Raw genomic sequence first — 110,925 nt, 5'->3', positions numbered from 1 at the left:
CGTCGTCGGAGCCCAATCGGTCGTGACCAAGGACGTCGCACCCTTCACCATTGTGGTGGGTAATCCAGCCCGGGTTGTCGGGCACTCCCATGCTTAGGAAGCAGAAAGTGACGAAGAGCGATCTGCCGCAATCCGGTATGCCGGGTATGGTGCCGGTATTCCGTCTTGCTGCGAACCGCGCGGGCTTTCGATGATACGCGTCGGCTTCGTGCTCTCCAGCAACAGCGGCTGGACTGGTGGCCTCAACTATATCCGCAATCTGCTGGCGACGGTGCTCGCCTTGCCGGATCGTATGATCGAGCCTGTGCTCATCATCAGCGATAAGGACGGCCAGGATAGTCTTGCCGGTTTCGAAGGGATGGAGGTGCTGCATACCCCGCTGGTGGGGAGTGCTAAGCCAGTTCGGGCCGCGCGGCGGCTAATCGAGCGGGTGACCGGGCGCGACCTGCTGATGGAGAATTTCCTCCGTCGCCACCGGATCCGGGTATTGTCGCACTCAGGCCATCTGGGGCCGCGGTCCGGCCTGCCGGCCGTCGCTTGGCTGCCCGATTTCCAGCATGTCCGCATGCCGGAATTCTTCGGCGCAAAGGAGATCGCGACCCGGGATGGAGGTTTCCGGCGGACTGCCGCGGCAGCACGAACGATCATCGTCAGCAGCGCGGATGCCCGGGCCGATCTCGGACGATTCGCGCCCTATGCCCTGTCGCGGACTCGTATCCTGCACTTCGTCGCCGGCATGATGGAGGGCGGAGACGCACGGGGGCGCGACTATCTTCGGGACAGCTACGGTATCGATGGCCCCTATTTCTACCTTCCCAACCAGTTCTGGCAGCACAAGAATCATCGGCTGGTGGTCGATGCCCTTGCTAGGCTCGCCGCGGATTCGCGCGCGCCGCTGGTGGTGAGTACCGGCAATACGAGGGACGGCCGGGCCCCCCGGCACTTCGAGGACCTGATGCACCATGCGGCGGCAACCGGCGCGAGGCCGTCATTCAAAGTATTAGGCCTCGTGCCCTATGCGGATCTGGCAGTGCTGATGCGGCACGCGGTGGCAGTTATCAATCCTTCGCGTTTCGAAGGCTGGAGCACCACCGTCGAGGAGGCGAAGTCCCTCGGCAAGGCGATCATCCTGTCCGACATCCCAGTCCATCGCGAGCAGGCGCCAGCGCGCGCGCGCTTCGTGTCGCCGGATGATGCGGATGAGATGGCGGCGGCCATGACCGCCATGCTCGCCGACTGGTCCGAAGAGGATGATGCAGCCGCGATGGCGGCCGCCGCCGCTGCTCTGCCGGAGCGCAAAGCTGCGTTCGGGCGGGTCTATCAGGCGATCATCCTAGAGGCGGCCGGCGGCGACGAGCCCGGGCGATAACCCCGTCACGGCTCGTTTTGCGGAAGGAAAAGGGTGTGACCTCATCTCCTTGGGCCCAGGCTCACGACGGCACCATTGTCGGCCTTCAATATGCGCGCGGCATCGCGGCGTTGCTGGTGGTGATGGACCATTGCGCCTCGCTGATGGCGGCGTCGCCGAAGATCGGGCGGTCGCCCGCCGCCTTCCTTGAATATGGCTATATCGGAGTCCCGATCTTCTTCATCATCAGCGGCTTCGTGATCACCATGGTCGCGCTCGACCGGAATCTGACTGCCCGCGTCTCGCTCGCGCATTTCGCCGAGAAGCGCTTCGTCCGGATCGTCCCCTTCATGTGGGTCTGCATCATCGGATATAACGCGCTCAGCCTCGCCGGGACGGGCGTTGTCGAATGGGGGCCTTTCCTTCGCGCGCTGAGCCTGTGGCCGAGCGGCGAGGTCAAGCCGAACGTCATCTGGACGCTGCGGCATGAAGCACTGTTCTATATCGTCTTCGGGTTGACGATGCTGCTTCCGAAACGTGTTTCGGCGGTGCTCGCCCTGTGGGTGGCGGCTCCGCTCATCATCGGTATCTTCTTCCCGCATTTCCGAGACGTGCTAACCAGCCGGTCGCCGACAGATCCGACGCCGTGGTCGCTGCTTTTCTCCGACGCAAATCTGCTGTTTGGACTGGGCATGGCGATCGGCCTCTGGCGGTTGCGGCATCCCGGCTTCCTCATGGCCGAGTTGCCTGGCGGCGCGATGGCGGCGTTCGCTGCCGCGGCGGCGATGCTGCTCGCCGTCGCCGCGCTGGGATGGCGCAGCGGAACGATCGCGCAGATCGGCGTAAGCCTCCTATCGCTAGTCCTTGTGACGTTCTGCATCGCGATCAGGCCAAGCCCCAATGCGCGGATGACGGGCCTCGCCCTCCTGCTCGGCGACGCCTCCTATTCAATCTATCTCGTCCACAATGCGGTGCTGCTGGTCCTACTTGCCGCTGTGAGCGGCATGACCTCGCGAATCGGCCTGTGGGCCGTCTATTCCATCTGCGTAGTCAGCGCGGTGATCGGGGGCGTCGCCGTCCACCTCCTTGTCGAGCGGCGGTTGATTCGGCTCGTCGGCAAATGGATGCCGCGACGCGGACGCCCGTCGATGGCGCACCCCGACCAGACGGGCTGAGCGCAACGCGCGCCAGATCGGTCACCGCTTGCGCGGTGACCCGTCAACTCCTCTGGCGCGCTGCACTGCGGCATGATATCGCCGTAATCACCACGACAGTGCCGGAGTTCCCATGCTGATCGACCGTAATATCGCGCGCTTCCTCGTTTTTGCGGAAGACTCGGTTCTTACTGCACTGAACAAAATCAGCACCAACAAATCCGGCTTTGTCATCGCCGTAAACAGCCACGGCCAGGTCGGCGGCATGTTGACCGATGGCGATATTCGCCGCTGGCTGACCAATAGCGTCACTGTCGACCTGTCCGTTTCCGTAAGCGACGTGGCCAACAGCCATTGTGCGACGGTTTCGATCGACGCGCCGGCCGCCGACGTCGCCGCGATGTTCTCGGATCGCGTGCGCGCGGTGCCGATGGTCGACAGCTATAACCGGCTTGTGGCGATCGCGCTTCCGCGCAGCAGCGAACTGGTCATCAACGGGAAGACGATTGGCAAGGGTCATCCCGCCTATATCATCGCGGAAATCGGCAACAATCATAACGGCGATGTGGAGCTGGCCAAGCAGCTCGTCGATCACGCGCTGGCGGCGGGCGCCGATTGCGCCAAGTTCCAGCTTCGCGATCTGGCGTCGCTATATGGCGGTGGCAGCAGCTCGGACGCCGGTCAGGATCTCGGATCCCAATATACGCTCGACCTTCTCGCGCGCTTCAATCTCGCGCCCGACGATCTTTTCCGCGTGTTAGACTATGCGCACAAGCGGGGGATCGAGCCGCTCTGCACGCCATGGGATCATGCCAGCCTGGAGGCGCTCGAGCGCTACGGCCTCGCAGCATATAAGGTCGCATCGGCCGATCTTACCAATCACGACTTCCTGGCCGAGCTGGCTGCGACCGGAAAGCCGTTGATATGCTCGACCGGCATGTCGAGCGAAAACGAGATCAGGGAAACGGCCGCGCTGCTCGCGTCGCGCGGCGCGCCCTTCTGCATGCTGCATTGCAACTCGACCTATCCGACGCCGTTCAAGGACGTGAACCTGAAATATATGGACCGGCTAGCGGAAGTCGCGGGCTGCCCGGTCGGATATTCGGGCCATGAGCGCGGTTGGTCGGTTCCGGTCGCAGCGGTGTCGCGCGGCGCCGTCGTGATCGAGAAGCATCTGACGGTCGACCAGGGCATGGAGGGCAATGACCACAAAGTTTCCCTGTTGCCAGACGAGTTCATGGCCATGGTCGCGGGCATCCGCGCGGTCGAGCAGTCGATGGGCAGCGGGGGCCAGCGCGTGGTGACCCAGGGCGAGATGATGAACCGAGAGGTCCTCGCGAAGAGTCTCGTCGCAAGCCGCGATATCGCGTCCGGAACGGTCATCACGCCCGACATGGTCGCCGTGCAGAGCCCCGGGCAAGGCCTTCAGCCAAATCAGCGCGCCGCCTTGCTCGGCAGGACGGCGACGCGCGACATCGCCGCCCGCACCCCGTTCTTCCCCTCCGATCTCACGACGGCCACCATACAGGCCCGATCGTTCCGTTTCCCCCGGCCATGGGGCTTGCCGGTTCGCTGGCACGACTATCGCGCGATGCTGGCCAAGACCAATTTGACGCTGCTTGAATATCACCTGTCCTACAAGGATCTGGAGGTCTCGCTCGAAGACTGGTTCGACGAGGTGCTCGACGTTGATTATGTGGTGCACGCGCCGGAACTGTTCAGTGGCGACCATGTGCTTGACCTCGCATCCCCCGACGAAGCCTATCGACGGCGTTCGATCGTCGAACTGCAGCGGGTCATCGATATCACCCGTGCCCTGCGGCCCTGGCATGGCCGGGCCACCAAGCCTCTCATCATCGTGAACATGGGCGGCTTCACGCAGGCCCGCGCGCTTCCGGTATTCGAACGATCGGCCCTTTATGCGCGGACGGAGGACAGCATCGGGGCGCTCGACCGCGAGGGCGTCGAGATCATACCGCAGACCATGCCGCCCTTTCCCTGGCATTTCGGCGGCCAGAGCTATCACAACCTGTTCATCGATCCGGACGAGATCGTGGCGTTCTGCACCCGCAATCAGATGCGGATCTGCTTCGACGTTTCCCATTCGCAGCTCGCCTGCAATGAGTTCGGCTGGTCGATGAAGGAGTTCTGCGAGAAGGTCGGTCCGTTCAGCGCCCATCTCCATATCGTCGATGCAAAGGATGTCGATGGCGAGGGGCTCCAGATCGGCGAGGGCACCATCGATTTCGCGATGCTGGCCGAGGAACTCGACCGGACCTGCCCGGACGCAAGCTTCATCCCGGAGATTTGGCAGGGCCACAAGGATGGAGGCGCCGGCTTCTGGTTCGCGCTCGACAAGCTCGAGAAGTGGATGGGCAGCCGCAGCACGGGCCGGCCGGCGGTGGTGAGCCCGATCCGTCTTGCCGCGAAGAGCTAGGCTTGGGCAATCGCATGACCAGCTATGCGATCGTGCTCGCACGAGGGGGATCGAAGGGCCTTGCCAGCAAAAATGTCCGGCTGCTTGCGGGGCATCCGCTGATCGCGTGGTCGATCGCGGCGGCACGTGCCAGTCGCGCAGTCGATCGGGTCATTTGCTCGACTGATTCGGAAGAGATCGCCAACATCGCCAGGATCTATGGCGCGCAGACTCCATTCATGAGGCCGGCCGAGCTGGCCGCCGACTTCTCGACCGACCTGGACGTCTTCTGCCATGCCGTTTCATGGCTCGCCGAACATGGCGAACAGCCGGATTTGCTCGTGCAGATGCGGCCGACGACGCCGTTCCGGGATCCGGCCTGGATCGATCAGGCCATCGGGCTGATGAAGGACGATCCGGCCATCACCTGCGTGCGGTCGGTCGCGGTTGCCGAGCACACGCCCTACAAGATGTGGCGCCTTGCGCCCGGCGGCGCAACGCTCGAACCGGTTATCGACCTGCCCGAAATTCCCGAGGCGTATAATATGCCCCGGCAGAAGCTGCCGGTGACGTATCGCCACACGGGCCAGCTCGATGTCATCCGCCGCGAGACGATCTTGGCCGGATCAATGACCGGGCCGGTGATCGCGCCGCTGATCGTCGATACGGCAAGCGCGGTGGATATCGATGGTCTGCGCGACTTCCAGATGGCGGAACTGATCTTCGGGGAGGCGATGCCTGAATCGGTGGTCCGGGAAATCGCCCAAGCCCTTTGAACAGCGAGAGAACCCCGAGGCCCTTGTCATGAAGGTCCGCGCAGAAGCCATGCCAGGTTGATGCGGACTAGGCTGATCACCTGATTGTCGCGCACGCCGACGCCGTTGGAGGCCACGCGTTGCTCGAGCAGGAAACCGAATTTGCCGTCATCGAGCTCGACCAGGTCGCTATAGGCCGTGTAGTGATCCAGGATCGTCGGCGCGATCGTCTTGCCTTCCCAGCTTTTCGTCACGGTCTCCGTGAACTGGGGATATAGCCGCCTGCTGATCTCGAACTGGCTATGCTCGCTGAGCGACAATTTCACTTCCAGGTCGCGACGCTCGGACGGGTTGGCCGGGTTGGTGAACGCGATCATGCTTGGCCCACCCGTGCGACCAAGGCGCAGGATCGATCCGAAGCAGCCCGGATCGACGAGCCCGGTGTCGAACGATGCGGTGTCCCAGGTGGCGCCGTAATCGCTCGATGTCGCGACCACGCGCCCACCGGCGTGGCGCGCGTTGACGATTAATTTTCCGGTGTCGGACCAGGTGAGGCTTGCTTCGCTGCAGGAAAGCGGGAGCATTCCGCTGACTCCCCAAGTGGCTGTCGCCCGATCGTAGCGCAAGATGATCGCTCGGTAGGAAGAATCGGTGCGCCTGACCCAGCCGGGGGCCAGAAGCGTGCCGTCAGGCATGCAGATGCCATGGCCGCCGCCACTCACGAACAGGCGCCAATCAGCGCGCCTGCCTTCTACCTGCGCGCCGCGGCTGTAATCGACCGGAAGGGTGAGCGGGGTCCCCCCGATTCGGTCCAGCCACTGCGTGCCGTCCCCGTCGGGGCTGACAATGGCACTCATGACATCGGCACTCGCACTGTCCACACTGGGCAGCGTTGCGGTGTTCTCGCTGATGTCTCCACGCCGGTGGCCGAACAGCAGGTGGAGATGTCCTTCGACCGGATCGTAGACCGGGCAGGGGTTATGGTTCGTGTTCCGCCGTGAAATGCCATCAGCCCAAGGCCCCTTATCCTGGACGAGGATGGTTTCCGCGGAAACCGTCCCCCCGGCGAAGGGCAGGGTGCGCCACGCGATCGAAACCTCGTCATGATCGTCCTGGGTGACGTAGCGGGCTTCGGCAAAAGCATGCAATTTCGTGCGGCCCCGGGTGATTCCGGGAATCCGGTAGAAAGGCGAGGTCCCGGATTTCGTGCTTGGTTCGTTAAAGCTGACAAAGACCGGAATCTGATCCTGGAACGCCGGAACCGAGCTTTGCTGGAGAAACAATTCGCCCGCCGATATTCTCGTATAGGGCGGCGGGACCGGTGAGGAACTGGGCGATGGGGCCGGAGATGGTGCAGGAGTCGGGGTCGGACCGTTCGAGGACCCGGACGAACCACCGCCACAGCCGCCCAGAATCGCGAGCAAGCTGGCGGATGACAGCTGTTGGAGAAACACGCGTCGACACGGCTCGGCATCGCGCCGAGCTTCCAATTTCGTCTGCACCAAGGGCCCCCACCATTGAACGCTGAAGCGTACGCCACGCGTGGTGCTGCTCTACCCTCAAACCCGACCAAGCGGTAGAGCCGAAACGGCTATAAGTAGTCTTCATAGGCATTTTCAACATCTTTTCGCTCCCTGTCGGAGGCGAGCCAGCACCGGGCATTCGTTGCCAACACCCGGCGATATGTCTAGGTCGTGTCGCGGGTGAGGACGGCTCGGTCAGGCCCGGCATCGATTGCCGGATCGGCACAGGGCGAGGGGAGCAGTGGCGCCGGCAGCGAATCTGCGCCCGATCTCGGATTTGCTTGCACTGGGATCGGAGGTTCGATGGTCGATGGTTTGGTGGACGCCTTCTCGTATGACGGAGCGCTCCTGCCACTGGTGGCATCCGTCTTCACCCCCTATCAGCTTCTTTTCCTCGAGCGGCTCTGGACGCAGATCGAGCCGCGCCCTTTATTAATCCTGGACAGCAGGGGCGATCGCTTTCGCGAGGGCAGGCCGCCGGCGATCGCAGGCGCCCAGGTGATATCGCTATCGCTTACCGGTGCCGCCACCGATCCCAGTCAGGTCGCGCTCATCCAGCAAGGCATCGCTGCCGCGGAGGCGTTCGTGGCGGATCGCCGGTTCGTGTTCACCGCCTCTTCCTATCAATGGCCGCTGAATATCGGCTTATACTCGAAGCAGCGCAGGAACCCCCGATGCCGCTTCCTGCTGGTGGATGACGGCCTCTCCACCTATCTCGAAATCAAGCGCTCCATGCATGAGCTGGGCCGCAATTTTGCCCGCGAGATGCTGCTGAAATGGCGCGGGCTTCCAGCTCGGGCGTCTTATCCCGGTCACCCGCTCGGTCACGACATCCCCGAACTTCACTCGATCATTGTCGGCCTGAGCGATTTGCCGCCCCAGCGTGGGCGAAGGCGGTATTTCTCCCTTACGCCGTCCGACGGGGCCCTGACATATACTTCCGACGCCTGCCTGTTCATCGGCCAGCCCTATTTGCGGGATTATGACGCGCGGAAGCTGCGCCCTTTCATCGAGCGGATCGGTGCCGACTTGTCCGGTCGCGGCTTCAAGCGCATCGGCTTCAAGCCCCATCATTTCCAGTCAGGCCAGGAAATCGACTATTATCTCTCGATGGGGTTCGAGCTGGTCGATCCGCCTATCCCGGTCGAGGAAATGATCGCAGATTCGGGGTTCAGGACGATCGCTTCGATCAACAGCTCGGCGTTGCTCACGACGCGCTCCCTGTTCGGGGAAGGGGTGCGCGCCATCGCGTACGGCCCGTCCGTCTTCAAGCCGGCCCAGGAAAAACGCGATCTGCGCGAGGTCGAGTCGATCTTTCGCCGTGCCGGCGTCGAGATCGTCGACATGAACTGACGCCCGGCGGGCCTATGGGCATCCCTGCCCGGGAGCCGTGCGTTTAAGAGCGCGGCTCGATGGTCACCCCATCGACATAGACCATTCCGCCATCTGCTCCCTGGGGGGGCTCGGCGAGGATGGACACGGATTGGGCCGGGCATCCCTCGACGGGGACATCGAAATCGACCGCATGGCGCGCGGCACCTTCGCCGACGATGGAAGGAGAGCTGATGGCCTTGCCGGACCCGGCGCAGGTCACCCCGAAAAGGGCAGGGGAGGTACGGGCCGTCCCTGCAGGCAATGACCGCCACGAAACGCGATAGCTACCGGGTTTCAGCAATATCAGCTGGCGCGCGACCGCCTCACGCGACGAACCCGTAGTGCGGAATCCCAGGGCTTTCCCCGACATTGGCGTCGGCGGGGCTTCTACCAGCACTTCGATGGCGCCGCTCGCCTCCAGCTTCCATTCGAACGGCGAGGGGGAAGCGCTATACCGGGCCCGCTCGAATTCCCCGTCGATCAAACTGCCCTCGACGTCGCCTTTCGGGCTGCAGACCGAAAACCACAGGTCAGCAGCTTCCCTGTATCGTTTCCCGCTCGCCAGCGATCGCGCCGCACCGGCGATGCCGGGACAATCAGGTACCAGTCCCGTCGATCGCGCCAGCGAGAGAGTGGCGATCCGGGCCCGGATCGCTTCGGGATCAGGCAGGGATGAGATGGCTGCCACATACGATCCGGTCCACGTCGGTATTAGCGCCAAGCGCTTCGCGACCGCCAGCCGGCCAGTGGGGGAGGCTTCCAATTGTTGGAGGATGGGCGTTGCCGCGCCTTGGGCCTTGCCCGTCCGAAGCACCGCGTCGATTCGCTGGGCACCGAGATCCTCATCGCCGCTAGCGATGGCGGCATTGGCCCAGTACAGCTGCGTGATCGGATCACGCCAGCCGAGCGCCGCTGCGACCCTGAAGGTTGCGTTCGCCTCCTCTTCCGCGCCCCGGTGCAATTGGGCGAGTCCCAAGAGCGCGACGCCAGTCTGGCGCATCGGATCGCGCGCGATTGCCTGCTTTGCGAACATCTCGGCACGTCCGGGATTCCCAGCTTGCAGAGCAAGGGTCGCATTCTGGCGCTCGCTCGCTCCCCCAAGGTCAAACGTGCGAAGCGATTCCGGCACGACATACCCACGGTCGCTCAACCGGGTCAGCGCACCGGACCCGCAGAGCAGAGCGCCGAAAACCGCCATGCCCGGGAAGAATATTCGAAGCAATGGTCTCTGCATGAGCGGTCAGCCGCCTATCTTGGTAACTTTTTCGCTATTGTCAGACACTCCATAATAATAATAATCATAGCCGTAATATTGGCCGCTGCCCGATTTGCGTGCATCGAACTTGGTCAGCACGGCACCGATCACGCGACTATGGGCGCTCTGCAGGCGACGAACAGCGCTCTTCGTGGCGCCGCGATGCCCGCGGCTCGATTCCACGACGAATATAGTTGCGTCGACGATCCCCGAGAGGATCGGCGCATCGGCCAGGCCGAGCACCGGAGGACCATCAAGGACGACGACGTCGAACTCCCGCTGAAGCTCGTCCAGCAATTCGCGCATCCGTACGCTGCCGAGCATCTCGGTGGGGCTGGGAGGGATGGGGCCTGAGGAGATGAAGCTCAGATTCTCGATTGGCGTCGAACGGATCGTTTGCTGGACTTCGCTCTGGCGAGACAACAGGCTCGACAAGCCCACCTCGTTCTTGGTGCCGATCACCTGATGAAGCGACGGCCGCCTCAGGTCGGTGTCGATCAGAATCACCCGTTTGTCGAGCTTGGCAAGGTCGGCGGCGATTGCGAAACTCGTGGTGGACTTGCCCTCGCCCGACTGGCTGCTCGTGATGAGCAGCGTGCCGGGAAGCTGTTCCGTGGTCGAATAGAGCAACGAGGTTCGCAGCGCGTGATACGCTTCGGAAATCGCGCTGCGTGGCGATTGCAGCAACTCGAGGACGGATTCCCCGGACTTCACGAGCGGAATCGCACCGAGCGGAACCAAGCCCAGCTTCCGGTCGATATCCTCCGGGACTCTGATCGCGTCGTCCATATGTTCGCGGACAAAGACGAGGGCCGCAGCGAGCGCCGATCCTACGAGAAATGCCAGGATCAGGTTCACGAAGAGCTTGGGCGAAGAAGGCCGTGACGGAGGGTCTGCGCGATCGACGATGGAAATGTTGTTCGTCGCAATACCTGCGGCCGCGCTGACCTCCTTGTAGCGCTGAAGCAGGCCATCATAGAGAGTCCGGTTCGTATCGGCTTCTCGCGCGAGAATATTATACCGGACGCTGCGATCCTGTTCGGCGAGCGTATCGCCCTTCAGTGACTGAACCTGCGCGACGAGCGACTGCTCCTGACGCAGCGCCACGACGTATTGATCGCGGATGGACGCGCGAATGTTCGCCGCCAGCGTGTTGATCTGCTGCGTCAGTTCCCGAATCTGCGCCTGAAGCTGCTGGACGGTCGGGTAGGAATCGCGGTGCCTGGCGAGCTCCTGGCTGAGCCCTGCCTGGGCTTCGGCCTGTCGCTGCAGAAGTGTCTGTATCGCCGGATTGGCAAGCACGTCGGTGATGTTCATGAGAGGCGTGCTTGACGCATTGCGCCATTTTTGTTCCGCGGCCACACGCGCCGACCGGGCGATGTTGGTGGCTTCATTCAGCTGAATGAGGCTGGCGGTAGTGATCGAGCGGGGGCCTACGGACACACCGTTCGTGCCCGTGTCGCTGGTTTTGATCAGTCCCGCCGAACGGGCATAGCTGTTCAGGTCCCGCTCCGAGGTCTCAAGGCGCGTTTTTGCCTCGGCCAACTGCTTGGAGAGGAAGTCCCGCGCATAGGCAGAGCTGTCATATTTCCGCTGCAGGTTGTTCGAGATATATTCGGACGCGAATGTATTCGCCAATAGCGCCGCGAATTTGGGATCCGGGCTTTTGAACGATATCGAAACCACCCTGGAACCCCGGGGCAGTACGACGTAGAGATTCTGTGACAATAACCCGAGCGTGACATCCTTGATTTGCTGGGGATCGACGGGACCGTTGTCGCGCGCCGGCGGTTTCACATGCATTGCGTCGAACAGGCGCTGGGACCCCATGAGATTCAGGGCACTCGCGACCCGAACAGCCATTGCCCGGCTCTGCAACACGTCGGCCTGGGTCTGCAGGAATCGGTCGGCGTCCTGATATGCCACTCCAGGCTGCACGTCCTCCGAGTTCATGACCCGGGCAGTTTCCTGGTCGATCTGCACGCTCGCAGTTGCGACGTAATTTGGCGTCATCAGCAGCGTGATCGTCAGTCCGGCGAGCAGAGCAGTCGTGACAACGGCGGCGATAAGCAGCGCGTTTCGCCGAAGGAGGGAGTAGATTGCCCGGAAATCCAGGTTGAATCCCTCATTCTCGACCTGTTCGTAGCCGAGCATCTGCACACGATCGGTGAAATCCCCAACCTGTTGCCGTTGCGGCACACGCAGCAGCAGGTTCCGATCGGATTCTATAGGATTGATACCCAATGTCAGGCCCTCGTCACGGTCGGAATTAGAATGGACGGAATAGATTGAGGAACGGTGCCGTGGTCAAGAAGTCGCGGAACGCCCCCTTTACCGCAGAGAAGCCGACGACGACGACGTCGCCACCCATCAATTGCGGGTCCGGCGCGGCGCCTACCCTTATCTTGCGCACGTCGAAGACAGCACCGGTCCTCTGTCCGTTCGCTGTCCGGAAAACGACCACCTGATCGAGGCGCGCGACGCGTGTCGGGCTTTTCGCCTGGGCCAGCGCCTGAAGCAGGCTGGTCGAGCCGCCAATGTCATACACGCCCGGTTGCGTGACATTCCCTTCAACCGTGATCTGTTGCGAGACCGACGACGCGATGACGACAGTCACCTGAGGGTTGACCAGCGACGTTTCCAGGCGGGTTGCGAGTTCCCGGGAGAGCTCGTTCGCGGTCTTCCCGGCGGCATGAACCTCACCGACCAGTGGGAACAACAGTCTGCCCGAGGCATCGACCTGGATCTCCTTGAAGCTGAGATCGGGCTCCTGGAAGACAGTGACGCCAAGGACGTCGAGAGGCCCGATCTTGTAGTCGGCCCGTTCGGCGGAATCCGCTGCCTTGGGGGGAATGACGGTATAGGCAGCGTTCCCGCTGGGCAGGGTCGATTGAATCGACGTGCAGCCGGAGGCGCAAAGGAGCGCAACCGCTGCAGCACCTGACTGAAAATGTTTCATCATTCAACGACTTTCCGGGTTCTTTTGTTTGATACAAGGCGCATCTTATCGACGCTACTCTGCTGCGAATTAGAAAGGAGTGCCAAAGAGAACGCTGCCATCACCGACAGCGACATCGACCGCATCGGGTAGTCGACAAGGGAGTGCAACGCCAATATCGTGACGKCGCCTGCCCCGAAGAGGGCATGAATTGCAACGAGATGCTCGCGTCGATGGCGGGCGATCGCGAAGATGCGGTACCCGAGGGTAAGGAAAGCGCCGGCAAGCAGGATCATGCCGACGATGCCGGTTTCCAGCGCAAATTCGAGATAGTCCTGGTGCGCGCGATTGGTGATGGACGAGTGAACCCCTTCGAGACGCTCCGACGTCGGGAATACGGTCGTGAAGGTGCCGATGCCGGCGCCCAGCGGCCAATATTGCCCGACGGCGAATCGCGTATCTTCCCAGATGCGCGGCCGGGTATCGGTGACGTTCTCGAAACGCGACCATGTGCGATTGAGCGCGCTATTGTCTCGTAGCGAATAGCTAGCGACGCCCAGGATCGCGATGCATCCGGCGCCTGCGATCAGCATGTTCCGCGTCAGCTTGAGCCGGGGGCGAACGATCAGCACGGCAAAGACAAGGCAGATCAGCACGAGCGCAGTGCCGGTTCGGGAGCCGGTCAAGACGACCGAGAAGCAGAGGAATGCGGCGGTCGCCACCGCCATTGCCTTTGCCACCGCCGACTCCAGAAGCGTCTTATGCGCGGCGGCAACGGTGAAAATCGCGAGCAAGCCAATCAGGAAAATATCTGCTGTGCCGTTCCGATTGTCCTGGAAACCCGTTGCGCGGCCGACGTTCGAATATTGGTAGAAGCGCGGCCAGTCGGCGCTGCCGCTGGCGACCTGGATCACGCCGATCACCGCCGAGAGCAAGGCGAGGCCCGCCGCAACCGTGACCAGGCGCGTGCGATCGGCCGGCGAAAGTCGATAGGCGAAATAGAGCATCACGCCGGGCGGGATCAACGACAGTGCCGACGCGAGCGTCTGATAGGGTGCAAGCGAAACAGGCCTCCAGCTGGATCCAGCGCCGATCGCATCCAGGGCCGCCAGCTCCGCTTCCCGGCCGGGCAGCGCGTGCCAGAGGCCGGGCGGCAGCGGGATGAGCTGAACGAGAGGGATCGCAGCGAAGATACCGGCGCCGATCCAAAGCGGATAGTCTGATTGTTTCCCGGCCGGCTGAGATTCAGGCAAATAGAACCACCCACCTAACGCCAGGAGCGCGGCGAGCTGGACGACAAGTTCCGAAATCGGCGCGGGCGACCCTCCGCCGCCAAAAAGAATCGCGATGGTCAGAAGAGCGGCTGCGAGGGAAAAGCGAGAGACCAAACGCACTCCATTCCTCTTCAGGGTGCCTGATCGATCAGGATGCCGCCTGGATCGTGCATTCGTGCACCATCGCCCGTGGCCCTCACGGCACAAAGAAATGGGGAGCAACGCTCCCCATTCCCTTTCAGGCCGAACCTCGAATGGTCAGGCGAAGAACCGGCAGATCGGTGAGATCAGCTGCCGCTGTCATTGCTCTCGGTCGCGGCGACGATGCCACCAACCGCCGCGAGGCCACCGATGCCGCCGATGATCAGCGCGGTCGACGATACGCCGCCGCCAGCTGCTGCACCAGCCACTGTTTCGCCCTGAAGCTGGCTCTTCTTCTTCTTGAGCGCGATGGCAGTGCGTGCCTTCGAACCCTGCAGGGTCGGCAGAGCCGAGGCCGAACGGGTTACTTCACCTGCCGAAGCGGCGGACGCTACAGCAAGGCCGGCCACAACCACGGTGCCCAGAATCAAACGCTTCATGGTCATCTTGACCTCCCTGTTAGTCCGATGTTGCATAGCGGTATAACTTGCGGGGGCGAAAAAAGAAACCGGAAAAGCGCGCATTTCCGTCGTTTCAGCGCAGTTCGGGTTCATTTCGCCGCTGCCGTTATCCCCCCTTTTCTTGTGGCCGGGACAGGCGTGTGAAGGGTCAATAGGACCGAATCGGGCTTGGCTGCCATTGCAAGATAACGAAATAACAATAACTTAGTTGAAAATCGCGCCCATTCTGGCGGCGCTGTAGGGCCGAGTCGGGATCAATGTCGCGGTGCGGCATTTTCGCTGATGGCGATGGATGAGGCTTCCAGAAACCATCTTTGGTCGCCCTGGATGCCGATCGCCGACAGCCTGCCGGACGCATAGGCGCCCGTATCGATGCCGATTCGGTTCGGACGCTCTTCGATCGATTCAGCGACCGAATGGCCGTGAACGACCAGGACGCCGTGGTCGGCATCGCTGCCGAGGAAGGGCTCGCGGATCCAGTACAGGTCGCTCGTCCTCTGATCGGCCAGCGATACCCCCGGGCGGATGCCGGCATGGACGAACAGATAATCGCCAAGCAGGATCATGTCCTCGCCCCGCTCGAGAAAGTCGATGTCGGAGGGCGGCATTCGCCGTTCGATCAGATCTGCCAGGTCCTGATGCGTACCCCGGCCGGCTTCTTCCTCGCTTATGCCGTAGCTCAGCAGGGTCGGCAGTCCGCCCATGGCCAGCAGCATCTTGGCAGCCCGGCCGTCGCCGCGCGCTGCCCTGACCAGTACATCGTCATGATTGCCCTTGATGAGACGCGCCACGCCGGCTTCGGCACAAAGGCTGCGCACGCGCGCCACCACCGCCGCCGAGTCGGGCCCGCGGTCGGCAAGGTCTCCCAGGAAGATGATGCTGCTGTCCATCGCTTCCCTGCCGGCATCGTCCCGGACGATCGTCTCTAGCAGTTCTTCGAGCAGGTCGATGCGCCCGTGAACGTCGCCGATCGCATAGACGCGGGTACCTTCCGGTGCGAGAAAGATCTGTTTTTTCGGTATTGTACGCTTGCGGAACATGGCGCCTGTGAGATTACTCGGGGGCCATGTGTCAAGTATCGATCAGTGCGCGCTCGTTTCAGAATGAGCCTGTCGCTTGGCGGCGGCGAATCGTGCCCGTCCTTCTGGCGTGCTTCGCATTTCTGGCGATGCCAGCTGCGGCTGGCGCGCAGGACAGCCATTGGATGCGCGATCTGCAGGGCTATGATCAGAAGCTGGCGACGATCGGCTATCGCCTGCAGGCGGCAGGCAGGGGCCTGTGCCCGCGCCATCAGCCCCTTATCGGGATCGCGGTCCAGGATCTGGGGCAATACAGCAGGCAATATCAGGCGGCGGCTGCGCGGGAATTCGGGTTCGACGGGTATCCCGAAGTGCTCGCTGTCGCCGAGGGGAGCCCCTTCGAGACGGCCGGCATCCTAATCGACGACTCTATCCTCGCCATCGACGGCGTGAAGGTGCCGGCAATGCCGCGCGATTTTCATTCGAGTTCGGCCCGGGTCCTCGCGGTAAATCGGCAATTGGACGAGGCGGCGCGCGACGGCGTCATCATCCTGACGCTGAAGCGGCACGGGGAGGAGCGCGAAATTCGGGTGGTGCCCGAACAGGGATGCGGTACGCGCTTCCAGACGGTGGCCAACGATACGGTCGGTGCGGCGGCCGATGGCGATATGGTGGAAGTCGATACGGGCGCCATGCGCTTCGCCGACAATGATTCGGAAATCGCCGCGATCGTTGCCCATGAACTGGCGCATAATATCCTGCGCCATCAGCAGCGCCTGTCGAAAGCGGGAGTTCGCAACGCGCGCGGCGCACGAAATGCCCGGCTGACCCGGCAAACCGAAGAAGAGGCCGACAGGCTCTCGGTCTATCTGATGGACAGGGCGGGGTATCCGCCCGACGCGATCATATCCTTCTGGCGTCGGATGATTGCCGGAGGGCGCGATCCATCGACACGATTCCCCACACATGGGTCACCGGAGGAGCGCATCGAGATCGTGACGGCGGAAATTGCGCATATGGCGGAAGTGAAGGGCAACGGACAGGCGTCTCGGCCTGAATTCATGGCCGGGAAATATCTGCCCCACCTTCGATGAGGCGGTTCGGCAATCCGCAATCCGTTGTCGAGGAGGTGCTGTCGAATCGTCGTTGAAATGAGCGGGCGCTGGAAAGTCTGCCCGACCGATTCGTCGCCGCTATCCTGCGAGCGTTCGCAACAGGGATGCGCGGGCTCGCTTGGACACCAGGGCAGCCGCACCGGCCGCCAGCACGCAACCGGTCGGTACGCCCCACACCAGCGCAATACCTATCAGAATCGCTTGCACGCTGTGTCTCCCGTCCAACTACCGTGACGGTCGGCTTGTACCAGTCGACGGAATGTTCGCAAGTGCAGCAAAATAGGATTTGCGGCGTGTTGCGTTGCAAGGACGATGAACCGCGCAGATCATCCGAGTATGTCTTGGGGCCACAGGGCTAGGGGGCTTGGCCTGTTGTAAGGTCGGTAAACCATGGGATCCGCAATGCGTCCGCAAGATACGAGCAGTAGCTCGAAACGCTCGGTCTCGGCAGCCGTATCAACCCGGGAGACTCCCTACTCCTGCTTGGAGACCCGGCAGAAGAGGGCGACGCGGGCGTCGCTACTGCGTCGGAAGGTCCTGACGCGCTTCGCAAAGGGCGGTATCGTCGCTCCGCCGCCGCAGCGGGACACTGGGCCTGAAAATCTGACGCTGGTTTATTCGGCGTGTCGAAAGCCTGATGGAGTGCGGGGTTTTATCGCGTTCAGTCGATGAACCACTCGCCGTTGACCTGAACGATATGAAGGCCGCAATCGCAGCAACGGGCGTGAAGGTACCGAAGCCTCAGCCGTGCGCCTGGTGTCTCCGGCCGATGCTCCCCGCGGGCGCATCGTTTCGGCTGCACTAGCGACAAGGTGCGTATTGCCTTCACCCCCAAGTCCTCCCGGGGGGATGCTAGAATGAATTTACATTGGCTGTCCATATCTTGCGGCGGGCGCGGCGGCGGAATTGAAGGGCGACCATATCGACTCTGGTTCGATTCGAGACGTGCGTCCAATTCTCGCTGTCGTTCTCCGCGTCTGGTCATCCAAAGGGAAGCTGTCGCGCGGCGATGTAGCCATATCCGACAGCGAGGATGGTGAGGTAAATATAAGAGAATCCGAGAAATGTTTCATTTGTTAAAGGATAACTAAGAACAGGCCTGCCGCCGTTATCGATGAAAATTCTGTCATAAAAGACGAAAATTGAAGAATTTGTGACAATGGGCTGCCTGATTTTCGAGTTGTCGCTGGAATTTCGTGCGGGCTTCTGTCGAAAATGCTATCGCATCGCCCAGGCGCGGGAAAGCTGTCGAGCGCCGGGGGGCGAACATGAATCTATTGCAGCGAGTGCAATGCATGGTGGGGTCGCATGCTCGCGACCGAAAGCGCGCGCACTTCGACGGTGAACAATTCCGGAGCGTGTGTTCGGGATGCGGCAGGCCGATGGTCAAGACACCTTCGGGCTGGGCCATCGAACTTGCGGCTGTCGTGCGTCCGGCGAACGGCAATCGGGAAAAGGTCGATCCCGACTGAGCGCGCATGGCGCAGCCCAGGCCCTTACGCCATGATCGTTCAGCAGAGTTTTAGGGTGGACCGGCTTTGGGGCGGGGCCCGCGGCCCCGCCCATTGCGGTCAGCGCAGGCTGTCCAACAACCGTTCCAGCTGGTCGCCGCGTGCGGCGATCGGCCTTGCAGACGGCCTCTGCTCGACATGCGGCTCGACCGCTCTTGCGCCACTAGCTTCGCAAAGTTCCCGCTGGGAAACCCGGACGCAGGCCGCTGCATCGCAGATAAGCCTCGGCTGCGTGGTGACGGCGCGGCACGGATTGACCGATTCGGTCGAACTGGCGGCTGCAGGCGTGAGTATTCCAAGGGCACATATCATGTGCCCGATCACCGATGTCTTCAAAGTCATGTGTATTCCCCCAACGCGACGCTGGGTACGCCCTTATGGTTTACAGGTCGTAAACTGTGATCGGGCGGGAGGCCCTTGCGTTTGCCGCTCGTCGCGGGGAGATAGGGTGCGATGTTGATCTTGCTCCTCGCGTCGATGCTCTCCGCCACCGGCCAGGCTGACGCCGCCATGCCCGACGATATCGTGGTCACGGCCCAGCGGCAGGATTGCCGGGTCCGCTTTGCCGACCGGGAACTGACCGACCGGGAATTCGATGCGCGTGCCAAGGAATGGGCGGCGGGGAAACCGGTGCGCGTCATCGCGCGGAACAGCACCGATCTCAAATGCCTGTCCAAGATCGCCTTCAAGCTTGCGGACCGGGGCGTGCGGTTGATCCAGTTCGTCGACCCTTCGGGCAAGACGGCAGACAAGATCCCCACCGGCCTTGGCATGGGGGCGGGGACGGCAACGGACAGCATGACGCCGACATTGTCGGTCAAGGATGCGGAACGCCGCTTCTTCGCCCGGAGAGCGGCGCAGCTCATCCTGGAGGGTAAATGCGGCGAAGCGCGCAAGCTCGTCCTCGAGGCGGGCGATCTCGAATCGGCGGCGCAGGTCGCCGAAGTCTGTCGCACGCCCTGATCTGGTCGAAGCGCCCGTTCGGCGGCAGGGTGGCGATGCGGCCGGACGTCAAATTCCGATGACGGCACTCGGCCGGGGGCTGATGGTCGCCGCCCCGCGCTCTGGCGCGGGCAAGACCGTGCTGACCATTGCCCTGCAACGTGCGCTGGCGCGCACCGGCCTTCGGGTCGGTGGCGCGAAAGCGGGTCCCGACTATATCGACCCCGGCTTCCACCTGATCGCAACCGGGCGGCCCTCGGCCAATCTCGACGGTTTCGCGTTCGATCCGTCGGCTTTGTCTGGCGCCGGCGCACAGGCGGCGCGGGGCGTCGACCTGGTCGTCGCGGAAGGGGCGATGGGGCTTTATGACGGACTGGCCATCGGGGATCGCAGCGGAAGCAGTGCGGCGGTCGCGTCGCTGCTCGGCTGGCCGGTAGTACTGGTGCTCGAGGCAAGCGGCAGCGCTCAGTCGGTCGCGGCAGTAGCGCACGGGCTCGCCACCTTTCCGGGCGCGCCGCGCATTGCCGGCGCGATCATCAACCGGGTCGCGAGCCCCAGGCATCGCCGGATGATCGAAGCCGGCTTTGCCCGCACCGCCATCCCGCTGCTCGGCATGGTGCCGGTCGACGATCGGCTCGCGATGCCGTCACGGCATCTCGGCCTCGTCATGGCCGGCGAGCATCCCGCGATCGGCAGCCGTATAGACGCCATGGCCGATGTGGTCGCCGCGCATTGCGACCTCGCCGCCATTGCCGCGGTGGCCGGCGCCACGCAGGATGCACCCCTGCCGGCCATTACCTTGCGCCCGCCGGGACAGCGGATCGCTGTTGCCCGCGACGATGCCTTCGCCTTTTTCTATCCGCATGTCGCCGATGGCTGGCGCCGGGCCGGTGCCGAGCTGGTCTGGTTCTCGCCACTGGCCGACGAGCCTCCGCCGCCCGACTGCGACGCCTGCTGGCTGCCCGGCGGCTATCCCGAGCTTCATGCCGCCAGGATCGCGGCCAACCGGCTGTTCCTTGATGGTCTCGCCGCCTTTGCCGCGACGCGTCGCGTCCATGGCGAGTGCGGCGGCTATATGGTGCTCGGCCGATCGCTCGAAGATGCCGATGGGGTCACCCATCCCATGGCCGGGTTGCTGCCTGTCGAGACCAGCTTCGCGCGGCGCAAACTCCAGCTGGGCTACCGCCGCGCGAGATGGCGCCGCGACATGGGTTTTGCCGATCGGGGCGAGACGAGCTGGGGGCACGAATATCATCATTCGACCCTCGCGGGCGGCGAAGAAGCGTCATTGGCTGACGTGGTGGATGGCGAGGGTAACCCGCTCCCGCCGGCCGGCCATGCGGTCGGTCATGTCACCGGCACCTATTTCCATGCGATCGCCTGACCGTGATTGACGCCGTCCCCGCCGCCGCCTAGGCGCCGGCTTGCGACAGGTTCCCCGGAAACGGGGATGAAAATGGGAACGGGGTTCAAGACCCCGGCTGCCCCTGCAACTGTGAGCGGCGAGCCAACGGACCACATGCCATTGGGATTTCGATCCTGAGAAGGCGGCCCGACCCGGCATTGACCCGCAAGCCAGGAGACCTGCCCGTCGCGGTCGTTCTTCGTCCGGCCAGGGTGCGCCGAGCGAACGGGTCAACCCGCGTAGCGACATAGCCGAACCGCGTCTTGCGGGTGGGGATCTCCCTGCCTGCCGGGCGCCTCGAATGTCGTTAGGGGTTAAATGCTCAAGCAGTCACTGTTTCTCGCCGTCCTTTTTTCCACGCCGGCCTTCGCGCAGGAAGCGCCAAGGCCCGATGCCGCCGCCGATTCCGATGCCGATTCCAATGAGAGCGGCACCGTCATCGTTACCGCCACACGCACGCCGACCGATATCGACAAGGTCGCCTCGTCGATCACCGTGCTCGACAAGGCGGCGATCGACCGCAGCCAGGACCTGACCGTCGGCGATCTGATCCTGCGCACGCCAGGCGTCAGCCTGTCGCGCAACGGCGGTTACGGCACCGCGACCCAGTTGCGGATCCGCGGTGCCGAGACCGACCAGACCGTCGTCGTCATCGACGGGGTCAAGCTCAACGACCCTTCCTCGGCCGGGGGCGGCTATAATTTCGCAAACCTTCTGGTCGGCGACGCCGCGCGCATCGAGGTGTTGCGCGGCCCGCAGTCGATCCTGTGGGGCAGCCAGGCGATCGGTGGCGTCGTCAACGTGGTGACCCCGCTGCCCGAGCGGAAACTCGAAGGCAGTTTCGATGTCGAGGCGGGCTCGCGCGACACGGTCAGCGCACGCGCCGGCCTGGGCGGAAAGACCGGCCCCCTGTCGTGGCGTATCGGCGGCCAGACCTTCACCACTGACGGCATCTCCGCCATCGCGCCCGCTTTCGGCGGGGTCGAAAAGGACGGCTATACCAATAGCAGCGTCACCGGCCGCGCCGTGCTTCAACTGGCCGATGGCGTCAGCGCCGATGTCCGCGGCTATTATTCGAACGGCCGTACCGATCTGGATTCGACCAGCGGGGATTCGGCCGACTATTCGCTCAACAAGGAATTTGTCGGTTATGCCGGCCTGAACGTCGATCTGTTCGGCGGCCGCCTGCGCAACCGCGTGGCCTATGGCTATACCAACACCAAGCGCGATAACTACAATCCGACCCGCCAGCGCCCTCAGTCGTTCGATTCAGCCGGCCGCAACGAGCGGATCGAATATCAGGGCAGCCTTGCCCTGTTCAAAGGCTGGAACGCGGTCTTCGGCGTCGAGAACGAGAAGTCGCGTTTCCGCAGCGTCTCCCCACCCGCCGCGCTGGCCACGCCGGTGCCCGCCGCGGCGCGCGGCAATGCCGAGATCACCGGCGTCTATGGGCAGGTGAGCGGCGAGATCCTGTCGGGCCTCACGCTGACCGGCGGCATCCGTAACGACGATCATAGCCGCTATGGCAGCAAGACCCTGTTCAGCGCCGGCGGCGTCTGGGTGCTACCCACCGGCACGGTGCTCCGCGCCAGCTATGGCGAGGGCTTCAAGGCGCCGACCCTGTATCAGCTCTTCTCCGAATATGGGAATCGGGCGCTGAGCCCGGAAACGGCTCATGGCTGGGAAGCGGGCGCCGAACAGCGGCTGCTCGATGGCGCATTGTCCTTTGGCGGCACCTATTTCCGGCGCGACACGACCAACCAGATCATCTTTTCGAGTTGCACGGCCACCTCGGCCAACCCGCTCTGTTTCCAGCCTGGCACGACGATCCGGCGCTCGGGCTATTACCAGAATGTCGCCGTCGCTTTTGCCCAGGGCATCGAGGCGACGGCCCAGGCGCGGATCGGCTCGCGCCTGTCGATCGACGGCAATTACAGCTGGATCGAATCCGAGGACCGCTCGCCCGGTGCGAATTTCGGCCGCTGGCTGCCCCGGCGTCCGCGTCATTCGGCCAATGGATCGATCGACTATCGCCTGCCTTCCGGCAGCTCGGTGGGTGCGGCGGTGCGCTGGTCGGGGGAATCCTTCGACAATGCCACCAACACGACCCGGCTTGCGCCCTACACGCTGGTCGATCTGCGCGGCGAAGTCGCGCTGACCGACACGGTGAAGCTGTTCGGCCGCATCGAGAATCTGTTCGACGAACAATATCAGACGATCGCCCGCTACGGCACGCTCGGGCGCAGCGTCTATCTCGGCCTGCGGGGCCGCTTCTGACGACCGATACGGATCAACTGGAGGAATGACGATGGTGAAGACGGACGACCTTGCGACGCGCGGCGCMTCGACGCTCTGGATCCTGCTGCTGACGGTGGCGAGCACGGTCACCACGCTGGTGCTCGCCTGCGCGACGCCCTTCCCGGCGCTCGCCGCGCTGGCCGCAATGCATATGCGCCGCACGGACGGCGTGGCGCTGGTCGTGGTGTCATGGCTGGTGAGTCAGGTCGTCGGTTTCGGCTTCCTCCATTATCCGCACACCGCCGGCACCTTCGGCTGGGCTGCGGCGATCGGCGTCGGTGCGGTCCTGTCGGTGCTCGCTGCGAGCCAGGTGGCACGGTCGCTGTCCACCAGCGGTTTTGCGGCAAGGCTGGCCGCCGCCTATGTCGCCGGCTTCGTTGCGTTCAAGGCGGCGATCTTCGTCGCGTCGTTCGGCCTTGGTGGCGGCATGAGCGCTCTGTCGCCAGGCGTGATCGGGGAGCAGTTCGTCCGCAATGCCGCTATCCTGGCCGGGCTGCTGATGCTGTACCGGGTGCTGACCGGCCTCGGCCTGCCATTGGCGATAGCGCCCCGGCAGGCAGTGGTCGTCCGATGAGCGAAACGGCCCTGCAATGCTGAAGCCGGTCGAGGACGGCCCGGCTGTGGTCGCCTGCAACACCTGCCGCTTCTCTCGCGAGGCGCGTGACGATGGGGAGGGTGTCCGTGGCGGCGCCCGCCTGGTCGAGGCGCTCCACGCCGTCCGTGCGTCGGACAGCCGTTATGACGGGGTCGCGGTGCAGGAAATGCCGTGCCTGTTCGCCTGTTCGGAATTCTGCACCGTTCATCTGCGGGCGCCAGGCAAGGTAGGTTATGTCCTCGGCCGCTTCACGCCCGACGAAGACGCCGCCCGGGCGATTCTCGATTATGCCGTGCACTATGCCGCCAGCGACCATGGCCGCGTGCCCTTTGCCGACTGGCCGCAGGGCGTGCGCGGCCACTTCATCACCCGCACGCCGCCGCCGGGATTCGTCGCGGAATGACCTTCGCAACTCTTGAGGATTTCGAAGCGGCACTCGCCGCGCAGACGATGCCCGACCAGGCTGCCGTCGATGCCGCCGCCGCGCGGCAGGCGCAATTGACCAAGCCGGCCGGCTCGCTCGGCCGGCTGGAGGAGATCGCGCTTTTCCTCGCTGGCTGGCAGGGGCGCACCCGCCCTGCGATCGATCGCGGCCGCGTCGTGGTCTTTGCCGGCAATCACGGCGTTGCAGCGCGCGGTGTCAGCGCGTTTCCGCCCGAAGTGACCGTGCAGATGGTCGCCAATTTCGAGGCCGGTGGCGCCGCGATCAACGCGCTGGCCGGGGCTGCCGGTCTCGACCTCAAGGTGGTCGCGATCGAGCTCGACCGGCCGACCGCCGATTTCACCGCCGCACCGGCGATGAGCGTCGAGGAATGCCTGGCGGCATTGTCCGCCGGCGCGGCCGCGGTGAACCCGGAACTCGACCTGCTCGTGGTCGGCGAAATGGGCATCGGTAATTCGACGGCCGCCGCGGCGCTCTGCGCACGCAGCCTCGGTGGCGATGCCGCGATGTGGGTCGGCCCGGGTACAGGTGTCGACCGCGCGGGCATCGATCGCAAGATCGCGGTGGTGGACGCGGCGATCGCTTTCCATGCCGACGGTCCGCTCACCGCCTTCGAGACGCTGCGCCGGGTCGGCGGGCGAGAGATCGCAGCGATTGCCGGGGCCATCGTCCGGGCGCGCCAGCTGCGCGTGCCGGTCGTGCTTGACGGTTTCATCAGTTGCTCTGCCATCGCTGCCTTGTGGGCGCAGGCGCCCGGGATCACGGCGCATTGCCTGGCGGGCCATTGCTCGGCCGAGCCGGGGCATAGCCGGCTGCTCGACCATCTCGGCCTCGATCCGCTGCTGCGGCTCGGCATGCGGCTCGGCGAGGCGAGCGGAGCCGCGGTGGCGGTCGCCGTGATTCGGTCGGCGCTGGCCGCGCATGGGGAGATGGCGACCTTTGCCGAAGCGGGCGTGACGGACGCCTGAATGGCGCCCTTCGTCCTCCATTTGCTGCGGCATGGCGCGCCCGAGATCGCCGGCCGCATGCTCGGGCGGACGGATGCCGAACCGACCGAACAGGGGATACAGACCTGTCTCGGTCAGGTGGCGGAGCTCGGTATCGAGGCGATCGTCAGCTCCGATCTGCGCCGTGCTGCCGACGCGGCTACCGCGATCGGGGAACGGCTCGGTTTGGCCGTCACGATCGACCAACGCTGGCGTGAACTCGACTTCGGCGATTGGGATGGCCTTCCCGCATCCGAAATCGATGCGGCAGCGCTCGGCCGGTTCTGGAACGATCCGGATGCCGCGCCACCGCCCGGGGGCGAGCGCTGGTCGGCGCTGCTCGGTCGGGTCGGCTTGGCGCTTGGCGATATCGCGCCGCGCACAACGCTGGTCGTCGCCCATGGCGGGTCGATGCGTGCTGCCGTTGCGTCGCTATGCAGTTTCGAGCAGCGCCAGCTCTGGGCGCTCGACCTGCCCTATGCAGCGCTCCTGTCGCTCAGGATATGGCCGGGCGATCGGCCCTCGGCGCAGATCATCGGGTTATGGGCGTGAAAGGGTTCATCCTCGCCCTGCAATTCCTTACCCGGCTGCCCACGCCACGCATCGTCGCGACCGAGGCCGAGTTCGCCGCATCGATGCGCTGGTTTCCGGCGGCGGGGCTGGTCGTCGGCGCGATCGTCGCCGGATCGGGCTGGGCGGGCGCATTTATCGACCCATGGGTCGGTTCGCTCGCAGCGCTCGCCGCATGGGTCGGCGTGACGGGCGCACTTCATCTCGATGGCCTGTCCGATCTCGCCGATGCGAGCGGCGCGGCGCATAAGGACCGGGAACGGCTGCTCGCCGTTTTGGCCGATCCGCATATCGGCAGCTTCGGCGCGGTGGCGATCGTGCTGCAACTGATCGCCAAGCTTGTCCTGCTCCACGCCGTCATCGAGGCGGGTGCCTGGATCGCACTCGCGCTGGTGCCGGTCGCAGCGCGCCTCGGCACCCTGGTCTGGACGATCTGGCTGCCGCCGCTGCACGCCGGACTGGCCGCACGCTTCCGGTCGGCGGTGCGATGGGGGCATGTCGCGCTCTGGATGGTCCCGCTGGCGGCCGCCGTCTGGCTGTCGCCATCGTTGATCGCCGCGCCGCTGCTGATCCTCGCCTGGGGATGGCGGGTACGGCGCCTGCTCGGCGGCATTTCCGGTGACGGGCACGGCGCCGGTATCGAACTGGTCGAGACCGGGCTGCTGGTCGCGATCCTGGTGGCGGGGCACTTCCGATGAGGCAGAGCTGGACTCACCATGGCGGCAGGCTGTCGGATGCTCAGGCGGTCTATGGCGGCGCGGCGGAGACATGGCTGGATCTCTCGACCGGCATCAATCCGATTGCCTGGCCGCATGCCGACGGGATGGCGATCGACTGGCGGCGCCTGCCTGACGAAAGCGCGCTGACCGAGCTGGAAGAAAGCGCGGCAGCCTATTTCGGCGTCGATCCGGCTCATGTCTGCGCGCTACCCGGCACGGAGATCGGCCTTCGCCTGCTGGGGGCGATAATGGCCGGGCCCGCGCGGCACGTCGCCCCGACCTACCGCACGCATGGCGAGATGTTCTCCGATACCGCACCGATGGCGCTCGCTGACCTTGCCGGTTGCGCAAGCGGCCGGGTGGTGCTCGCCAATCCGAACAATCCCGATGGCAGGCTGCTCGCCCCGGACGTGCTGCGATCGCATCTCGATCGCCTGCGCGCGGCGGCCGGCTGGCTGGTGGTTGACGAGGCGTTCGTCGATGCCAGTCCCGGTTTCAGCCTCGCCGCCGATATCGGGGACGATGTGCCACTCATCCTGTTCCGCTCGTTCGGCAAGTTCTTCGGCCTGGCCGGTGTCAGGCTCGGGTTCGTGCTCGGCCCGGCCAGCCTCGTCGACGCCTTCCGCATCCGGTTGGGCGCCTGGCCGGTCTCGTCGGCCGCCCTGGCGATCGGGACTGCCGCGTATCGGGATCTGGCGTGGATCGCCGCGACGCGGGAGAGGCTGATGGCGGACAAGGCCGCGCTCGATGCGGTGCTGCAACGCCACGGGTTCAGTCCCCGTGGAGAAAGCCCGCTGTTCCGCCTGATCGAGACCGGGGATGCGCAGGCCCTGTTCGACCGGCTTGCCCGTCATGCCGTCCTGACCCGGCCATTCGACTATGATCCGTGCTGGCTGCGCCTCGGCCTGCCCGGCAGCCCGGAAGGCCTTGACCGTCTCGATCGGGCACTCGCCAATGGCTGAACCGGTCGCGCTGGCCGCCTTGATACTCGATGCTGTGTTCGGGTGGCCGGCGGTGGTGTACCGCCATGTCGGCCACCCGGTGGGCGCCTTCGCGCGCATCATCGATGCGTGCGAAGCGCGGTGGAATCGCCCTTCATGGCCCGACGCGACGCGCCGACTGACCGGTATCGGCACGGTTGCCATCCTGATCGCGGGTGCGGGGGGCGGGGGCGTGCTGATCGACTATGCGTTGCGTCATCTGCTCGGCGTCTGGGCATGGCCCGTCATCGCGATCCTCGCCGCGCCCGGCCTCGCACAGCGCAGCCTGTTCGATCATGTCCGCCCGGTGGCCTCGGCACTGGAGGTGGATGACCTGCCTGCGGCACGCGCTGCCGTCGGCATGATCGTCGGGCGCGATACCGGCATGCTGGACGAGGCCGGCGTGGCGCGTGCTGCGATCGAGAGCCTCTCGGAGAGCTTTTGTGACGGCATCGCCGCGCCACTCTTCTGGCTGCTGTTGCTGGGCCTGCCGGGCATCTGGGTCTATAAGGCGATCAACACGGCCGACAGCATGATCGGGCATCGAGAGGAACGCTGGCGTGCCTTTGGCTGGGCCGCCGCACGAACCGACGACGCGCTGAACCTCATCCCCGCGCGTCTCGCCGGTGTGCTGATCTGTCTTTGCGGCGGTGGCGGATGGCGAATCCTGTGGCGCGATGCGCGCCGTCACGCCTCGCCCAATGCCGGCTGGCCGGAAGCGGCGATGGCGGGCACGCTCGGTATCCGGCTGGCGGGGCCGGTCGCCTATGACGGGGTGATGCACGACAAGCCCTGGATCGGGCAGGGGAGCGCGCCTGCGGATGCCCGCCAGGTACGACGGGCGCTGGCTATCTATGTCCGTGCTTGCCTCTGCCTCTGGCTACTCGCAGGAGGTGTTTTATGGGCGCGCTGATGCTGCAGGGAACCGGCTCGGATGTCGGCAAGTCGGTGCTGGTCGCCGGGCTGTGCCGCGCCTTCGCCAATCGCGGCTATCGGGTGCGTCCGTTCAAGCCGCAGAACATGTCGAACAACGCCGCCGTGACCATTGATGGCGGCGAGATCGGACGAGCCCAGGCGCTCCAGGCGATCGCCGCGCGGGTCGATCCGCATAGCGATATGAACCCGGTGCTGCTCAAGCCGCAGGCGGATCGTACGTCGCAGTTGATCGTCCATGGTCAGGTCCGCGGCACGCTCGGCGCCGGAAATTTCCGCGAGGGGCGGGGGAAGCTGCTCGGTGAGGTGATGGAAAGCTATCGGCGGCTCGAGGCGCAATGCGACATCGTGGTCGTCGAAGGCGCCGGCTCCCCGGCCGAGATAAACCTGCGGGCCGGCGACATCGCCAATATGGGGTTCGCGCGGGAAGCGCGGGTGCCGGTGGTGCTGGTCGGCGACATCGATCGGGGCGGCGTGATCGCCGCGGTCGTCGGGACGAGGGCAGTGCTCGGCCTGGCCGACGCCGCGATGATCGAGGGTTTCATCATCAACAAGTTCCGCGGCGATCCGACGCTGTTCACCGACGGCTATCGCCAGATCGAGACGCTGTCCGGCTGGCGCGGCTTCGGTGTCGTGCCCTGGCTGGCGGCGACGGCGCGGCTGCCGAGCGAGGATGCGGTCGTGTTGGAACGCCCCCGCACGGGCGGCGGCGACCGCGCGCTGATCGCCTGCCCGATCCTGCCGCGCATCTCCAATTTCGACGACCTCGATCCGCTGAAGCTGGAGGAGGGCGTCGATGTCGTCATGGTCCCGCCTGGCCAGCCGATCCCGGCCGGCGCGGCCCTCGTCATCCTGCCGGGGTCGAAGGCGACCATCGCCGATATCGCGGCGATGCGCCGCGAAGGCTGGGACATCGACATCGCCGCGCATCGCCGGCGCGGAGGGCATGTGCTCGGCCTGTGCGGCGGGTTTCAGATGCTCGGCAACCGCGTCGCCGACCCGCACGGGATCGAGGGACCGGCCGGCGAGGTAGCCGGTCTCGGCCTGCTCGATGTCGACACCGTCCTTGCCGATGCCAAGACGTTGCGTCGGGTCGAGGGTTTGGCATTGGACGCCGAATTCTCCGGCTACGAGATGCATATGGGCGATACCGGCGGACCGGATGGCGCGCGGCCTTTCGCCGCGCTCGAAGGCGGCCGGCGCGATGGCGCGATCAGCGCCGATGGCCGGGTGATGGGCACCTATGTCCACGGCCTGTTGTCGAGCACGCCGCTGCGCCGCGCCCTGCTCGGCCGGATCGGCATCGCCTCGTCCGGCCATGACCATGATCGGACGGTCGATTCGGCACTCGACGAGATCGCGGCGGTGCTCGAAGAGCATCTCGACATGGATGCGCTGGTGGCGCTGGCGATCCGCAGGTCATGAGCATCGTGTTTGTGCTCGGCGGCGCCCGCTCGGGGAAGAGCCGCTACGCCCAGGCCAGGGCGGAGGCGCTTGGACAGGCGCGTATCTTCGTCGCGACGGCCGAGGCCTATGACGACGAGATGCGCGACCGGATCGCCCGGCACCGCGCCGACCGGGCGCAGGGCTGGGTCACCGTCGACGCCCCGACCGATTTGGCGGACGCCGTCTCCGGGCATTCGCGGCCCGGCGCCGTCCTGCTGGTGGATTGCCTCACGCTCTGGACGTCGAACCTGCTGCTCGCCGACCATGATATCGCCGCCGCGACCGAGGCGTTGATCGCCGCGCTGCGCCAGGCACCCGGGCCGGTGATCCTGGTGGCGAACGAGGTCGGGCTGGGGATCGTGCCGGACAATGTCCTGGCGCGGCGTTTTCGGGATGCCGCCGGCACGGTCAACCAGCAGGTCGCGGCTGCTGCCGACGAGGTCGTCTTTATCGCCGCCGGGTTGCCGCTGAAGCTGAAGTGACGCGTGTCAGGCGTCGCCACGCTGACGTGGCGGCGCCGTGGAACTGCGCGGCATGATGCCCTGGCTCATCATCACCTGGACCCGGCTATTCTCGGCGAACAATTCCACATTCTTGCGGAACACGCGGCCTGCCTCGCGGAACAGCTCGATCTTCTGCGCGAGCGTATCGGGGATCGGTATTGCCGCGCGGTGCCACCAGAACGGGCTGTCGCGGCGCTCGGTCGCCTTGTAGTGAAGGATCAGGAAGGCGCGGATCTGCCGTGCATCCTCGTCCTGCCGGTCGTTGAACTCGGCCACGTCGCGCGCTGATCTCGCCCAGCGGCATCATCCGGATGAGCCGCAGCACGGCGCGCGGGATCAGATGGATGCTGGCGGATTCGGGCCGCTCCATGAAGCCGCCCGACAGGCCGATCGCGATGCAGTTGCGATACCGTTGATGCGCTCGCGATTGACGTCGTTGAACTCGTACGATGCATTTTGCGCGACCTGATGGACGTCGGTCGGATCGGGCCGGTTGGTGATGTTCGCGGCGCTGGTCGTAAAAGCCACCGAATCGGCCTGACTAATTGTGAACGTTAGCAATTCGTGGTCTTGTACGGCGAATGCGGGGCTCGCCACCGCGCAACATCATCACCGCACCGGTTCGATCGGCAAGCGGATCCGTGAAGGGGAATGGGATGTCTAAAAGGTTGCAGGCCATGTTGGCCGCGGTGTCGGCTCTCGCATTGATCGGCCCTGCGACGGGTGCAGCGGGCCAGTCGCTGCAGGAGTCGCTGCGAACGGCGGTCAAGACGGATGCCCGGGCACGCGCCACCGGTATCCTCGTGAAGATGACGATCGATGAGAAGATCGCGCTCGTCCACGGGCTTTTCCCACCCTTCGCCAAGGGAAAGACGCCCAATGAGCTGATCCCTTCGGCCGGCCATATCGACGGCGTGCCCCGGCTGGGCGTGCCGCTGATCCGTGAAAGCGACGCCTCGCTCGGCGTCGCCAATCAGGTCGAGCAGCGCAAGGGCGACGTGGCGACTGCCTTGCCGTCGAGCCTCGCGACTGCGGCGAGCTTCGATCCCGACATCGCCAATGCTGGCGGTGTGATGATCGGCGCCGAGGCGCGGGCCAAGCGCTTCAGCGTCCTGCTTGCGGGCGGCGTCAATCTGACGCGCGATCCGTGGAACGGCCGCAATTTCGAATATCTCGGTGAAGACCCGCTGCTCGCCGGTACATTGGCCGGCGCGCATATCGCCGGGGTCCAGTCGAACCGGATCGTCTCCACGGTCAAGCATTTCGCGCTCAACGCGCAGGAGACCGGGCGCATGGTGGTCGATGCGCGCATCGACGAGGCGAGCCTGCGCGAGAGCGACCTGCTCGCCTTCCAGATCGCGATAGAGCAGGGCAGGCCCGGCTCGGTCATGTGCGCGTACAACAAGGTCAATGGCGACTGGTCGTGCGAGAACGACTTCCTGTTGAACAAGGTACTGAAGCGCGACTGGGGTTATCTCGGCTGGGTGATGAGCGACTGGGGCGGCGTCCATTCGACCGCCAAGGCGGCCAATGCCGGTCTCGACCAGGAATCCGGCCAGGAACTGGACAGCGAGATCTTCTTCGAAAAGCTCAAGGCCGATATCGAGGCGGGCAAGGTGCCGATGGCGCGGCTCGACGACATGGTGACCCGGTATCTCACCGGCCTGATCGAAACCGGCCTGTACGATTTGCCGGTGGCGGACACGGTTCAGCCGATTCCCTATGCACAGCATGCCAATGTGGCGCAGCGCGCGGCCGAGGCGGGCATCGTGCTGCTGAAGAATGACGGCGGCCTGTTGCCCTTCGCCGCGACGGCGAAGCGCATCGTCCTGATCGGCGGCCATGCCGATGTCGGCGTGCTGTCGGGCGGCGGATCGAGCCAGGTCCGCTCGGTCGGCGGCGCGCCGATCGAGATCCCGCTGACCTCGGGCGCGGCGATGTCCTTCGCCCGGTTGACCTATCACGCTTCCTCGCCGCTCAAGGCGCTCCAGGCGGCGCTGCCGCAGGCGCAGGTCAGCTATGTCGACGGCAAGGATGTCGCCGCCGCTGCCGCCGCGGCGCGCGGTGCCGATATCGCCATCATCTTCGGTACGCAGTGGACGACCGAGGCGCAGGACGTGCCGAACCTTTCCCTGCCCGACGGCCAGGACGCCCTGATCGCCGCGGTCGCCGCCGCCCAGCCGAAGACGGTCGCGGTGCTCGAAACCGGCGGGCCTGTGCTGATGCCGTGGCTCAGCACGGTGCCGGCGGTGGTGCAGGCCTGGTATCCCGGCCAGCGCGGGGGAGAGGCGATCGCCAATATCCTGACCGGCAAGGTCAATCCTTCGGGCCGCCTGCCGATCACCTTCATGGCCGCCGCGTCGCAGGCGCCGCGTCCGGCGCCGGTCGGGCTCGATACGCTGAATTCGCTCGAGGCGCAGGCCGCGGCCGATCCGGCCAGCGCGGGCAAGTTCAAGCTCGCCAGCTTCCCGGTCGACTATGTCGAAGGCGCCGATGTCGGCTATCGCTGGTACGAGAAGAAGGGCCAGCAGCCGCTCTTCGCCTTCGGCCATGGGCTCAGCTATACCAGCTTCACCTATCGGCGCCCGGTCGTAACCGGCGGCAAGACACTCAGCATCTCGTTCGATGTCGTCAATACCGGCCAGCGGACGGGCGCGGATGTGCCGCAAATGTATGTCGCGCGCGACGGAGCGGCGGTGCCGATGCGCCTCGCCGCGTTCAGGCGCATCACGCTGAAACCGGGCGAGGTACGCCGCGTCACGCTCACGGCCGAGCCGCGCATCCTTGCCGATTATGACGTGAAGCTGCCGGGCTGGCGGATCGCCGGCGGCACCTACCGCGTCGCGCTCGGCCGGGACGCCACCGACCGCTCCATGGTCTCGACCGCGACCGTGGCGGCGGCGACCATGAAGCCGTAATCCGCTCCGGCAACTAGGCGCCCAATCACCTCCGTCATGCCGGACAAGTCCGGGGGTGACGATTTGGGCGCGATGAAACCGGCCTTATGGTTCGGCCGCTAAAACCCGCCAGGTGCCGATCGCCGCCGGTGGGAGCGAGGTCGCACTACCGCCGATGCCTTTCCCTTCCGTTCCTGCATTTGCGGCCGGACCGCGCGATCGCCGCCGCCCGGTCGACCCGGATCATCCTGGGCGCGATCTCGGGCTGACCTTGTGCGGCGGGTTCAGCGTGCTCGGGGTATGCAGCCGGCGCTAGGCAGACCGGCGGCCTTCCGTCATCCGGTGCGTGCATGCGCCGAACCGCCTTGATCCGCGCGCGGCCAGAGGTCTAAGGCCCAGCGGATGTCCGATAACTATGCGTACCGCATGCTCGCTCTTTCCATGGCCCAGATCCGTCAGCGGATGCGCGACGATATCGGTATCGCTGCGATGGTCGACGGCGGCGATCTTACCATCAGGATGAAGAAGGGCTCGCTGTTCGGCCGTGACGCGAGCAGCGATTTCGGGACCGACCTGCGCCGCCGCATCATCGAGGCGCAGGAATTTCTCGACCGCGCCGCCTTCGCCATCACCGACGAGGCGCTGGTCGAGGCTTATGAGGCGACGGGCGGCACCGGCGCGGACGCCGACCTGCTGTGGCGCGAGATACGGCAGCGCGGCCTGGCCGCCTGATCGTCAGGCGCCGGCCAGCTTCTGCAGCCGGTCGAGCAGGGGGCGCTGGCTCGCCAGCATTTTCTCCTGTGCCGCGTCGATGGTGAACCATTCGGCGCGGTCGACCTCGGGCACCGAGATCGTCCTGCCGCTGCGTGGCGGCCATTCCATCTCGAATTCGTTGCTGACGATGCCAGCCGGATCAAGGTCGCCCGCCAATGCGAACGCCTCCACCCACTTGCCGCCCGATTGCCTGATCCGGCCGAGCGGTTCGAGCGGTCCCTCGGCTTCGCTGCCAATCTCCTCGCGGAATTCGCGGCGCGCCGTCTCGGGCGGCTTCTCGCCGGGTTCGACGGCGCCCTTGGGAATCTGCCACGCCCCCAGGTCCCGCGCCGCCCAGAAGGGGCCGCCGGGATGCACCAGGAAAACCTGCAAGGCGCCGAGCCGCCTGCGATAGAGCAGGATCCCGGCACTCAGACGAAAGGGCGGCATGACGGCGTCTCCGCATTTTCGGTCAAAACGGCGGTCGTATCCGCCAATATGAAGATATTGGCCATGCAGGATGCGGACACAAGGCACGCGGCGCCATCCATCCGTCAGACATGGCCGATACGCGGAAAAAAGCATGGCCTTTTGGCAGTGCGAGTCATCTGGCTCTTGAGCTTGGCGCCAATTTGTCTGAGTATTAGGCAATATCCCGCGGCCTATGGCGGACGAATCAGGAGAGATTGTGGATCACGCATCATGCTGCGGCCGTAAGGGCCTATCCCTGTCGCGCCGCGAGCTCCTCGCGCCGATCGGTGGCGCCGGGCTCCTGACGGCCGGCATCGCGCTGCTCCCGGCCCCATTGGCCGCGGCCGACGCCGCGCCGATCGCGCCGGCCGGCGCCGTGCCGCCCAAGGTCCGGCCATTCGACCTTGCCGATGTCAGGCTGCTCGACAGCCCGTTCCTCACCGCGCGCAACCGCTCGGCCGACTATCTCCTGTCGCTCGATTCGGATCGGCTGCTCCACAGTTTTCGCGTCAATGCCGGGCTGAAACCCAAGGCACCGATCTATGGCGGCTGGGAATCCGAGGCGACCTGGGCCGATATCCATTGCCAGGGCCATTCGCTCGGCCACTATCTCTCCGGCGTCGCGCTGATGTACCGCGCGACCGGCGACCGCCGCTTCAAGCAGCGCGCGGACTATATCGTCGCCGAACTCGCCGCCTGTCAGACGGCAGGTGGCACCGGCCTTGTCTCGGCCTTCCCCGAAGGATCGGGGCTGCTCGTCACGGCGATCAGCGGCGGCAAATATACCGGCGTGCCCTGGTACACGCTGCACAAGGTCTATGCCGGCCTGCGCGACGCCGCGCTGCTGACCGACAATCCCAAGGCGCGCGAGGTGCTGCTGCGCTTCGCCGACTGGGCGGTCGTCGCCACCCGTCCGCTGAGCGATGCACAGTTCGAGGCGATGCTCGACGTCGAACATGGCGGCATGAACGAGATCTTCGCCGATCTGCACGCGATGACCGGCAATGCGGACTACGCCACGCTGGCGCAGCGTTTTTCGCACAAGGCGATCCTCGTGCCGCTGTCGCGCTCGCGCGACCATCTCGATGGTCTTCATGCCAACACGCAGATCCCGAAGATCGTCGGTTTCCAGCGCGTCTATCAGACGGCGGGCGACCCGAAATATCGCGATGCCGCGCTGTTCTTCTGGCGCACCGTCACCACGACGCGCTCCTATGTGACCGGCGGCCACGGCGATCAGGAGCATTTCTTCCCGGTCGCCGATTTCGCGCAGCACGTCTTCTCGGCCAAGGGATCGGAGACCTGCTGCCAGCACAACATGCTGAAGCTCACCCGGATGCTGTTCGAGCAGGATCCGCGCGCCGAGTTCGCCGATTTCTATGAACGCTCGCTCTACAACGGCATCCTCGCCTCGCAGGATCCGCAGAGCGGGATGGTGACGTACTTCCAGGGCGCGCGGCCCGGCTACATGAAGCTCTATTGCACGCCGGTCGATTCCTTCTGGTGCTGCACCGGCACGGGCATGGAGAACCATGCGAAATATGGCGACTCCATCTATTTCCATGATGATCGCGCACTGTTCGTGAACCTGTTCATCCCCTCGGCGGTGACATGGAAGGACAAGGGGGCGGTGCTGACCCAGACCGGTACCTTCCCGGAAGAGGCCGCGACCCATCTACGCTGGCGGCTGGAGCGGCCGGCCCAGATCGCGCTGAAGCTGCGCCATCCCGGCTGGTGCAAGGCGGCGACGGTGCGCGTCAACGGCGCGGTCGTCGCACGCTCGGACAAGCCGGGCTCCTATATCGAGATCGATCGCCTGTGGCGTGACGGCGATGTGGTCGATCTCGACCTGCCTATGCAGGTCACCGCCGTGCCGCTGCCCTCGGCGCCGGAGATCGTCGCCTTCACCTATGGCCCGGTGGTGCTGGCCGGCGCGCTTGGCGGGGAAGGGATCGCGCCCGGCGCCGACATCGTCGTCAACGAGCGCAAATATGGCAGCTATCTCGACACGCCCTTCACGGCGCCGACGATTGCGGGAGACCCGGAAACCATCGCGCATGCGGTGAAGCCGGCCGGCTCACCGCTCAGCTTCACCATCGCCGACAAGGCGGGGAAGGCAGTGCCGCTCATCCCCTATCACCGGATCGCCCATCAGCGATATTCGGTCTACTGGCCGCTGGAGCGCCCGGCCGAGACTGGGACAAGTTGATCTTATACGTGTGATGACGCTGCGGGGCCTAGTGCCCACCGGTATTGGTCGACCAGACCATATCGCCCTGCACATTCCTGATCACAACATTGCCGTCATTCTGCACCGACAAGGTGGCGCAGTGATTTTGCCAGGTGTTGGAGGACCAGACGGGACCCGAAGGTGCGTAGACGACCAGATTGCCGTCGCTCTGGAAAGTGGCAAAGTTAGCGCCCGTCCCGACCGTGTTGGTCGCCCAATTCATCGGTACCCAGCCGGATCCCGAATGGAAATAGAGAACCAGATTTCCGTCGCCCTGCATGATGAACATATATTGCCCGTTAGGTGAGTAGATGGGGCCGTCCACCGGCAGGGCCTGGTCCGTCCTGCTGTGCGCATAGAGTGACCTATTACCCGCCGCATCATAGTGATAGGTCGACAGATTGCCCAAAGCGGGCGTCGCATCGCATGCTGCCGTCAACCGGCCCAATGCATCGTACGAATAGGTGATATTGGAAGCATCGGCCGATGCAGGGGCGGCGGGACAAAGCGCCGCCGCTGCGGTGATCGCACCCGTCAGTCCCCGGGAAATCCAACGACTCATCCAGCCATTTCTCCATGTTCGTGCCGAGATTATATGGTGCAATATCGCGGCGCGGATCGTTGCCACCATATATGGCTCTATTAAACTTGCCTTTGGCGGCCAGCGCCGAGCTTGTTGTGGAAACCCGCGCCGGCTACTCCGCAAGATCTTGTCAAAGATCTTGCGGCATTATCGACCCGACCTGGGTGCGGTGATCTTGCCGAATCGATCTTTGATTGGGCAATCGTCGGAACGTCCGGTGGGGGGATGATGATGGGCGTCGCGCGAACAGGAATCGTCTGTGCTTCCCTCGCCCTTGCCGCCTGCGCGCGGCCGGATGCCGGCAATCCCGCCCCGCCGCGGGACGAGTCAAAGGCCGAACTGCCCACCCAGTTGTCGACCATCGTGGTGCCGATCGGCGTTTCGCTGGCCGAACTCGAAGCGGGGCTGAACGCCCGCGTACCGCGCGCCCTGTGGCAGATCGACCGCCCCGGAGTGACCTGCGTACCACCCAAGCGGGTCAAGCTGCTCGGCATCCGCGCCAAGGTGACGCCGCGGATCGGCTGCCACATCGTCGGCCAGGCGGTGCGCGGCCGGATCCGCCTGTCGGGCAGCGGCGACAGGCTGATCGTGCGCCTGCCCGTCACTGCGACGATCAGCGCGCAGGACATCGGCGGTATCATCAAGCGCGAGACGGCGACCGGCGCGGCCGAGGTGCGCGCGACCGTCGCCCTGTCGATCGACCGCGCCTGGCAACCGACCGCGAAGGTCAGGATCGCCTATGACTGGACCGAGCCGCCCGGCATCGATTTCCTCGGCCAGCGCATCAAAATCGTCGAAAAGGCCGACCGCAAGCTTCAGGGCGTCATCGCCGACCTCGAACGCGATCTGCCGAGGGAGCTCGCCGGGCTCCGCGCCCGCGACCGGCTCGAGGTGATCTGGCGCAAGGCCTTCACCGCGATCGAGCTCAACCATGACAAGCCGCCCGCCTGGATGCGCATCACGCCGCAACGTCTCGGCTTTGGCGGCTTCCATGTGCGCGGCGGCCGGCTCGAGATGTCGCTGGCGGCCGAGGCGCTGACCGAGACCTTCATCGGCGCCCGCCCGAGCGATCCGGTCCCCACCGCGCTGCCGCCGCCGGCGGGCAAGCTCGGGCGCGACGGCCTGCGCTTCTTCGTGCCGGTGCTGGCCGATTACGCCCAGCTCGAACCCGTCGTCCTGCGCGCGCTCCGCAAACGGGCCGCCAAGGGCATCACGCTGAAGGCGATCGGCCCGGTCGATGCGACCTTCGACAAGGTCACCGTCTATGCCACCGCCGGCGGGCACATCGCGGTCGGCATCCAGGCGGAGGTGTCGGCACGGCGCAGCGCCCTGTCGAAGACGCATGGCGTGGTCTGGCTGACCGGCGTTCCATACAATGCGCCGGGCTCGCAGCTCGTCCGTGTGCGCGATCTCGCCATTGCCGGCCGGACCGACCAGCAGGCGGTCAACCTGCTGCTCAACCTCTTCCTCGATCCGCAGGTCGTCGCCGATATCCGCGATGCGCTCAGCCATGATTTCGTGAAGGACTATACCCGCGTCGTCACCGCAGCCCGCAAGGCGGTCGCGAACCGGAAGGAGGGCGATTTCACGCTTTCGGCCAACCTGGGCGAGGTGACGCATGGCGAGATCAAGGTGACGGGGCAGGGCCTGTTCCTGCCGGTGCAGGCCAACGGCACCGCGACGATCACCTATGAGCCCGGGTTGCGGAAGCGACGGTGAGGTTGACGAACGGCTGACGGACCGGTCAGGCGGTCTCTGCTTTTGCGACCGGCGTGCGACGTCCGGAGACGGCCCAGCCGACGGCGGCTATGAGCCCAGCGACGAAAACGAGCCAGCTCGCTACCAGCCCAAGCCTCACGACGCTGAGGGATTGACGGGTGAAGAGCAATCGCGGGTCATAGCCTGCCCGGCTGAGCTCGATCTCTCCGAGGTTCGGACACATGTCCTTGTAGACGGCGCGCGTCTGCGGATTGCATTCATATCCGATGATGACTCTCTCCGCTCCGTCGATCGGAACGACATAGGTCGAGTAGAGGTACAGATAGACGAACAGCCCCGTCATCGTCAGGCCGGCCGCCAGCAGGAGCAACGAGCGCCTGCGGGCCCTCCGCATGCCGCGCCCCAGCTCCCATACCAGGATCGTCGCAAGGAAAATGATCGCGGACGAGACATAAGCGATCCCGCCCGGCCAGGGCGGCTGCAAATTCTGCAATGAAGCGAACAGGGGGATGGCGGCAAAGACCGAGGCATATCCGATCACCTTCGCGATCTCGCGAAAGAACCGATCCTCCGTGGTCCGAACGGGTGCCGGCTCGAGGCTCATCTGCACGCGCCCGAAGGTGCAACGGTGCTGGGCACGATGTCGAGCTGCAATTGTGTCGAGCCTGACACGGCGACGAAACCGCCTCTATAGCTTCGTCCGTCCTCCCACTTCACCTGAAGGCAATATTCTCCGCGCAATTCGCGGACATCGCCGTGCCGAACGGCGATCCATCGCAACCCACAAAAACTGGGATTTGTGGTGGAAGCTTTACATTTCAGAGACATATGCGCCACGGCGTAATAAGCGGTCCCTGTTTCAGGATTCAGCTGAAATTTTACGGGCTGGGCCCCTGCAAGCGACGGAAAAATCAAGAGGCCGGCAGCAGCCGCCTTGGCCGGTAAGTATGCGCGCATGGTCATTCCCCCCGAATACGACCCGCGATAGTCTATGTCGGCCGCGCGATCATGTCATCAAGGGAGGCAGGGGCGGCCATTTTTGTTCGAAGGCCGTCGTATTCCGCGCGAGCTGGTCGGCCGGCGATCATTGCAGGAACAATGCCGTCACCGAGGGTTGTAAAGCGTCGCGGCACATGGCAGCCGCCCGCAGATGAACCCCGGTTTCAAGCTTCGCCCCTCCGCTTTGCGGTTCGTCCTGCTGGCCGCAGCATCGATCTCCAGCCTGCCGGCCCAGGCTGCCGACAAGGTGGGGGCGCCTGCCTTTTATGAGGCCGCATTGTGCAAGCCGCCCTACACCACCGACACGGCGACGGCATTGTACGAAGCGGCGGAGAAGCGCGCCAAGCCGGACACCTCCGTGCTCGGCGCTGCCATCTACAAGCTACCCGACGCGATCGGGCAAGACGGGTTCAGCAGCAACGAGGTCGTGTTCGCATCGACCAGCATCGGTGTGCTCATCCAGGGCCAGGTGGCCGATCAGCTCGCGGAGCGCTACCAGCTGAAACCGGAGCGCTCCACGATCCTCGGCACCTCGACCAGGGGATATTCGCGCACCCTATCCGGCGCGTCCGAGGTCGGGCTGGAGGCAGGTACGATATCGGTCGTCGCGCGCGAAAGCGCCGCCCTGCCGGGCAAGACGCTGCTCGCTTGCGAGTTCGTCTCGAATACCGACCGCCAGGCGCTCGACGCTTACGAGAAGACCGCCGGGCAGTAACCCGGCGCGCAGATCCTCGATGATCGCGCGCATCGCCTGCACCACGCCGATCGGGTAATGTGGGCTGGTTTCCCTCGCGCAGCAGGGGGGATGGTCCGACTGGCAGCAACGCGCCCGCTGCGGCGGCGTCGACTATAGGCCCAGGATCACTGCGCTCCGCCACCCGCGGCACCGGTGATCAGCAGCCGGGGGAAAACCTCCTCGATCGGCTTGGTGTCGGGCAGGACATAGACATATCCGCCCTTCTTCAGGAACAGCGGCCGCACGGTCTTGTTATAAATGGCAATCGGAACGTTGATGCACCCGAAGGTGATGCGATTGTCGTCCGGGGTCGGCGACAGCATGCGATCGCGGCGATGCTCTTTCTTGTTTGCGCCCGGCGGGATCGGGTGGAGCGCCACCGACGTGGCGTAATCGACCCAAAGCACCTTCTGCTTACCGGCCGCCAGGCCGAACTTCGCGAGGAAACGACCGGCCGGGGTGGTCTTCTCGGCCGGGCCGATCTCGGCAAGATTCTTGCTGCCGATGCCGGGCGTCGCCTCGTCTCCGACCGCAACGCCGATCAGGACCGGCCCCTTGGCGAGCGGTTTCCCTTTCGCATCATAGACGAAGAGCGCGGCGCCATTCTTGTCAACGATGACATAGGGCAGGGACGCATTGTCACCAGATGAGGCGATCCAGTCGGCGACGCGCATCGCGGCCGCCGACTGGACCAGTTCATCGTCGCTGTCCGTTTTCCCCGCCGGCGCCAGCGCGGGTTCAGCCGACTGGGCTGCAGCCGGCCGAACTCCAGCAGACTGGCCTGCCCCCGCAGCCTGTGCAGGTGCGGGAACGGTCAGTGTCAGCCCGGCAAGCGCCAGAAGCATGTTGATCATCGCTAGAGGCGCTCGACAGAAAACGGGTCGGCCCCGGGACAGGGCCGGCAAGGAGAATCACGGTCCGATCAGCATATGCTGCCGGACCGCCGCGTCAATTGCGCGGCCGCTTCCGCTGATTTTCCTGCATGCGCTGCTCGATACCGTCCACGCGGGCGTTGAGCTGATCCAGGCGCTGGCCGTTGGCCTGTGCCTGGCCGGATGCTGCCTGTGCCTGCGACAGGGCCGACTTCGCGGTGCCGTCGGTTTCCGTCAGGCGTGACTCAAGTGCATCGACGCGCTGGCTCACCGGGGCGATCTGGTCGCGCACATATCCCTTGGTGGCGCAGCCACCCAGGCCAAGCGCACCAACCATGATCACGGCGGCGGGGGCAAGTTTCGTAACAAATGGCGACATCGCATTCTTCCAATTGGTTGATGGCCCGACGCAAACACGGGCCGAATGATCGGGTTCCACCGATGTGGTTATAATTCTGGCCGGCCGTGCATCTGGTCGGGCGAGTGGAGCATTGGAGTTTCTCAACGCGCTACGCGCGTCACTCGCGCCAAGGTCGAACGCGGCACAAAATAATCGTTACGGACCCGTCGTTTGTGCGTCGCGTTCCCAGGCCTCCGTTCCCGGCGACAGGTGACACATGATCCAGTTCCTGGTGTCGCGTTCGCGCCGTTCCCGGCCGGCGGCCTTTGAAGATCCTGCGGACGCGCCGACAGGGCCAGCCCGACGGCTTACGTCAGTCCTCGTTTCCGCGCTTCGAGAGCAGCTTCAGCGCGCGACGTTATTTCCAACTTGCGGTAAATCGCTTTGACGTGGGTCGTCACCGTTTGCTGGCTGATCCCGAGCACACCCGCGACTTCTCCCGACTTCAAGCCGCGGCCGATCAGCCGCAAGACTTCGGTTTCGCGTGTCGAGATGCTTGCCTGGCTTGGCTCGTCGGTCCGAAAGCGATGCAGCAGACGCCGGGCAATGGCTGGTGAGATAGGCACTTCGCCATGCTCGATCGAAGCGAGACGCCGCGCGATCGCGGAACCATCCTGATCCTTTAGCAGATAGCCCTGCGCGCCCGCGCCCAGCGCCCGCATCAGCCATTCGTCATCTTCGTAGATGGTCGTGACGACGACGATCGCGTCAGGATCGTCGGCCATGATCTCTTCGATAAGCTCGATACCATTGCCGTCGGGCAACCCCAGATCGACCAATGCGAGGAACGGTACGCCCAACCGGCGCTGCTGCAACCAGGCACGGGCTTCCTTGAGCGTCCCGGCGCCGTACGCCACGGCGCCAAAGGTTTCGGCGATGGTCGACACCAGCCAGGCGCGGGTCTGCGCGATGTCTTCAACCACGAGGTAGTTGCGGGGGGCGGCGCTGCTCACCGCGACACGGCTAGCGCGTCGCCGACCTGAGCCCCATCCCCATTTCTGGGGAGAAGCATTCCGGGCCGCTCGAACGGCGCCTCTGCCGGCCAGCGCAGACCGCCAAGACCTCCTGCGCGCTGCATGTTGCCGATCATCCGGTTGCCCCTCCCACGCCCTACATAACGCACCCACCACGCGTGTCGATCAAGGCCCGATACCCTGAACGGGGGATTTCCGCTTCGCCCCGCAGTTGCGAGGGAAGCGCCAGGTTTGCGGGGGAGTGATATCTTGCGGTTTTTCTCAACGTCCATGGTGTCTTGCGTCGTGCTCGTGCTTGTTACCGCGAGCGCCAGTCCAGCCGCTGCGCAGGCCGATCCGCGCATCCAGCAGGCCATGGCCCTGCAAGCGGAGGGGAAGTCCGAAGCAGCGTATCGCCTGCTCGCGCCGGAGGCCGATGCCCATGCCGGCCGGCCCGATTTCGACTATCTGCTCGGCCTCACCGCCGCCGACACCGGGCGCTACGCCGACGCGATCACCGCGCTGCAGCGCGTGCTGGCGGTGCAACCCGATAACGCCCAGGCCCGGGCCGAGATCGCCCGCGTCTATGCGCTCGCCGGCGACATCGATACCGCGCGGGCCGAGTTCGATACCGTCAACAGCGACCCGACCGTGCCCGACCCGGTCCGCCAACGGCTCGGCCGGCTGGTACGCGACTATGACAAGCGCATCCATGGCGGCGACGACGACGTCACCGGGTTCGTCGATGGCGAAGCGGGCTATGACGGCAACGTCAACACCGCCACCGGGCTCTCGTCGATCACGCTGCCGATCTTCGCCTTTCTGGGGCCGGCGGCGCTGACCGGGCCCGCGACGCGGATGCACGATGGGTATTACCAGCTTCAGGCCGGGCTCAGCGGCTCGACCGGGGTGTCACGGCAGGACCGGATCTATGCTTCGGTGCTCGGCTCGTGGCGCGACAATTTCCAAAGCGATCTGTTCGACCAGGCCGGTGTGACCGGTACTGCGGGGATCAGCCACGCCCTGGCCAATACCGACGTGTTCTCGCTGTCGGGTCAGGCGCAGCGCTTCTGGCTCGGCCGCTCCGGCTACCGGACCAGCATCGGCGGCATAGCGCAATACACGACGCGCCTTGCCGGGGGCCGCGCCGTATCCGCCCAGGTGCAATATTACCGCTTCAACTATGACAACAACCCGTTGCGCGATGCCAATCGCTACGCCGCGACGCTGACCTATGCCGACCGAACGAGCTTCGCGGCGCTCGGTGGCGGCACGGAGCGGACCGTGCGCAGCGGTGCGCGCAACCTTGGCTACTGGTTTGCCGCGCTGCAGGCGGGGACCGAGCACCCCATTGCCGCCAACGTTGCGCTGCTGGCGGGCGGCAGCGTCGAGCATCGCGATTATCTCGGCACCGAGCCGCTGTTTCTGAAGGGGCGCGTCGACACCCAGCTCGACGCGACGCTGGGCTTGCGGGTTGCCCTTGGCAGCGGCGTCAGCCTGCGACCGCGTGTCACATTAACGCGCAATTTCAGTAACATAGAGCTGTATGACTATACCCGCGTAACCGGCTCGGCCGGCATCCGCTTCGAATTCTGAAGGGAAGACCGATGACCTCCACTGCCTTGCGGATTCTCGCGACCGTATCGTCGCTGGCGCTCGCCACGCCGCTTCTGGCGGCACCGCGGATCATCTTTTCGACCGCTTCGGTCGATGGCGTGCGGCTCAAGGCCAGCGATGTCACCGGGCCGATGACAGTCTCGGGAGGCCTGACCGAGTTGCGCATGGACAATGGCGCGATCGTCTCCTTTGTCGGCGATGCGACGTTCAGCATCGACGGCCAGGGGCGGCTGATCGTCGCGGCGGGCACGATGACCGCCGGCTTCGGCAACGCGCCGCTGACGATCCTGACGCCTCGCGGCAGCAGCGTGACGCTGCCGAGCCAGGGGTCGGTGGCCGGGCTTCGCATCGCCCCGTCGGGCGACATCAGAGGCTTCGCACTGGCGGGCCGGGTGCTGGCCACCTCCGGCGGCCAGACGCAGAGCTTTCCCAATGGTCGCGCTTTCGCAGCGCTGGCCGGCGCCGCACCGCGGTCGGTGGTGACCGCCGGGGCACAGCCGGTGAGCTTGGATTCGGGTACGCTGATCGACCAGCCGACCACGGTCGCACAAGTCCTGAGCAATGCAGCGCTGATCGCCAACCTGTTCGGCAGCAACGGACTGGCGCTGACGCAGAACCCGGCGATCCCGGTCAAGGTTTCGGGTGCGTTCGTACCGAAGGACATGCCCACCCCAACGCCCACCCCAACGCCCACCCCAACTCCCACACCGACACCAACTCCCACACCGACACCGACACCGACACCGACTCCCACACCGACTCCCACACCGACACCGACACCGACACCAACTCCCACGCCCACGCCCACGCCCACTCCAACGCCAACACCCACGCCGACAAGCTCGTTCGGCGTCGCTCCATCGGGGCTCTATTCGGGTGGTCCGTCCGACACCAATGTCCTGGCGATTGGCATCGATGCGCAGGGGCGCCCGGTCAATCTCGGCTTCTATGGCGGGCCCGGCACCGCGACGCTGACCGACTATAGCAGCGGGACCGGCTGGGCACTCGGCCGCTTTGCCGGCGGTACCTTCGTCTCTGGCACGACGACGCAGACCTTCGGCGCGAATGGCGGTGTCCATTTCGCGCTGCAGGCGCCGCTGACCAATCTGCCGACCAGTGGTGGTGTGCTCTACACCGTTCTCGCCGCGACCACCCCCACGCTGACCGGCGCCAACCCATCGGCCGTTACCAGCAGTACGCTCGCGCTCAACCTGGGCGTGTCGTTCGGAGCGACACCGAAATTCGGTTATGACGGCAAGCTCGACATCGTCGCGGGCGGCGTGGCGTCCTCGGTCAGTTTCACCACCAGCGGCGGCAGTGCTGCGCCCGGGCTGGCGAACGTCGACAATTCCAATCCGCGCTTCGGCTTGTACGGCGTCGCCCCGGTGACTGCGAGCAGCGGCACGCTGTGCACCGCGACCTGTTCGTTCAACGCCAATTTCATCGCTGGAGGCAATGCCGCCGAGACCTTCGGCATGGGCTATAGCGTGGTGGCGGCGGGCAGTGCCTTGCTCAACGGCGCAGCGGTGCTCGGACGCAGCGGCACGATCGCCGTCACGCCACCGCCGCCAGTGCTGACCTTCGACCAGGTGACCGGCACACGCCGCACCGGCCAGTTCGTCATCCGGGTCGATCCGAAGAACGTCATCACCAGCGCTGGCCTTTCGACGACTGTCACCGACGCGACGGGCCTCGCCGCCTATCGCACCAACTCGACCACGTCAGAGAGCCCTCAGCGCGGCACCGCGACCGGCGGTGAAAGCGGCAGCGCGGACGATGTGATCTTCTGGTCGCGCTGGGCGGGTGGTACCCCGGCGGGCGATTTCAACGGGTCGTCGCCGTCCACGCTCGCGGCGAACCAGGGCTGGCACTTCGTCTATGGCACGCCCGCCACCGCGATCCCGACCAGTGGCACCGCCACCTATGTGCTTGCCGGCGCCACCAAACCGACGATCGTCGACGGCTCGCTCGCCCCCGGCACGCTCACCGGCAGCGCAGCGGTTGCATTCGGTACGCAGGCAAGGCTCGGACTCGACTTCACCGTCACGATCGGCGGGGTCGCCTATCGTAGCACGACCAGCGGCGGCGTCGCCACGCCGTCGAGCAGCGACGTCACGATCGGGAACGGCGCCTTCTCCTATTTCGGCGCCGGCATTCCGACCACCGGCACCGGCGCGGCGTGCCCGACCGGTACATGCCACGCCGGCGTGATTGGCGTGCTCGCAGGCGCGGGCGCATCACACCTCGGCTTCGACTATCTGATTTCCGAATCCGGCTCGGCCGGCCTGAGGACATCGCTCAGCGGCGCCGCTGCATTCAAGCGCGACGCAGCTCCGGTCGTCGTCACACCGATCGGCACCGGCACCGCGCCATCGGGGACGGCACTGGTCTATTCGGCGCAGGGGCCGGCCAACAACCGCTCGGCGATCACCGCGGCGGTCGCCACCGCGCCCGACGGCCAACTCGCCAGCGCCTCGACCACCAGCGCGCAGATCTACAGCAAGAACGACACCATCATCGCCGAGTTCGGCGGTGCGGCCGGTGTGGTCGGTTGGAGCCGATGGAGCGGCGGCACCGCGATCGCCAACAATGTGCCGCTGAAGCTGACCGCCAATCAGGGCCTGCACAGTGCATGGGGTGTACCCGTCACCAACCTGCCGACCAGCGGATCGGCGACCTATGCCCTGGTCGGTGCGACGAAACCGACGATCGGCGACGGATCGGTCGCGCCGGGGAGCTTCACCGGGTCGGTCGCCGTCTCGTTCGCGGCGATGAAGGTCGGCTGGGAATCGACCATCGCGCTCGGTGGGACCAACTACGTCTTCAACTCGGCCGGTGGCCTCGCCGCGCCATCGGTCACGCTCGGTACCGATGGCCGCTGGATCGGCTCCTCGGCGGTCGCCAACGGCCTTCAGGGCCGTGCCTATGGCTTCCTGGCAGGCGACGGCGCGAGCCATGCCGGCATGACCTATCTGCTGCCGACCGGCGCCACCAGCGCGGGGGACATCACCGGTGCCGCAGTGTTCGCCCGCTGACCTCATCCACCCAACCTGGAGAACGACAATGTGCAGAAGCCTAACGGCCCTGTCGGCCATCCCCTTCACTGTCATGTTGCTGGCCGTTCCGGCGCATGCGCGCGACGAGGACCAGCCGGTCAAGATCGCCTCTGCGCAAGCGGTGCGCGGCACGCAGAGCGTGGTGATCGGCGCCTTCAACGTCGGCTTCATCTTCGAATCGGTCGACAGCGGCAAGGCACAGGGTGGGATGATCGGCGCGTTTGGGGGCGTCAGTCGCGCCAAGAGCGTGCTTGTCGGGGTGACGCCCCAGATGATGCAGGAGATCACCGATGCCGCCTATGCCGACTTCAGGGCGCAGCTGGAAGCCAACGGGTTCACGGTAGCCGACAGCGCGGCGCTCTATGCCAGCCCGGCCTTCGCCCGCGTGAAGACTGAGGCAGCGCCGTTCCAGGCCAGCGTCGTGCTCGAGAAGAAGAGTTCGGGCAAGGCCAGCTATTACAAGCCCTCCGCGCTGCCCGGCATCGTGATGCTGCCCGGCGACTTCGAATCGACCGGCTTCAGCGGCATGGGCATGACGATGCGTAGCGGCAACACCCAGTACGGCATGGCCGAGCATGCCAAGGCGAGCGGCCAGGCGGTGATCGACGTGGTCTATCTGATCGACTTCTCCAACGTGAAGCGCCCGGGTGCGTTCAGCCTTGGCAGCATAAAGGTCAGCACCGGCGTGTCGGTGGTCGACGACCGCTCGCGCATGAGCATCGTCACGACCGGCGGCAAGGTTGCCAGCTTCACCCTCAACACCCCGGTCGCGGTCGAGGGAGACCTTGCCACGATGGCCGACACCACCAAGGACAAGACGCTCCAGACAGCCGGCAACGTGCTCGGCGGCCTCGCCGCGGTCGGCGGCCTGGGTGGGCTCAAGTTCGGCAAGAGCCGCACCTATACCTTCACCGCGACACCCGGCCGCTATGAGGAGGGCGCGATAAAGGCAGCGACGCTCTCCAACACCCGCCTGATCGAGTCACTGGCCGCGATACGATAGCGGTGCCCTTCCGGCCGGCGTCATCATGGTCGGATGCGCCATGACCGACGTGCCGGTGGCGTGACTGGTTGATGGACAAGCTGTGCATGCCGCGCCAGACTTGCGCCATGGGGGGGGATACCATCGCACCGACGGATCGACCGATCGGCCGGCCGCGCCAGCGGCTGCTCGAACTGGCGTTGCTGTCGCTGGTCGTGATCGCGATCGTGTTGCTCACCGCGCTTGCGCTGCCGATCGCGAATATCAAGGTCGAGCGCTTCGACACGTCGCGCCTGACGCTACGGTACAATGACGTCGCGATCAGGCTGCCGCACGATCTGCCGCTGGTCCTGATCCCGGCACGAGGGCCGCCGATAGCGCTGCACGCGGATACGCTGCTCGACGGTATCGTCTCCTCGGGTGGTCGCGCGGAAAAGCGTGCCTGGTGGGCGAAGCGCGAGGCGATCGCGCGTGCCTTTCTCGATGGGCCGGTAACGCTGCGCTTCGCCGACGGCAGGGCCATCACCGGCGTCACCCGCGCCCGCACGCTCGCCGATCTGACCGTCGGTTTCTGGGCGGCGATCTTCACCGGGTTCGCAGGGTTGGTGTGCGGCCTGTGGATTCTCGTCCTGCGACCACGCAACAACGCGGCACGGACCTTCGCGGTGATGAGCCTGGGCCTGTTCGGGATCGGTTGCACGCTGGCCGCCGGCAACGACCCCCTGCTGCTCGGCCGGACCTATCACGATCTGATGCTGATCAACCATGCCTGCGTCCAGATCTTCGCCGCCGCGATCCTGATGCTGTTCTGCCGTTTCCCGACACCGCGCGTGCGCCAGCGCTGGATGTGGGCGATCGGCGCAGCGGCCGTCGCACTGACGGTGGCGGACGTGGCCGACCTGACCCCGGATCCGATCGCCACCCTGTTCGCATCGATTGTCGTAGAGTTCATCGTGTTTGTGCTGCTGGTGCTCGGACAGATCTGGGCGGTGCGCAGCGACCCGGTCGGATCGGCGGCGATGCGGCTGATCGGGTCCTCGGCGCTGCTGTCCTCCGCCTTGTTCGTGGGGATGATCATCCTGCCCATGCTGGTGAGCGGCGCGCCGCTGATCAGCGAGGCGATCGGCCTGCCCCTGTTGCTCGTCATTTACGCGGGGCTGGGCGCCGCCATCGCGCGAACGCGCCTCTTCACGGTCGATGGCTGGGTGCCGGGATTGCTCCTGTCGGTGTGTGCGGCGATCGCGATAACGGGCGTCGACCTTGCGATCCTCGGGCTGGCGGCGCGATCCGACGGCATCGCTCTGCCGATCGCGATCGTGACGGTAGGCATCGTCTATCTGCCGTTGCGGCAGTCGATCACACGGCGGGCCGACCGCAGGCGCCACCGCGCCGAGCAACGCAGCCTGCGGCGCGCGAGCGAGATGGTCTTCGCCGTCACGCCGGAGGTCCGCGCGCAACGCTGGCTCGCCGCGCTGACCGCCTTGTTCGATCCGCTCGAGGCCGGGCCGGACCCGGACCCGGTCGCGAAACCGGCCCTGCACGAGAATCGCGCCGCGCTGCGCGTGCCACCGGTCGGCGACGTACCCGGGATGGTCTTGCGCTATGCCCAGCGCGGACAACGCGACTTCGATGGAATCGACCTTGACCAGCTGCACGAAATGATCGCCGTGACCGACGCCCTGATGGATGCGCGCGATGCATATGTGCGCGGCACCGCCAACGAACGCGCGCGCATCGTCCGCGACCTGCATGACGATGTCAGCGCGCGGCTGCTCACCAGCCTGCATCGCGAAGACCCGGCCATGATGCGCACCGACATCCGCGAGGCGATGGCGGAGATTCGTGCGATCGTTTTCGGCGGTACGGGAATGAATTGCCTGCTTGAGGACGTGATCGCAGACATGCGCTTCGAGATGAGCAACCGGCTGGAGGCGCACGGTATCGCGCTGGTCTGGCCAATCACGACCCTGGCCTGCACCACCCGTACCATCGATCAGGCTTCGGCGCGGCATCTGATGTCGATCCTGCGCGAGATCACCAGCAACATCGTGCGGCATTCAAGCGCCCGCTGCGTCACGCTGGAAGCGACCGGCCAGGGGGAGCGCCTTGCGTTTCGCATTACCGATGACGGGATCGGTTTCGACCCGGCACGCGAGTGGGGCAACGGCTTGCTCAACACCGCCCGTCGCGCCGCACTGCTCGGCGGGTCGTTCCAGATCGGGCCACACCCGAGCGGAACACTATCGACCGTCGATATCAACCTGACGGCAAACACCGGGACCGCCATGGAGAAACCGCCGGCGGTGTCCGGGTAAGGGGCCGGGTCGCCGTCAATCGGGGCAAAGCCTCCGCCACGATGGTGTGGATTGCACCATCATGTCTCGGCAGGCGCTCCCTGGCCCAGGGCTTGTCGCCCTCGAAAATCCAAGCGATCGACGCCATCCCCGTGGTTTTTTCGGAGAGCCGCGTCCTCGGAAAAAGATCGGAATGCCGCATGGCCGGTAGCGCCAGCCCGCCACCCGCGACATGATATCCCGATGAGCGAAGAACCGACCCTCCGCCGCGCCGAAGCGGCCGACGCCGCCACGATCCGCGCCTTTGTACGCGCTGCCTATGCGAAATGGGTGCCGCTCATCGGCCGGGAGCCGCGGCCGATGACTGCCGATTATGACAAGGCGGTGCGCGATCACCGCATCGACCTGCTGTATCTCGGCGACACCCTGGCCGCGCTGATCGAGACGATCGAGGAACCCGATTGCCTGCTGGTCGAGAATGTCGCGGTCGCCCCCGCCTTTCAGGGGCGGGGGCTTGGCCGCCACCTGCTCGCCCATGCCGAGGCGCTGGCGGTGGCGGCCGGCTGCGGACGCATCAGGCTGTTCACCAACAAGCTGATGGAGGCGAACCAGCGCCTCTATGCCCGCCTCGGCTACGGCATCGACGGCGAGGAGGCGTTCCCCGGCGCCATCGCCGTGCATATGAGCAAGCCGCTCGGCTGCGCTATTTCCGGTCGGCCTTGATCGCGACGGTGATCGTCACCCCGGCCTTTACATCGGTGGTGGCCGCCCATTCACCCTGGCCGACGCCGAAGGTCGTCCGGTCGATCGTCGCCGATCCGCTCATCGTCGCGACATCGCCGTCGATCTTGAGGGTGAAGGGCAGGGTCAGCGGCCGGGATACGCCGCGGATCGCCAGCGTACCGATCGCTTCGTAGCGGTCGCCCGATCGGTGGCGGAAACGGGTGGCGGTGAAGGTCGCGGTCGGGTGGGTCGCGGCGGCGAACCAGTCCGCATCGGGCAGCGCGCCCTGCGTATCGGCATTGTTGGTCTTGGCCGACGTCATGTCGATCGTCACCTTGACCGACGAGGCGTCGAGCGCAGCCGGATCGAACAGGATCGTCGCGTCCCATGTTCCGAACCGGCCCTCGACCGGCCCCTCCGACCAGCTCGCGCCGAACCCGAGCGAGGAGGCGGCGCGGCGCACGGCCCAGCGCGAGGGCGCGACCGGCGTCGCGCTTGCCTCGGGCGTCGGGCTCACCTCGGGTGTCGGTGTGGCGCTGGGCGATGCCGTGGGGGAGGGCAGGGCCGTGGGAGATGTCGCGGCGACCGGCGCTGCCGTGGCGACAGGAGCCGGCGCCGCTAGTGGGGTAAGACGCACGGTATTGGCAATGGCAGTCAGCCCGATGATCGCGGCGATGGCGGCCAGCGCCGTCGCGCCTAGCGCGCGGTGCGGCACTGGGATCATCCGCGCCATGTCGCCGCCACGCTCGAGAAACTGGTGCTTCAGCGCGCCTGCGACATGCAGCGCGATCACCGCATAGGACAGGTAGATCAGCGCCTGATGGCCGAATTCGGCGGCTTCCTCGACACCGGCTTTTGCGCCGGGGGCAAGGCCGGGCACGCCGGGCACATGCGGCCAGGGGATGGTGCCGAACAGCATCGTCGGAATCGCCGTCTTGCTAGCCGAGACGATCAGCCAGCCGGTCAGCGGCAGGCCGAGCAGCAGCACATAGAAGGTGACATGGACGATATGGGCGAGCCGCTTCTCCCAGACCTTCATCGTCGGCGGGAAGGGCGGCGGCGGATTGGCGATGCGCCAGCCGAGCCGGACCAGCGTCAACAGCAGGATGGTGATGCCGACCGACTTGTGGAGCTGGAACACCGCGAAGGTTTCCGGCCCGCGCGGCCCGTCCATGCGCCAGCCGAGCCCGATCTGGATCGCAAAACAGGCGGCGATCGCCCAGTGCAGCAGGATGGCGCCGCGCGCATAGCGGGTGCGCCCCGGCGCCCGCCATGTTTCCGTCTCGCGTGGCAGGTCGGTCATCAGGGGAACTCCGCGGCAAAGGGCGTCGATCGGGGTACGATAGCGGCGGCGTTGTGCCGGGCAAGGTCTGGCGCTAGTCGGGCGCGCTATTCATCGCCGGTGCATTGGGGCATCCTTATCATCATGAGCATGCGCCCCGTCGCCCTTCGCGCCGCCCTTCGCGCCGCCATCGCCGCCGTCCTGGCAACCCTCTCCGTTTCTCCCGCCGCCGCTCGGGCTCCTGCCCAGGTGCCGGCCCAAATACCGGCATCCACGCCGACCGCAGCCCCGCCGGCGCAGGTCGTGCCCGCCGCCGTGCCGGTGCAGAGCCCGGCCCAGGCGCTGGCACAGGATGCAGGCGAATATGCCAGGCTGAACGGCGTATCGCTCGACGAGGCGATCTTCCGCCTGCGCGCGCAGCAGGAATCGGTCCCGGCGACCGACCGGCTGGCGGCGCTGTACAAGGATCGACTCGCCGGCATCTCGATCGAGCATCATCCCGAATATCGCATCGTCGTGCTACTGACCGGGGATCAGCCGGTCGCCGACGAGGCGGTGTTCGCGGGCGGGCGCACCGTGCCGATCACCTTCCACACGGGCGCGCCGGCGACACGCGACCGGATCGTCGCCGCGATCGAGAAGCACCAGGCCGATATCCGCGCCGCCCTGCCGCACCCGCCGGCCATGGGCGCTGATCCGCGCACCGGCGAGCTGGTGGTGCTGGTCAACAATGCCGATGCCGATACGGTCGATACGGCGGCGATGCGGCAGAAGCTGACCGACCTTGCCGGGGTTCCGGTGAGCGTCAGGCTGATGGGCCGCGACGCCAACAGTGCGGGCGCGATGGACGTGGGCGGCGGATCGCGCGTGGTCGGCGTCAATCCGGTCGACGGGCGGCGCTATGCCTGCACCACCGGCTTCGTCGTGACGGATGGCACGCGCACCGGCGTGGCCACCGCGGCGCATTGCCCGGACACGCTGTCCTATGTCGATCCGGCACGGCAGGAGACGCCGCTCGACTTCATCGGCCAATGGGGCTGGGGTTTTCAGGACGTGCAGGTCAATGTCAGTCCCGAGGCGCTGCGCCCGCTCTTCTATGCCGATACCGCCAAGACGCAGGCGCGGCCGGTGACGACCTGGCGCAACCGCACCAGCACGCGAGCGGGCGACATGGTCTGCCACCGCGGCGAGACCACGGGCTATAGCTGCTCGCAGGTGGAGCTGGTCGATTTCGCCCCGGCGGGGGATCTGTGCGGCGGCGCCTGCACGCCGACCTGGGTGACGGCAAGCGGCCCCACCTGTCGCGGCGGGGACAGCGGCGCGCCGGTATTCAGCGGCACCATCGCCTTCGGTATCGTCAAGGGTGCGAGCTACCGCGCGGACGGCAGCTGCATCTTCTATTTCTACATGTCGACCGATTATCTGCCGCCGGGCTGGTCGCTGCTCCATGGCAGCGTCGCGGCCACGACGACGGCGGCGGTGCCTGCCGTTCCCTGAGGCAAACGGCCCAGACATGAACAACCCCGCCAGCAGGGGGGGGAAGCTGGCGGGGCGTTCTAGATCTGAAGCGGCGCGAGGGGGGACACGGTGCCGCTTCGATAATAATAACCCATGATCGGCAGAGTGGTTCCGGGTCGCTGCAAAAAACCTGGGCAAAAAACCTGGATCGAAAATTTCGGTCAGCGCCGCCGGGCCTCGACCGGCACCTGCATCTCCTCCTCGGGCTCGACCGAAAGCGCGAGCATCAGCGCGACGAGCCGGTCGTCCAGGCTGTCATCCTCTTCCCCGCCATAGCTGGAACGAAGCGCCTCTCCCATGCAGAAGAGCCGTTCGCGATCGGGCGGAGGAGCGACGACGGGGCGGGCGGGCTCGCGGTCACGCCAGGGGGGAAGGCGGCGCCACATCGCTTATCGGAATGCCGGGATCGGGCAGCGAGTATCGTGCGCGATCGTCGGTAGCTTGCGAGGTGGATGCACAGCCGAGTCTCCCGGTTAGGGTTGGGAAACGGTCGGCCGATAGGCGCGTTCCTGCGGGTCGGGCGTGCCGTTGGACAGGCGGGACGGGCTGAGCCGGGTAAGGGTTTATCGTCCGATCGGAACGAAGCCGCCCCGCTACCCTCCTAAGGATTGGCGCACTCCAGCTGTCACTCGAGACGCGAGGACATCGGCTGCCATAGCCGCGCCTGCGACGCGGCCGGGCCGGGCTGGGACGATAAAGGGCCGTCAGGCCGCGGCCGAAGAAGGCCCATCCTCAGGATCGTTTGCCCGTTCGAGATAGGATTCAGCCATCAGATAATGCGCGCGCACCACCGCAGGGTGCTCGGCCCGTTGCGCCAGTTCCAGCGCCTGTTCTGCCCGTTGGATATACCAGGGTTCGTCCCGTTCTTCAGCCGGCACCGCCGGCGCCTTCTCGCGCATTTTCAACCACTTTCCGATAGGGTTCTTTCGCGGCGTTGAGACGTATGGGAGCGTGATCTGTTCCGTCGGGAATCGACAAAATGCGCAGAGTGCGGCAGGTCGAGCCATGTGACGACGCGCCGCGATCGAAAATAGAACCGGATCGGTGCGGAAGGATGGTGCCGGTCTCGATGTCCGGCCATAGCCGCGCACATCAGTGTCGGAATGGGGCCGCCCGGATGCAGATCGCGGGGCCCCTGTCCGGTCTGGGGGATTACGTGAAGGGGGCATCTTGAAAATTTCCATGGCGCTTTGCGCGGTTCTCATTTCGATGATCTCCTTGCCGGCCGCCGCGAGCGTGCAGGCCGGCAAGGTGACCGACGTCTATGTGTCGTCGGGTACTGACGGATCCGCTTTCCAGGCGTCGGGGACTCGCACCGCCAAGCCGGCCTGCGCGACCGAAAATCTCTGGTCGCTGGAAAATCCGAGCAGCGACAGCGGCAAGGCGCTGCTGGCTGCGTTGCTGACGGCATATTCGACCGGCCGGGACATCGAAATACACGGAACGGGTACCTGCAACTCGATGATCCCGACAAGAGAGAATATCTCCTACATCAGAATGTATTGAGAATACGAAACATCGTTTCTCGCCTTCCAGGACACATCACGCCGCCCTGCCTCTTCGTGAGGCGAACTGCCGCCGCCCGGCTTATTGCTGACGAGGATTTTCATGCGCTTTCTGGTCTGTCTCCTGTTGTATTTCGGCATTGGCGGTGTCTGTTACGGGCAAGCCATCAATACGACGGGGCCACTCCTCTCCAGCAACACGTTCGAGCAGATCGACAAGAACGGCGTCGACCTGATCAACGGGACCTTCCACATCGCGGCACCGGCGCTGACCGCGGGTAACGAGGGGAATGTCTTCTCGGCGGAGATGCGCTGGAACGGGCGCATGTGGGAGATCAACGGCCCCTCGATCTGGACCGATGGCGATCGCAACCTCTTCGTCAACAATGGGCGCAGGGTCGACGAGTTCGACTTCGGCTCTACAGGATGGACGCCCGTGCGTGGCGATACGTCGACCCTGAAATGCACCTTTTGGGATTCCGACCGCAAGGTCATGGGCTCCTGCGATTATCTGTCGCAAGAAGGCATCAGAATTCGTTTCAATGCTCATAATCCTGGCGGTGCAACGCCGGCGAACTATTCGCCCGCGCTCGGCAACGTCAATGCTGACCAGGCGGACGTCTCTTATCCAGGCGAAAATACTTTCAAGGTCAATGGCGGCTATAATGGCGAGTTCAGCATTCATACGAGCAAGGGCTATGGCCTCAGCCTGACCTCGACGCTCAACACGAGCACGGCGCTGATCCTTTGGAAGGACCATGATCATTATCCTGTGGATGGAGGGAACGGGACCACTCTGTATTACCCCACCTTCGTTGCAGAGGTAGCGCGCATCAGCATCAATACGCCGAATGTCAGTTCCGCTACCCGCAACGACAGGAACGCGCTATCGCCCAAGAATACGACGCAGACCATCACCGATCCGTTGAATCGCATATGGCGTTACACGTTCAATTCCGACGGCGACATGACGGTGGTGCAGCGTCCGACGGGCAGTAACCTCACGCTGCAATATGACGGGGATCACCGGGTCATCAGTTTCAACGATGGCGCCTCGACCTGGCTCTACCATTATGACTCATCGGGATCGAACGGCACCACGACCGTCACCGCGCCGGATTCGGGCCAGACCGTCGTCACCTACGTCAAGAAGAAGGGCTATGCGCGCACGGTGCGCGATCCGCTGGGTCGCACGACCACCTATGAATATGATGCTAATAGCCGCGTAACCCGAATCACCTATCCTGAAGGAAATGCGATCGGCTACGAATATGACGGCCGCGGCAACATCGAATACCAAAAAGTCTATCCGAAGACTTACCCTGCAAAGCCGGCCCTCGTTACCAGGGCCATCTACCCCGGAAGCTGCGACCCTAATTCCACCCAGGCCACATGCAATCTGCCCGTTGCGATAATCGACCCAAAGCTGAAACAGACGGATATCGCCTATAACGCCTGGGGCAAGGTGATCAGCATCACCAAGCCGGCGGTCGACGGGGTTCGGCCACAAACGCGGATCACCTATGAATGGCTTTACCCGCGCGTCTCTTATGTGCCGTTCGGCGGGACGGAGACCATCGGCGTCAATGCCAATCCCGTCCTGATGCCGACCAGTATGTCAGAATGCCGGACTCTGGCGAGTTGCGCAAACACGGCGGACGAAATTAGGACGACAATCGATTACGGCCCGTTTGATTCGACGCACGCCAATTATCTTGTTCCGAAAACGATCACCACCGGGGAAGGTAAGCCGGGCGGCCTGACCGCCACTATCACCCGCACCTATGACGACCGCGGCAATCTGATCATCGAGGACGGGCCGCTCTTAGGCGATACGACGACCAACCGCTACGACGCCATGCGCCAGCTCGTCGGCACCGTGACGCCCGACCCGGACGATCCGTCCCATCCGCTCCTCCCGATTGCCACCCGCACAACCTATGATGGCAACGGCCAGGTCACGCTGGTCGAAACCGGCAATGTCGCCAGCGCATCGGATACCGATTGGGCGGGTTTCGCCGTTACCGGCCGCAAGGCGACGGGCTATGACGGTGTCGGCCGGCCCATCCTGGAGGCGGTGGCCGGAGGGACGGGGGCACCCTTGTCGGTTACGCAGACAAGCTATGACGCGGTCGGACGGCCGCTCTGCGTCACCACGAGAATGGACGTTACCGCGTTTCCTTCCATCGGTTACGCCGGGGTGCTGTCAGGCGGTGGCTTCCCTTCAGCCTGTACGCCAAGCCCGAGCGTCAGTGCGGCCGGTCTCGACCGGGTTACGCACACCCAATATGATATCGCCGGTCAGGTCAGCTGGCTCGACAAGGCCTATGGCACGCCGCTGGCCCAGCGTTATGCGAGCTACACTTATGATTATAACGGAAACCAGATGTCCGTTACCGACGCGAACGGCAATGTCTCAGCCTATGGCTACGACGATTATTTCAGGCAGAACCAGTGGACCTTCCCGAGCACTACGGCGCCCGGCAGCCTGAACTCGGCCGACTACGAATTCTATATCTATGACGATAACGGCAACCGCACGAGCCTGAAGAAGCGTGATGGGCAGACCATCGGCTACACCTATAACGATCTGAACCAGCTGATCACGAAGACCGTGCCGGATTGCCAGCCGTCCGAATGCGCCAGCCTGCCCGCTTCGGCGACGCGGGACGTCTATTATAAATATGACCTGCAAGGCCATCAGACGGGCGCCTATTTCGACATCAGCGGCGGTGCTGACGCGGTGCTCAACAGCTGGGACGCGCTCGGCCACCCTCTGACGAGCACGACCAGCATGGGCGGCGTGACCCGCACGCTGACCTATGGATATGATCTGGCGGGCAATAGACTGTCGATCGAGCATCCGGACGCGAAGTCTTTTTCCTTCACCTACGACCTGCTGGGCCGGATGACCCACGGTTATACCAACGGCACCGATCTGCTGACGACCATAAATTATAACAACAAGGGCCAGCGGGAATCGACCGTCCGTTCCGGCGGTGGCACCGGCTATGGGTACGACGCGATCTCGCGCCTGAGTGCGCTCACCAACTCTTTCCCGGGCGGCGCGGCGAACGTTGCTCTCGGTTTCACCTTCAACCCGGCGAGCCAGGTCGTGGAGCGCACGCGGTCGAACCCTGCCTATGCCTATCCCTACACGGCTATTTCGCAAAACTATGCACCGAACGGCCTCAATCAATATGCGTCGGTAAGCGGCATCGCGCTCAGTTACGATCTGAACGGCAACCTGACGTCGAACGGCAGCAGGCTCTTCACCTATGACCGGGAGAACCGGCTGATCGGCGCGGTCGATGGCGGCGGCGTTGTCGTCAGGCTCAGCTATGATCCGCTGGGCAGGCTGTATGAGACGTCGGGCGGCGTTTCCGGCACTACACGCTTCCTGTACGATGGCGACGCGCTGGTCGGGGAATATGACGCGGGCGGCACCCAGACCGCGCGCTACGTGCACGGCTCCGGGGTGGACGAACCGCTTGTGTGGTTCAACGGCGCCAGCACCGCAGTGGCGGCGCAGCGCTATCTCTTCCCGGATCAGCAAGGGTCGATCGTCGCGGTCACCGACAGCAATGCGACACCGATCCGGATCAATAGCTATGACGAATATGGCGTGCCGAACACGGACAATCTCGGCCGCTTCCAATATACCGGTCAGATCTACCTGCCGGATCTCGGTATGTATTATTACAAGGCCCGGATCTACGCGTCGCGATTGGGGCGGTTCCTGCAGACTGATCCGATCGGGTATAAGGACCAGATGGGGCTGTATGCCTATGTCGGGAATGATCCGGTCAATGCTACGGATCCGACGGGGAATGAAGAGCTAGACAACAATATATACCACTCAGCCGCAATGCTCTTGGGCAACRTTGCGGATGTTTATCTAAGTGCGGTAGGCGCTGTGCAAGAAAATGTCGCAAGAGGCGGCCGGCCAACACCAAGTGAAATGCTTCGAATTGGCGCCTTTCTTACCATTCCCGTCGGGGGGGAGGGCGCCGTGTTCACGAGAGGGCTGGCTCGATCGACATCGCGGTCGGGTGCTAGAGCCGTGACTGCTGCGGCTAGAGGTGCCGCTGCTGAAGAGGTAAATTTTGGTTCATTGACAGCTGGGGAAGTTGCCCGCATCCAAGCCTTTGCGAATAAGTATGAAACTACCGTAAACGTCGTAGGCAGTCGCGCGAAGGGAACGGCAGGACCATTGTCGGACTTCGACTATATTCTTGGCAATACGGGGGGCACCAGCAGATTGCGCCAAAAAGCGCGCCGGGAGCTTCCTCGGGGCAAGGCTGGCGGCGAGGTTCATCCCACTAAAGGTGAAACGGGGATGGATGTCTTTACGCGTATTCTCGATACAACATTACCTTACATCGCATTCAGTCCAAAGGCACCATAATGAATGACATTAAGAGAATTGGGGGAACCACGAATGCTGTCGTGGTTCAATTGCCGGAAAGGAAATACCCAGGAGTAGTCATGCAATATGACAGTTTGTCCAATATTTTGGATTTGGTTGCGGATGCAAAACGTAGGCTGTCGATGAATGATTGGGACGAGTTGCGAGATGTTCTTGATGAAATTAGCAGTCTTGTTTCTGAGTATGCCAACGTCCTCAAAGAATAGATTTTAGCTATCCGAAATTGCAGTGGTGGCGTGCGCGATGGGCGAGTACTATTCGTCGAACATGGTCATTGCGATGGACGATTTCTGAGAATGTTTATTTCTGAGAATGTTTAGCGATGAGATAGGAGAATAAGGGAGCATGCGCGCATTCCCACTGCTGGTGCTCGGCGCCTTGCTCTCCTCTTCGCCCCAGGCAATCCGGGCGAGCGAGCAGGGTGGAAAAGTAACCAGGGTTGCCGTCGGCGCCACGCCGCCTAGCGGTTTCGGTGTGGACGGCACCAGAACCGCGATGCCGGCTTGTGCGACGGATGGCTCCTGGGTGATCGCACCCACCAGCGACGATAGCTCGAAAGAGATGTTTTCCGCTGTCCTGACGGCATTCGCTACCGGAAAGAGGATAACCGTCGTCGGGACCGGCAATTGCAGCGTGTTGCAGCCAATGAGGGAGCAGGTCCTTTATATCGTTGTGGAGTAGGGTCGCTATGAGCGCCTGATATGGAGCATGTGAGGGCTATGACATTTTCGCGAGTTAAGCGCCGCCTCTGCGCTTTGATTGCATGTGCGGCACTGTTTCCAGCTGCAGCTCAGGCTACTCCGGCCGATACCGCATACGGATACATCACCTTCATGTATGGCGGTTGGACGATTGCGTATTTGCGCGTGCAGACAGATTTCGCCTTCACCAATCCCCAGGCCTGTTCTCTGACCGATGGCTATATCGTCGACCCTGCTGATGCCGGGAGCGCGCTCTTCTCCTCGATGCTCCTGAGCGCCTACATGGCGCACCGCAAAGTGAGTTTCACGATTGATGGATGCGCAGGCGGAGGGCGGCCCCGCATCATAGCCGTGGCGGTGTCGCCCAGCTGACGGCAGTACGCCAGCGTGGAAACGACGCTGCATTGCCTCGATGACGCAACCTCGCCGCAAATTTGCCGGGGAATGACATCGTGAAAATGAGCCTGATACTGGCCGCCTCGGCATGCTGCGTCATGGCGCTGCCGGCCCAGGCATCCGACGCGTCGAGCGGCACCATCACCCAGCCGCAGGCGACGCAGAACGGCGCCGTGATCTTTGTGCATTCGGGAACGCGCACGGCAGCGCCGGCCTGCGGCGCAGGGTACGCCACGCGTTGGGCGGTCGATGCCAGCACCCTCCAGGGGCAGGCCCAGCTATCGGTGCTGCTGACTGCCTATGCGCTCCACAAGTCGATCACCATCCACGGAGCCGGCACCTGCTCCATCTGGGGCGATACGGAGACTGTCGGGATCATATTGATCAACGAATGATCGCTGCCGGGTGTTTCCTGGTCTAGTCCTCGACGGCGAAATAGAGGACCGTCTCGGTGTCGCCCCAAGTCGCGCAACCGCCAGTTCCCGTGACCGAGATGCGCTTATGCAAGCTATATGCCGTCAGCAAGGTCGCTGCCATTGTCTGGCCTTCTGGCGTGCTCACATTGATCACCCACCGATCTATCGTCGCACAGGATGGCCTCGTCGATCGAGATCCCGTTTGTCTGAAAAACAAACCGCCGGGGGCGGCGGGTTGCACACCTATAATATAGCCCATACTGGCGCCGCTCGCGTCCGCTGACGCGGTCGTCGGCAAGCACAGGCCCGCTAGAAGAATGCTGATCGCTCTTAGTGGCCGCTTGTTTTCTGTCTTTCGCATCGATTTTCCTCGAAACTCATATGGAATTATTGAGCTTATTTCTGATTCACATATTAAATCGTCAAAGCAACGGCGTGGTCCAGGTGTGTCATCCGATCACGTTAGTTACTGGATCTAGAGTTGTGGAGCGAAACAGTCGAAACGATCGAGCTGCCGGGTGAATCGCAGCCGATGAGATAGAATTTTATTTTGGGAGGAGGAGTCGTAAGCTGTCAGCGCCGCGATCTACGCGTAGCTCGAATGCCGCACTATGCGGATCATTCGATCATGACGGATATGATGATCGAATCATTTCCGCGGCATCCGTCGATCACCAGCGATATGTTCTTTCCTGCCATATAAGCGGAAAGAAGCATTGGCTGGATCATTTGGTTATTGGCATTGGTCGGGTCGGTGACATAGTTGCTGGTATGCACGCACCCGTTCCCGACGACTGGAGCGGTCGTGGTCACTGCCATCGAATTCGCGCCCCATTCGTTCCAGACTTTCGTTATCTTGCCCGATGTCACGACGGACGCGGCACTAAGCTGGCCGGGGACCATCAGGGCCAATGTCAAGATGAATTTGTAAGAATACCTCATGCCAGGCGTGCCTCGATATTCGGTGTCATTGTCGCAGGATGATTGGACGCTGTTCTAGAATTGCCCGACCTGCAGGACCTCGCCGCCCGCGCTGGCCGACGCGACATAGATGCTTATCGGCCCCTTCAGCGCCGCAGCGGACAGCAGTGCCGAGAATTGGGCCTGCCCCGCGGGCCTGGTCAGGTCGATATAATAAGCGCCGCAGCAGCCGAGCCAGCCTGCGTTGAGCGTGCCAAGATTCCGCAGATAGACACGATTGTCTGATGTGGCCGCATATTGGATCAGGGACGCATTGCTGACCTGAAGCGTTTCTGCCCGGGCGCTGCCGGAAAGGCCCGGTCCACAAGCCGCGAAGGCGACGGATAGCGCGGCGATCCAGATGTTTCTCATGTCAAGTCCTCGTTGTCCGATCGGTTGATTGCACGATGCGTAGCCCACCATCAGCATCAGTACTGGGCGAAATAGATCCGGCAAAAGCCGCTTGCCTCGCGAGTGACCTGCAGGATCACTGTCTTGTTGAGACTGTAAGCTGTACTAAGACCAGCAATATAGGCATTGAAAAGTCCCGATGTCCGGTCGACGAACCCGAAGTTCAGGCTGCAATTCGCCATGGGTACGTTCAGGAATACGCGGAAGTCCATGGACCCCGTATCGTTTATCTGAATGATGGAGATCTTGCCGGTATAGGTGTCGGCGAACGCCGATCCGGGAAACAGGCCGATAAGCACCGATGCCAGTGCCGTTGCCATCTTCTTCACGATGGTCCCCTTCGAGAACTGAAATTCCGAAAATATCGCCTGAATGCCGCGTTACAGCGCCGGCATCATCACTTGCCACCATCGGTCGTGATGGCAGGCGCGGCGACGCGCAGCGGGACGGAGAGGGGGACCGAGGCGGGGATGGGGATGAGCTGGAAGCCCGCCAGCGGCACGACGATGAACGTCATCGAGCCCGGCGTTGGGGTGGGCGTCGGTGTTGGTGTCGGGGTGGGCGTCGGCGTTGGTGTCGGGGTGGGCGTCGGGGTCGACGTCGCGGGTGGGCAGGTCGGCGGCCCCCCTGCCGCGATATGATATTGCACGCGGTTGCCTGCCGGATCGAAGCAGGTGGTCATGGTGACCCCATCGCTCGGCCCGCCCGTCCGCGTGCTCGATATCAGCCGCCCGAGCGCATCATAGCTGTATTTGGTGGTCTCGTCGGCCGCCGACGCGGCGCCGCTGGCGAGCACTCCCGTGGCGACGCCGGTCAGCAATAGATACCGCATGCGCATGGCAGTCCCCCCGTAAGCAAAAACCTCGAGACGCCGGTGATGGCGTTACGAATGCTCGAGGACCGCCCTGCGGTGCCCGATGCGTCGCGTCAACGCAACCGGCGGGATTTTTGGCACCATTTCAGTGGCAGTTTCGGTTCTGGTTGACCCCGCGCGCAGGATACTTACGTGGCGCGTGACCACGCTGATGCCCGGTACCCGTCGGTGAGAATAATGACAATTTGACTGGAGATGCATCATAATGAAATTGGGTCGAGTATTTTCTGCCATGTGCGTGTCATTCGCGTTGCTCGTCGGTTCGCCGGCCTATGCCGACACGCTGCAGAGGGCAGGGAAAATCAAGTCGATATTTGTTTCTGGTGGCGAAAACTACGGATTCCGCATTACCATTTATTCCGCGGGCGGCGAGGATCAATTAACGGGCTGCTCTTATCATTTTGCCTATGTCAATTCGACGGACGATAATTATCAGACAAAAGTGTCAGCACTTCTCGTTGCATATGCTCAGCAGTCAGCGATGAATGTGACCATCTCCAGGGGAGGCGACAACTATTGCCATATTGTCGAGTTCGGGACTGTATAGGCGGCATTTATATTTCATTGGCGGTGCGTCCGACGTTACGGTGACGTGGTGTGACTCTGGGTTGAGACCGTCGCGGCCTGCTCTGCGACTGCCGTAAGCCCTGCTGGTCAAGGCACAGGTCCGTACATCGTGCGTAATCGAAAATGCTCCACGCCAACTACGCCCGGCCGATTCACCCGTCCCCAAATCCCTGCTGAAATCCGCGAACGCCCGCCCAGGGCAGCACCGGAGGACCGCCGCCATGCCCACACGATCGACATCAAGTAATGCGCCGAGAAAATATGATACCCCTCGCATAAATATGCAAATAGCGTGACACTATCGCCCAAGCACCCTGAATATGCTGCTCTACGTCTGCGGAAGAAAAGAGAAAGCAGAGAAGGGCGGTGCGCAAGTCCCGCTCGTACACTCCAACTGAATAGCCGCGATTCGGCCCTCTCCAGGGTGCCTCGCAAAAATCGCGCGTTACTTGGCGGCCGGCCCCTCGGTGCCGCCATCTCCAACGCGGCATCTTCACCTGTTCGGCCGCGATCCCCGATCGGCAGCCGCCTGTTCGTCAGTGGGATGGGGCCAATGATTGCCACGGCATTGTACAGGATATGGTACAATGTCCGGCCGGAATGTCAGCAACCCTCATGGCATTCCCAACACGGCCCCGATCGATTCAACCGATACGCGGGCATCGCTAATCCAGCCTCGTCCCCTGGGGCCCGCTCTTTCTATCTGTGGAACGACGCTTGGCATGATGTCGCTGCCGCGCGGCAACCCCGCGCCCGCCTGGCCTCCCGCAAATCCTGAACGCCGGGCCCATTCGTCCCGCTCCGGTACGCCCGGATTCAACGTCTGGAAATCCGTGCGGATTCGCGCGATCAGCCGCTTCATGACGATGCGTATCAGGGGGATCAGCCGGCCGACGGCGCTGTGGATCGGGGCGATGTTCCTGGCGCCTGCGGCGATTGCCGGCGGCTATGCGGTCGGCGCGCAGGATGCGCCGCGGCCGGTCGTTGCGCGGAGCATCCCGAAACTTACCCCGGCCCCCGCACGCGCCGTCGCGGCGCTGAAGGCGCGGCCGGCGCCCGAACCCGTCGGCTATGTCGTGAAGAGCATCCTGCCGATCGACCATGCCATGAAGCAGGGCGAATATTATTGGGACGAATCCGCCGCGCCGAAGACCGGGCAGATCGTGGTCACCGTCGATCTCGCGGCGCAGGTGCTGTCGGTGTTCCGCGACGGGCACGAGATCGGCACCGCGGTCGTCATCTTCGGGGGCGAGGACAAGCCGACGCCGCTCGGTGTGTTCAACATCACCCAGAAGGACGCCGACCACGTCTCGAACATCTACGATGCGCCGATGCCGTACATGCTGCGGCTGACCAATGACGGCATCTCGATCCATGGCAGCGAGGTCGGCAACGGCTATATCACCCATGGCTGTGTCGGCACGCCGCAGAAATTCGCGAAGCTGCTGTTCGGGGCGGTGAAACTGGGCGACCGCGTGATCGTCTCACGCGGCGAGACGCTCGGGCTCGGGCAGGCGATCCCCGCCGCCTGATACCGTCGGACTGAACGTCCGCGGCATTCCCTTGCATTCCCGCCCGGGTTACGCTCCATTTGCGAATCATATAGTATATTTGATTGCCGGATCCCGAAATCGGGGCGGGCAGAATGTGGGGAGAGTCAATGCTCAGGTCGGTGATCATCCGTTTCGGCCGTTCGATCGGCGGCGCGGTCGGTGTGGTGGCGCTCATATTGCTCGCGTCGGGCGGGAATGCCGCGCCGCCTCAGGCAGACACGGCGGCGCCCAAGAAGATTCTGTTCCTCGCCGGGCCGAAGGAACATGGCGCGCCCGGCCGGCATGAATATGAGAAGGACCTGCGCGAACTTGCCTGGTCGCTCGAGCATGCGAGCAACCTCAAGGGGCTCAGGACCGAGGTGATCGTCGGCAAGCCACCGCGCGACCTGAGCGTCTATGAAGACGCGGCCCTTATCGTGGTGGACGGCAATGGCGACTGGCTGAAGCGCGAGACCGGAATGCTCTTCCCCCAGGCGCAGGACACCGACGGGCGGACCTATGATGCGGAAACCACCGCCTGGCTGAAGAGCTTCGACGACCTGATCAAGCGCAAGCATATCGGCGTCGCGATGTTCCATTATACGATGTGGAACAACAATTGGGCCGGGCAGAAATACCTGCTCGACTGGCTGGGCGGCCTGTGGATTCCCTATTCGTCGTACAATCCGGTCGATACTTGGGCGGTGACGCCCTTCAAGGTGAAGCATCCGGTGCTGAGCGGCGTGAAGCCCTGGACGTTCCGCGAGGAGATGTATTCGCGCTATTTCCTCTTCACCAACCCACGGCGGACCGAACTGCTGCAGGGCATGCCCAAGGATCCGAAGAATGGCGGGCCGGACCCGATCTCCTGGGTCTATCAGCGGCCGGATGGCGGGCGGGCGTTCGTGTGGGGCGGCTCCGACTTCCACGACAATATGCACAAGCTCGCCGATTACCGCCGCTTCCTGCTGAACGGCATCGTCTGGGCCGCCGGGGGCGAGGTCCCGCGCGGGGGAGTCGTGTCGCCGCCACCGCCGGAGATGTGAGGGCGAGCCGGACGACGGGAGCGTGTCCGCTCCATAAAAAATGCCCGGATCGCGGACGATCCGGGCATCGAGTTTTACGCAATCCTGCGCTGACATCCATCGAGGGAATCGGCTGGACGTCAACGCAAGGTGAGGTTGCCCTCCTGCGCATCGCGGCCGCTCCGGCGTTACCAGTCCAAAGGAGTGGCCGGAGCGATCGTGATCCTGACCGGGAAAGGGGCGCCGCCAATGGCACCGCCCCCTTGCCGGAAGCCCTTAAAAGTCCACCTTCGCGCCGAAGCGGAATGCACGGCCGATGATACCTGCCTCGCCCACGACCGGGTTGTAGAGATAGGCACCATAGGTGGTGGCGTCGATCGGCGGCTTGCGATCGGCCACGTTCATCACATCGGCATAGAGCGTGAAGCGATCGTCGACCTTCACCTGGCCGTGCAGATCGACCGAGATGAACGACTTGACGTTGCACGGCTGGTACGCGTTGTCGCCGTTGGTCGGGACCAGGCCGCAATCGCCGGCGACACCGCCCGGCTGGTCTTCAGCCGAATAGTTGTAGCCGCTGGTGTAGTAGGCCGTCGCGGTCAGCGACCACGGACCCATGTCCAGCGTGTTCTGCCAGTTGCCGCGCCAGCGCTGCGTGCCGGAACCGGCCGTCAGGTTGAAGTTGCCGAGCGTCCCCGCATAATGCTGCACCGTCCCGTTCGGGAAAGTCGTGTTGAGGTTGATGATGTAGGTCGCCTCTATGTCCGAGGTGAACTTCACCTTGCTGCCGATGTTGAACATGCCGCGTGCGCCGAAATCGAGGCCCGAGGTGTTGATCTTGTTGGCATTGATGAAGCTGCCCTGGGCGAAGGCGACACGGCGCATGGCGTTGGGGTGATCGGGGTCCGGCTCGTCTGGCGTGATGGTCACGCCGTCGAAGCTGGTCTGGCCGGTCGCGTAGTAGTTGGAGATGGCCGAACCGAAGTCCACGCTGGTGATCGCGTTGGTCTTCTGGATATTATAATAATCCACCGTGAAGCTGACATTGTGGATCGGCTCGAACACCGCGCCCGCGGTGAAGTTGCGCGACTTTTCCGGCTTCAGGTTGGGATTGCCGACGGTCGTCTCGCCAACGCAGACATTGGTCAGGCACTGGGTGATGTAGAGGTTGTTCGCACCGCTCGGGGTCTGGTGCTGGGCGATGAACTCCGGGCTCAGCGAAGACAGCGGTGCCGTCACATAGCCGGTGGTCGGCAATGCGCCGGATTCCGCGAAGCTCGGGATACGGAAGCCGGTGGAGAAGGTGCCGCGGATCGCGAGTTGCTTGATCGGCGTGAACTTCGCACCGATCTTCGGCGAGAAGTTGCTCTGGCCGGTCGAATAGTGATCGTAACGGCCCGAACCGTTGATCTCGAGCTTGTCGAACACCGGCGCGTTGATTTCGAAATAGCCGGATTCGACTTCACGCTTGCCGGTCGCACCGAAGGCGTTCAGGCGGAAATACCGATCGGTCGGGCCGTTATAGTCCGGGTTGCCGCTGGGATCGTACAGCGATTCATGCCGGAACGCAGCACCGACCGCGACCTGGAGCGGACCGCCGGGGAGCTGGAACAGCTCCTTCGAGAGGCTGCCCTGGATCTGGTACAGGTGCGAGTTCTGGTGGTTGATCTGGGTCGGCGTCAGATAGTCGAGCGCCGCCTGGCTGGTCTGCTGCGGATTGACGAAATTGTATGAACCGTCAGCGACCTCATCGAGCAGATGCTGGATATTGACGTAACCCTTTGCGGTGGTCTGCAGCTTGCTGATCATCGCGGTGCCGTCGATCGCATAGTTCCAGTCTTCGCCGAAACTGCCATGCAGGCCGAGTGCCCCACGGAAGACGTCGCTCTGCGAGGAGTTGAACTCGGTGCTGGTAGGCAGGCGGCCGGCGATGCGTGCCACTTGGCCCTGTGCCGCGAACGGGTTGTTCGGGTTGAGGGTGCCGTTTGTGGCGGTGCAGGCCGCGGTCGTACCGCGTGCGCAGATATAGACCGGCAGGGTCAGGACGGTGTCGCCGGCGGCAGTGGTATAAGCCGGGAAGTCGATACCGGCCGGTGCCGCTGCACGAATGGTGCTGGCGAGGCCGCCATAGGAGGACTCGCTGCGCTCATAGTTGAACTCGCCGGTCAGCTCGGCACTGCCGACATTCGCGGTGAGATGGGCGGATACGCCCCAGCGCTGCATCTTCGGCTCGATCTGGCCGTAATCATGCGTGATGTCCTGCTGGCAGACCGTGTGCGGGGTCAGCGCGGGAATCGGGTTCTTGTCATCATCCAGCGCGGGGTTGGCATCGGCATATTGCGCAGCGGTCAGCGTATAGGGCGTCAGGCCCTGGCAGCCGTTGAGCAGTTGATAAGCGCCAAGGGCGTTGGTGTTGGTCGCGTCATACGGGCGGACCATGAATGCAGTGGTACGGGTCGACAGGCCGTTATAGGCCCCGTTGGTGACGCCGTTCTCGATATTGTTCGGGCCGCACACGCCGTTGAAGCAGATGCCGGACTGGTTGTCGGTGTTGTACGGATAGCCGCGGTCGCGGTTGTAGAGCGGGGCGCTGTTCAGATAATGGGCGCTGACATAGGCGTTGAAGCCCTGTTCGCCCAGATCGCCATAACCGAAGGTCGCGCTCAGCCGGTGGTTCGCAGCATCGCCGCGCTGGCTGACGCCGGCCTCGGCGGTCGCATGGAAACCCTTTATCTCCTTCTTGGTGATGATGTTCACCACGCCGGCGACGGCGTCCGCGCCATAGGTCGACGATGCGCCATCCTTCAGCACTTCGACCCGGTCGACGATCGCGTCGGGGATCGTGTTGAGGTCGACGAAATTGCGCGTGCCGTCATCGGCCAGCGGGTAATAGGCCGCGCGCAGGCCGTCGAACAGCACCAGCGTCGACGAGGTGGTCAGGCCGCGCAGCGAGATCGACGATGCGCCGCCCGCGAACGCGCCATTGGCGGTGAAGCTGTTGGTCAGCGCCGGGCCGTTATTGGCCGAGAGCGTCTGGATCGCGCCCTGCACGGTGGTGATGCCGCGCTTCTCGATGTCGTCGTTGGTCAGGACGGTGACCGGCGAGGGCGTCTCCGTGTCGGTGCGGCGGAACAGCGAACCGGTAACGACGATGTCGCTGCCTGAGGCGCTGTCGGCGGCCTGGTCGGCTTGACCGGCGGCAGGATTGTCCTGCGCAAAGGCTGGTGCGCCGACGAGCGACAGGAACGCAGCGGCCGACGCGGCCCCCGCGAGCAGCCGCGCCTTACGCAGGGATAGGGGGGAATTGGACACAGAGATGCTCCTCACTGATCCGCGGCGACGCGCAATCGCCCCGCTTCGCGGACTATTGTTTTCAAGCCTCTTGGGACCATGCATCCCGGCCCCCCGAGACATGATGGAGGGCGCATGAAACCCGCCGCCGGGGGCTGTAAAGAAGCCGTAACAAGGGTCGCGATTTTGGGATGATGACGTGCCGAAAAAGACACGAAATCCGTCAGATAGTCCGGTGCGGGCCTATTATGGGCGCCTCCCGGTCCGAAGGGTGGCGCGACGAAATGGCCTGGAACAGCCCCTTGCGCGCCAAGTTCCGGCGTCCTGTGCTGCCGGTCCGCCAACATCGATGGCGGAGAGAAAGATGCGATATACTAAAGGGGTGTCGGCGCTGCCGTCCCGGACTCGCGATGACCTCACGCCGGACTTCATGGCCTTTTGACCGCACTCGGTGAACGGTCGCCTGTTTCGCGGGGCGGCGATGCAGCCAGTCGAACAAAGGCATTAGAAGCAATAGCCGGCGCAATTCGCCGTCGGCGGCTGGCAAGGTGTTCGATATTCAGGATACGACCAAAAGGGACTGCATCGGCCGGTTGTAGGGGCGTGTCGTCGCTGGGCACGTGGCGAAGCTTGACCTCAGATGAACGGATACCGCGGTCAAGGATACATACAACCGATCCGGGCCCAATATCGGATCAATCCACCCACGATGTGGGTGAATGCCGGGGCCGGTCAATCGAGCTACATGACGCCTACATGAACTTGTTGTCATAATCCGCGGATAAGCGCGGTTGGTACCGGCGGGGCGACAGCGTCTTCGCCTATGCGAGGACGCCGGGATACGAGACCTATCAGGGGCTCGGCTGGTACGGGTGCATCGAGAGCGCGGTGGATTCGGAGTGGGACAAAGGCGCCTGACCGGTACATTGCGCCGGACGCGGGAGGGGCGAGTCATCGGCTCGTATGCCGACACTATCGCCGCGCATGATGTCTTGGTTCAGATTCCCGGCTTGAGGCTGAAATAGGAGCGATAGGCGAGATAGGACGAGCTGCTGCCACCAGCCTGAGCGCGCTCGGCCTTTTCGTATTGGGCGCGGCGATATTGCGCGAGTGTAAGCTCCCATCCCCGCCCGGTCATGCATCGCGGCGTTTCGGTCGGCTGGCCGGTTCCGTCGTGTTCGGGGAGACATACCACACGCTGTTGATCGGCCTTGGACAGCGCGCTGTGTGCCATGACCCCGACCGGCGAACACAGCAGGATTACGCCAAAGGTGCCAGCCAAGATAGTCGTGCGGGACATCGGTCTTTCCTTTATGAGTCGACAGATAGTGCTTTGGTAACATCGCCTGGTATCTTCCGCAAATGGAGCGCTTGCGCATCAATCTAAAAGAATCATTGCGGCAGCATTGTAGGCGAGCGAGCGGTTGACCCAATCGTTAGCACATAGGGGCAGTCAGTAGATTCGGTATCGTTGACTTGCTTCTGATCGGTTGACCATGACGCTGGGGGCCATCGGACCGTGCCGCGTTCGTCATGGCGCTGGCGGTATTGCCGCATAGGGGCGAGGTCGGTCGCGACCCTCAAACAGCGCGGCATCGCCGTGAATAGAGTCCGACCTGGACCTATTGGCACCGATGCCGACGACCTGCATGGCCAGCGTGAGTATAGCCGCCCGCCAATGGCGATCCGCCGGATGGGATGGGACGACGAGACGCCATCTCGCCGCGTGGCTCGCTAGGCCGGAATTTTAGATCGTTACAAGCGGCAGCGCTGATCATCGATGGAGAGTGGCTGGCCTCGCGGGCTGCATCGCGCCTTATCCGGACCATGACCGATTTAATTCCCATTCGGGCGTTTCCCGGTTTGCGTAGAGTACTGGCGGGGCCCTATATCAGAAAGCAGGAGTAGAAGCTCCACGGGGGTTGCTGTGATGCAGGTTTTTAAGCGGAAGGCGGCCGCCATGGTAGCCTTCCGCCCGGGCGTCTCGTCCGGACTACGGACGGGTGCCGAAGAGGCGATCCGGGCCGGACGGTACATGATCTTCGGTGGCGCGGAGGAAGGAACGGCGACTCTGTTGTTGAGCGGTGAGCCGAGGCTGGTCGCCGTCGTGCGCAAGGCAAGCGACGAGCCCGGTCGGGTGCCTTCATTCGACGTGCTGTCTGTGCGAGAGGTCGGCCCCGATATCGACCGAGAGCGGGAAGAACTGGGCCAGCTTTAGGATTTGTCATGCGTCGGAGGCGACCATCGTTTCCTTCGATGCCTACGGGCAGGCTCAGGCTCAGGCTTTGGGTTCCGGTGGCGAATCAGCGGGCTTCCCGGCTACGTTCCGCCCGAACAATCGGGAGTCCCCATCATGACCAACCCCAGCCCCTGGGCGCATCACCGCAGCGCCGGCATTGCCGACGACATAGATTTCGAGATCAAGGGGCAAGAGCTCCAGTTTCTCGAGATCGAGCTGGATCCGGGCGAAAGCGCGGTGGCCGAGGCGGGGGCGCTGGTGTGGAAGGACGCGTCGGTGGGCATGACCACGGTGTTCGGCGACGGCAGCGGCGATGCGGGCGGGGGCTTCATGGGCAAGCTGCTCGGTGCGGGCAAGCGGCTCGTCACGGGCGAGAGCCTGTTCACCACCGTCTTTACCCACAACGGCTCGGGCAAAGCGCGCGTCGCCTTCGCGTCGCCGACGCCGGGTGCGATCCTGCCGCTGAAGCTGGCCGATTATGGCGGGCGGCTGATCTGCCAGAAGGACAGTTTCCTCGCGGCGGCCAAGGGCGTGTCGATCGGCATCGAATTCCAGCGGCGGATGATGACCGGCCTGTTCGGCGGCGAGGGCTTCATTATGCAGAAGCTCGAGGGGGACGGCTGGGTGTTCGTCCAGATGGGTGGCACCGTGGTCGAGCGCCAGCTCGCGGCCGGCGAGCAACTCCATGTCGATACCGGCTGCCTTGCCGCCTATACCCAGGGCGTCGATTTCGACCTGGTTGCAGCGGGCGGGGTGCGCAGCGCGCTGTTCGGCGGCGAGGGACTGTTCTTCGCGCGGCTGACCGGGCCGGGCCATGTGTGGATCCAGTCGCTACCCTTCTCGCGCCTGGCCGGACGCATGCTGGCGGCAGCGGGCAGCCGCGGCGGCCAGAACCGGGGCGAGGGATCGGTGCTTGGCGGGCTTGGCGACCTGATCGGGGGTAACCGCTAGGGCTGGGCGTCAGTCTTGCCGGCCGAACCGAGCGGGCCCTGACGCGGCCGAGTGGCTAACGACCGATATTATCCCGATGCCCCCGACGACGAGACGGAGTAGGATCCGCCTACCTGGCCCGATCAGGCCAGATAGGCGGTTTCGCCGCCGTCGTCGCCGATCGCGGTGTGGAATCCCGCCGGTGGGGCTAGGTCGTCGAGCACCGAGGCGTCCATGTCGGGCGCGGAGCCTTCGCCGGTCAGATCGATCAGTGCCTGGTCGAGTCTCAGCCCGACGGCGATGAGCCCCATCTCGTCAGCCTTGGTGAGGGCTGCCCTGATCAGGGCGGCGAGATCCTGCTCGTCGGCGGCGCGGCCGGAGGCGGCCTTGCGATCGGTGCCGCTCATGACACGGCTGCCTTAGACGGAGAATGGTGCCGGCCCTGCCGGTACGAGAACTGGATACGCATAAACATGACCTTTCATCGTCGATGATGGAGCCATTTGGAAGAGGTTGCAACGACGCGCTTACCCGTTTTGGGACTCCGAGCCTTTACTGAGGCCTGTTTCTATTTGGTTTCATGATGAACCTAGTGGTGTGGCCAGTCTTATGGAAACATATAGACTTGCAATATTTTCGGCATCTCTTCGAATTTGCATAATATATCCGCGGTCCGTATCCAGGCGGCGCATCATTCCGTTGGGCATGAGCGCCCCAGAGGTGGGATGCAAATTGCCGAGTCGCTGTAGATCAGAAACAGAAATGCCCATGTGTGCCAAAGGACCGATGGGAGCGGCTGACCGTCCCCCGCATGATGCGTGGTGCAAATGATCCTGTATCCGGAACAGATGAACGCGTGCTGCAAGCCGCGTTCCGTGCACATTCAGTTGGACATACCTATATAAGTTAAGAGCCGGCACGGGCCGACGTTCATTCCGGACGTTCTCATCGCGCCGCCCCGAGGAGTGAACCGATGAAATCCCTGTTTGCCAAGGCGGGTTTTGCGCTCGCACTGAGCGCCACCGCCCTGACCGTCGCCGCCCCTGCCGAAGCCCAGCGCTATCGCGGCGGATATCGTGGCCATGACAATACCGGGACCGCGATCGTGGCCGGTGTAGCGGGCCTGGCAGTTGGTGCGGCCCTGGCGTCGAGCGCCAATCGCGACCGCTATTATTACGATGATGGCTATTATGATGGCGGCTATTACGGCCCGGCTTATGCTCCTGCCTATTATGGTCCGAGCTATTATGATGACGGCTATTATCGCGCCCCGCCGCGCGTCTATTACGACCGCCGCGTCTATCGCGGTTATGATCGCGGTTACCGCGGCTACCGTGGTGGCTATGGCGGCGGTTACGGTCGTGGCGGCTACGGCGGTGGCGGCCATGGTCGCGGCGGCTATGGCGGTGGGTACCACCGCTAATACCTGATCTGACCCGGTATCGACGCTGCACGCGTTGACTCCCTGCCGCCCGGCCAGCGATGGCCGGGCGGCTTCTTATGTGTGGCCTCGTCACGCCTGCTGGCCTGCCCATAGCCCTTCCAAAGCCTGAAAGCGGCGGGGGAGAGATACATGCGGCGTTGGTGGATCGTGCCCACGACGACGCTGGGCGAGATCACCGCGGTCACGGTGGATTCGGAGAACCAGCTATGGGTGCTGCACCGGCCGCGAAGCCCGTCCGAGGAAGACCAGCCGAACGCGGCGCCGGCGGCGATGCTGTTCGACCGGACGGGCACCTATGTGCGCGGCTTTGGCCGCCCTTCGACCGCGTGGGAGTGGCCGGCGATCGAGCACAGCATTGCGGTCGACAAAAGCGGGCGGGTTTGGATCGCGGGCAATTCCCGGACCGATCCGGGGGCGGGCGACGACATGCTGCTCGAATTCACCAATGACGGGAAGCTGATCTACCAGATCGGCCGGCGCGGCGCGAGCATGGGCGAATTCACCGGCCCGCACCCGATCGCGACCGACAGCAAGGGCGGTGCTGTATGTCGTCGAGGTGCAGGGGCGGCGGAAGCTGCGGCTGGTGCCAGTGGGACGGTAGCCGGGGGAGGCCTGGCGAATGTATTTCAGTGAAACGACTCGAAGATAGTTAACGTCGTCCCGCATTGGTCATCGCAAAGGCAAGTACAGTGATTCTACGGGCTTTGGCAGGCCTCGACTCGGCAAGGATAAGGGTAAACACCTAGTTTACGAATTGCCCGAATGAGATTCTATGGTGGTCAACCAACCGAGTTCGGGGTCGCCCGTTTTACGGTGGTAAGGTCGGACCGAGGGCCGCGATGGCGATCTTTCGGGCCGACTTCCTAAGCAAGCTCGATGATCGTTGCATGCCTGCGAATTCTGGAATTCCGGTGGCCACCGAACACTGGGATTCGCAGTGCACGTCCCGACGGGCGTCGCCGACCAACCTCGGCCGTCACGCCTCGAAATACCGCTCTCCAGAGCCACGCTTGATCGTTACCTTGGCGTCTTTGGTGGGCGCGCGCGCGGTTCTTTCCGCATAATAGCGTACGCGATATTTGGGCGGATCGTTCCAGAGCTTGCCGAGGAAATAAATGAAGTGGCCGAGTGCTACGATTGTACCTTTCAATAGTAACGCTGTCAGCCATAACGGCAAAGAAACGGGTATGAATATTAGAAATATTCTTCTCGTCGATCTTTGCCAATATCGAGGTGAGGCAAGTTTAGGCCATAGAAGTTTAGCCATTTCAACGATCCCTCGAAAGAAATGATGGCCAGTGCACTTTGTGCCTCGCCGCTTAGTGCCTCACTCGGTGGTTCCTCGTTGAGGGAATGTGAATATTTACGGTAAGTGGAAATTTAAGGCGCCAAGAATGCTCTTATTTTTAAACCGTTTCGGCCATTTGCGGTAGTGCAAAAAATGGAACGGAGCTGGCAAGCGCTGGATGCGGCCGAGGTGCCGGTGTGGCCAGCGGCCGGTGCACAAACCCGTTGGCATTGAAGAGTTGGCCGACGTCCAGGAACATCGTCAGCTGCAAGCCCGAACGCACATGGTAGGACCGGTGCGCAAGGGGTCGCCAAGTCGATTGGTGAGCGGCCTCCCAGCCGGTAAGAAGGGCGAAAACCGGAGAGGCCAGATGATCCGACCGACGCACCTGCTCATCGTGCTTGTCGCACCGCTTGTCGCGACGCCCGCATCGGCCGCGCCCGAGCGGAGCGTGTTCGGCACGACCAGCGAGGGACAGGCGGTCGATCGATACGTTCTGCGTAACGGGCATGGTTCGCGACTCGGCGTGCTGACCCTGGGTGCGGCGATCGACGAGATCAGCGTGCCCGACCGGGCGGGGCATATCGCCAATGTGGTGATCTCACTACCCGATGTCGGCGCTTACGAAGCGACGCCGACGGTCGGCGCGGTGATCGGGCGCTATGCCAACCGCATCTCGCATGGCGGCTTCTCGATTGATGGTGTGCGGTATCCCTTGTCGCCCGATCCGACCGCGATCGTCTCGCATGGGGGGCGCAAGGGTTTCTCGTCGAAGGTGTGGCAGGCGGAGCCGTGCGGCACGGCCGAGTGCCGCAGCATCACCTTGCGGTACCACAGCGCCGATGGTGAAAATGGCTTTCCCGGCGCTATGGATGTGGCGGTAAGCTATACGCTCGGCGAGGATGATGCGGTGCGTATCGACTATGTAGCGACAACGACGAAGCCGACCGTCGTGAACCTGACCAATCACAGCTATTTCAATCTGGGCGGAGACCGGGTGGGCAGCGTCGACGACCAGCAGATCCAGATCGTCGCCGACAGCTTCACCGTAATCGACGAGAAGCGTAATGCGATCGGCGAGATCAGGTCGGTCGCCGGCACGCCGCTCGACCTGCGCAAGTTGACCCGGATCGGTGAGCGCGCCGCCTCGAACGACCCGCAGATCGTGCTGGGCAATGGCTTCGACCATAATTTCGTACTTTCCAAGCCGGCGGGCGACGCGATCCCGGTCGGCGCGCGCGCCTGGGATCCGGCAAGCGGCCGCACCCTGGAGATGCGCACGACCCAGCCGGGCGTGCAATTCTATACTGCCAATCATTTCAACGGGAAACAGCGCGCGCGAGACGGCCGCATGCTGCGCCAGGGGGCGGGTTTCGCGCTGGAGACGCAGCATTATCCCGACAGCCCGAACCAGCCGGCTTTTCCATCGACGGTGCTTCGGCCGGGGGAAACCTTTCGATCGACGACGATCTACCGGTTCGGGGTCAGGCGGTAGGCTATCGCGAGGCTCGGCTAGCGTCGCCTGTGCTTGGCGGGGTTATCCTTGCGGAGGCTGCGCCAGACATCGTCCTTGCGGTAGATCATCCGCTGGCAATCCAGGCAATGCGACTGCCACACACCATCGACTTCGCGTGCCCCGTACCGCTCCGGCCGATGCCGGTCGGACACACACCTCAGGCGTTTGAGCACAGTCGCCTTCAACCTATCGAGCAATCCCGACTCCCTGAACTTCCCAGGATCGTTCCGGTGGCGGCGCACCGAAGGATCAGGGCGCGGGCCATAAAGCGGCACGTACCGTGCCGCAATATCAGGAATGTCGGATAAGTGATGGGATTCGCAAGATAGCGCCGCCGAATGGGACATGGTTGACGCGCCATCGGGCACGCCTGCGTGGACGATCAGGCCTTTTTGACGTCGCTGCCGCCCTTCCCGTTCAGCGCCACGGCGGCACGGATCAGCACCTTCAGCGCGTCATCGTCGATCTCGTCGCCTTCATGGAAATCGATGGCGCGCCTGACATTGCCGTCCAGACTCGAATTGAACAGGCCGGCCGGGTCTTCCAGTGCGGCGCCCTTGGCGAAGGTCATCTTCACAATGGTCTTATAGGTTTCGCCAGTGCAGATCATGCCGTTCCGGTACCAGACCGGCACGCCGCGCCATTTCCATTCCTCGACCGCCTCGGGTTCGGCCTGACGGATGAGCGCACGGAGCCGCGCCAGCATCTCGCCCCGCCAGTCGCCGAGCTCCCTGATCCGTGCATCGATCAATTGCGTGGGCGTGTCTCCGCTTTCCTTGGCGACTGTCATGCCTTTCCCCGTGCTCTGACCGTATAGGGTAGTATGAACATGTAGAGGCCGCTGAACAGAAGCAGAAAAAGTGGGAGCAGCGGCGAATACACGATCCATGGCGGCGGCGTGCCGATCGCCATCGCGGCGAAATTGGCGATGGCGGTTGCCGTGAAGACGATCGACAGCCAGCGATGCGTCTGCCTGATCCATTTGTTCCACATGAATTGGCCTCCTTCGTGCAGAGGGCGCCTCAGTCGAGCCGCGCGAGAAGCTGTTCGAAACTGCGGATGAAGCGTGGCCAGCCGGCCTTCGCGCCAAAATAGGCCTGTTGCTGATCGGCGCGGAAACCGGTCTGCTCCATGCGCAGGTGCGTGCCCGCCTCGGTGGCGGTGAGTGTCCAGGTGACGACGCTTTCGAGGCCGAGGCCGTCCCAGCGATAGGACAGAAGCCTGTGCGGCTCGATCGTCAGCACTTGGCAGTCGACGCCACCCCAGTCGGCGCTGAGATGAAAGCGATGATCCACCTCGGGCTTGAAGTCGTTCTTCATTAGCCACTCCTCGATGAGGTGCGGTTGGGTGAGTGCGCGCCAGATCTTTTCTGGCGGATACGCGATCTCGCGTTCGACGGTGACGGTGCGCGTTTCGGTCGCGGTATCGGTCAGTGGTCCATCCTTTTGAGCAAATCCTCGAGCGCGTCGAACCGGTTTTGCCAGAAGCTGGCCATCTCGCTCGTCCAGGCGGTCAGCGGGGCGAGCGCACCGGGCTGCGCGCTGTAATGCGTCTGGCGGCCATCGGGCCGGTCGCGCACCAGACCGGTCTGCTTCAGCACCCCTAGATGCTTCGACACGGCCGGTTGAGAGACCCCTGCGCGTGCTGTCAGGGCGCCGACCGTCTGCTCCCCGTCGCGGCACAGCCGCTCGAAGATGGCGCGCCGCGTCGGATCGGCGAGCGTGCGGAAGAGCATGTCCGGGGCAGTCTGCATGGCTATCGATAACTCGTTGGCTATGAGTCTGATGCATAGCCAGCAGGTTATGAGTGAGTCAAGCTGAGAGCCTGGAGCGCTGCGGTCGGGATCGCTCCGCTAATCGACGTTGCCGGGACGTTAGGGATTCTTTCTTCGCGACCTTGTCGGCGGAACACGGCAAAGGTGCACGAATCGACGAGGGCATATGGCGCAATCCATCAAGGAAAAGGACGGGACTCACGCGCGCCTGGCGCCACGGTTCAAGACGTTCCAACCAGCTTCGATCGACTGCTGCGGCGCGAGGCGGCGGGCTCATGTCCTCGACGTATCCTCCCGCGGGGCGCGGATTTACTGCGCCGACACGCTGCCGGTCGGCTCCTATCTGGCGCTGCGGTGCTGCGACTTCACGCTGACCGCGCGGATCGTCTGGGCGCGGGAGCAGCGGTTCGGGGTCGAGTTCCAGTTTCCACTGCCCGATGTGCATGTGCGCCGCATCATGGATGCCGATACGGACTCCCAATAGCTGCACCTGCTCCAGGAACGGCGTGTCGGGTGACGCGTTGGGTCGATAGTTCGCTCCGAAAGGAGAGACTTCATGGGAGTAAAGTCATGGCCGAGATCAACAGCGACGAGAAGGTCGTGGTCGCCAAGAGCAGCGTCAATATCGCCAACATCATCCTGGCCGTTGCGGTGTTGATCGCGGTGCTGGGATTGTTGAAATATATCGGTGCTTCGCCGTTCTGACGGCTCACCACTGAGCCGGATGTTGTCGGTCGTGGCAGCCGCCCCCGCGCGGCCTTAAGATTGCGCCCGGGTTCGACCCGCCTCCGCGCCGCCGGCTCCGGCCAGGGCGAGACCCTGTGCACTCTGCCGCGCGGCTATCTGGGGCCGTGCCGCCACATGCCGGCGCGCATGATAGAACTCGCTTCCTAACCCCGGTCGAACGCGTCGAGGATCGGGCAGGGGCCGTGCACGCTGGTGTCGCAGGCATGCGCCAGCCGCCTGAGCGCATCGCGAGCCAATTCGAGTTCGGCGATCTTGTCGTCCAGCGCAGCGAGCCTTTCGGTCGCCAAGTGGCGTGCCTGGGCGCGGTCTTCGGTGGCGTCGAGCGCCAGCAGTTCGGCGATTTCGTCTAGCGTGAAACCGGCGCCCTGGGCTGAGCGGATGAAGCGCAGCCGTCGCACATGATCGGCCCCATAACGGCGGATGCCGCCGGCCAGGCCTGAGCCGCCACTGCGTGGTGGCTCCTCGATCAGGCCGCGGCGCTGGTAATAGCGTACCGTTTCGACACCGACGCCGCCCTCGCGCGCCAACACTGCGATCGTCATGTCAGGCACCGCTTGACTCCGTACCATGGTCCGGACCCCATATGGGCCGGGTTCGATTGCTGACAAGCTGGAGACCGTGATGACGACCCGCCGGGCCCCAAAGGCCATTCTCTATCGCATGGTCATGCCGGACCATGTCTGTCCCTGGGGGCTCAAGGCGAAGGACCTGCTGCGCCGACGGGGCTATGAGGTGGAGGATCGCTGGCTGCGCACACGTGAGGAAACCGACGCGTTCAAGGCCGCGCAGGGCGTCAAGACGACACCGCAGACCTTCATCGATGGCACGCGGATCGGCGGGTATGACGATCTGCGCCGCTTCTTCGGCAAAACGGTGCAGGAGCCCGGCGCCACCAGCTATCGCCCGGTCGCGGTGCTGTTCGCGATGACGGCGCTGATGGCGCTGGCCGCTAGCTATGCGGTGTTCGGCAGTCCCTTCACGATCCGCGCGGGCGAATGGTTCATCGCCTTCAGCATGTGCGTGCTCGCCTTGCTCAAGCTGCAGGATGTCGAGCGCTTCTCGGCGATGTTTCTGAATTACGACCTGCTGGCGAAGCGTTGGGTGCCGTATGGGACGGTCTATCCTTATGCCGAGGGCCTGGCCGGCGTGCTGATGGTGTCGGGAGCGCTGACCTGGCTTTCGGTGTCGATCGCCCTGTTCATCGGTGGCATCGGCGCGGTGTCGGTGTTCAAGGCGGTCTATATCGACCGGCGGGACATCAAATGCGCGTGCGTCGGTGGCGACAGCAAGGTGCCGCTCGGCTTCGTGTCGCTGACCGAGAATATGATGATGGTCGCGATGGCGCTGTGGATGGCGTTTGGTGCGAGCGGGATGGCGATGGCGGGGTAGAGAGTCGTAAAGGGCTACGCCGTTCGCTCCGCACGAACGGTGTTGGCACGGGCGACGCGCCTATTTCTCCGCCTCGGCCAGCGCCTTCATCGTCTCGATCGCGCCCTGGAAGCGCGGGTTGGCCCGGTCGAACTGAGCTTTGCGGGCCTCGTCTGAGGGCATCAGGGCCGCGTCGTAGATCAGGGTGTAGGTGATCTTCGACTTGGTCGCGCCAACCGGCTCGACCGCGAGTGTGCCGTTATAGGCGAAGCCGGTCATGCCGCCCGCGATCTGGCTGTAGGTATAGGAATGCTGGGTGCGGCCGACCATCGGTTCGAGCGTGGTGTCGTTGAGCCGGCGGATCGTGCCGACATCGCCGGTGCCGCTACCCACGACGATCTCGCACTTCACCTTCAGCCATTCGGCGATCGCGCAATAGCTGCCGACCCGTTTCCATACCGCATCGGCCGGGCGGTCTACGAGGATTTCCTTGCGGATCACGACGTAGTCGGATGCGGCGGCCGGCGCGGCTGTGCCGGCAAGGGCGATCATGGCGGGGAGAAAGGCGCGAGCGATCATCTAAGGCATCCTGTCCGGCTGTTTTTGCGCCTTCCTATGGCGATTGCCCGGAGATGCCAAAGTGATTGTTCGGAGCTCAGGCGGCGTCTGGCCTGAGAGGCTGGGGATGATTGGGTTCGAGGATCAGGGTCTGGCCCTCGACGCGCCAGGATTTGAGGCGCGACAGGAAGTTCATGCCGATCACATCGGTGTCGCCGAAAGCGGGCGAGACGACCACGGCCAGCTCGCGCGCGACGATGGTGCCGAAACGCAGCTCCCGGATCGTGCCGGTCTGTGCATTGACCGTGCCGTTGGCGGTCCGCAGCATCACGGGGAAGGGCGTATCCTCCACCTCGACGCCGGCCGCGGCCGCGGTCTGGGCTGACAGCGCGGTCACGGTCGCGCCACTATCGACCAGCATGCGTCGCTCGACCCCGCCGATCCGCGCATGCACCCAGAAATGGCCGTCGCGGGACATGCGGATCCGCACTTCCTTGCCCACCACTTCCTGCTTGTCCGCCTGGAGCATGCCGGCGACCTTGCTCAGATAGGGATCGAACCGGCCGCGATCGCGCACCAGCATTACCACCAGCGCACCCAGCACGCCCCAGATGGCGATCGTGGTCAGCGTGCGCACCAGCGGCACGCGCCGGCCGATCATCGCCGCGATCAGCACACCGGCCAGCAACAGGTAGAGCGGCGCGTTGGCGCCCAGATCGGGAAACATCCTGCCTCTTCGTCCATGACGATCGGGGCCCGGCCGTCCGCGGAATCTATTCGGTTTCCATGTATGTGGCCTGACCGTTCGAGAGAAGTAGGTGGCAGCAAGGATGTTGGCGACGAGTGGGAAATCGGGTGCTGCGACAATTTTGCGACCAAATCGGCTCGACCGGCTGGAACCGATGCACGGTCGGAACGTATAGACCCCGCCAACCGCATCGGGCTCACACCTAAGTCGGGGGTAAAACCAGGCCGGATCGGACAGCATCCCCCGGCCTGGTTTTCTTATGACGTTATTCTACGGACGCGTAACGTCGTGCCTTTGCCGCGTTTCGCCGAACCCGCACGCCCCGTGTGCTTGATAACCCTGCACGCTTGTGATTGGACCCCGCCGACCGGGCCGGGGGCCGCGGCGACAGTCACAAGCGGGACATTTCATGTTTGGTGCGATCGCGTTTGCTTATGGCCTTTTGACCAGCTTCGTCCTGTCGGGCGCCAGCCGCAACCAGAAGCTGCAACGACCCAATCCACCGATGCTCGTCTCTGTAGGTTATGTCTGCCTCGGCTGCTCGGCCGGGCTGTCAGTACTGCTATTACTGCACGCTGCCCACACGCTGATGCTCGACTGAAACCTAAGCGGGGCGACCGAAGCCGCCCCGCCTTCAAGCCTTATGCCGGAGCGTTAGCGGGCCGACCCGCGGCGGACCAGGTTGACGATCGCGAGCAGCACCACCGCGCCGAGTAGCGACACCAGGATGGTCGCGATGCTGTAGCCGCCACTGGTGATTGGCGGCACGCCGAGCAGGGGCGAGAGGACGAAGCCGGCGAGAACCGCACCGACGATGCCGACCACGACGTTCAGAAAAACGCCCTGCTGCGCATCGGTGCGCATGATCATGCTGGCGATCCATCCGATTACGCCGCCAACGACCAGAAGTATAATGAGACCCATCTTGCTCTCCATCACTAATGGAACAGCGCGGAGGCTTTCGCGGTCGCGCCGGGCTCTTTCATGAGACCTTGAACCATAACGGATGGCGGCGTTCTACGTTCCTCGCCGGGCGCGGACGACCGAGACAAATCCTATCGCATCAGCCCCGCCGCGCGAAGCGCATCCTCAATGACCTTCTTCACCCCCGGAACGTCCGCTGCACCGCCCATTGCCGGCAATGCCGGTTTGGCCGAACGCGCGGCGTCGCGGCGGTCGATCGGCATATCGGCGGCGACACCGGCCCCCGCATCGGCAATGCCCCAAAAGGCGGCGATCGCCCGTGTCGAACAGACCCCTATATCGAGCATGTGCGGCATCGCCGCCCCGCATCCCTCGCTTGGCGCGATCGGCGTGCCATGGCCCATGCCGGCGATGCTGTGCGCCTCGATCAGCACCTGCCCGCCCGCATCGGTCCAGCGGCGTGTGCCATGCCCGCCCGCCGTCCCGACCTGCGCCGGTGCCGCGTCGAGGCCGTGGAGCAGGCGCCATTGCTCGACGATGGCGTCCATGTTCGACACCGACACGGTCCTGTCCCCCGTGCCATGCCAGACCGACACCGTCGGCCACGGCCCGTCGTGCCGCGACGCCTTGCGTACCAGCGCCGCCAGATCCTGCCCCGACGGGCCGCCATGGCCGCGCATGCGATCGAACGCCTGGGGCACACCTGCGGCCACGCCGTACGGCAGGCCGGCGATGATCGCCCCGCCGGCGAACAGTTCTGGCCAGGTGGCCAGCATCACCGCCGTCATCGCCCCGCCAGCGGACAGGCCCGTCACGAACACCCGCGCCGGGTCGATGTCATGCTCGGCAATCATCTGCACGATCATCGACCTGATCGACAATGCCTCGCCCCCGTCGCGGCGGATGTCGCCGGGCTCGAACCAGTTGAAGCACAGATTGGCGTTGTTGCCACGCTGTTGCTCGGGATAGAGCAGCGCGAAACCATGGTCGTCCGCCAAGGTCGACCAGCCCGATCCATGATCATATCCGGCGGCAGTCTGGGTGCAGCCGTGCAGCACCACGACCAGCGGTGCCCCCGATTCGAGTCCTTCAGGGATATGGATCCGCGCCGCAAGCTGCCCGGGATTGGCGCCGGTCACGACCATGTCGGTCAGCCGGTCGATGCCGCCGGGTCGAGGCTGGCTCATGCGCGTCTGCGCGGCGGCGAGCCGCGTAATGGTATCCGAAAGTGCGCGCATGAATCGATCCCCTCAGAGGGCGAACGACTCGTTCGCGCCCTGTTAAACGGATCATAGACCCGATTGTTGCTGCATTGCACAATAAACCTTCCCCGGGCGCCATCTCCCAATGGTCGCGGAAATCGATGCCCGCGCCCATGCCGCCATGGCGAAGACCGGGGCAAAGGGCCTCGCCATCGTCGTGATCGACCAGGATGCGGTGCACCAGGATCTGGCCTGCCGGTACGTGCTGGATCAGATGGAGATACAGCGGCAGCAGATCCTACGGCACATAGGCGTTGACGCCCAGCAGCATACCGGTGCTGGCCGGGGATGGAGCGGAAGAGGATTCGCGCTCGCTCACGCTACTGCCTGATGCCGCCGGAATTGGCGCGGGTGGGAGATGATCGGTCGGCGCCGGCAAGACAAGCCGGGTCGCCGTACTTTTCCTTCGGGCCTGCATGGCCCCGTTATCTCACCGCTTTATCCGCCTCGCTTATTCTGCCATTTCGCGCCTTGAATCAGGGGAGCAGCACGTGGCAACGATCGAGGGCGGGTGTCTGTGCGGGGCAGTGCGCTACACCGCGAACGAAGCGCCGCTGGTGGTGCGCGCCTGCTGGTGCCGCCTGTGCCAGTATATCGCCGCCGGCAATGCCAGCATCAACCTCGCCTTCAGGCGTGACGCCCTCACCATCCGGGGCGAGGTCACCGACCTTGCGGGTATTGCCGACAGCGGCAGCCATATGCACCGCTTCTTCTGCCCGGGCTGCGGCGTGCATCTTTTCAGCGAGGCGGAGGAGCGCCCGCATCTGATCATCGTCCGGGCCGGCACGCTCGACGATACGAGTATCGCGGTGCCCGATGCGCTGATCTGGACGCAGGAAGCGCCAGCTCATGCGCATCTCGACCCCGATATCCCACACTTCCCGCGCCAGCCACCGCCGGCTGCCTGAGGCCGCGGCATGCGTCAGACCTGACTCGCGGCAAGTCCATATCTGCGCTTCTCCCGGCCTTCGCCGCAAACCAAAAAGAAACACGCGGACAGCGCCCGATTACCCCCTCGACAACCGCGCGCGACGCGATCGCCCAGCCGTCCCGGCGGAAGAACCGGTCTGCGCGGCGGCGCGCGCCCGCTCGGCCAGCAACACGGCGATCTCGGTCCCTTCATAGCGAAAGGGCGGCTTGCGCCGATCGGGAAAGGATATCCGCATCCGCCCGATGTCGCCGGCAAAGGTCGCGGCGATGGTATCGAGCACGCGGGTCAACGATCCCTGTGCCACGACCTCCAGGTCGCCGCTCGCCCTGTCACAGTCGCGCGGACGCATCGCCGCGACCGCATCCTCATTCCACGAAATGTCCATATGTGCGCCTCTCCTTGTCACCGGAGCATCGGCGCGTGGAAACGGTGGCGCAATGATCTGGGTCAAGACGGCAGGGCAAGCAGCACACTCCCAGTCACGGCACCGGGTGTCAGAAAATAAGGGCGATCAGTGCAGCCCAAATCGCAATCGAGATTACTGCCAGAACCAGAAAGGCTATCCCGCCGGGAACACGGTCGCGCTCGTTTACGAACGCGTGCGGGGGTGGTGGCATTGTTTTGCCCATCTTGCGACCTTCCGACTAATGCACTCTCCTCGTGGAACAATGCACCAGTATAAATCGGGTTCCAAGAGGATTATTCCGGCCCCTCCTGTCGCTGGCGCGGCACTACTTCGAGAATGGAATCCCCCGCTTCGAGGTGCCCTGCCTCGATCTCCCAAAAGCCGAAGGCGCTGTCGCCGCGATAGATTCGCACGCCAAGTCCCGTGCCGATCTGCGCCAGTGGCCGGCCCACTTCGTCGGCCGTCACCGGCCGTTCGTGCAACGCGACCCGGCCGTCCGCTGCGGCGAGATCGGCCATGTAATCCGCGATATGCGGTCCATGGGTCGACCCGGCAAGCAGCAGCCCGGCGAAGCTCGCCGGGTTGATGACGGTGGTGGCGCCGGCCTGTTTCGCCAGCGCCTCGTTATCCTCGGATCGGATGATGACGCTGATCGGCACGTCGGGCGCCAGCCGTCGCGCCGTCAGCACGATCAGGATCGAGGTGTCGTCGCGCCCGGCGGAGATGATGATCGCACGGGCCTTGTCGATCTTGACTGCCTCCAGCGTCGCATTGCGGGTGGCGTCGCCCTCGATCACCGCGGCGCCGCATTCCTCGGCGAGGCGCAGCGCCGCCGGGCGCTCGTCGATCACCACGATGCTATCGGCCGGCTTGCCGCGCCGGATCAGTTCGCACACCGCCTCGGCGCCGCTGGTGCCATAGCCAGCAACCACGGTGTGGCCGCTCAATTGCTGCTGGATAACGCTCATTCGCCACTTCTCCCAGACGCGCTTTAGGAGGAAATCATAGGCAGTGCCCAGGAAGATCAGCCACACGAACAGGCGCACCGGCGTGACCACGAAGGTATCGAACATCCGTGCCTGCGGGGTCACCGGCACGATATCGCCATAACCGACGGTGGTGATGGTGATCATGGTGAAATAGAGCACGTCGAGAAAGGTGACATGGCCGTCGATATTGTCGCGCAGGCCATCCCGGTCGAGCCAATGGACCGACAGCGCGATACCGATCAGCCCAAGCGCGAGCAGCACCCGCCAGACCAGCGAGAGCCAGACCGGCGTACGGCTCTTCCTTCGCAGGTTGAGGAAGCTGTCCTTAGGGGTGGGGCCGCGCAGCATCAGACCGTGTAACGCGGGGCGGGGGGAAGAAGAAGCCCGACACGAAGCCCATCCTCCGTTGGGGCCGAGCTTGTCGGCGCCCTGTTCTTTACTTTCTCMCGTTGCTGAGAAGAACAGGCGCTGGGCCGATTGCCGGTCCGCCACGTACTTTCCTACCGCCGACCCAAGCACCATGACGTGCAATTCATTTGAAAGCGCCCGCCGCCGGTGCGACCCCGGATCGATCGAACGGCCCGGAAATGCAGATGCTGCGAATAGCCCTGATCCTGATCCAGGCCGCCACCGCAGCCGCTCAAAGCGCCACGCCTCCCGCGCTAAAGCCCGATCTTGCCCGGCTGTTCTGGCAGAATGACAGCACCCGCGCGCAGATGGAGGAGCAGGCGCTCGCGATCCACCAGAAGCTCGACGAGAATCTCGACGGCTATGTCACCCAGGAGGAGATTCGGCGCGCCATGAACGCACGGGTTGGCAGCTCGCCCCACACGACCGATCCCCAGGCGCCGGTGCCGCTCCTGTTGCTCGCGATGATCGATCAGGATGACACCGACCATGACGGCCGTATCTCTGCGGACGAGGCAAAGGCGGGTGCCGACCGCCAATTCGACCTGGACGACACCGATCATGACGGCGTGGTGACCCCGGACGAACGCTGGGCGGGCATGCTCCGCTTCGGCAAGGAGCATGCCGATCTGGTCGCTCAGGGAGTCGTCGCCCTCGAACGGAACCGGATCGCCAACGAAAAAAAGAACTGATTTCGGTTCGATTTCGGAACTATCCGAATAGACCCATGTTACCGCCAATATGGCGGGTAGGCATTTCTATCAGATATTCCGCGCGTACAGGGTTCCCGGCGTGCGCACCCCGGTCGCCTGGACCTGGCAGTGCATCGATCAGGTTGGCGCGCCGATGGCGCGCGGCGCGCTTTATGGCTCGCTGCCCGACTGCTTCGCGGCGCTCAAGTGCAACCGCATCCGGCTCGGCGATGCGCCGATCCGGATCGACCTCGCGGGTGCCAGTCCCGAAGACGCTTCGTCGGTGGTTGCTATCGCGATCAGTGAGCGCGATGTGACGATCACCAGCAGTGATCCGCGGCCTGTGCCTGGAGTCGCCTGATCCAGCACCTATAAGACGGGCCGATATCGCGCCAGGGACCGGCGGGGCAGGCGATGGAACCATTTTTGGCGCTTTGCGATGTTCCTGTTTTGATCTAGTTTTCGACTATGAGCCGATTCGCCCCAGACCTCGCCCCCGCCGATATCGTTCCGGTCATTCTGGCGGCCCCTGCCTGGGCACGCCTGGGAATCGCGGTACGCGATCCGCGCCTGCGTGCCCGTGCTGCTGAGAAGCTGGCACGGACGATTCTTGAAGAACTCGACGACGATGCCCTGGTACACGACGCGAACCAGCTCTCGCTCGGGTTCTAATCGCCCGCCCGCGTCCGGTGGTGCGAGGCCTTGCAGGAAGAGCCAGGCTTGCTCTCGATCTCCCCCGCCCATAACATTGCGGCCATGCCCGACACCCCGTCCATAACCGGTGGTTGCCAGTGTGGTATGGTCCGTTACGTGGCGGACGCGGCGCCGGATTATGCCGGTTATTGCTGCTGCGCCGATTGCCGCAGGGCATCGGGATCGGGATATGTCGCGTTCATGGGTTTCCCGGCACGCGCACTCGCCTTCAGTGGGGATACGGTGCAGGTACGATCTCCCGCCTTCCGCGGTGGGGAGGCGGTGCGCAATCGGTGTGCGAAGTGCGGCAGCCTGGTATTCGGCGGGGTGGTCGGCGAAGACGTGTCTCATACCATCTACGCAGGATCGCTCGACGATCCGTCCTTCTTCCGCCCGACCATGGCCCTGTTCGACCGAGAGCGGCCTGGCTGGGCGATCCTGCCGCCGGGTCTGACGGTGTTCGACACCATGCCGGAATAGGGTGTCCTTTGGCAGGAGCGGATGCCTCGCGGTGGGCAGCTTCCACACCAGCTGTTCAGGCGTCAGCCGGTGTTCGGCGTGGAGTCCGGTTCGGTCGCTTGGTCGGCCTTGCCGGGCAGCGACGCGGACAGGTCGATGCGCTGGCGCGGGATACGCGGGCGGTTCTTTCGCTTCTTCGACCGGCGGCGCTTTTGTGATCGTGCCACGGCGTTCCTGATGAGCGGCAACATCAGGGCAGCGCCGCTCACGGCGATTGTGATGACGCCGAAGCCCATGACGACCGGCGTCATTGCCGGTCAGCGCGTTGGGATGTCCGGGCGTCGAAGCGAAAGGTCATGCCGCTCTCCAGTCCGGGCGAAACCCATCGTGCCMGAGCCGATGCGGTTCGCCGCCAGAGGCATTCATTCCATAAATATCGCCGCGGCGCGAGGGGCTCACGCGTAATGATATAAAGGGGAGGAAAGAGCCCCGGCCGGGTAAGGGGGAGGCCGGGGCTCTGCGTGGGCGCGAGAAGGGGGTGCCCACACATGAAAATGCTTAATTCATATTAATTAATTTTTGGTTAATTTTTTCCTTAAGCCGAGAGATTGCCACCAAAATGGCGCCAAAGCGGATGTAATTCGCGACGAGTTGAGGGCTGGTTTCACCATGACATCGCGCTCGCCTGCTCGACCTCTCACCGACCGGCTGGCGTTCGGCCTGGCTGACAGGCTCACACTGGAGGTCCGAGAGGCCCGCAGCCGAACTGCGCTTTGCCGAAGATGTCCCGCCGCAGATTATGCCGCCCGCGCGCCCGAAGGTATCAGCCGGTCCGGCGGCAGTTGATCGACTTCTGCTCGGCTGAATCGGAAAGCGCCGTCTTCGGGCCCTCGATCAGTATGCCCTGATCGCCGACCGCCTTCCACATGAGGCTCCTGCCGGGCGCGCGACCGATGTCGGAGCGGTATTTATTGTCTTCGTCCGACAGCATTTTGGTCAGCTCGAAGGTCTTGGCGCCGATCGTCAACCGCATCACGTCCCAGGATAGATCGTGATCGACCGTGAGGTCGAGGCCGCCGGCACAATGGTAATGCGCAACGCCTTCGATCCTGCTTGCGTCGCGCTCCAGCGCGGCCGAGCCGCCATTGGTGGTGAGGGGCGGGGCAATGAGATTGTCGACCGGGATATCCGGCGTGGCCTTGATCGAGGGCGTCAGGACCGGGCCCTGCGTCTCGACCGGCTCGGGTGATCCGGAACCGCAGCCGCACAGCAGTACCGTGAGCATCATGGCCGACCAGATACGCATCGAAACATCCCCCCAGGATCGGCGCCGTCCTTGGGACGGTGCCTCTCCCGAGGGCTAGCATGATCGTGCCGCGATGTCCTAGGCCGCGAGCTTGCGGATCTCGACCTCGGCGCTGTCGATTGCCTGCTGGCGGGCGGACTCGCCCATCGCCACGCCCTCGGCGCGGATGAAGCTGATGTCGGTGATGCCGAAAAAGCCGAAGACACCGCGGAGATAGGTTTCCTGATGGTCGAGGAACGCCGCCTGGGTGTCGGCGCCGTAGAAGCCGCCGCGCGACGAGGCGACGATCACGGTCTTGCCGCCGGCGAGGCCCTCTGCGCCGTTCGCGCCATAGCGGAACGTCTTGCCCGCGACCGCGAGGCGATCGATCCAGGCCTTGAGCTGGCTGGGGATGCCGAAATTATACATAGGCGCGCCGACCACGATCACATCGGCGTCGAGGAACTCGTCGAGCGCTGCCTGACCGGCGGCGAGATCGCGCTGGAGCGGCTCTGCCTCGGGCACGGCGCCCTGTGCCGCGGCGAGGTGGAGACCGGACAGGTGATCGACCGGATCGGTGGCGAGGTCGCGGCGGACGATTTCGATGCCGGGGTGCAGCGCCTGCTGCTGGGTGACGATCGAGGCCGACAGGTGACGGCTCACCGAGCCCGGGCCGAGAATGCTTGAATCGACGTGGAGGAGCTTCATGTTGATGTCCTTCGCAAGCGCATGAGATTGCGAAGGGGCAGATATGGACTCCCAATATAGCGTTGTAGCCTATATATTCATCTGGATACCATCTGGGATTCCGATAGATGCTCGATACCGTATCGCTTGACCAGTTGCGAACCTTCCTCGCCGCGGCCGAAGAAGGAAGCTTTTCCGCTGCCGGTCGCAGGCTCGGCCGTGCCCAGTCGGTCGTGAGCCAGACGCTCGGTTCGCTCGAGCGGCAGATCGGCGTGCAATTGTTCGACCGCAGCGCGCGCTATCCGGCGCTGACCGAGGCGGGCAGCGCGTTGCTGCCCGAGGCGCGGGAAGTAGCCGGGCGGATGGACAGCTTCAAGGCACGCGCCCGCGATCTCGCCGGCGGGCTCGAGGCCGAATTGTCGGTGGTGGTCGACGTGATGTTCCCGATCCATGTCTTTGCCCATGCGGTGCGGGATTTCGAGGCGACCTTTCCGCACACGCCGTTGCGCGTCCGGGTAGAGGCACTGGGCGCGGTGGTTGCGCCGGTGGCGGAAGGCCGTGCTGCTTTCGCGGTGGTCGGTACCCTGCCGCTGGTGCCTGAGGATTTCGTCCAGGAAAGGCTGTTGTCCATCCCGCTGATGATGGTGGCCGCCCCGACGCATCCCCTGGCGCAGCGTCCCGCCCCGATCCCGCGCGCCGACCTGACCGGGCATGTCCAGCTTGTCCTCACCGACCGCTCCGACCTGTCGCGCGGCAAGGAATTCGGCGTGCTCTCGCCCCGGACATGGCGCATCGCCGATCTTGGCGCCAAGCATGAATTCCTGCGGGCCGGCCTTGGCTGGGGCAGTATGCCCCGCCCGATGATCGACGCCGACCTTGCCGAGGGGCGGCTGGTCGAACTGGTGCTGGAGGATGGCTGGCCGGAGGGCAATCTGCTCCCGATGCTTGCCGCGCACCGCAAGGATACGCCGCCCGGGCCGGCGGGCCGCTGGCTGATCGAGCGGCTGAAGGACATGGTCAGCCAGTGTCCCGGGCAAGAGTCCGGAAAGGAGTAAAGGGGTGCCCGACCAACCAATCCCCGACCAGCCAATCCCCGACCACCCGATCCCCAGCAACCCGATTATCGTGTTCGATGCGGTATGCGTGCTGTGTTCGGCCAATGCCCAGTTCGTGCTGAAGCATGATCGGCGGGAGCATTTCCGCCTCGCCTCGATGCAGGGTGAAGCAGGTGCGGCCTTGTATCGCCGTTTCGGCATCGATCCGGCAGATCCCGACACGATTATTCTGGTCGAGGGCGACTCGGTAAAGCGGGACAGCGATGCGGTGCTCGCCATCTATGCCGGCCTCGGCTGGCCGTGGCGGATGGCTGCGGGCCTGCGGCAGGTGCCGCGTTTCCTGCGCGATCCAGCCTATCGGTGGATTGCGCGAAACCGCTACCGGCTGTTCGGCAAACGCGAGACCTGCTGGCTGCCGAGCGCCGATCACGCACGACGGGTGTTGTGAAGCGTGTCCTGATCCTCGGCGGCTATGGTGGGTTCGGCGCGCGGCTGAGCCGGCGATTGGCGGGACGGGGGCATCATGTCCTCGTCGCCGGTCGCAGCGGGGAGAAGGCGCGGGCCTTTTGCGCCGGGCTTGCCGGGACCGAGCCAGTGGTTGCCGACCGCAACGGCGATGTGGATGGGTTGCTGGCCGAGCATCGTCCCGACCTGCTGATCGATGCGGCGGGGCCGTTCCAGAACAGCGATTACCAGGTGCCGCTGGCCTGTGCGCGGGCCGGCGTGCCCTATCTCGACCTGGCGGACGCGCGGGAGTTCGTGACCGGGATCGGCGCGATCGAGGCCGAGGTGGCGATCATTTCCGGTGCGTCGAGCGTGCCGGCGCTGTCGGGGGCGGTTGCGCGGCATCTTGCGGCGGGGATGGACCGGGTGACTGAGGTCGAGGTCGCCATCAGCGCATCCAATCGCGCCACTGCCGGGCCTTCGGTCGCTGCGGCGATCCTGTCTTATGTCGGCAAGCCGGTGCGGCTGTGGCGCAACCGGCGCTGGACGCGCCGCTGGGGCTGGCAGGAGCTGCGACGCGAGACCTTCGCGGTGGCGGGCGTGCCCGATGTGTCCGGGCGCTGGATTGCGCTTGCCGAAGTGCCGGATCTCGACCTGATGCCGGACATGCTGCCGGGCCGCCCGGCGGTGACGTTCCGCGCGGGCACGGAGATTTCGGTCCAGACGATCGGCTTGTGGCTCCTGAGCTGGCCGATCCGCTGGTTCGGCCTGTCGGCCATGCCGCTCGCGCCGGTGCTGCTGCCGCTGCAGCGCCTGACCAGGGCGATGACCAGCGATCGGTCGGCCATGTCGGTGCGGCTGGCCGGTGAGGCAGGCGGCGGCTTTGTCGAACGGCGCTGGACCTTGATCGCCGATCAGGGTGACGGGCCGGAGACACCGACGCTTGCGGCGGTGCTGCTGGCCGAGGAACTGTTCGGCGGCCGGCTGTCGCCCGGTGCGCGCGATGCCGGGCGATTGCTCGAACTGGCGCAGTTCGAGCCGTTGTTCGCCACGCTGGCGATGCGGCATGAGACGGTCGAGACGCGGCTGCCAGATCCGCTCTACTGCCGGGTGATGGGGCCTGCCTTCGATGCCTTGCCGGAGGCGGTGCGGGCGATCCACCGCGTGTGCCGCGACGGCGGGGCCTCGGGCGAGGCGCGTGTGACGCGGGGTAGCGGTGTGCTGGCGGGGCTGGTCGCGCGGATCATGGGTTTCCCGCCGGCCGGCGTGCATGCGCTGCATGTCGGTTTTGCCGAGCGGGACGGAGTGGAACGCTGGACCCGCAGCTTCGGCCGCCATTTCTTCACCAGCCGGCTGAGCCGGAAGGGCGGGCGGCTGGTCGAGCGGTTCGGGCCGCTGCGCTTCCATTTCGACCTGCCATCCGATGCGTCGGGCCTGAGCATGGCGATGCGGCGTTGGTCGTTCCTCGGCATTCCTCTGCCGATCGCGCTCGCGCCCCGGAGCGACGCACGGGAATGGCAGGAGGGAGAGCGGTTTCGTTTCGATGTGCCGATCGGCCTGCCGATGATCGGGCTGGTGGTGCATTATGACGGGTGGCTGGTGCCGTGAGCAGGTGCCTCAGGTCCTGAGCGGCCCCTCGGCGAAATCGCCCTTCGCGATCGCATAAGTCACGTGCCGGATCACCGCGTCGCCCATCCGATACTCCTGGACCCGGTCGGTCAGCACGCCGCCGATCTTCTCAACTGCGCGGCGCGAACGGAGATTGTCTTCGCCGATGCGGAAGATGACGCTGTCGTAATGGTCGAAGGCATGACCGAGCATCAGCCGCTTCATCTCCCGGTTCCAGCCGCCGCCCCAGCGATCGCAGGCGAGGAAGGTCCAGCCGATCTCGACCTCGCCCGGATCGGCGAATTTTTCCGAATAGCGGGAGAAGCCGAAGACCGTGCCGTCGGCCAGGTCGCGCGCGACCAGCCCGCCGCGATCCGCCAGCGCATCGTCGAAAAAGGCGCGGAACACGGGTTCGCGATACCGCTCGCGCATCGGGTGCATCGCCCAGATCGCCGGATCGGACGCCACCGCGAACAGCGCGTCCCAGTCCTCCTGTGCCTGTGGGCTGAGCGAGAGCAGGTTACCGGTCAGGGACGGCTGAAAATCGAACATGGCATCCTTCCGATAATGCGCCGCCTATCCGGCAGTCGGCGCCGTCATGCAATGTTCGGATGCCGCTGGCTTGCGCTCCGGCCAGCCGCGCGGCATCCTCAAGCCATGAAGAGCTTCGTTCTCAACCACGCTGCAGCGTTCCCGCTCGGCTGATCAGCCGGCCCCGGGGGCGGCATCACCCGAATGTGTCCCACCCTCGATTCGGGGGTGGGTGTGATTGCCAGCATGAGAGCTTCCCATGACCGAATCCGACCCCGTGCGCGCCCTGAGCGCCGAAGACCTGCACTCCTTCCTCACCAACGGTTTTGTCAGGATCGACAATGCCGTGCCCCGCGCCACGATCGACGCGGCGAACGTCATATTGCGCCAAGCCCTGCCATGCGACCTCGACGATCCGGCGACCTGGCGGCAGCCGGTCGTGCGGCTTGGACAGTTAGATCAGCCACCCTTTCGTGAGGCGGCCAATATGCCGGTCCTGCACCGCGCGTTCGACCAGCTGGTCGGGACGGGGCGGTGGCTGCCGAGCAGCGGGCTCGGGACCTTCGTCGTCCGCTTCCCGTCGCCGGACGATCCAGGCGATACGGGGTGGCATATCGATGTGAGCTTCGGGACCGAGTCACCCGACTTCCTGCAATGGCGCGCCAATATCACCAGCCGCGGCCGGGCGCTGTTGATGCTGTTCCTGTTCAGCGATGTCGGGGAGGAGGACGCGCCGACCCGTATCCGGGTCGGCTCGCATATCGACATCGCCCGCCAGCTCCTGCCGGCGGGCGAAGGGGGCATGACGCTCGGCGAGCTGGCGGCGGACGGGTTCGCTGGATCGGCCGAGAGGCCGGAGGTCCTTGCGACAGGGCCGGCCGGCACCGTTTATCTTTGTCACCCGTTCCTAGTGCACGCGGCGCAGCCCCATCGTGGAATCCGGCCGCGCATCCTGGCGCAGCCGCCGCTGTTGCCGAAGGAGCCGCTGCCTCCCTGGCAGGTGGCTGGAGAAATGTCGCCGGTGGAACAAGCGATTCGGCGTGCCGTCTTGCGGGACGACACATAGCTGCCGGCCATTCTGCGGGAGAGCGGGGCGAGGATGATCGACGAGGGCGGTACGTGAAATCGAGGATCGTGCGGTGGTGATCAGCGTCGCGATATTTGTGCCTGCTGCGCGGCGATGTGACCGCGATCATCGGCGTGCCGCCCGATGCGCCTCCAATACCCTGAAGGCGTATCCAGGGCACCCGCTAGGTCATACACATGCCATGATAGCGGTACCAGTTGCAGTTTTCGTATGCTGCAATGCAATATTTGCACTTGCCTGAAAATCTGTTGCAGTGCACAACGACTGTGCCTTTCAGGCATCCTCTCCTAAAACTTTCACGGCCGGTCTTGTACCGGCCTTTTTTTTGTCCGCGATTCGGGTATGAAGACCCGCCGTCGTATCGCCTGACACATAAAAAGAAACGCAACAGGAGCGGAAAAGCCGCCGGGAAGACCGGCACTGGCGAGACGACAGCGCGGGGGATCGAGCAGCCAGAGGCGCTCTCCCCCGCACTTCCCTTTCCCCCTTTTTATTGCATCTTGATGTCGTCCTTCGCGTAATCGAGCCTCTCGTCTTTCGGGACGATACGTGCGGGCCTGTCGCTGGGTTGCGGCAGGCGGCAAACGCCGTCACCGCTGGTGGGGCCGATCCATCAGGCCGAAGAGAGTCGGTCCTTCGACCAGCATGCCGATGCCGGGAAGTCCGGCGAGCACGATGAAAGCGGCGATCAGCAATTCGAGCGTGGTTGCCGAATCCCCGCCGGGCGCCGCCGTCACCATGGACCGCAACACCATCATGGCCGCCACGCTCGCCAATACCATTGCGGCGCCCGCACACCGGATTCGCATCGTCTTTGTCCCAGCACCGTGATTGGCGCGGTGCGGACATGGGCGCGGTGGGCGTTAAGTTTCGAGAGCGAAGGGAGGCTGGCCGTATAAAGGCGACGTAGTGGCACAACAGGCGCTGAAATCGCCGGCCGTCAGATAGTCGCGGTGGTTGGCACTTGCCTCGCACAGCCACTCGACCATCATCACCGGCCGGCCGAGTGAAGAAACGTCACGCGAGATCGAGGCGATCAGCTTCGGGCTCGTGTTCAGCAGCAGGACGGCGCGGCCATCGGCGCCGGAATTGAACAGCAGATAACGCCCGCCGGCAATCGCGCCAGCGACGCGGGCCCGATCCTCCGGTGCGACTTCGGACCTGAAAGATACGGTTTCGGTCGGGCGCCTCTTCCCGAACAGGCGATGTAGCAAAGAGAAGTCCTTCCGCTTGATCGCCATAAACGTCCGATGTGGTTCAAACGCCCCGGCCCGAACGAGCCCCAGTCCGAACGAGCCCCGGTCCGAACGAGCCCCAGTCCGAACGAGCCCCGGTCCGAACGAGCCCCGGTCCGAACGAGCCCCGGTCAGAAAGATCAGGGAGCATCTCCTTATCCGGTCGCTGCCGGTGTCGATTCACTGAATCTCGCCGTTGGGCGACAAGCATCGTCTCATTCCGGAGCAAGACATGGCCGATGCCGATCCGATTGTCCACGCGCTGCATCCCGCGACCGCGCGCCAGGCAGGCTATGTTGCCTGGACCGCCGATCCGGCGATCACGCGGCTGTTCGTCGTGCTGCACGACCTGAATGCGGCTGGGGCACGGCTGGAGGAGCTTCACCACGAGCGACCCGATCTCGGTGTCGGCATGACGCGGGGCGACGTCGGCGGGGTGGTCGATCTGGACGAGCGCTGCCCGGCGTATTCGTTCGGCCATGGCTGGCGCGTCAGGGCGAATGGCGGGGCCTGCGCCGGGCTATGGCAATTGCTCGCCGCGCGGCGCGATGCCTGGATCGAGGCGCGGCTCGACGCGGAAGGCTTCGCGTCCTTCGCACCCAACGCGGCGAAGAGCTGCCGCATCGCAGCGCTCGACGAGGAGGCGATATCGGTCGAGCTGGCATGGGCGCGGTTCCGCATGGGCATTTTGGACTTCACGCCAGCCAGGGATTCACCGAGAGTGGCGGCTCCATGATGGAGTCGCGTCCGATGAAGATCCTGATGCCCGTGTGCCTCGCCCTGATGCTGGCCGGATGCGGCCAGCCGGCACCGCAACAGAACACGGCCGCCGCGGCGCCGGCCAAGCCTGAGATCGACTATCTCGCGCGGATCAACGCGCTGGCGCCGAAGCAGCGCGACGTCGTCTTCTACCGCGCGCTCGACGATGCGGGCAGCGACTGCCAGTCGGTTTCCGGCTCCGAACCGCGCGCGCCGGTGGCGGGCCGTCCGGCCTGGGCGGTGCATTGCGAGGACGGGCGCGATTGGGTCGTCATCCTGCAGGAAAGCGGCCTGCTCCAGATCGCGACCAATGACGTCGACGGCAAGGCGGCGGGCAACAGCACGCACTGAATCGGATCGCCGAGCCGCTAGGCCGGTTAGGCGAGCAGGGACTTGCTCGCGAGAATCCTCGGCGGCTTACTTGTGCGTGGCATGGCGCCGGTCGCGGCCGACTGACTCGGAAAAAGGGGAGGCGCAGGGCCTCCCCATCCCGTCACTTCGTCTCGAGCGCCTTGGCCATGTCGAGATGACCCTTGACCACCGGCGCGATCTCGCCCGCCGCTGCCTTCAGCGAGGGGACCTCGCCGTCCTTGGCGAAATTCTCCATCAGTTCGAGCGCATCGTCATGCGCGTCGATCTGGCCGTCGATATAGGCCTTGTCGAAATCGGCGCCCTTCAGCTTGCCGAGCTCGGCCAGGTCGTCATTCTGCTCTCCGGTCAGGGTAGCGTCCGGGGTGATCGCCGGGCTTGCCTTGGCCGCTGCCGCCTTGATCTTTGCGGTCGAGCTGGTGTGCGCCTTGATCATGTCGTCGGCAAAGGCCTTCACCTTGGGCGAGGAGGCGTTGGTCTTCGCCAGCTTGGCCGCGGCGATCTCGAACGCGTCGCTCTTCGCGGCGGTGTCGGCAAAGGTCTGGCCGCTCGGGGTCGGCTGGAGTGCGTCACCCGCCGCGTCGATCGCGTTCGAGGTGGCATTGCCCAGATCGGTCATCGCCTCCCCGGTTGCGTTCACGGCGTTGTCGGTCGCCTGCTCTGTCTTGGGCCCACAGGCAGCGAGACTGAGCGCAAGCGCGGCCGTGGCGACGGAAGCGAGATATTTCATGGGTCTCTTCCTTTGGATGCAGGCGGTTCGAACGCGCGGGGGAGATCGCTGTTCCAGCGCCACGCGTCCTCAGAGTCTGTTTGAAAATCCGCGAAAGGGCGAATTTTCATCGCGAAATGCGCTCACGGCGCATTTTCAAACAGGCCCTCAGCCCTGGTAGAGGCCCTCGCACCAGTGCGGAAAGATCCGATCCGCGGTGGCGGGATGCCCATAGAGGAAACCCTGGCCGACCGCGCAGCCGCGCCTGCGCAGATGATCCGCCTGCGCCCTGGTCTCGACTCCTTCGGCGACGATGGTGATGCCAAGATTGCGGCCCAGATCGATCACCGCATCGACGATCGCCGCATCGTCGGGGCTGTGCTCAAGATTGCTGACGAAGCTCCGATCGATTTTCAGGATGTCGACCGGATATTGTTTGAGATGGCTGAGCGAGGCGTAGCCAGTGCCGAAATCGTCGAGCGCGATGCGGATGCCGGCGGCGCTCAGCATCCTGAGCGCGCGGCCGACATATTGTGCGCCGCGGCCGAGGAAAACGGTCTCCGTCACCTCGATTTCGATCATCGACGGAGGCAGGCCGCACTGTAGAAGGTTTTCCAGAACACGCTCGGCGAAATCATCGCAGCGGAAGTCGTTCGCCGAGGTGTTCACGGCGATCGAAACCGGCTCAAAACCCTGGTCCAGCCAATGCCGCAAATCGCGCGTGACGTTGCGGAGCATATGATCGGTGATCTCGATCGACAGGTCGGGGTCGTCGAAGGCAGCGCGGATATCGGCCGGCTGGTGGGTGCCGCCCTGCGGGTCTTGCCAGCGCAGCAAGGCCTCGAACCCGACGAGGCGGTTCGTGTGGAGATCGATCTTGGGCTGGTAGAAGGCTTGGATCCGCGCATTGGCCAGCGCGTCCTTCGCCATGCTGATCATCGAGAATTGCCGCTGCAGCTCCGACCGCATCTCCGGCCGGAAGATGCGCGTGCGGCCGCGGCCGGCCGACTTGGCGGCATAAAGCGCAAGGTCGGCGGATTTCAGCAACTCGGTCGGGTTGTTGCCATGTTCGGGGAAGATCGAGGCGCCGATGCTCGCGGCGCAATCGAGCATCCGGCCATTATGGGCGAAGGGCGCGCGCAGGCTTTCGAGGAGCGAGGTGGCGCACCGCGCCACGTCGATGGCGCTGCCGACCGAGGGCATCAGGATGGCGAACTCGTCCCCGCCGAGCCGGCCGACCGTCGCGCCCTCCGGTGCGACCTCTACCAGGCGGCGCGCGAAGACGCGCAGCAGTGCATCACCTGCGTCGTGGCCGAGCGTGTCGTTGATCCGCTTCAGATTATCGACGTCTAACAGCATCAGCCCGATCTGCCGGTGCATGCCGGCGGCGAGCGCGATCGCGTCGTCGAGCTCTCCCTGAAGCGCAAGCCGGTTGGGCAGCAAGGTCAGCGGATCGTGAGTCGCGGCCCAGCGGATGCGCTCCTCGGCATCGCGTTCCTCCGTCACGTCCTGAAAGGTGACGATCACCCGGCTCATATCGCCCGATCCGTTCACCGATTTCCAGCCGGTCGATTTCAGCCAGCGTTGCGCGCCGTCATCGGCGCGATGGACGCGCAGCGCGATTTCGAAGCCCTCCGGCAGGGAACCGATCGTCGCCGCATTGACGATCGACCGGAACTTGTTGCGGTCCTCGGCATGGACGATCGCAATCGCCTCTTCCATCGTCGGGTCGGCGTCGGCGGGGAGGCCGAGCATGGCCAGCAACTCCTCCGACCAGCGGTGCTCGCCGGTGACGGCGTCGCAATCCCAGATGCCGAGCCGCGCTGCCTGCACCGCGAGGCGGAGGCGCTCTTCGCTCTCGGTCAGTGCCTCCTCAGCCGCGCGGCGATCATGGACGTCCTCGAGCGACCCATACCAGCGGATGACCTCGCCATGCTCGGTGCAGCGCGGCGCGGCGCGGGAGCGCATCCAGCGATAGACGTCGCCGCAACGCACGCGATATTCGACATCGATCGGGTGACGGCTCAGGACCGCGTCGTTCCAGGCCCTGACGGTCGGGACGACGTCTTCGGGATGGAGCGCCGCGATCCAGCAGTCGCCGCCCGCGTCCTCGGCGGCGCTGCCGGTCAGCGAGGTCCATAGGGGGCCGACCTCTTCGATCGATCCGTCTGGCCTGGCAGTCCACTGTATCTGCGGGCTTAGCTCGACCGAATGGCGGTGATGCTCGCGGCTCTCGCGCAGCGCCTGTTCGGCGCGGCGACGACGGGTGATATCCTGCGCGACGGTGATGACCGACCGGATCTCGCCGCTCCCGTCGCGGACGAAGGACAAGGTGACCTCGCACCAGATGACCGAGTCGTCGGGCCGGACATAGCGAAGCTCGATGCGAAAAGGCGAGCCGGTGTCGAGATGCTGGCGGAACTTGCCCTGGTTGCGGTCGATATCGTCGGGATGGATGTGGATCTGGGCCGGCATCGTCTCGACGTCTGCCATGGTGCGGCCGATCAGCGTGCAATAATGCTCGTTCGCCATCAGCAACCGGCCGTCCAGGTCGCGGTGGACGATACCGACCATCGCTTCGCGGAAAACCGTTGCGAGCTGGGTCTCGGGCCCGGGCGTTGGCCGCGGCTCGGGCCAGCGTTCGGCGCCGGCCAGCGCGGCGAAGCCGGCGAGCATGCGCAGCGCGCGGGCGTCGGGCATGCCGCGCCGGGCGGTGTCGAAAATGCACAGGCTTCCCGCATCGGCCTCGCCGGGCGTGCCGATCGGGACGACGACGGCGAAGCGCGCGCCAAGGAGCGCAGCGGCGGCTATCCGGCCTTGCCATTCGGCAGCATGGGTATCGGGGATGAGGACTGGCTCGGGCCGGCCGATCAGGTCGGCGGGAAGCAGCGCGTCGGCGGGACGCAGGGGCCCGCGAATGCCGATCTGGACACGTATGAGCTGACGGTCGGCAGCGGCAAAGCTGATGAAGCCCATCGGCGCATCGAGCGCGTCGATTGCCAGCGCGAGGATTCGCCGCAGGATCGAATCCTCCACCGGGTCGCCGCCCTGCGGCATCCGCGATGTGGACGATCCTTCCGGCCAGCCCCCGGCGCTATCCCAATCGGCTGAAAATGAGCGTGCGCCCGTGCGCTTCACGCGGTCCTCCCGGGCCGTTCGTCCCTCGGGATGGCCAAGGTTGAAACTATCGACAAAAGGCTAACAAACCATTGGATCACGACGATGTTTCGACCGGGTTTTCTGTCCGAAACGGAGGTTTGCACGCCGATCCGACGATCGTCGTAACACAGGTTAGCCGGTGGCAAATCCTGGCGATTGCGCGGAACGGAACGGCACCAGTCAGGTTGAGCCGCCGAAAGGAGCCTGCCGATGGCGACGCTGGTCGAAACCCGTGCCCTGCCGACCCTCACGCCCTTCGCGCTTGCCCTGCGCAGCGCGTTGAGGAACGGCGACAGCCGGCGCGTCGCGCGCTTTCGCGCGGGCGGCCTCGGCATCGAGGTAGCGGCGACCGGCGATTCGGTGTGGGCGCTGATCCGGCGCGAAGGCAAGGGCGGCCTTGCGCTTCGGCTCGCCTATGTGCCCGAGGGCGCTTTCGACTGCACCCGGCACAAGGCGCAAGGCGGCGAGGCAATACGCGTTAAGGTGGCAAGCGTGCTCGGCGTGCACGAGATCGTGCTGGCGTCGGGCGGTGAGGCGTTGGAGCATATTCGCGTGACGGTGCGTCTCACGCCGGCCTCGGCCATGTTCATCCCCTTCCTGCCGCGCGATCTGTATCCGCTCGACGCGAAGGACGATCCGGCCGGCGCGATCGGCCATGTCGAGGCGGCGCAGCGGGGCCTCAACGCCGGTCTGCTCTATTTCCGGATCGATGAGCCAGCTTTTGGAAATGTCCTGTATTTCCAGAATCTGACCGCGACGAACGACTATTATCTGGCGACCGGCACCAGGCCGGACGGGGCGGTGGGTGGTATCTGGCCCGAACTCGGCTACCTCCTCCCGACCCCGCTTCCGGGTGAGATCTCACCGGACAAGGCGCTGGAGGCCGGGGTGGAGGTGACGCTGTCGGACGCGATCCTCGTCTTTCGCCACGATTCTCCGCCAGCCGAAGCGGAATCCGCACGGCAGTTCCTGCAAATGCTGGGGGTCGCCTACAAGGAGATCGACCTGCCCGGGACCGAGTATCGCGACTGGATCGAACGAGCCGAACGGACCTTGGTCGATCTCGATACGGCGCCGGAGGCGATGATCAGTCATTATGGGCATCGCTATGCCCACCCCTACACCGCGGCCGAATATCCGGACATCATGGTGCAGATGTCGCTGCTTTCCGCAATCCATGACTGGGGCCGGTGGAGCGGCACCGCGCATCCGCTCGAGGCCGAGTTCAAGGCCGGGCTGAGCCGCTTCTACGACCCGAAGCTCAGGACGCTGAGGCGCTATTTGCCCAATGTCGGCAAGGACAAGGACAAGGATGCGGTCGACAGCTGGTATCTCTACCATCCGATGCTCAATCTTGGCCGGCTTGCGCTTCACGGCGACAAGGCGATGCGGCGGCTTTTCCTGAAATCGGTCGATTTCGGCGTGAAGGCGGCGCGGCATTTCAACTATGACTGGCCGGTCATGTACAAGGTCACCGATTTCACGGTGATCACCGAAGTCGCCGGCGACGATCGCGGCCAGACCGATGTCGGCGGCATCTATGCCTGGGTGATGCTGCAGGCGTATGAGCTGACCGACCGGCACGAATATCTGCAGGAGGCGCGCGCCGCGATCGAGGCGGCGATGGGCCGGCGCTTCAATCTCAACTATCAGGCCAACCTGACGGCGTGGGGTGCTGCGGCGTGCATGCGGCTATGGCGCATCACCGATGATCGGCGCTTTCTCGACCAGAGCTATGTCTATCTCGCCAGCTTCTTCCACAATAGCGAGATCTGGGAATCGGAGATCGCCTTCGCGAAGCATTACCGGAACTTCCTGGGCGTCACCTGCCTGCAGGATGCGCCGTATATGGCGATCTACGAATGTTTCGACAGCTTTGCCGCGTTCGAACACTATCTCGACGACAGCGGACCTGATCTCGAGCCGGCGGTGCGCATGCTCGTCGCCGAATATTGCAAATATGCGCTCGACCGGGCGTGGTTCTATTATCCCGACGCGGTGCCGAAGGAGATGCTCGCGACGGATATCCGCAACGGCCATATCGATCGCACGCTCTCCTTCCCGCTCGAGGATCTCTATCCGGATGGCCAGCCGGCGGGCCAGGTCGGGCAGGAGATTTACGGGGCGGGCGCGGCGTTCGTGTTCGCCACCCGGTCCTTCCACAAGGTCGATGAGGCGCCGTTCCTGCTCCATTGCAACCACTTCATTCGGGCGCGGGAACGGACGGCTGACCATGCGATGTCGATCTCGCTCGATGGCGGGGAGAGCTGTGCGGCGGCGCTCAGCCTGATCCGGGTCAAGCGCCGGACGCTGCCGAAGACGCGGGTCGTGACCATTGATGGCGACGTCATCCGTCCTCGCTCGGCGACGGCGGATCGCATCGATTATGTGGTGCCGGCCAATGGCCGCCTGGTCCTGACCTGGGAATGACTATCCCGGCCAGGCCGCCGCGCGCGTTGGCATGGGTTGTCGACGGGGCTGCGCTGCCTGCCAGAGCCGGCTGGTCGGCGTCGGAAGTGAACAGGGAAGGAGATATGATCGACCATGACTATTATACCCGTCGCGCCCGACACGAACGGGAAATCGCGGCACGGTCCACCGACACTATGGTCGCTATGGCCCACTGCAAGATGGCCGACGAATATGAACGCAGGATCGCGACGGTGTCGCAAATGGCCTCGTCCGGTTGACGGCCGTCATCTTATCGGCCTTCATACGTGGTACACGCGGCTTTTACTTGCCGTTCGGCTTCGGTGTTTCCCCGATCGTCTGGTCGAGGTGGAGATACAGGGCGCTGAAATCCGCCGCTGCCAGCAGACGCGCCAGATCGCCCACCCGGACATAGCGCTTGTCGCGCATGATGAGCCCTTCTTCGGCAAGCGCCTTCAGCGTGCGGTTGACGTGAACGCTCGTCAGCCCGATCGCGTCGCCAAGCTGTTCCTGGGTCAGCGGCAATTGATCGCGATCATCCGGGTCTAGCCCGGCCGCCCGGGAGCGCGCGGTGAATTCGCATAGCAGATGGGCGAGCCGCGCCCTGGCATCGCGGCGGCCGATATTCAGGATCCATTCGCGCAATATCGACGCGTCGATCAGCGCCTCCACCCACATCGCCTTGCCGATTGCAGGCCGGCTCAGCACCAGGTTCTGGAGTGCGGTGCGATCGATTTCGGCGGTCTTCAGTCGACTCAGCGCCTGGATGCTATGGTCGGCGCGGTTCAGGAAGAGTTGCTGGAGGTCGAGGAAATCCCCGGCCATGTGGAGCGAGACGATCTGCCGCGCGCCGTTCGAGGCCAGCTTCTGCCGGAAGGCGAGTCCGGAAAGGACGAAGCTGAACTGTGCCCGGGCCGGCTCGCCCTCGCGCAGGATATAGGCTGGCGCCTCAAAGGTGCGTTCGACGAAGGGAAGGGCCATGATCGCCGCGCGATCGGCATCGTTGAGCGCCGTCCGGCTCTCCAGCTTGCGCGCCATCTTCGACAGGACATGGTCGTCGGCTGACATCGCGGCTCTCCATCGGGCGGGAGCTCACGCATCTCTCAGTCGCCGGAGCCCATCTAACTCAACGGCAATGGATGCACCTTAACACACGAAAGAACATTGAACGAAACAATTGTAAGTAATATGATGAATATAAATGTTATCGCAATTGATGCGTCGCTGAACCGATGCTGTCTTTCGATAATCGCCGGATGACGGATTAGGCTCCGGTGACTGAGAGACATCGCGCTCCCACCTGTGGAGTGCGCTTATGTCCCGGCTCTATTTTCATCTTCATGACGGTGTCGACGTCCTGCTGGACAATGACGGAGTCGATATTTCGCCCGGGGACGCCGCGAAGCGGGCGTTGCACGAGGCCCGTGCCCTGATCGCGCACGAGGCGATCCAGGCTCGTATCGACCTGCGGCAGCGGATCGATGTCGAGGATGCCGACGGCGCCGTCATCTGCACCGTCGCCTTTGGCGACGCCGTGACGATCATTCAGGCCGCATAGCGTCGCCGCGCGGAGCGAAAGCGGCGGTGCATCGTTCGGGTGGCATGCCTCGATATTATTTCCACATCCACAACGGTACCGGCCTCACCCGCGACGAGGAAGGGCAGGAACTGTCCGGACCCGGCGAAGCGCATGAGGCAGCGCTCGCCGGCATCCGCTCTCTCCTCGCTGACGAACTCGAAGGCGGAGAGATCGACCTCGACGGGCGTATCGAGATCACCGACGGCGGCGGGGACGTGCTGCGGACGGTGGGATTCGGCGATGCGGTATCCGTCAATCCGGCAGGCTCGAAAAGCAAATGATCGAAAAACATTTGATGCGTCTGCGCGCGCGCGACTCGGTCAGCGCCGAGGAGGAGCAGGCGATMCGCGATGCGATGCTCGAACCCCGCGACGTCGCCGCCAGGAAGACGATCATCCGCGCAGGTCAGTTGCTGACGACGTCCACGCTCCTGCTCGACGGGCTGATGTGCCGGTACAAGGATCTGCGCAACGGCGAACGCCAGATCACCGAGCTCCATGTCCCGGGCGATTTCGTCGACCTGCACAGCTTTTCGCTGAAGCGGCTCGACCACAATATCATGACCCTGACGGCGTGCCGTCTCGCCATGGTCCCGCACGAGCGCCTGACCCGGATCACCGAGGAGCATCCGCATCTGGCCCGGTTGTACTGGTTCTCCACCAATCTCGACGCGGCGATCCATCGCGAATGGGAGGTGTCGCTGGGGCGGCGCACCGCCATTTCGAAGACGGCGCACCTGTTTTGCGAACTCCATGTCAGACTCGGCCTGGTCGGGCTGAACGACGACCTTAGCTACGACCTGAAGCTGACCCAGACCGACGTGGCCGAATGCCTCGGGCTCACTGCGGTGCACGTCAACCGCACGCTGCGGGACCTGCGGGAGCAAGGCGCGGTGGAGTTCGTCAGGGGCCGGGTCACGATTCTCGACTTGGCGAAGCTGCGCAAGATCGCCGAATTCGAGCCCGACTATCTCTACCTGGAACGGCAGCGCGAATAATCGGGATCTTCGAAAAAGCGCCGGCCGCCTTTTCCGAGTGACGGCGACCGGCGAGGAAATCGATCAGTGGCTGGCAGTCTCGCCAGCGGCCCGCAGGCTAAGATATTTGGTCACGATGGCCGGCAAACTCTCGTCGCAGAACTGCGCCATGGCCTGCTCTTCCTTCAGCGTCGCATCGAGTAGGGGGATGGCGTTGCCGAAATTGCCGGCCTCGGCGATCGTGATCAGGCCCTTGTAGCTGGCGATCTCGAAATTCTCGAAAGCGAAATTGGCGAAACTGTTCTTCAGGATTTCGTCCGGCGCAATCGTGTGAAGCAGTGCCGCCATATTGCCCGACAGGCTCAGCGCCGTGTCCTTGATGACCGAATGGGTTTCGTCGAGCGACGCGAGGATTTCGTCCAGTCGCTTGATCTGCTGCTCTGTCTCGACACGGTGCTCGCGCAGCCGCTGCTCGACCTCGGGATAATTGGAGAGATGGTTGATCTGCCGGTCCATCAGCGCCAGCGCCTGGTGTTCGACGGCATGCGCATTGCGCAGCCCGGTCACGAACACGGATCGGACGACGTCGGTGCGTTCAAGTACATCTGCCATGCTGATCTCCACCTGGTTCGAATAGGTCGTGAGACCATTCAACCGGGGAGGTCGCCGGGCGTTCCGGATATTGTCGTATATTCCCAGGCGGCTAACCCAGGTTAGTCGTTATTTGCGCCGGCCGGTCGGGCGGGGCCGCGCTAGAGTCGCAAGCCGAAGCGCGGGCCGATCCACGTCATCGCCAGATACAGCAGGACGGTCATCGCGCATCCGGCGAACAGCGCCGGCCAGAAGGGCAGCCCGCGGCGCAGCAGCGCCGGGATTACCAGGAACATCGGAAGCGAGGGCAGGACGTACCAGAAGGTTGCACTCGCATGGTCGGCCATGTTGGCGGCATCAGGCTTGTCGTGCCACAGCCACATCATGCCCAGCACGGACACGAGCGGCAGCGACGCGACCAGGGCGCCGAAACCGGGGCTGCGCTTCGCGATCTCGGAAACCGCGGCAATGATGATGCCGGAAATGAGGGCCTTGATCGCAAGATAGAGCATGGCGCTCAGTCTAGGTCGAGGCGTCCCAGTCGCCTACCCCCCCACCTACGCGCCGTCGGCGATCTCGATCCACACCGGCGCATGGTCGCTGCTCTTCTCCCAGCCGCGCACCTCGCGATCGACTTCGGCGGCGATGAGGCGGCCCGCGATCGACGGACTGAGCAGCAGATGGTCGATGCGCAGCCCGGCATTGCGGGCATAGGCGTTCCGGAAATAGTCCCAGAAGGTGTAGATCGTCTCGTCGGGGTGCAGGGTGCGCAGCGCATCGGTCCATCCCTGGTCCAGCAGGCGGAAAAAGGCGGCGCGGACCTCGGGCGCGAACAGTGCATCGTCCAGCCAGCGCTCCGGTTTGTAGACGTCACGCTCGCTCGGCATTACGTTGAAGTCGCCGGCGATGACGACCGGCATGCCGGTCGTAAGCAATTCCCCCGCGTGCGCGATCAATCGTTCGAACCAGGCGAGCTTATAGTCGAACTTCGGCCCGGGCCTGGGGTTGCCATTGGGCAGGTACAGGCCGGCGATCAGCACGCCGTTCACCGCCGCTTCGATATAGCGGCTGTTGAGATCGTCCGGGTCGCCTGGCAGGCCACGCCGCGTCTCGACCGGCGCGCCTACCCGACTGAGGATCGCGACGCCGTTCCAGCTTTTCTGCCCATGCCAGATCGCCTGGTATCCGGCATCCTCGATCGCGGCGGCGGGGAATTTCTCCTGCGGCGCCTTCAACTCCTGCAGGCAGACCACATCGGGCCGGCTTTCCTCCAGCCAGCGCAGCAGCACGGGCAGGCGGCCGTTCACGCCGTTCACATTATAGGTCGAGATCTTCATCGGCAGCGCCCCTTTGGGAAACCTCGCAACGTCTGCGGGTTGTTCCCATCTAACGCATGAAGGAGGCAAGCCGATGCTGGAACATGTGCCCCACTGGCTTGGCCGCCTGCTGCAGGGCGTTCGTGCGGGCCATGCCGGGCTGGCGGTCGCCGATCCCGATCTTGGCCTGACCGGCGTGTCGATCGACCTGTCCAGCCCTGCCTTCGCCAATGGCGCCCGCCTGCCTGAACGCTTCACGGCTGACGGGAAAGGGGTTTCCCCGCCTCTGACCTGGGGGACACTGCCGGAGGGCACCCGCAGTCTGGCGCTGATCGTCGAGGATCCCGACGCACCATCGCCGGTTCCCCTCGTTCACGCCGTCATCTGGGGCCTGCCGGCCGACGAACACCGGCTGGCCGAAGGATCGATCGTCGGGGATGGAGACGGGGAAGGCGATGGCCGCGACGTGGGGCGCAACAGCTTCTTCGCGCAAGGCTGGTTGCCGCCTGATCCGCCGACCGGGCACGGATCGCATGATTATGTATTCCAGCTCTTCGCGCTGTCCGACGTGCCGAAGCTCGACCCCAATCCGGGCCGGGCGGCGATCGTCGAGGCGATTCGTGGGCATGTGCTGGCGGCAGGTGTGACGACAGGCACCTATTCGCGCGGCGAGCGGGCTCCGACTGGTTCGGTGCAGTTCGGTGGCGCGGCGCGGGCCTGATGGCGGAGCAGATCGACCTGTTCGGGGCAACCGCGCCTGGCCTTCCGCCCGGATTGCCTGCCGGGATCGACTATACGCCGGACATCATCACGCCCGAGGAGGAGCAGGTGCTGGTCGCACGGCTGGAGGGGATCGAGGTAACGCCCTTCCGTTTCCAGGGCTGGCTCGGCAAAAGGCTGACCACATCCTTCGGCTGGCGCTACGATTTCGAGGATGCGAGCTTCGGGCCGACCGAGCCGATTCCTGATTTCCTGCTGCCGTTGCGCGATCGGGCGGCACGCTTCGCCGGACTGGCGGCGGACGATCTCGTCCAGGTGCTGATCGTTCGCTACGATCCCGGCGCGGGCATCGGCTGTGACGTGCTCCCCTGAAATGTGACCGAGGATAAGTAGAGTCCGACGCGAAGGGAGTTGGACGGATGAAGCGCAGCAGGTTCAGCGAAGAGCAGATCATCGGGATATTGAAGGAGCAGGAGGCCGGCATGCCGACAGCGGATGTGTGCCGGCGCCACGGGATCAGCCCGGCGACGTTTTACAACTGGAAGTCGAAGTTCGGCGGACTGGAGGTTTCGGAAGCCAAGCGGCTGCGCGCGCTCGAGGAGGAGAATGGGCGGCTGAAGAAACTTCTGGCTGAAGCGATGCTCGACAATGCCGTGCTGAAGGATCTGGCGTCAAAAAAATGGTGACGCCCGGCGCGAAGCGGGAAGCGGTCGC

Annotated in this window: 115 protein-coding genes, 2 pseudogenes and 1 riboswitch (1 of these 118 only partly in view); of the genes and pseudogenes, 68 read left to right on the top strand and 49 right to left on the bottom strand. The window is 64.4% G+C overall.

What is annotated here, in order from left to right:
• From AC1DT7_RS13605 to AC1DT7_RS13585, 5 genes are all read left to right on the top strand, one after another.
• Positions 1 to 97: the 3' portion of an acyltransferase gene (locus AC1DT7_RS13605; RefSeq protein WP_478036549.1), read on the top strand. It extends 536 nt beyond the left edge of the window; only the last 97 of its 633 coding nucleotides appear in the window; the start codon falls outside the window, past its left edge; the stop codon is at positions 95 to 97.
• A gap of 93 nt (positions 98 to 190) precedes the next feature.
• The gene (locus tag AC1DT7_RS13600; protein ID WP_478036547.1) at positions 191 to 1,369 is read left to right on the top strand and encodes a glycosyltransferase family 4 protein; all 1,179 of its coding nucleotides are present in this window, start codon (positions 191 to 193) and stop codon (positions 1,367 to 1,369) included.
• Between the two features lie 35 nt (positions 1,370 to 1,404).
• Positions 1,405 to 2,523, top strand: coding sequence for an acyltransferase family protein (locus AC1DT7_RS13595; RefSeq protein ID WP_478036546.1), 1,119 nt, complete (start codon positions 1,405 to 1,407; stop codon positions 2,521 to 2,523).
• Positions 2,524 to 2,635: 112 nt separating this feature from the next.
• Positions 2,636 to 4,939 (top strand): N-acetylneuraminate synthase family protein, encoded by a 2,304-nt coding sequence (locus AC1DT7_RS13590; protein ID WP_478036545.1) that lies wholly within the window; start codon positions 2,636 to 2,638, stop codon positions 4,937 to 4,939.
• A 2-nt stretch (positions 4,940 to 4,941) separates the two neighbouring features.
• A complete protein-coding gene (locus AC1DT7_RS13585; RefSeq protein ID WP_478036544.1) occupies positions 4,942 to 5,694 on the top strand; it encodes an acylneuraminate cytidylyltransferase family protein in 753 nt (250 codons plus the stop codon).
• 26 nt (positions 5,695 to 5,720) lie between these two features.
• Here the strand turns inward: AC1DT7_RS13585 and AC1DT7_RS13580 are convergent, their stop codons facing one another.
• Positions 5,721 to 7,175: an exo-alpha-sialidase gene (locus AC1DT7_RS13580; RefSeq protein WP_478036569.1), complete on the bottom strand. Its 1,455-nt coding sequence runs from the start codon at positions 7,173 to 7,175 to the stop codon at positions 5,721 to 5,723.
• 324 nt (positions 7,176 to 7,499) lie between these two features.
• On the opposite strand from AC1DT7_RS13580, the gene AC1DT7_RS13575 reads away from it, so the two are divergent.
• Positions 7,500 to 8,549, top strand: a complete 1,050-nt coding sequence (locus tag AC1DT7_RS13575) for a polysialyltransferase family glycosyltransferase (RefSeq protein WP_478036543.1) — start codon at positions 7,500 to 7,502, stop codon at positions 8,547 to 8,549.
• 43 nt (positions 8,550 to 8,592) lie between these two features.
• Here the strand turns inward: AC1DT7_RS13575 and AC1DT7_RS13570 are convergent, their stop codons facing one another.
• The 6 genes from AC1DT7_RS13570 to AC1DT7_RS13545 form a co-directional block, all read right to left on the bottom strand.
• Positions 8,593 to 9,804, bottom strand: a complete 1,212-nt coding sequence (locus tag AC1DT7_RS13570; protein ID WP_478036542.1) for a tetratricopeptide repeat protein — start codon at positions 9,802 to 9,804, stop codon at positions 8,593 to 8,595.
• Between the two features lie 6 nt (positions 9,805 to 9,810).
• Positions 9,811 to 12,069, bottom strand: a complete 2,259-nt coding sequence (locus AC1DT7_RS13565; protein ID WP_478036540.1) for a GumC family protein — start codon at positions 12,067 to 12,069, stop codon at positions 9,811 to 9,813.
• A gap of 25 nt (positions 12,070 to 12,094) precedes the next feature.
• Positions 12,095 to 12,787, bottom strand: coding sequence for a polysaccharide biosynthesis/export family protein (locus AC1DT7_RS13560; protein ID WP_478036539.1), 693 nt, complete (start codon positions 12,785 to 12,787; stop codon positions 12,095 to 12,097).
• Complete coding sequence (locus tag AC1DT7_RS13555; protein WP_478036538.1) at positions 12,784 to 14,157, bottom strand: O-antigen ligase family protein; 1,374 nt, start codon at positions 14,155 to 14,157, stop codon at positions 12,784 to 12,786. The genes AC1DT7_RS13560 and AC1DT7_RS13555 overlap by 4 nt, the downstream gene beginning before the upstream one ends.
• A gap of 167 nt (positions 14,158 to 14,324) precedes the next feature.
• Positions 14,325 to 14,624 carry a hypothetical protein gene (locus tag AC1DT7_RS13550; RefSeq protein ID WP_478036536.1) on the bottom strand — a complete coding sequence of 100 codons (300 nt, stop codon included), beginning with the start codon at positions 14,622 to 14,624 and terminating at the stop codon, positions 14,325 to 14,327.
• A gap of 269 nt (positions 14,625 to 14,893) precedes the next feature.
• Entirely contained in the window at positions 14,894 to 15,679 is a 786-nt protein-coding gene (locus AC1DT7_RS13545; protein ID WP_478036535.1) for a metallophosphoesterase, read from the bottom strand.
• 92 nt (positions 15,680 to 15,771) lie between these two features.
• Between AC1DT7_RS13545 and AC1DT7_RS13540 the strand changes: the two genes are divergently transcribed.
• The 13 genes from AC1DT7_RS13540 (at position 15,772) to cobU (ending at position 30,082) form a co-directional block, all read left to right on the top strand.
• The gene (locus AC1DT7_RS13540) at positions 15,772 to 16,752 is read left to right on the top strand and encodes a M48 family metallopeptidase (RefSeq protein WP_478036534.1); all 981 of its coding nucleotides are present in this window, start codon (positions 15,772 to 15,774) and stop codon (positions 16,750 to 16,752) included.
• A 1,985-nt stretch (positions 16,753 to 18,737) separates the two neighbouring features.
• Complete coding sequence (locus AC1DT7_RS13535; protein ID WP_478036533.1) at positions 18,738 to 19,247, top strand: hypothetical protein; 510 nt, start codon at positions 18,738 to 18,740, stop codon at positions 19,245 to 19,247.
• 58 nt (positions 19,248 to 19,305) lie between these two features.
• On the top strand, positions 19,306 to 20,610 hold the full coding sequence (locus AC1DT7_RS13530) for a cobyrinate a,c-diamide synthase (protein ID WP_478036531.1): 1,305 nt from the start codon (positions 19,306 to 19,308) through the stop codon (positions 20,608 to 20,610).
• Between the two features lie 30 nt (positions 20,611 to 20,640).
• Positions 20,641 to 20,832, top strand: a riboswitch (cobalamin riboswitch).
• 117 nt (positions 20,833 to 20,949) lie between these two features.
• The gene (locus AC1DT7_RS13525; protein ID WP_478036530.1) at positions 20,950 to 22,908 is read left to right on the top strand and encodes a TonB-dependent receptor plug domain-containing protein; all 1,959 of its coding nucleotides are present in this window, start codon (positions 20,950 to 20,952) and stop codon (positions 22,906 to 22,908) included.
• Between the two features lie 31 nt (positions 22,909 to 22,939).
• Positions 22,940 to 23,503, top strand: coding sequence for a hypothetical protein (locus tag AC1DT7_RS13520; RefSeq protein ID WP_478036529.1), 564 nt, complete (start codon positions 22,940 to 22,942; stop codon positions 23,501 to 23,503).
• A 16-nt stretch (positions 23,504 to 23,519) separates the two neighbouring features.
• Positions 23,520 to 23,927 carry a DUF1636 domain-containing protein gene (locus AC1DT7_RS13515; RefSeq protein WP_478036527.1) on the top strand — a complete coding sequence of 136 codons (408 nt, stop codon included), beginning with the start codon at positions 23,520 to 23,522 and terminating at the stop codon, positions 23,925 to 23,927.
• Positions 23,924 to 24,934 carry a nicotinate-nucleotide--dimethylbenzimidazole phosphoribosyltransferase gene (gene cobT, locus AC1DT7_RS13510; RefSeq protein ID WP_478036526.1) on the top strand — a complete coding sequence of 337 codons (1,011 nt, stop codon included), beginning with the start codon at positions 23,924 to 23,926 and terminating at the stop codon, positions 24,932 to 24,934. The genes AC1DT7_RS13515 and cobT overlap by 4 nt, the downstream gene beginning before the upstream one ends.
• Positions 24,935 to 25,504: a histidine phosphatase family protein gene (locus AC1DT7_RS13505; protein ID WP_478036525.1), complete on the top strand. Its 570-nt coding sequence runs from the start codon at positions 24,935 to 24,937 to the stop codon at positions 25,502 to 25,504.
• On the top strand, positions 25,501 to 26,220 hold the full coding sequence (locus AC1DT7_RS13500) for an adenosylcobinamide-GDP ribazoletransferase (RefSeq protein WP_478036523.1): 720 nt from the start codon (positions 25,501 to 25,503) through the stop codon (positions 26,218 to 26,220). Before AC1DT7_RS13505 ends, AC1DT7_RS13500 begins: the two co-directional genes overlap by 4 nt.
• Positions 26,217 to 27,203 carry a threonine-phosphate decarboxylase gene (locus AC1DT7_RS13495; protein ID WP_478036522.1) on the top strand — a complete coding sequence of 329 codons (987 nt, stop codon included), beginning with the start codon at positions 26,217 to 26,219 and terminating at the stop codon, positions 27,201 to 27,203. The genes AC1DT7_RS13500 and AC1DT7_RS13495 overlap by 4 nt, the downstream gene beginning before the upstream one ends.
• Positions 27,196 to 28,134, top strand: coding sequence for an adenosylcobinamide-phosphate synthase CbiB (gene cbiB, locus AC1DT7_RS13490; protein ID WP_478036521.1), 939 nt, complete (start codon positions 27,196 to 27,198; stop codon positions 28,132 to 28,134). The genes AC1DT7_RS13495 and cbiB overlap by 8 nt, the downstream gene beginning before the upstream one ends.
• Positions 28,122 to 29,579, top strand: coding sequence for a cobyric acid synthase (locus AC1DT7_RS13485; protein ID WP_478036519.1), 1,458 nt, complete (start codon positions 28,122 to 28,124; stop codon positions 29,577 to 29,579). The genes cbiB and AC1DT7_RS13485 overlap by 13 nt, the downstream gene beginning before the upstream one ends.
• Positions 29,576 to 30,082, top strand: a complete 507-nt coding sequence (cobU, locus tag AC1DT7_RS13480; RefSeq protein ID WP_478036518.1) for a bifunctional adenosylcobinamide kinase/adenosylcobinamide-phosphate guanylyltransferase — start codon at positions 29,576 to 29,578, stop codon at positions 30,080 to 30,082. The genes AC1DT7_RS13485 and cobU overlap by 4 nt, the downstream gene beginning before the upstream one ends.
• A gap of 42 nt (positions 30,083 to 30,124) precedes the next feature.
• On the opposite strand, the pseudogene AC1DT7_RS13475 reads toward cobU, so the two are convergent.
• Positions 30,125 to 30,518 (bottom strand): annotated as a pseudogene (locus AC1DT7_RS13475) (tryptophan 7-halogenase); the annotation flags it as partial.
• Positions 30,440 to 30,700 (bottom strand): hypothetical protein, encoded by a 261-nt coding sequence (locus tag AC1DT7_RS13470; RefSeq protein ID WP_478036517.1) that lies wholly within the window; start codon positions 30,698 to 30,700, stop codon positions 30,440 to 30,442. The gene AC1DT7_RS13470 and the pseudogene AC1DT7_RS13475, both read right to left, overlap by 79 nt.
• A 59-nt stretch (positions 30,701 to 30,759) precedes the next feature.
• On the opposite strand from AC1DT7_RS13470, the gene AC1DT7_RS13465 reads away from it, so the two are divergent.
• Positions 30,760 to 33,021, top strand: coding sequence for a beta-glucosidase (locus tag AC1DT7_RS13465; RefSeq protein ID WP_478036516.1), 2,262 nt, complete (start codon positions 30,760 to 30,762; stop codon positions 33,019 to 33,021).
• Positions 33,022 to 33,402: 381 nt separating this feature from the next.
• Positions 33,403 to 33,732 (top strand): hypothetical protein, encoded by a 330-nt coding sequence (locus AC1DT7_RS13460; RefSeq protein ID WP_478036515.1) that lies wholly within the window; start codon positions 33,403 to 33,405, stop codon positions 33,730 to 33,732.
• A gap of 3 nt (positions 33,733 to 33,735) precedes the next feature.
• Here AC1DT7_RS13460 and AC1DT7_RS13455 read toward each other — a convergent pair whose 3' ends face one another.
• A complete protein-coding gene (locus tag AC1DT7_RS13455; RefSeq protein WP_478036513.1) occupies positions 33,736 to 34,203 on the bottom strand; it encodes an NUDIX hydrolase in 468 nt (155 codons plus the stop codon).
• A 238-nt stretch (positions 34,204 to 34,441) separates the two neighbouring features.
• On the opposite strand from AC1DT7_RS13455, the gene AC1DT7_RS13450 reads away from it, so the two are divergent.
• A complete protein-coding gene (locus tag AC1DT7_RS13450; RefSeq protein WP_478036512.1) occupies positions 34,442 to 36,433 on the top strand; it encodes a glycoside hydrolase family 127 protein in 1,992 nt (663 codons plus the stop codon).
• 28 nt (positions 36,434 to 36,461) lie between these two features.
• Here the strand turns inward: AC1DT7_RS13450 and AC1DT7_RS13445 are convergent, their stop codons facing one another.
• The gene (locus tag AC1DT7_RS13445) at positions 36,462 to 37,085 is read right to left on the bottom strand and encodes a hypothetical protein (RefSeq protein ID WP_478036511.1); all 624 of its coding nucleotides are present in this window, start codon (positions 37,083 to 37,085) and stop codon (positions 36,462 to 36,464) included.
• A 183-nt stretch (positions 37,086 to 37,268) separates the two neighbouring features.
• Between AC1DT7_RS13445 and AC1DT7_RS13440 the strand changes: the two genes are divergently transcribed.
• Positions 37,269 to 38,756: a DUF4403 family protein gene (locus AC1DT7_RS13440; RefSeq protein WP_478036510.1), complete on the top strand. Its 1,488-nt coding sequence runs from the start codon at positions 37,269 to 37,271 to the stop codon at positions 38,754 to 38,756.
• A gap of 25 nt (positions 38,757 to 38,781) precedes the next feature.
• Here the strand turns inward: AC1DT7_RS13440 and AC1DT7_RS13435 are convergent, their stop codons facing one another.
• Positions 38,782 to 39,360 carry a hypothetical protein gene (locus tag AC1DT7_RS13435; RefSeq protein WP_478036509.1) on the bottom strand — a complete coding sequence of 193 codons (579 nt, stop codon included), beginning with the start codon at positions 39,358 to 39,360 and terminating at the stop codon, positions 38,782 to 38,784.
• Between the two features lie 546 nt (positions 39,361 to 39,906).
• Between AC1DT7_RS13435 and AC1DT7_RS13430 the strand changes: the two genes are divergently transcribed.
• Positions 39,907 to 40,470: a hypothetical protein gene (locus AC1DT7_RS13430; RefSeq protein WP_478036508.1), complete on the top strand. Its 564-nt coding sequence runs from the start codon at positions 39,907 to 39,909 to the stop codon at positions 40,468 to 40,470.
• A 146-nt stretch (positions 40,471 to 40,616) separates the two neighbouring features.
• Here the strand turns inward: AC1DT7_RS13430 and AC1DT7_RS13425 are convergent, their stop codons facing one another.
• From AC1DT7_RS13425 to AC1DT7_RS13415, 3 genes are all read right to left on the bottom strand, one after another.
• Positions 40,617 to 41,336 (bottom strand): hypothetical protein, encoded by a 720-nt coding sequence (locus tag AC1DT7_RS13425; RefSeq protein WP_478036567.1) that lies wholly within the window; start codon positions 41,334 to 41,336, stop codon positions 40,617 to 40,619.
• A 103-nt stretch (positions 41,337 to 41,439) separates the two neighbouring features.
• A complete protein-coding gene (locus tag AC1DT7_RS13420) occupies positions 41,440 to 41,742 on the bottom strand; it encodes a hypothetical protein (RefSeq protein ID WP_478036507.1) in 303 nt (100 codons plus the stop codon).
• Between the two features lie 329 nt (positions 41,743 to 42,071).
• Positions 42,072 to 42,716: a LuxR C-terminal-related transcriptional regulator gene (locus tag AC1DT7_RS13415; RefSeq protein ID WP_478036505.1), complete on the bottom strand. Its 645-nt coding sequence runs from the start codon at positions 42,714 to 42,716 to the stop codon at positions 42,072 to 42,074.
• Between the two features lie 306 nt (positions 42,717 to 43,022).
• Between AC1DT7_RS13415 and AC1DT7_RS13410 the strand changes: the two genes are divergently transcribed.
• The 5 genes from AC1DT7_RS13410 to AC1DT7_RS13390 all read left to right on the top strand — a co-directional run bounded on the left by AC1DT7_RS13410 (position 43,023) and on the right by AC1DT7_RS13390 (position 51,388).
• Positions 43,023 to 44,312, top strand: a complete 1,290-nt coding sequence (locus AC1DT7_RS13410) for a tetratricopeptide repeat protein (protein ID WP_478036504.1) — start codon at positions 43,023 to 43,025, stop codon at positions 44,310 to 44,312.
• Positions 44,313 to 44,323: 11 nt separating this feature from the next.
• A complete protein-coding gene (locus AC1DT7_RS13405) occupies positions 44,324 to 47,368 on the top strand; it encodes a beta strand repeat-containing protein (RefSeq protein ID WP_478036503.1) in 3,045 nt (1,014 codons plus the stop codon).
• Positions 47,369 to 47,396: 28 nt separating this feature from the next.
• Positions 47,397 to 48,392, top strand: a complete 996-nt coding sequence (locus tag AC1DT7_RS13400) for a hypothetical protein (RefSeq protein WP_478036502.1) — start codon at positions 47,397 to 47,399, stop codon at positions 48,390 to 48,392.
• 86 nt (positions 48,393 to 48,478) lie between these two features.
• Entirely contained in the window at positions 48,479 to 50,686 is a 2,208-nt protein-coding gene (locus AC1DT7_RS13395; RefSeq protein WP_478036501.1) for a sensor histidine kinase, read from the top strand.
• A gap of 222 nt (positions 50,687 to 50,908) precedes the next feature.
• Positions 50,909 to 51,388 (top strand): GNAT family N-acetyltransferase, encoded by a 480-nt coding sequence (locus AC1DT7_RS13390; RefSeq protein WP_478036500.1) that lies wholly within the window; start codon positions 50,909 to 50,911, stop codon positions 51,386 to 51,388.
• On the opposite strand, the gene AC1DT7_RS13385 is transcribed toward AC1DT7_RS13390, so the two are convergent.
• On the bottom strand, positions 51,369 to 52,691 hold the full coding sequence (locus tag AC1DT7_RS13385; RefSeq protein ID WP_478036499.1) for a YceI family protein: 1,323 nt from the start codon (positions 52,689 to 52,691) through the stop codon (positions 51,369 to 51,371). The genes AC1DT7_RS13390 and AC1DT7_RS13385 overlap by 20 nt on opposite strands.
• Before the next feature lie 123 nt (positions 52,692 to 52,814).
• Here AC1DT7_RS13385 and AC1DT7_RS13380 point away from each other — a divergent pair, with 123 nt between their 5' ends.
• Positions 52,815 to 54,167 (top strand): chymotrypsin family serine protease, encoded by a 1,353-nt coding sequence (locus AC1DT7_RS13380; protein ID WP_478036498.1) that lies wholly within the window; start codon positions 52,815 to 52,817, stop codon positions 54,165 to 54,167.
• A 182-nt stretch (positions 54,168 to 54,349) separates the two neighbouring features.
• Here AC1DT7_RS13380 and AC1DT7_RS13375 read toward each other — a convergent pair whose 3' ends face one another.
• Both AC1DT7_RS13375 and AC1DT7_RS13370 read right to left on the bottom strand, forming a co-directional pair.
• On the bottom strand, positions 54,350 to 54,487 hold the full coding sequence (locus AC1DT7_RS13375) for a hypothetical protein (RefSeq protein ID WP_478036497.1): 138 nt from the start codon (positions 54,485 to 54,487) through the stop codon (positions 54,350 to 54,352).
• 405 nt (positions 54,488 to 54,892) lie between these two features.
• Complete coding sequence (locus AC1DT7_RS13370) at positions 54,893 to 55,087, bottom strand: hypothetical protein (RefSeq protein WP_478036496.1); 195 nt, start codon at positions 55,085 to 55,087, stop codon at positions 54,893 to 54,895.
• A gap of 271 nt (positions 55,088 to 55,358) precedes the next feature.
• Here AC1DT7_RS13370 and AC1DT7_RS13365 point away from each other — a divergent pair, with 271 nt between their 5' ends.
• The 6 genes from AC1DT7_RS13365 to AC1DT7_RS13340 all read left to right on the top strand — a co-directional run bounded on the left by AC1DT7_RS13365 (position 55,359) and on the right by AC1DT7_RS13340 (position 61,614).
• A complete protein-coding gene (locus tag AC1DT7_RS13365; protein WP_478036495.1) occupies positions 55,359 to 55,694 on the top strand; it encodes a hypothetical protein in 336 nt (111 codons plus the stop codon).
• Positions 55,695 to 55,796: 102 nt separating this feature from the next.
• Positions 55,797 to 60,101: an RHS repeat domain-containing protein gene (locus tag AC1DT7_RS13360; RefSeq protein WP_478036494.1), complete on the top strand. Its 4,305-nt coding sequence runs from the start codon at positions 55,797 to 55,799 to the stop codon at positions 60,099 to 60,101.
• Positions 60,101 to 60,328, top strand: a complete 228-nt coding sequence (locus AC1DT7_RS13355) for a DUF6959 family protein (RefSeq protein WP_478036493.1) — start codon at positions 60,101 to 60,103, stop codon at positions 60,326 to 60,328. Before AC1DT7_RS13360 ends, AC1DT7_RS13355 begins: the two co-directional genes overlap by 1 nt.
• 139 nt (positions 60,329 to 60,467) lie before the next feature.
• Entirely contained in the window at positions 60,468 to 60,803 is a 336-nt protein-coding gene (locus tag AC1DT7_RS13350; RefSeq protein ID WP_478036491.1) for a hypothetical protein, read from the top strand.
• A gap of 38 nt (positions 60,804 to 60,841) precedes the next feature.
• On the top strand, positions 60,842 to 61,195 hold the full coding sequence (locus AC1DT7_RS13345) for a hypothetical protein (protein WP_478036490.1): 354 nt from the start codon (positions 60,842 to 60,844) through the stop codon (positions 61,193 to 61,195).
• An 86-nt stretch (positions 61,196 to 61,281) separates the two neighbouring features.
• The gene (locus tag AC1DT7_RS13340; protein WP_478036488.1) at positions 61,282 to 61,614 is read left to right on the top strand and encodes a hypothetical protein; all 333 of its coding nucleotides are present in this window, start codon (positions 61,282 to 61,284) and stop codon (positions 61,612 to 61,614) included.
• A gap of 639 nt (positions 61,615 to 62,253) precedes the next feature.
• On the opposite strand, the gene AC1DT7_RS13335 is transcribed toward AC1DT7_RS13340, so the two are convergent.
• The 4 genes from AC1DT7_RS13335 to AC1DT7_RS13320 form a co-directional block, all read right to left on the bottom strand.
• Positions 62,254 to 62,577, bottom strand: coding sequence for a hypothetical protein (locus AC1DT7_RS13335; RefSeq protein ID WP_478036487.1), 324 nt, complete (start codon positions 62,575 to 62,577; stop codon positions 62,254 to 62,256).
• A 54-nt stretch (positions 62,578 to 62,631) separates the two neighbouring features.
• Positions 62,632 to 62,967 carry a hypothetical protein gene (locus tag AC1DT7_RS13330; protein ID WP_478036485.1) on the bottom strand — a complete coding sequence of 112 codons (336 nt, stop codon included), beginning with the start codon at positions 62,965 to 62,967 and terminating at the stop codon, positions 62,632 to 62,634.
• 56 nt (positions 62,968 to 63,023) lie between these two features.
• Positions 63,024 to 63,335 carry a hypothetical protein gene (locus AC1DT7_RS13325; protein ID WP_478036484.1) on the bottom strand — a complete coding sequence of 104 codons (312 nt, stop codon included), beginning with the start codon at positions 63,333 to 63,335 and terminating at the stop codon, positions 63,024 to 63,026.
• 68 nt (positions 63,336 to 63,403) lie between these two features.
• Positions 63,404 to 63,838, bottom strand: a complete 435-nt coding sequence (locus AC1DT7_RS13320; protein ID WP_478036482.1) for a hypothetical protein — start codon at positions 63,836 to 63,838, stop codon at positions 63,404 to 63,406.
• 247 nt (positions 63,839 to 64,085) lie between these two features.
• Here AC1DT7_RS13320 and AC1DT7_RS13315 point away from each other — a divergent pair, with 247 nt between their 5' ends.
• The 3 genes from AC1DT7_RS13315 to AC1DT7_RS13305 all read left to right on the top strand — a co-directional run bounded on the left by AC1DT7_RS13315 (position 64,086) and on the right by AC1DT7_RS13305 (position 67,025).
• Complete coding sequence (locus tag AC1DT7_RS13315; protein WP_478036481.1) at positions 64,086 to 64,427, top strand: hypothetical protein; 342 nt, start codon at positions 64,086 to 64,088, stop codon at positions 64,425 to 64,427.
• A 742-nt stretch (positions 64,428 to 65,169) separates the two neighbouring features.
• Positions 65,170 to 65,979: a L,D-transpeptidase family protein gene (locus tag AC1DT7_RS13310; RefSeq protein WP_478036479.1), complete on the top strand. Its 810-nt coding sequence runs from the start codon at positions 65,170 to 65,172 to the stop codon at positions 65,977 to 65,979.
• 128 nt (positions 65,980 to 66,107) lie between these two features.
• Positions 66,108 to 67,025: a ThuA domain-containing protein gene (locus AC1DT7_RS13305; protein ID WP_478036477.1), complete on the top strand. Its 918-nt coding sequence runs from the start codon at positions 66,108 to 66,110 to the stop codon at positions 67,023 to 67,025.
• Positions 67,026 to 67,280: 255 nt separating this feature from the next.
• Here the strand turns inward: AC1DT7_RS13305 and AC1DT7_RS13300 are convergent, their stop codons facing one another.
• Entirely contained in the window at positions 67,281 to 70,316 is a 3,036-nt protein-coding gene (locus AC1DT7_RS13300; protein ID WP_478036476.1) for a TonB-dependent receptor plug domain-containing protein, read from the bottom strand.
• Between the two features lie 976 nt (positions 70,317 to 71,292).
• Positions 71,293 to 71,595, bottom strand: a complete 303-nt coding sequence (locus AC1DT7_RS13295) for a hypothetical protein (protein ID WP_478036474.1) — start codon at positions 71,593 to 71,595, stop codon at positions 71,293 to 71,295.
• A 660-nt stretch (positions 71,596 to 72,255) separates the two neighbouring features.
• On the opposite strand from AC1DT7_RS13295, the gene AC1DT7_RS13290 reads away from it, so the two are divergent.
• A complete protein-coding gene (locus AC1DT7_RS13290; RefSeq protein ID WP_478036472.1) occupies positions 72,256 to 72,513 on the top strand; it encodes a hypothetical protein in 258 nt (85 codons plus the stop codon).
• Positions 72,514 to 72,648: 135 nt separating this feature from the next.
• The gene (locus tag AC1DT7_RS13285; protein ID WP_478036471.1) at positions 72,649 to 73,485 is read left to right on the top strand and encodes a TIGR00266 family protein; all 837 of its coding nucleotides are present in this window, start codon (positions 72,649 to 72,651) and stop codon (positions 73,483 to 73,485) included.
• A gap of 122 nt (positions 73,486 to 73,607) precedes the next feature.
• Here AC1DT7_RS13285 and AC1DT7_RS13280 read toward each other — a convergent pair whose 3' ends face one another.
• Positions 73,608 to 73,871 carry a hypothetical protein gene (locus AC1DT7_RS13280; protein WP_478036469.1) on the bottom strand — a complete coding sequence of 88 codons (264 nt, stop codon included), beginning with the start codon at positions 73,869 to 73,871 and terminating at the stop codon, positions 73,608 to 73,610.
• Positions 73,872 to 74,437: 566 nt separating this feature from the next.
• On the opposite strand from AC1DT7_RS13280, the gene AC1DT7_RS13275 reads away from it, so the two are divergent.
• Both AC1DT7_RS13275 and AC1DT7_RS13270 read left to right on the top strand, forming a co-directional pair.
• A complete protein-coding gene (locus tag AC1DT7_RS13275) occupies positions 74,438 to 74,887 on the top strand; it encodes a hypothetical protein (RefSeq protein ID WP_478036468.1) in 450 nt (149 codons plus the stop codon).
• 150 nt (positions 74,888 to 75,037) lie between these two features.
• Entirely contained in the window at positions 75,038 to 75,541 is a 504-nt protein-coding gene (locus AC1DT7_RS13270) for an NHL repeat-containing protein (protein ID WP_478036467.1), read from the top strand.
• A 343-nt stretch (positions 75,542 to 75,884) separates the two neighbouring features.
• Here AC1DT7_RS13270 and AC1DT7_RS13265 read toward each other — a convergent pair whose 3' ends face one another.
• Positions 75,885 to 76,058 (bottom strand): hypothetical protein, encoded by a 174-nt coding sequence (locus tag AC1DT7_RS13265; protein ID WP_478036465.1) that lies wholly within the window; start codon positions 76,056 to 76,058, stop codon positions 75,885 to 75,887.
• Between the two features lie 508 nt (positions 76,059 to 76,566).
• Between AC1DT7_RS13265 and AC1DT7_RS13260 the strand changes: the two genes are divergently transcribed.
• Entirely contained in the window at positions 76,567 to 77,691 is a 1,125-nt protein-coding gene (locus AC1DT7_RS13260; protein ID WP_478036464.1) for an aldose epimerase family protein, read from the top strand.
• Between the two features lie 403 nt (positions 77,692 to 78,094).
• Here the strand turns inward: AC1DT7_RS13260 and AC1DT7_RS13255 are convergent, their stop codons facing one another.
• Genes AC1DT7_RS13255 through AC1DT7_RS13240 form a run of 4 tightly spaced genes read right to left on the bottom strand, consistent with a single transcriptional unit; the run spans position 78,095 to position 79,465 of the window.
• Positions 78,095 to 78,502 (bottom strand): DUF1801 domain-containing protein, encoded by a 408-nt coding sequence (locus tag AC1DT7_RS13255; RefSeq protein WP_478036462.1) that lies wholly within the window; start codon positions 78,500 to 78,502, stop codon positions 78,095 to 78,097.
• The gene (locus AC1DT7_RS13250; protein WP_478036461.1) at positions 78,499 to 78,705 is read right to left on the bottom strand and encodes a hypothetical protein; all 207 of its coding nucleotides are present in this window, start codon (positions 78,703 to 78,705) and stop codon (positions 78,499 to 78,501) included. Before AC1DT7_RS13250 ends, AC1DT7_RS13255 begins: the two co-directional genes overlap by 4 nt.
• A gap of 29 nt (positions 78,706 to 78,734) precedes the next feature.
• A complete protein-coding gene (locus AC1DT7_RS13245) occupies positions 78,735 to 79,145 on the bottom strand; it encodes an SRPBCC family protein (RefSeq protein ID WP_478036566.1) in 411 nt (136 codons plus the stop codon).
• A complete protein-coding gene (locus AC1DT7_RS13240) occupies positions 79,142 to 79,465 on the bottom strand; it encodes an ArsR/SmtB family transcription factor (protein WP_478036459.1) in 324 nt (107 codons plus the stop codon). Before AC1DT7_RS13240 ends, AC1DT7_RS13245 begins: the two co-directional genes overlap by 4 nt.
• A gap of 187 nt (positions 79,466 to 79,652) precedes the next feature.
• Between AC1DT7_RS13240 and AC1DT7_RS13235 the strand changes: the two genes are divergently transcribed.
• Together AC1DT7_RS13235 and AC1DT7_RS13230 are read left to right on the top strand one after the other, a co-directional pair.
• A complete protein-coding gene (locus AC1DT7_RS13235; RefSeq protein ID WP_478036458.1) occupies positions 79,653 to 79,970 on the top strand; it encodes a PilZ domain-containing protein in 318 nt (105 codons plus the stop codon).
• A gap of 86 nt (positions 79,971 to 80,056) precedes the next feature.
• Positions 80,057 to 80,191, top strand: coding sequence for a hypothetical protein (locus tag AC1DT7_RS13230; protein WP_478036456.1), 135 nt, complete (start codon positions 80,057 to 80,059; stop codon positions 80,189 to 80,191).
• Positions 80,192 to 80,376: 185 nt separating this feature from the next.
• Here AC1DT7_RS13230 and AC1DT7_RS13225 read toward each other — a convergent pair whose 3' ends face one another.
• Positions 80,377 to 80,775, bottom strand: coding sequence for a MerR family transcriptional regulator (locus AC1DT7_RS13225; RefSeq protein ID WP_478036564.1), 399 nt, complete (start codon positions 80,773 to 80,775; stop codon positions 80,377 to 80,379).
• A gap of 79 nt (positions 80,776 to 80,854) precedes the next feature.
• Between AC1DT7_RS13225 and AC1DT7_RS13220 the strand changes: the two genes are divergently transcribed.
• Positions 80,855 to 81,622 (top strand): MauE/DoxX family redox-associated membrane protein, encoded by a 768-nt coding sequence (locus AC1DT7_RS13220; protein ID WP_478036455.1) that lies wholly within the window; start codon positions 80,855 to 80,857, stop codon positions 81,620 to 81,622.
• A 60-nt stretch (positions 81,623 to 81,682) separates the two neighbouring features.
• Here AC1DT7_RS13220 and AC1DT7_RS13215 read toward each other — a convergent pair whose 3' ends face one another.
• Positions 81,683 to 82,180 (bottom strand): SRPBCC family protein, encoded by a 498-nt coding sequence (locus tag AC1DT7_RS13215; RefSeq protein WP_478036453.1) that lies wholly within the window; start codon positions 82,178 to 82,180, stop codon positions 81,683 to 81,685.
• Between the two features lie 76 nt (positions 82,181 to 82,256).
• Complete coding sequence (locus AC1DT7_RS13210) at positions 82,257 to 82,886, bottom strand: retropepsin-like aspartic protease family protein (protein WP_478036451.1); 630 nt, start codon at positions 82,884 to 82,886, stop codon at positions 82,257 to 82,259.
• A 430-nt stretch (positions 82,887 to 83,316) separates the two neighbouring features.
• Between AC1DT7_RS13210 and AC1DT7_RS13205 the strand changes: the two genes are divergently transcribed.
• Positions 83,317 to 83,508: a hypothetical protein gene (locus AC1DT7_RS13205; RefSeq protein WP_478036450.1), complete on the top strand. Its 192-nt coding sequence runs from the start codon at positions 83,317 to 83,319 to the stop codon at positions 83,506 to 83,508.
• Between the two features lie 53 nt (positions 83,509 to 83,561).
• Here the strand turns inward: AC1DT7_RS13205 and AC1DT7_RS13200 are convergent, their stop codons facing one another.
• On the bottom strand, positions 83,562 to 83,831 hold the full coding sequence (locus AC1DT7_RS13200; protein ID WP_478036449.1) for a GlsB/YeaQ/YmgE family stress response membrane protein: 270 nt from the start codon (positions 83,829 to 83,831) through the stop codon (positions 83,562 to 83,564).
• A 131-nt stretch (positions 83,832 to 83,962) separates the two neighbouring features.
• A complete protein-coding gene (locus tag AC1DT7_RS13195) occupies positions 83,963 to 85,069 on the bottom strand; it encodes an extracellular catalytic domain type 1 short-chain-length polyhydroxyalkanoate depolymerase (protein WP_478036447.1) in 1,107 nt (368 codons plus the stop codon).
• A 109-nt stretch (positions 85,070 to 85,178) separates the two neighbouring features.
• Here AC1DT7_RS13195 and AC1DT7_RS13190 point away from each other — a divergent pair, with 109 nt between their 5' ends.
• Positions 85,179 to 85,424 carry a hypothetical protein gene (locus tag AC1DT7_RS13190; RefSeq protein WP_478036446.1) on the top strand — a complete coding sequence of 82 codons (246 nt, stop codon included), beginning with the start codon at positions 85,179 to 85,181 and terminating at the stop codon, positions 85,422 to 85,424.
• 160 nt (positions 85,425 to 85,584) lie between these two features.
• Positions 85,585 to 86,001, top strand: a complete 417-nt coding sequence (locus AC1DT7_RS13185) for a GFA family protein (RefSeq protein ID WP_478036444.1) — start codon at positions 85,585 to 85,587, stop codon at positions 85,999 to 86,001.
• A 99-nt stretch (positions 86,002 to 86,100) separates the two neighbouring features.
• Here the strand turns inward: AC1DT7_RS13185 and AC1DT7_RS13180 are convergent, their stop codons facing one another.
• Complete coding sequence (locus AC1DT7_RS13180; protein WP_478036443.1) at positions 86,101 to 86,409, bottom strand: hypothetical protein; 309 nt, start codon at positions 86,407 to 86,409, stop codon at positions 86,101 to 86,103.
• A gap of 314 nt (positions 86,410 to 86,723) precedes the next feature.
• A complete protein-coding gene (locus AC1DT7_RS13175; protein WP_478036441.1) occupies positions 86,724 to 87,767 on the bottom strand; it encodes a potassium channel family protein in 1,044 nt (347 codons plus the stop codon).
• A 245-nt stretch (positions 87,768 to 88,012) separates the two neighbouring features.
• On the opposite strand from AC1DT7_RS13175, the gene AC1DT7_RS13170 reads away from it, so the two are divergent.
• The 4 genes from AC1DT7_RS13170 (at position 88,013) to AC1DT7_RS13155 (ending at position 89,692) form a co-directional block, all read left to right on the top strand.
• On the top strand, positions 88,013 to 88,519 hold the full coding sequence (locus tag AC1DT7_RS13170) for an EF-hand domain-containing protein (protein ID WP_478036439.1): 507 nt from the start codon (positions 88,013 to 88,015) through the stop codon (positions 88,517 to 88,519).
• Between the two features lie 100 nt (positions 88,520 to 88,619).
• Complete coding sequence (locus AC1DT7_RS13165; protein ID WP_478036438.1) at positions 88,620 to 88,880, top strand: hypothetical protein; 261 nt, start codon at positions 88,620 to 88,622, stop codon at positions 88,878 to 88,880.
• Positions 88,881 to 88,987: 107 nt separating this feature from the next.
• Entirely contained in the window at positions 88,988 to 89,191 is a 204-nt protein-coding gene (locus tag AC1DT7_RS13160; protein WP_478036437.1) for a DUF6771 family protein, read from the top strand.
• Positions 89,192 to 89,275: 84 nt separating this feature from the next.
• A complete protein-coding gene (locus tag AC1DT7_RS13155) occupies positions 89,276 to 89,692 on the top strand; it encodes a GFA family protein (protein ID WP_478036562.1) in 417 nt (138 codons plus the stop codon).
• Between the two features lie 62 nt (positions 89,693 to 89,754).
• Here the strand turns inward: AC1DT7_RS13155 and AC1DT7_RS13150 are convergent, their stop codons facing one another.
• From AC1DT7_RS13150 to AC1DT7_RS13140, 3 genes are all read right to left on the bottom strand, one after another.
• Positions 89,755 to 89,982: a hypothetical protein gene (locus AC1DT7_RS13150; protein ID WP_478036435.1), complete on the bottom strand. Its 228-nt coding sequence runs from the start codon at positions 89,980 to 89,982 to the stop codon at positions 89,755 to 89,757.
• A 512-nt stretch (positions 89,983 to 90,494) separates the two neighbouring features.
• Entirely contained in the window at positions 90,495 to 90,977 is a 483-nt protein-coding gene (locus AC1DT7_RS13145) for a hypothetical protein (protein ID WP_478036433.1), read from the bottom strand.
• Positions 90,978 to 91,055: 78 nt separating this feature from the next.
• Positions 91,056 to 91,664, bottom strand: a complete 609-nt coding sequence (locus AC1DT7_RS13140; protein WP_478036431.1) for an FMN-dependent NADH-azoreductase — start codon at positions 91,662 to 91,664, stop codon at positions 91,056 to 91,058.
• Positions 91,665 to 91,771: 107 nt separating this feature from the next.
• Between AC1DT7_RS13140 and AC1DT7_RS13135 the strand changes: the two genes are divergently transcribed.
• Genes AC1DT7_RS13135 through AC1DT7_RS13125 form a run of 3 tightly spaced genes read left to right on the top strand, consistent with a single transcriptional unit; the run spans position 91,772 to position 94,750 of the window.
• Positions 91,772 to 92,698 carry a LysR family transcriptional regulator gene (locus AC1DT7_RS13135; protein ID WP_478036430.1) on the top strand — a complete coding sequence of 309 codons (927 nt, stop codon included), beginning with the start codon at positions 91,772 to 91,774 and terminating at the stop codon, positions 92,696 to 92,698.
• A gap of 4 nt (positions 92,699 to 92,702) precedes the next feature.
• Positions 92,703 to 93,146, top strand: a complete 444-nt coding sequence (locus tag AC1DT7_RS13130) for a thiol-disulfide oxidoreductase DCC family protein (RefSeq protein ID WP_478036429.1) — start codon at positions 92,703 to 92,705, stop codon at positions 93,144 to 93,146.
• Complete coding sequence (locus AC1DT7_RS13125; protein WP_478036427.1) at positions 93,143 to 94,750, top strand: SDR family oxidoreductase; 1,608 nt, start codon at positions 93,143 to 93,145, stop codon at positions 94,748 to 94,750. The genes AC1DT7_RS13130 and AC1DT7_RS13125 overlap by 4 nt, the downstream gene beginning before the upstream one ends.
• Before the next feature lie 9 nt (positions 94,751 to 94,759).
• Here the strand turns inward: AC1DT7_RS13125 and AC1DT7_RS13120 are convergent, their stop codons facing one another.
• Positions 94,760 to 95,302: a GNAT family N-acetyltransferase gene (locus AC1DT7_RS13120; RefSeq protein WP_478036425.1), complete on the bottom strand. Its 543-nt coding sequence runs from the start codon at positions 95,300 to 95,302 to the stop codon at positions 94,760 to 94,762.
• 238 nt (positions 95,303 to 95,540) lie between these two features.
• On the opposite strand from AC1DT7_RS13120, the gene AC1DT7_RS13115 reads away from it, so the two are divergent.
• Positions 95,541 to 96,347, top strand: coding sequence for a phytanoyl-CoA dioxygenase family protein (locus tag AC1DT7_RS13115; protein ID WP_478036423.1), 807 nt, complete (start codon positions 95,541 to 95,543; stop codon positions 96,345 to 96,347).
• A gap of 611 nt (positions 96,348 to 96,958) precedes the next feature.
• Here AC1DT7_RS13115 and AC1DT7_RS13110 read toward each other — a convergent pair.
• Both AC1DT7_RS13110 and AC1DT7_RS13105 read right to left on the bottom strand, forming a co-directional pair.
• Positions 96,959 to 97,177 carry a hypothetical protein gene (locus tag AC1DT7_RS13110; protein WP_478036421.1) on the bottom strand — a complete coding sequence of 73 codons (219 nt, stop codon included), beginning with the start codon at positions 97,175 to 97,177 and terminating at the stop codon, positions 96,959 to 96,961.
• Positions 97,178 to 97,231: 54 nt separating this feature from the next.
• Positions 97,232 to 97,582 carry a hypothetical protein gene (locus AC1DT7_RS13105; protein ID WP_478036420.1) on the bottom strand — a complete coding sequence of 117 codons (351 nt, stop codon included), beginning with the start codon at positions 97,580 to 97,582 and terminating at the stop codon, positions 97,232 to 97,234.
• 253 nt (positions 97,583 to 97,835) lie between these two features.
• Here AC1DT7_RS13105 and AC1DT7_RS13100 point away from each other — a divergent pair, with 253 nt between their 5' ends.
• Positions 97,836 to 98,339 (top strand): hypothetical protein, encoded by a 504-nt coding sequence (locus AC1DT7_RS13100; protein WP_478036419.1) that lies wholly within the window; start codon positions 97,836 to 97,838, stop codon positions 98,337 to 98,339.
• A 14-nt stretch (positions 98,340 to 98,353) separates the two neighbouring features.
• Positions 98,354 to 98,713, top strand: a complete 360-nt coding sequence (locus AC1DT7_RS13095; RefSeq protein WP_478036418.1) for a hypothetical protein — start codon at positions 98,354 to 98,356, stop codon at positions 98,711 to 98,713.
• Between the two features lie 142 nt (positions 98,714 to 98,855).
• Here AC1DT7_RS13095 and AC1DT7_RS13090 read toward each other — a convergent pair whose 3' ends face one another.
• Together AC1DT7_RS13090 and AC1DT7_RS13085 are read right to left on the bottom strand one after the other, a co-directional pair.
• Complete coding sequence (locus AC1DT7_RS13090; RefSeq protein WP_478036417.1) at positions 98,856 to 99,461, bottom strand: DUF4142 domain-containing protein; 606 nt, start codon at positions 99,459 to 99,461, stop codon at positions 98,856 to 98,858.
• Between the two features lie 147 nt (positions 99,462 to 99,608).
• Positions 99,609 to 102,578 carry an EAL domain-containing protein gene (locus AC1DT7_RS13085; RefSeq protein WP_478036416.1) on the bottom strand — a complete coding sequence of 990 codons (2,970 nt, stop codon included), beginning with the start codon at positions 102,576 to 102,578 and terminating at the stop codon, positions 99,609 to 99,611.
• 231 nt (positions 102,579 to 102,809) lie between these two features.
• Between AC1DT7_RS13085 and AC1DT7_RS13080 the strand changes: the two genes are divergently transcribed.
• Together AC1DT7_RS13080 and AC1DT7_RS13075 are read left to right on the top strand one after the other, a co-directional pair.
• Complete coding sequence (locus tag AC1DT7_RS13080) at positions 102,810 to 105,029, top strand: hypothetical protein (protein WP_478036415.1); 2,220 nt, start codon at positions 102,810 to 102,812, stop codon at positions 105,027 to 105,029.
• Between the two features lie 104 nt (positions 105,030 to 105,133).
• Positions 105,134 to 105,289, top strand: coding sequence for a hypothetical protein (locus AC1DT7_RS13075; protein ID WP_478036413.1), 156 nt, complete (start codon positions 105,134 to 105,136; stop codon positions 105,287 to 105,289).
• A gap of 43 nt (positions 105,290 to 105,332) precedes the next feature.
• On the opposite strand, the gene AC1DT7_RS13070 is transcribed toward AC1DT7_RS13075, so the two are convergent.
• Positions 105,333 to 106,097 carry a Crp/Fnr family transcriptional regulator gene (locus AC1DT7_RS13070; RefSeq protein ID WP_478036411.1) on the bottom strand — a complete coding sequence of 255 codons (765 nt, stop codon included), beginning with the start codon at positions 106,095 to 106,097 and terminating at the stop codon, positions 105,333 to 105,335.
• A 247-nt stretch (positions 106,098 to 106,344) separates the two neighbouring features.
• On the opposite strand from AC1DT7_RS13070, the gene AC1DT7_RS13065 reads away from it, so the two are divergent.
• The 3 genes from AC1DT7_RS13065 to AC1DT7_RS13055 are packed head-to-tail and all read left to right on the top strand — an operon-like array spanning position 106,345 to position 107,605.
• The gene (locus tag AC1DT7_RS13065) at positions 106,345 to 106,587 is read left to right on the top strand and encodes a DUF6894 family protein (protein ID WP_478036410.1); all 243 of its coding nucleotides are present in this window, start codon (positions 106,345 to 106,347) and stop codon (positions 106,585 to 106,587) included.
• A 26-nt stretch (positions 106,588 to 106,613) separates the two neighbouring features.
• Positions 106,614 to 106,889: a DUF6894 family protein gene (locus AC1DT7_RS13060; RefSeq protein ID WP_478036408.1), complete on the top strand. Its 276-nt coding sequence runs from the start codon at positions 106,614 to 106,616 to the stop codon at positions 106,887 to 106,889.
• Complete coding sequence (locus tag AC1DT7_RS13055) at positions 106,886 to 107,605, top strand: Crp/Fnr family transcriptional regulator (RefSeq protein WP_478036407.1); 720 nt, start codon at positions 106,886 to 106,888, stop codon at positions 107,603 to 107,605. Before AC1DT7_RS13060 ends, AC1DT7_RS13055 begins: the two co-directional genes overlap by 4 nt.
• A gap of 63 nt (positions 107,606 to 107,668) precedes the next feature.
• Here the strand turns inward: AC1DT7_RS13055 and AC1DT7_RS13050 are convergent, their stop codons facing one another.
• The 3 genes from AC1DT7_RS13050 to xth all read right to left on the bottom strand — a co-directional run bounded on the left by AC1DT7_RS13050 (position 107,669) and on the right by xth (position 109,512).
• Complete coding sequence (locus tag AC1DT7_RS13050) at positions 107,669 to 108,196, bottom strand: ferritin-like domain-containing protein (protein WP_478036405.1); 528 nt, start codon at positions 108,194 to 108,196, stop codon at positions 107,669 to 107,671.
• Positions 108,197 to 108,336: 140 nt separating this feature from the next.
• Positions 108,337 to 108,687, bottom strand: a complete 351-nt coding sequence (locus AC1DT7_RS13045; RefSeq protein WP_478036403.1) for a DUF3147 family protein — start codon at positions 108,685 to 108,687, stop codon at positions 108,337 to 108,339.
• A gap of 45 nt (positions 108,688 to 108,732) precedes the next feature.
• Positions 108,733 to 109,512 carry an exodeoxyribonuclease III gene (xth, locus tag AC1DT7_RS13040; RefSeq protein ID WP_478036401.1) on the bottom strand — a complete coding sequence of 260 codons (780 nt, stop codon included), beginning with the start codon at positions 109,510 to 109,512 and terminating at the stop codon, positions 108,733 to 108,735.
• A 73-nt stretch (positions 109,513 to 109,585) separates the two neighbouring features.
• On the opposite strand from xth, the gene AC1DT7_RS13035 reads away from it, so the two are divergent.
• The 3 genes and pseudogenes from AC1DT7_RS13035 to AC1DT7_RS13025 all read left to right on the top strand — a co-directional run.
• Positions 109,586 to 110,212: a YbhB/YbcL family Raf kinase inhibitor-like protein gene (locus AC1DT7_RS13035; protein ID WP_478036400.1), complete on the top strand. Its 627-nt coding sequence runs from the start codon at positions 109,586 to 109,588 to the stop codon at positions 110,210 to 110,212.
• A complete protein-coding gene (locus tag AC1DT7_RS13030; protein WP_478036399.1) occupies positions 110,212 to 110,583 on the top strand; it encodes a 2OG-Fe(II) oxygenase family protein in 372 nt (123 codons plus the stop codon). The genes AC1DT7_RS13035 and AC1DT7_RS13030 overlap by 1 nt, the downstream gene beginning before the upstream one ends.
• Before the next feature lie 47 nt (positions 110,584 to 110,630).
• Positions 110,631 to 110,925: pseudogene (locus AC1DT7_RS13025) on the top strand (transposase); the annotation flags it as partial.

This window comes from Sphingomonas sp. P3_C6, assembly GCF_056402595.1.
This window is presented reverse-complemented; position numbering and strand designations above follow the sequence as displayed.

Bases quoted from the DNA above. Each gene is read 5' to 3' on its own strand.
- AC1DT7_RS13255 (WP_478036462.1), bottom strand. From the start codon at position 78,502: ATGACAGTCGCCAAGGAAAGCGGAGACACGCCCACGCAATTGATCGAT.
- AC1DT7_RS13485 (WP_478036519.1), top strand. From the start codon at position 28,122: ATGGGCGCGCTGATGCTGCAGGGAACCGGCTCGGATGTCGGCAAGTCG.
- AC1DT7_RS13180 (WP_478036443.1), bottom strand. From the start codon at position 86,409: ATGGACATTTCGTGGAATGAGGATGCGGTCGCGGCGATGCGTCCGCGC.
- AC1DT7_RS13515 (WP_478036527.1), top strand. From the start codon at position 23,520: ATGCTGAAGCCGGTCGAGGACGGCCCGGCTGTGGTCGCCTGCAACACC.
- AC1DT7_RS13505 (WP_478036525.1), top strand. From the start codon at position 24,935: ATGGCGCCCTTCGTCCTCCATTTGCTGCGGCATGGCGCGCCCGAGATC.
- AC1DT7_RS13260 (WP_478036464.1), top strand. From the start codon at position 76,567: ATGATCCGACCGACGCACCTGCTCATCGTGCTTGTCGCACCGCTTGTC.
- AC1DT7_RS13135 (WP_478036430.1), top strand. From the start codon at position 91,772: ATGCTCGATACCGTATCGCTTGACCAGTTGCGAACCTTCCTCGCCGCG.
- AC1DT7_RS13355 (WP_478036493.1), top strand. From the start codon at position 60,101: ATGAATGACATTAAGAGAATTGGGGGAACCACGAATGCTGTCGTGGTT.
- AC1DT7_RS13530 (WP_478036531.1), top strand. From the start codon at position 19,306: ATGACGGCACTCGGCCGGGGGCTGATGGTCGCCGCCCCGCGCTCTGGC.
- AC1DT7_RS13455 (WP_478036513.1), bottom strand. From the start codon at position 34,203: ATGCCGCCCTTTCGTCTGAGTGCCGGGATCCTGCTCTATCGCAGGCGG.
- AC1DT7_RS13400 (WP_478036502.1), top strand. From the start codon at position 47,397: ATGTGCAGAAGCCTAACGGCCCTGTCGGCCATCCCCTTCACTGTCATG.
- AC1DT7_RS13430 (WP_478036508.1), top strand. From the start codon at position 39,907: ATGAACCCCGGTTTCAAGCTTCGCCCCTCCGCTTTGCGGTTCGTCCTG.
- AC1DT7_RS13050 (WP_478036405.1), bottom strand. From the start codon at position 108,196: ATGGCAGATGTACTTGAACGCACCGACGTCGTCCGATCCGTGTTCGTG.
- AC1DT7_RS13435 (WP_478036509.1), bottom strand. From the start codon at position 39,360: ATGAGCCTCGAGCCGGCACCCGTTCGGACCACGGAGGATCGGTTCTTT.
- AC1DT7_RS13320 (WP_478036482.1), bottom strand. From the start codon at position 63,838: ATGCGGTATCTATTGCTGACCGGCGTCGCCACGGGAGTGCTCGCCAGC.
- AC1DT7_RS13250 (WP_478036461.1), bottom strand. From the start codon at position 78,705: ATGTGGAACAAATGGATCAGGCAGACGCATCGCTGGCTGTCGATCGTC.
- AC1DT7_RS13205 (WP_478036450.1), top strand. From the start codon at position 83,317: ATGTTTGGTGCGATCGCGTTTGCTTATGGCCTTTTGACCAGCTTCGTC.
- AC1DT7_RS13305 (WP_478036477.1), top strand. From the start codon at position 66,108: ATGCTCAGGTCGGTGATCATCCGTTTCGGCCGTTCGATCGGCGGCGCG.
- AC1DT7_RS13340 (WP_478036488.1), top strand. From the start codon at position 61,282: ATGAGCCTGATACTGGCCGCCTCGGCATGCTGCGTCATGGCGCTGCCG.
- AC1DT7_RS13310 (WP_478036479.1), top strand. From the start codon at position 65,170: ATGATGTCGCTGCCGCGCGGCAACCCCGCGCCCGCCTGGCCTCCCGCA.
- AC1DT7_RS13330 (WP_478036485.1), bottom strand. From the start codon at position 62,967: ATGAGAAACATCTGGATCGCCGCGCTATCCGTCGCCTTCGCGGCTTGT.
- AC1DT7_RS13070 (WP_478036411.1), bottom strand. From the start codon at position 106,097: ATGTCAGCCGACGACCATGTCCTGTCGAAGATGGCGCGCAAGCTGGAG.
- AC1DT7_RS13240 (WP_478036459.1), bottom strand. From the start codon at position 79,465: ATGCAGACTGCCCCGGACATGCTCTTCCGCACGCTCGCCGATCCGACG.
- AC1DT7_RS13045 (WP_478036403.1), bottom strand. From the start codon at position 108,687: ATGCTCTATCTTGCGATCAAGGCCCTCATTTCCGGCATCATCATTGCC.
- AC1DT7_RS13295 (WP_478036474.1), bottom strand. From the start codon at position 71,595: ATGTCCCGCACGACTATCTTGGCTGGCACCTTTGGCGTAATCCTGCTG.
- AC1DT7_RS13075 (WP_478036413.1), top strand. From the start codon at position 105,134: ATGATCGACCATGACTATTATACCCGTCGCGCCCGACACGAACGGGAA.
- AC1DT7_RS13525 (WP_478036530.1), top strand. From the start codon at position 20,950: ATGCTCAAGCAGTCACTGTTTCTCGCCGTCCTTTTTTCCACGCCGGCC.
- AC1DT7_RS13120 (WP_478036425.1), bottom strand. From the start codon at position 95,302: ATGTTCGATTTTCAGCCGTCCCTGACCGGTAACCTGCTCTCGCTCAGC.
- AC1DT7_RS13170 (WP_478036439.1), top strand. From the start codon at position 88,013: ATGCTGCGAATAGCCCTGATCCTGATCCAGGCCGCCACCGCAGCCGCT.
- AC1DT7_RS13080 (WP_478036415.1), top strand. From the start codon at position 102,810: ATGGCGACGCTGGTCGAAACCCGTGCCCTGCCGACCCTCACGCCCTTC.
- AC1DT7_RS13220 (WP_478036455.1), top strand. From the start codon at position 80,855: ATGACGACCCGCCGGGCCCCAAAGGCCATTCTCTATCGCATGGTCATG.
- AC1DT7_RS13590 (WP_478036545.1), top strand. From the start codon at position 2,636: ATGCTGATCGACCGTAATATCGCGCGCTTCCTCGTTTTTGCGGAAGAC.
- AC1DT7_RS13030 (WP_478036399.1), top strand. From the start codon at position 110,212: ATGGCGGAGCAGATCGACCTGTTCGGGGCAACCGCGCCTGGCCTTCCG.
- AC1DT7_RS13290 (WP_478036472.1), top strand. From the start codon at position 72,256: ATGGTAGCCTTCCGCCCGGGCGTCTCGTCCGGACTACGGACGGGTGCC.
- AC1DT7_RS13440 (WP_478036510.1), top strand. From the start codon at position 37,269: ATGGGCGTCGCGCGAACAGGAATCGTCTGTGCTTCCCTCGCCCTTGCC.
- AC1DT7_RS13575 (WP_478036543.1), top strand. From the start codon at position 7,500: ATGGTCGATGGTTTGGTGGACGCCTTCTCGTATGACGGAGCGCTCCTG.
- AC1DT7_RS13110 (WP_478036421.1), bottom strand. From the start codon at position 97,177: ATGCGAATCCGGTGTGCGGGCGCCGCAATGGTATTGGCGAGCGTGGCG.
- AC1DT7_RS13405 (WP_478036503.1), top strand. From the start codon at position 44,324: ATGACCTCCACTGCCTTGCGGATTCTCGCGACCGTATCGTCGCTGGCG.
- xth (WP_478036401.1), bottom strand. From the start codon at position 109,512: ATGAAGATCTCGACCTATAATGTGAACGGCGTGAACGGCCGCCTGCCC.
- AC1DT7_RS13550 (WP_478036536.1), bottom strand. From the start codon at position 14,624: ATGACCATGAAGCGTTTGATTCTGGGCACCGTGGTTGTGGCCGGCCTT.
- AC1DT7_RS13535 (WP_478036533.1), top strand. From the start codon at position 18,738: ATGTTGATCTTGCTCCTCGCGTCGATGCTCTCCGCCACCGGCCAGGCT.
- AC1DT7_RS13155 (WP_478036562.1), top strand. From the start codon at position 89,276: ATGCCCGACACCCCGTCCATAACCGGTGGTTGCCAGTGTGGTATGGTC.
- AC1DT7_RS13315 (WP_478036481.1), top strand. From the start codon at position 64,086: ATGAAATTGGGTCGAGTATTTTCTGCCATGTGCGTGTCATTCGCGTTG.
- cobU (WP_478036518.1), top strand. From the start codon at position 29,576: ATGAGCATCGTGTTTGTGCTCGGCGGCGCCCGCTCGGGGAAGAGCCGC.
- AC1DT7_RS13395 (WP_478036501.1), top strand. From the start codon at position 48,479: ATGCCGCGCCAGACTTGCGCCATGGGGGGGGATACCATCGCACCGACG.
- AC1DT7_RS13350 (WP_478036491.1), top strand. From the start codon at position 60,468: ATGCGCGCATTCCCACTGCTGGTGCTCGGCGCCTTGCTCTCCTCTTCG.
- AC1DT7_RS13230 (WP_478036456.1), top strand. From the start codon at position 80,057: ATGGCCGAGATCAACAGCGACGAGAAGGTCGTGGTCGCCAAGAGCAGC.
- AC1DT7_RS13095 (WP_478036418.1), top strand. From the start codon at position 98,354: ATGAAGATCCTGATGCCCGTGTGCCTCGCCCTGATGCTGGCCGGATGC.
- AC1DT7_RS13140 (WP_478036431.1), bottom strand. From the start codon at position 91,664: ATGAAGCTCCTCCACGTCGATTCAAGCATTCTCGGCCCGGGCTCGGTG.
- AC1DT7_RS13495 (WP_478036522.1), top strand. From the start codon at position 26,217: ATGAGGCAGAGCTGGACTCACCATGGCGGCAGGCTGTCGGATGCTCAG.
- AC1DT7_RS13370 (WP_478036496.1), bottom strand. From the start codon at position 55,087: ATGCGCGAGAAGGCGCCGGCGGTGCCGGCTGAAGAACGGGACGAACCC.
- AC1DT7_RS13215 (WP_478036453.1), bottom strand. From the start codon at position 82,180: ATGATCGCTCGCGCCTTTCTCCCCGCCATGATCGCCCTTGCCGGCACA.
- AC1DT7_RS13090 (WP_478036417.1), bottom strand. From the start codon at position 99,461: ATGAAATATCTCGCTTCCGTCGCCACGGCCGCGCTTGCGCTCAGTCTC.
- AC1DT7_RS13280 (WP_478036469.1), bottom strand. From the start codon at position 73,871: ATGAGCGGCACCGATCGCAAGGCCGCCTCCGGCCGCGCCGCCGACGAG.
- AC1DT7_RS13375 (WP_478036497.1), bottom strand. From the start codon at position 54,487: ATGGGAGAGGCGCTTCGTTCCAGCTATGGCGGGGAAGAGGATGACAGC.
- AC1DT7_RS13115 (WP_478036423.1), top strand. From the start codon at position 95,541: ATGACCGAATCCGACCCCGTGCGCGCCCTGAGCGCCGAAGACCTGCAC.
- AC1DT7_RS13210 (WP_478036451.1), bottom strand. From the start codon at position 82,886: ATGTTTCCCGATCTGGGCGCCAACGCGCCGCTCTACCTGTTGCTGGCC.
- AC1DT7_RS13065 (WP_478036410.1), top strand. From the start codon at position 106,345: ATGTCCCGGCTCTATTTTCATCTTCATGACGGTGTCGACGTCCTGCTG.
- AC1DT7_RS13460 (WP_478036515.1), top strand. From the start codon at position 33,403: ATGTCCGATAACTATGCGTACCGCATGCTCGCTCTTTCCATGGCCCAG.
- AC1DT7_RS13270 (WP_478036467.1), top strand. From the start codon at position 75,038: ATGCGGCGTTGGTGGATCGTGCCCACGACGACGCTGGGCGAGATCACC.
- AC1DT7_RS13545 (WP_478036535.1), bottom strand. From the start codon at position 15,679: ATGTTCCGCAAGCGTACAATACCGAAAAAACAGATCTTTCTCGCACCG.
- AC1DT7_RS13385 (WP_478036499.1), bottom strand. From the start codon at position 52,691: ATGACCGACCTGCCACGCGAGACGGAAACATGGCGGGCGCCGGGGCGC.
- AC1DT7_RS13560 (WP_478036539.1), bottom strand. From the start codon at position 12,787: ATGATGAAACATTTTCAGTCAGGTGCTGCAGCGGTTGCGCTCCTTTGC.
- AC1DT7_RS13275 (WP_478036468.1), top strand. From the start codon at position 74,438: ATGAAATCCCTGTTTGCCAAGGCGGGTTTTGCGCTCGCACTGAGCGCC.
- AC1DT7_RS13145 (WP_478036433.1), bottom strand. From the start codon at position 90,977: ATGCGTATCTGGTCGGCCATGATGCTCACGGTACTGCTGTGCGGCTGC.
- AC1DT7_RS13225 (WP_478036564.1), bottom strand. From the start codon at position 80,775: ATGACGATCGCAGTGTTGGCGCGCGAGGGCGGCGTCGGTGTCGAAACG.
- AC1DT7_RS13035 (WP_478036400.1), top strand. From the start codon at position 109,586: ATGCTGGAACATGTGCCCCACTGGCTTGGCCGCCTGCTGCAGGGCGTT.
- AC1DT7_RS13235 (WP_478036458.1), top strand. From the start codon at position 79,653: ATGGCGCAATCCATCAAGGAAAAGGACGGGACTCACGCGCGCCTGGCG.
- AC1DT7_RS13465 (WP_478036516.1), top strand. From the start codon at position 30,760: ATGTCTAAAAGGTTGCAGGCCATGTTGGCCGCGGTGTCGGCTCTCGCA.
- AC1DT7_RS13570 (WP_478036542.1), bottom strand. From the start codon at position 9,804: ATGCAGAGACCATTGCTTCGAATATTCTTCCCGGGCATGGCGGTTTTC.
- AC1DT7_RS13160 (WP_478036437.1), top strand. From the start codon at position 88,988: ATGAGCCGATTCGCCCCAGACCTCGCCCCCGCCGATATCGTTCCGGTC.
- AC1DT7_RS13175 (WP_478036441.1), bottom strand. From the start codon at position 87,767: ATGCTGCGCGGCCCCACCCCTAAGGACAGCTTCCTCAACCTGCGAAGG.
- AC1DT7_RS13390 (WP_478036500.1), top strand. From the start codon at position 50,909: ATGAGCGAAGAACCGACCCTCCGCCGCGCCGAAGCGGCCGACGCCGCC.
- AC1DT7_RS13600 (WP_478036547.1), top strand. From the start codon at position 191: ATGATACGCGTCGGCTTCGTGCTCTCCAGCAACAGCGGCTGGACTGGT.
- cbiB (WP_478036521.1), top strand. From the start codon at position 27,196: ATGGCTGAACCGGTCGCGCTGGCCGCCTTGATACTCGATGCTGTGTTC.
- AC1DT7_RS13425 (WP_478036567.1), bottom strand. From the start codon at position 41,336: ATGCTTCTGGCGCTTGCCGGGCTGACACTGACCGTTCCCGCACCTGCA.
- AC1DT7_RS13195 (WP_478036447.1), bottom strand. From the start codon at position 85,069: ATGCGCGCACTTTCGGATACCATTACGCGGCTCGCCGCCGCGCAGACG.
- AC1DT7_RS13150 (WP_478036435.1), bottom strand. From the start codon at position 89,982: ATGACGCCGGTCGTCATGGGCTTCGGCGTCATCACAATCGCCGTGAGC.
- AC1DT7_RS13345 (WP_478036490.1), top strand. From the start codon at position 60,842: ATGACATTTTCGCGAGTTAAGCGCCGCCTCTGCGCTTTGATTGCATGT.
- AC1DT7_RS13200 (WP_478036449.1), bottom strand. From the start codon at position 83,831: ATGGGTCTCATTATACTTCTGGTCGTTGGCGGCGTAATCGGATGGATC.
- AC1DT7_RS13190 (WP_478036446.1), top strand. From the start codon at position 85,179: ATGGTCGCGGAAATCGATGCCCGCGCCCATGCCGCCATGGCGAAGACC.
- AC1DT7_RS13285 (WP_478036471.1), top strand. From the start codon at position 72,649: ATGACCAACCCCAGCCCCTGGGCGCATCACCGCAGCGCCGGCATTGCC.
- AC1DT7_RS13380 (WP_478036498.1), top strand. From the start codon at position 52,815: ATGAGCATGCGCCCCGTCGCCCTTCGCGCCGCCCTTCGCGCCGCCATC.
- AC1DT7_RS13420 (WP_478036507.1), bottom strand. From the start codon at position 41,742: ATGTCGCCATTTGTTACGAAACTTGCCCCCGCCGCCGTGATCATGGTT.
- AC1DT7_RS13445 (WP_478036511.1), bottom strand. From the start codon at position 37,085: ATGGTGGCAACGATCCGCGCCGCGATATTGCACCATATAATCTCGGCA.
- AC1DT7_RS13100 (WP_478036419.1), top strand. From the start codon at position 97,836: ATGGCCGATGCCGATCCGATTGTCCACGCGCTGCATCCCGCGACCGCG.
- AC1DT7_RS13335 (WP_478036487.1), bottom strand. From the start codon at position 62,577: ATGAGGTATTCTTACAAATTCATCTTGACATTGGCCCTGATGGTCCCC.
- cobT (WP_478036526.1), top strand. From the start codon at position 23,924: ATGACCTTCGCAACTCTTGAGGATTTCGAAGCGGCACTCGCCGCGCAG.